The sequence below is a fragment of the Chromohalobacter beijerinckii genome (assembly GCF_023061185.1).
Classification (GTDB): domain Bacteria; phylum Pseudomonadota; class Gammaproteobacteria; order Pseudomonadales; family Halomonadaceae; genus Chromohalobacter; species Chromohalobacter beijerinckii.
Genome location: NZ_JAKGAK010000008.1, coordinates 1 through 115236, shown reverse-complemented (window position 1 = coordinate 115236; position 115236 = coordinate 1). Strand labels below are relative to the sequence as shown.

At 63.2% G+C, this 115236-nt stretch carries 94 protein-coding genes and 1 pseudogene; 48 read left to right on the top strand and 47 right to left on the bottom strand.

Annotated features, from left to right (window positions below; all coding sequences use genetic code 11):
• Positions 1–503, top strand: a 503-nt coding sequence (locus tag L1075_RS08695) for a LuxR C-terminal-related transcriptional regulator (RefSeq protein WP_246941413.1), incomplete at its 5' end; no start/stop codon positions are given.
• Between the two features lie 50 nt (positions 504–553).
• Here L1075_RS08695 and L1075_RS08690 read toward each other — a convergent pair.
• Both L1075_RS08690 and L1075_RS08685 read right to left on the bottom strand, forming a co-directional pair.
• The gene (locus L1075_RS08690; RefSeq protein WP_246941412.1) at positions 554–2095 is read right to left on the bottom strand and encodes an aldehyde dehydrogenase; all 1542 of its coding nucleotides are present in this window, start codon (positions 2093–2095) and stop codon (positions 554–556) included.
• Between the two features lie 15 nt (positions 2096–2110).
• Positions 2111–3349 (bottom strand): Zn-dependent hydrolase, encoded by a 1239-nt coding sequence (locus tag L1075_RS08685; RefSeq protein ID WP_246941410.1) that lies wholly within the window; start codon positions 3347–3349, stop codon positions 2111–2113.
• 204 nt (positions 3350–3553) lie between these two features.
• Between L1075_RS08685 and L1075_RS08680 the strand changes: the two genes are divergently transcribed.
• The 3 genes from L1075_RS08680 (at position 3554) to aguA (ending at position 7506) form a co-directional block, all read left to right on the top strand.
• Positions 3554–4951 carry an aminotransferase gene (locus L1075_RS08680; RefSeq protein WP_246941408.1) on the top strand — a complete coding sequence of 466 codons (1398 nt, stop codon included), beginning with the start codon at positions 3554–3556 and terminating at the stop codon, positions 4949–4951.
• Between the two features lie 87 nt (positions 4952–5038).
• Positions 5039–6385 carry a Na+/H+ antiporter NhaC family protein gene (locus L1075_RS08675; RefSeq protein WP_246893821.1) on the top strand — a complete coding sequence of 449 codons (1347 nt, stop codon included), beginning with the start codon at positions 5039–5041 and terminating at the stop codon, positions 6383–6385.
• A gap of 8 nt (positions 6386–6393) precedes the next feature.
• Positions 6394–7506 carry an agmatine deiminase gene (gene aguA / locus L1075_RS08670; RefSeq protein WP_246941406.1) on the top strand — a complete coding sequence of 371 codons (1113 nt, stop codon included), beginning with the start codon at positions 6394–6396 and terminating at the stop codon, positions 7504–7506.
• A gap of 123 nt (positions 7507–7629) precedes the next feature.
• Here the strand turns inward: aguA and L1075_RS08665 are convergent, their stop codons facing one another.
• Positions 7630–8361: a glutamine amidotransferase-related protein gene (locus tag L1075_RS08665; protein ID WP_246941404.1), complete on the bottom strand. Its 732-nt coding sequence runs from the start codon at positions 8359–8361 to the stop codon at positions 7630–7632.
• A 54-nt stretch (positions 8362–8415) separates the two neighbouring features.
• Entirely contained in the window at positions 8416–9765 is a 1350-nt protein-coding gene (locus L1075_RS08660; RefSeq protein WP_246941402.1) for a glutamine synthetase family protein, read from the bottom strand.
• A 227-nt stretch (positions 9766–9992) separates the two neighbouring features.
• Between L1075_RS08660 and L1075_RS08655 the strand changes: the two genes are divergently transcribed.
• Positions 9993–10805 carry a response regulator transcription factor gene (locus L1075_RS08655; RefSeq protein ID WP_075369600.1) on the top strand — a complete coding sequence of 271 codons (813 nt, stop codon included), beginning with the start codon at positions 9993–9995 and terminating at the stop codon, positions 10803–10805.
• Between the two features lie 85 nt (positions 10806–10890).
• Here the strand turns inward: L1075_RS08655 and L1075_RS08650 are convergent, their stop codons facing one another.
• Complete coding sequence (locus L1075_RS08650; protein ID WP_246941401.1) at positions 10891–11643, bottom strand: CDP-alcohol phosphatidyltransferase family protein; 753 nt, start codon at positions 11641–11643, stop codon at positions 10891–10893.
• Positions 11644–11823: 180 nt separating this feature from the next.
• On the opposite strand from L1075_RS08650, the gene L1075_RS08645 reads away from it, so the two are divergent.
• The 5 genes from L1075_RS08645 (at position 11824) to L1075_RS08625 (ending at position 16116) form a co-directional block, all read left to right on the top strand.
• Positions 11824–12801 (top strand): zinc-dependent alcohol dehydrogenase, encoded by a 978-nt coding sequence (locus L1075_RS08645; RefSeq protein WP_075369599.1) that lies wholly within the window; start codon positions 11824–11826, stop codon positions 12799–12801.
• A gap of 67 nt (positions 12802–12868) precedes the next feature.
• Positions 12869–13267 (top strand): 6-pyruvoyl trahydropterin synthase family protein, encoded by a 399-nt coding sequence (locus L1075_RS08640; protein ID WP_075369598.1) that lies wholly within the window; start codon positions 12869–12871, stop codon positions 13265–13267.
• Positions 13264–14313 (top strand): glycosyltransferase family 4 protein, encoded by a 1050-nt coding sequence (locus L1075_RS08635; protein WP_246941399.1) that lies wholly within the window; start codon positions 13264–13266, stop codon positions 14311–14313. Before L1075_RS08640 ends, L1075_RS08635 begins: the two co-directional genes overlap by 4 nt.
• Positions 14310–15176 carry a class I SAM-dependent methyltransferase gene (locus L1075_RS08630; protein ID WP_246941397.1) on the top strand — a complete coding sequence of 289 codons (867 nt, stop codon included), beginning with the start codon at positions 14310–14312 and terminating at the stop codon, positions 15174–15176. The genes L1075_RS08635 and L1075_RS08630 overlap by 4 nt, the downstream gene beginning before the upstream one ends.
• Positions 15163–16116, top strand: a complete 954-nt coding sequence (locus L1075_RS08625) for a lysylphosphatidylglycerol synthase transmembrane domain-containing protein (protein ID WP_075369595.1) — start codon at positions 15163–15165, stop codon at positions 16114–16116. Before L1075_RS08630 ends, L1075_RS08625 begins: the two co-directional genes overlap by 14 nt.
• Positions 16117–16141: 25 nt before the next feature.
• On the opposite strand, the gene L1075_RS08620 is transcribed toward L1075_RS08625, so the two are convergent.
• Positions 16142–16975 carry a RibD family protein gene (locus tag L1075_RS08620; protein WP_246893828.1) on the bottom strand — a complete coding sequence of 278 codons (834 nt, stop codon included), beginning with the start codon at positions 16973–16975 and terminating at the stop codon, positions 16142–16144.
• An 83-nt stretch (positions 16976–17058) separates the two neighbouring features.
• Between L1075_RS08620 and L1075_RS08615 the strand changes: the two genes are divergently transcribed.
• The gene (locus tag L1075_RS08615) at positions 17059–18207 is read left to right on the top strand and encodes a GTP cyclohydrolase II (RefSeq protein ID WP_246941395.1); all 1149 of its coding nucleotides are present in this window, start codon (positions 17059–17061) and stop codon (positions 18205–18207) included.
• Between the two features lie 13 nt (positions 18208–18220).
• Here L1075_RS08615 and L1075_RS08610 read toward each other — a convergent pair whose 3' ends face one another.
• From L1075_RS08610 to recC, 4 genes are read right to left on the bottom strand one after another with little or no spacing between them, the layout of a single operon-like run.
• Positions 18221–19054, bottom strand: coding sequence for a creatininase family protein (locus L1075_RS08610; protein WP_246941393.1), 834 nt, complete (start codon positions 19052–19054; stop codon positions 18221–18223).
• Positions 19051–21018 carry an exodeoxyribonuclease V subunit alpha gene (gene recD, locus L1075_RS08605; protein WP_246941391.1) on the bottom strand — a complete coding sequence of 656 codons (1968 nt, stop codon included), beginning with the start codon at positions 21016–21018 and terminating at the stop codon, positions 19051–19053. Before recD ends, L1075_RS08610 begins: the two co-directional genes overlap by 4 nt.
• On the bottom strand, positions 21015–24782 hold the full coding sequence (recB, locus tag L1075_RS08600) for an exodeoxyribonuclease V subunit beta (protein ID WP_246941390.1): 3768 nt from the start codon (positions 24780–24782) through the stop codon (positions 21015–21017). The genes recD and recB overlap by 4 nt, the downstream gene beginning before the upstream one ends.
• Positions 24779–28399, bottom strand: coding sequence for an exodeoxyribonuclease V subunit gamma (recC, locus tag L1075_RS08595; protein ID WP_246893833.1), 3621 nt, complete (start codon positions 28397–28399; stop codon positions 24779–24781). Before recC ends, recB begins: the two co-directional genes overlap by 4 nt.
• A 233-nt stretch (positions 28400–28632) precedes the next feature.
• On the opposite strand from recC, the gene bioB reads away from it, so the two are divergent.
• From bioB to L1075_RS08560, 7 genes are all read left to right on the top strand, one after another.
• Positions 28633–29745, top strand: coding sequence for a biotin synthase BioB (gene bioB, locus L1075_RS08590; RefSeq protein ID WP_246893834.1), 1113 nt, complete (start codon positions 28633–28635; stop codon positions 29743–29745).
• 3 nt (positions 29746–29748) lie between these two features.
• Positions 29749–30909, top strand: coding sequence for an 8-amino-7-oxononanoate synthase (bioF, locus tag L1075_RS08585; RefSeq protein WP_246941388.1), 1161 nt, complete (start codon positions 29749–29751; stop codon positions 30907–30909).
• A gap of 70 nt (positions 30910–30979) precedes the next feature.
• On the top strand, positions 30980–31780 hold the full coding sequence (locus tag L1075_RS08580; protein ID WP_246941386.1) for a methyltransferase domain-containing protein: 801 nt from the start codon (positions 30980–30982) through the stop codon (positions 31778–31780).
• Position 31781: 1 nt separating this feature from the next.
• Positions 31782–32504, top strand: a complete 723-nt coding sequence (gene bioD, locus L1075_RS08575; protein ID WP_246941384.1) for a dethiobiotin synthase — start codon at positions 31782–31784, stop codon at positions 32502–32504.
• A complete protein-coding gene (gene bioA / locus L1075_RS08570; protein WP_246941382.1) occupies positions 32501–33781 on the top strand; it encodes an adenosylmethionine--8-amino-7-oxononanoate transaminase in 1281 nt (426 codons plus the stop codon). The genes bioD and bioA overlap by 4 nt, the downstream gene beginning before the upstream one ends.
• A 142-nt stretch (positions 33782–33923) precedes the next feature.
• Positions 33924–34928 (top strand): amidoligase family protein, encoded by a 1005-nt coding sequence (locus L1075_RS08565; protein WP_246941380.1) that lies wholly within the window; start codon positions 33924–33926, stop codon positions 34926–34928.
• Positions 34892–35593, top strand: a complete 702-nt coding sequence (locus tag L1075_RS08560; RefSeq protein WP_246941378.1) for a gamma-glutamyl-gamma-aminobutyrate hydrolase family protein — start codon at positions 34892–34894, stop codon at positions 35591–35593. The genes L1075_RS08565 and L1075_RS08560 overlap by 37 nt, the downstream gene beginning before the upstream one ends.
• A 99-nt stretch (positions 35594–35692) precedes the next feature.
• Here L1075_RS08560 and L1075_RS08555 read toward each other — a convergent pair whose 3' ends face one another.
• The 3 genes from L1075_RS08555 to L1075_RS08545 form a co-directional block, all read right to left on the bottom strand.
• Positions 35693–37000 carry an MFS transporter gene (locus tag L1075_RS08555; RefSeq protein WP_246941376.1) on the bottom strand — a complete coding sequence of 436 codons (1308 nt, stop codon included), beginning with the start codon at positions 36998–37000 and terminating at the stop codon, positions 35693–35695.
• A 221-nt stretch (positions 37001–37221) separates the two neighbouring features.
• The gene (locus L1075_RS08550) at positions 37222–37653 is read right to left on the bottom strand and encodes an OsmC family protein (protein WP_246941374.1); all 432 of its coding nucleotides are present in this window, start codon (positions 37651–37653) and stop codon (positions 37222–37224) included.
• A gap of 83 nt (positions 37654–37736) precedes the next feature.
• Positions 37737–38306, bottom strand: a complete 570-nt coding sequence (locus L1075_RS08545) for a DUF1415 domain-containing protein (RefSeq protein ID WP_246941372.1) — start codon at positions 38304–38306, stop codon at positions 37737–37739.
• A gap of 120 nt (positions 38307–38426) precedes the next feature.
• On the opposite strand from L1075_RS08545, the gene L1075_RS08540 reads away from it, so the two are divergent.
• Positions 38427–39317 (top strand): aldo/keto reductase, encoded by an 891-nt coding sequence (locus tag L1075_RS08540; RefSeq protein WP_281504119.1) that lies wholly within the window; start codon positions 38427–38429, stop codon positions 39315–39317.
• A gap of 24 nt (positions 39318–39341) precedes the next feature.
• On the opposite strand, the gene L1075_RS08535 is transcribed toward L1075_RS08540, so the two are convergent.
• Genes L1075_RS08535 through L1075_RS08525 form a run of 3 tightly spaced genes read right to left on the bottom strand, consistent with a single transcriptional unit; the run spans position 39342 to position 41223 of the window.
• Positions 39342–39998 (bottom strand): FMN-binding negative transcriptional regulator, encoded by a 657-nt coding sequence (locus L1075_RS08535; RefSeq protein ID WP_246941370.1) that lies wholly within the window; start codon positions 39996–39998, stop codon positions 39342–39344.
• 10 nt (positions 39999–40008) lie between these two features.
• Complete coding sequence (locus tag L1075_RS08530; protein ID WP_246893842.1) at positions 40009–40764, bottom strand: GNAT family N-acetyltransferase; 756 nt, start codon at positions 40762–40764, stop codon at positions 40009–40011.
• Positions 40765–40776: 12 nt separating this feature from the next.
• The gene (locus tag L1075_RS08525; RefSeq protein WP_097022469.1) at positions 40777–41223 is read right to left on the bottom strand and encodes a GNAT family N-acetyltransferase; all 447 of its coding nucleotides are present in this window, start codon (positions 41221–41223) and stop codon (positions 40777–40779) included.
• Between the two features lie 92 nt (positions 41224–41315).
• Here L1075_RS08525 and pdxR point away from each other — a divergent pair, with 92 nt between their 5' ends.
• Positions 41316–42794 carry a MocR-like pyridoxine biosynthesis transcription factor PdxR gene (pdxR, locus tag L1075_RS08520; RefSeq protein ID WP_246941369.1) on the top strand — a complete coding sequence of 493 codons (1479 nt, stop codon included), beginning with the start codon at positions 41316–41318 and terminating at the stop codon, positions 42792–42794.
• Here the strand turns inward: pdxR and nfi are convergent.
• A complete protein-coding gene (gene nfi, locus L1075_RS08515) occupies positions 42791–43504 on the bottom strand; it encodes a deoxyribonuclease V (RefSeq protein WP_040244150.1) in 714 nt (237 codons plus the stop codon). The two genes, pdxR and nfi, sit on opposite strands and share 4 nt — an antisense overlap.
• Positions 43505–43597: 93 nt before the next feature.
• On the opposite strand from nfi, the gene L1075_RS08510 reads away from it, so the two are divergent.
• Positions 43598–44857: an exonuclease SbcCD subunit D C-terminal domain-containing protein gene (locus L1075_RS08510; protein WP_246941367.1), complete on the top strand. Its 1260-nt coding sequence runs from the start codon at positions 43598–43600 to the stop codon at positions 44855–44857.
• Positions 44854–48159 (top strand): AAA family ATPase, encoded by a 3306-nt coding sequence (locus tag L1075_RS08505; protein WP_246941366.1) that lies wholly within the window; start codon positions 44854–44856, stop codon positions 48157–48159. The genes L1075_RS08510 and L1075_RS08505 overlap by 4 nt, the downstream gene beginning before the upstream one ends.
• Before the next feature lie 75 nt (positions 48160–48234).
• Here L1075_RS08505 and L1075_RS08500 read toward each other — a convergent pair whose 3' ends face one another.
• Complete coding sequence (locus L1075_RS08500; RefSeq protein ID WP_246941365.1) at positions 48235–48723, bottom strand: hypothetical protein; 489 nt, start codon at positions 48721–48723, stop codon at positions 48235–48237.
• Positions 48724–49012: 289 nt separating this feature from the next.
• Here L1075_RS08500 and L1075_RS08495 point away from each other — a divergent pair, with 289 nt between their 5' ends.
• Entirely contained in the window at positions 49013–49993 is a 981-nt protein-coding gene (locus L1075_RS08495) for an alpha/beta hydrolase (RefSeq protein WP_040244156.1), read from the top strand.
• Between the two features lie 10 nt (positions 49994–50003).
• Here L1075_RS08495 and L1075_RS08490 read toward each other — a convergent pair whose 3' ends face one another.
• From L1075_RS08490 to wrbA, 3 genes are all read right to left on the bottom strand, one after another.
• Positions 50004–50318, bottom strand: coding sequence for a HigA family addiction module antitoxin (locus L1075_RS08490; protein ID WP_040244157.1), 315 nt, complete (start codon positions 50316–50318; stop codon positions 50004–50006).
• 14 nt (positions 50319–50332) lie between these two features.
• A complete protein-coding gene (locus tag L1075_RS08485; RefSeq protein ID WP_075370014.1) occupies positions 50333–50614 on the bottom strand; it encodes a type II toxin-antitoxin system RelE/ParE family toxin in 282 nt (93 codons plus the stop codon).
• A 129-nt stretch (positions 50615–50743) separates the two neighbouring features.
• Positions 50744–51349 (bottom strand): NAD(P)H:quinone oxidoreductase, encoded by a 606-nt coding sequence (gene wrbA / locus L1075_RS08480; RefSeq protein ID WP_040244159.1) that lies wholly within the window; start codon positions 51347–51349, stop codon positions 50744–50746.
• Positions 51350–51461: 112 nt separating this feature from the next.
• Here wrbA and argE point away from each other — a divergent pair, with 112 nt between their 5' ends.
• Both argE and L1075_RS08470 read left to right on the top strand, forming a co-directional pair.
• Positions 51462–52622, top strand: coding sequence for an acetylornithine deacetylase (gene argE, locus L1075_RS08475; RefSeq protein ID WP_246941363.1), 1161 nt, complete (start codon positions 51462–51464; stop codon positions 52620–52622).
• Positions 52623–52672: 50 nt separating this feature from the next.
• Positions 52673–53488 (top strand): FadR/GntR family transcriptional regulator, encoded by an 816-nt coding sequence (locus tag L1075_RS08470; RefSeq protein WP_082021373.1) that lies wholly within the window; start codon positions 52673–52675, stop codon positions 53486–53488.
• An 87-nt stretch (positions 53489–53575) separates the two neighbouring features.
• Here the strand turns inward: L1075_RS08470 and L1075_RS08465 are convergent, their stop codons facing one another.
• Together L1075_RS08465 and L1075_RS08460 are read right to left on the bottom strand one after the other, a co-directional pair.
• Complete coding sequence (locus tag L1075_RS08465; protein ID WP_040244161.1) at positions 53576–55384, bottom strand: IlvD/Edd family dehydratase; 1809 nt, start codon at positions 55382–55384, stop codon at positions 53576–53578.
• 186 nt (positions 55385–55570) lie between these two features.
• A complete protein-coding gene (locus tag L1075_RS08460) occupies positions 55571–57316 on the bottom strand; it encodes an IlvD/Edd family dehydratase (RefSeq protein WP_246941361.1) in 1746 nt (581 codons plus the stop codon).
• A 369-nt stretch (positions 57317–57685) separates the two neighbouring features.
• Between L1075_RS08460 and L1075_RS08455 the strand changes: the two genes are divergently transcribed.
• Positions 57686–58855, top strand: coding sequence for a fumarylacetoacetate hydrolase family protein (locus tag L1075_RS08455; RefSeq protein WP_246941359.1), 1170 nt, complete (start codon positions 57686–57688; stop codon positions 58853–58855).
• A gap of 207 nt (positions 58856–59062) precedes the next feature.
• A complete protein-coding gene (locus L1075_RS08450) occupies positions 59063–60640 on the top strand; it encodes an aldehyde dehydrogenase (NADP(+)) (RefSeq protein ID WP_246941357.1) in 1578 nt (525 codons plus the stop codon).
• Between the two features lie 145 nt (positions 60641–60785).
• On the opposite strand, the gene L1075_RS08445 is transcribed toward L1075_RS08450, so the two are convergent.
• Positions 60786–62495 (bottom strand): DEAD/DEAH box helicase, encoded by a 1710-nt coding sequence (locus tag L1075_RS08445; RefSeq protein WP_246893853.1) that lies wholly within the window; start codon positions 62493–62495, stop codon positions 60786–60788.
• Between the two features lie 395 nt (positions 62496–62890).
• Between L1075_RS08445 and L1075_RS08440 the strand changes: the two genes are divergently transcribed.
• Positions 62891–63349, top strand: a complete 459-nt coding sequence (locus tag L1075_RS08440) for a YaiI/YqxD family protein (RefSeq protein ID WP_246941355.1) — start codon at positions 62891–62893, stop codon at positions 63347–63349.
• A 9-nt stretch (positions 63350–63358) separates the two neighbouring features.
• On the opposite strand, the gene L1075_RS08435 is transcribed toward L1075_RS08440, so the two are convergent.
• Complete coding sequence (locus tag L1075_RS08435; RefSeq protein ID WP_246941354.1) at positions 63359–64360, bottom strand: glutathione S-transferase family protein; 1002 nt, start codon at positions 64358–64360, stop codon at positions 63359–63361.
• 115 nt (positions 64361–64475) lie between these two features.
• Positions 64476–65390 (bottom strand): LysR family transcriptional regulator, encoded by a 915-nt coding sequence (locus L1075_RS08430; protein WP_040244173.1) that lies wholly within the window; start codon positions 65388–65390, stop codon positions 64476–64478.
• A gap of 93 nt (positions 65391–65483) precedes the next feature.
• Here L1075_RS08430 and L1075_RS08425 point away from each other — a divergent pair, with 93 nt between their 5' ends.
• Positions 65484–66332 carry a pirin family protein gene (locus L1075_RS08425; RefSeq protein WP_246941352.1) on the top strand — a complete coding sequence of 283 codons (849 nt, stop codon included), beginning with the start codon at positions 65484–65486 and terminating at the stop codon, positions 66330–66332.
• A gap of 193 nt (positions 66333–66525) precedes the next feature.
• Positions 66526–68187 (top strand): peptidoglycan DD-metalloendopeptidase family protein, encoded by a 1662-nt coding sequence (locus tag L1075_RS08420; protein WP_246941350.1) that lies wholly within the window; start codon positions 66526–66528, stop codon positions 68185–68187.
• 87 nt (positions 68188–68274) lie between these two features.
• On the opposite strand, the gene L1075_RS08415 is transcribed toward L1075_RS08420, so the two are convergent.
• Positions 68275–69489 (bottom strand): CmpA/NrtA family ABC transporter substrate-binding protein, encoded by a 1215-nt coding sequence (locus L1075_RS08415; RefSeq protein ID WP_246941348.1) that lies wholly within the window; start codon positions 69487–69489, stop codon positions 68275–68277.
• Between the two features lie 9 nt (positions 69490–69498).
• Positions 69499–70077, bottom strand: coding sequence for an ANTAR domain-containing response regulator (locus L1075_RS08410; RefSeq protein ID WP_246941346.1), 579 nt, complete (start codon positions 70075–70077; stop codon positions 69499–69501).
• Between the two features lie 364 nt (positions 70078–70441).
• On the opposite strand from L1075_RS08410, the gene L1075_RS08405 reads away from it, so the two are divergent.
• Complete coding sequence (locus L1075_RS08405) at positions 70442–71797, top strand: MFS transporter (RefSeq protein ID WP_246941344.1); 1356 nt, start codon at positions 70442–70444, stop codon at positions 71795–71797.
• A 155-nt stretch (positions 71798–71952) separates the two neighbouring features.
• A complete protein-coding gene (locus L1075_RS08400) occupies positions 71953–72429 on the top strand; it encodes a peroxiredoxin (protein ID WP_040244181.1) in 477 nt (158 codons plus the stop codon).
• 76 nt (positions 72430–72505) lie between these two features.
• On the opposite strand, the gene L1075_RS15730 is transcribed toward L1075_RS08400, so the two are convergent.
• On the bottom strand, positions 72506–72949 hold the full coding sequence (locus L1075_RS15730) for an Lrp/AsnC family transcriptional regulator (RefSeq protein ID WP_281504117.1): 444 nt from the start codon (positions 72947–72949) through the stop codon (positions 72506–72508).
• 105 nt (positions 72950–73054) lie between these two features.
• Between L1075_RS15730 and L1075_RS08385 the strand changes: the two genes are divergently transcribed.
• From L1075_RS08385 to L1075_RS08375, 3 genes are all read left to right on the top strand, one after another.
• Positions 73055–73654 (top strand): LysE family translocator, encoded by a 600-nt coding sequence (locus L1075_RS08385; protein ID WP_040244184.1) that lies wholly within the window; start codon positions 73055–73057, stop codon positions 73652–73654.
• 359 nt (positions 73655–74013) lie between these two features.
• Positions 74014–75027 (top strand): serine hydrolase domain-containing protein, encoded by a 1014-nt coding sequence (locus L1075_RS08380; protein ID WP_246941343.1) that lies wholly within the window; start codon positions 74014–74016, stop codon positions 75025–75027.
• A 59-nt stretch (positions 75028–75086) separates the two neighbouring features.
• Positions 75087–75518, top strand: a complete 432-nt coding sequence (locus L1075_RS08375; RefSeq protein WP_040244187.1) for a GFA family protein — start codon at positions 75087–75089, stop codon at positions 75516–75518.
• A gap of 38 nt (positions 75519–75556) precedes the next feature.
• Here L1075_RS08375 and L1075_RS08370 read toward each other — a convergent pair whose 3' ends face one another.
• Positions 75557–77047 carry a CoA-acylating methylmalonate-semialdehyde dehydrogenase gene (locus L1075_RS08370; protein ID WP_178999343.1) on the bottom strand — a complete coding sequence of 497 codons (1491 nt, stop codon included), beginning with the start codon at positions 77045–77047 and terminating at the stop codon, positions 75557–75559.
• A gap of 96 nt (positions 77048–77143) precedes the next feature.
• On the bottom strand, positions 77144–78487 hold the full coding sequence (aptA, locus tag L1075_RS08365; protein ID WP_075369991.1) for an omega-aminotransferase AptA: 1344 nt from the start codon (positions 78485–78487) through the stop codon (positions 77144–77146).
• Positions 78488–78655: 168 nt separating this feature from the next.
• On the opposite strand from aptA, the gene L1075_RS08360 reads away from it, so the two are divergent.
• A complete protein-coding gene (locus L1075_RS08360) occupies positions 78656–79597 on the top strand; it encodes a LysR family transcriptional regulator (RefSeq protein WP_075369990.1) in 942 nt (313 codons plus the stop codon).
• On the opposite strand, the gene L1075_RS08355 is transcribed toward L1075_RS08360, so the two are convergent.
• Positions 79581–80525, bottom strand: a complete 945-nt coding sequence (locus L1075_RS08355) for a DMT family transporter (protein ID WP_083632983.1) — start codon at positions 80523–80525, stop codon at positions 79581–79583. The two genes, L1075_RS08360 and L1075_RS08355, sit on opposite strands and share 17 nt — an antisense overlap.
• Positions 80526–80622: 97 nt before the next feature.
• Here L1075_RS08355 and L1075_RS08350 point away from each other — a divergent pair, with 97 nt between their 5' ends.
• Positions 80623–81561, top strand: coding sequence for a LysR substrate-binding domain-containing protein (locus L1075_RS08350; protein WP_246941342.1), 939 nt, complete (start codon positions 80623–80625; stop codon positions 81559–81561).
• Between the two features lie 16 nt (positions 81562–81577).
• Here L1075_RS08350 and cobA read toward each other — a convergent pair whose 3' ends face one another.
• On the bottom strand, positions 81578–82393 hold the full coding sequence (gene cobA, locus L1075_RS08345) for a uroporphyrinogen-III C-methyltransferase (RefSeq protein ID WP_246941417.1): 816 nt from the start codon (positions 82391–82393) through the stop codon (positions 81578–81580).
• Between the two features lie 49 nt (positions 82394–82442).
• Complete coding sequence (locus L1075_RS08340) at positions 82443–85139, bottom strand: nitrate reductase (protein ID WP_246941341.1); 2697 nt, start codon at positions 85137–85139, stop codon at positions 82443–82445.
• Between the two features lie 610 nt (positions 85140–85749).
• On the opposite strand from L1075_RS08340, the gene L1075_RS08335 reads away from it, so the two are divergent.
• The 3 genes from L1075_RS08335 (at position 85750) to nirD (ending at position 90112) form a co-directional block, all read left to right on the top strand.
• Entirely contained in the window at positions 85750–87015 is a 1266-nt protein-coding gene (locus L1075_RS08335) for an NAD(P)/FAD-dependent oxidoreductase (RefSeq protein WP_246941340.1), read from the top strand.
• 2 nt (positions 87016–87017) lie between these two features.
• The gene (gene nirB, locus L1075_RS08330; protein WP_246941415.1) at positions 87018–89579 is read left to right on the top strand and encodes a nitrite reductase large subunit NirB; all 2562 of its coding nucleotides are present in this window, start codon (positions 87018–87020) and stop codon (positions 89577–89579) included.
• Positions 89580–89749: 170 nt separating this feature from the next.
• Positions 89750–90112, top strand: coding sequence for a nitrite reductase small subunit NirD (nirD, locus tag L1075_RS08325; protein WP_246941339.1), 363 nt, complete (start codon positions 89750–89752; stop codon positions 90110–90112).
• Between the two features lie 14 nt (positions 90113–90126).
• On the opposite strand, the gene iadA is transcribed toward nirD, so the two are convergent.
• From iadA to L1075_RS08310, 3 genes are read right to left on the bottom strand one after another with little or no spacing between them, the layout of a single operon-like run.
• A complete protein-coding gene (iadA, locus tag L1075_RS08320) occupies positions 90127–91296 on the bottom strand; it encodes a beta-aspartyl-peptidase (protein WP_246941338.1) in 1170 nt (389 codons plus the stop codon).
• Positions 91293–93932: a cyanophycin synthetase gene (gene cphA / locus L1075_RS08315; RefSeq protein WP_246941337.1), complete on the bottom strand. Its 2640-nt coding sequence runs from the start codon at positions 93930–93932 to the stop codon at positions 91293–91295. Before cphA ends, iadA begins: the two co-directional genes overlap by 4 nt.
• Positions 93929–94783 (bottom strand): cyanophycinase, encoded by an 855-nt coding sequence (locus L1075_RS08310; RefSeq protein WP_040244207.1) that lies wholly within the window; start codon positions 94781–94783, stop codon positions 93929–93931. Before L1075_RS08310 ends, cphA begins: the two co-directional genes overlap by 4 nt.
• A gap of 350 nt (positions 94784–95133) precedes the next feature.
• Between L1075_RS08310 and L1075_RS08305 the strand changes: the two genes are divergently transcribed.
• The 3 genes and pseudogenes from L1075_RS08305 (at position 95134) to L1075_RS15805 (ending at position 100150) form a co-directional block, all read left to right on the top strand.
• Positions 95134–96435, top strand: a complete 1302-nt coding sequence (locus L1075_RS08305; protein WP_246941336.1) for an ATP-grasp domain-containing protein — start codon at positions 95134–95136, stop codon at positions 96433–96435.
• A gap of 42 nt (positions 96436–96477) precedes the next feature.
• Positions 96478–98520, top strand: coding sequence for a CocE/NonD family hydrolase (locus L1075_RS08300; protein ID WP_246941335.1), 2043 nt, complete (start codon positions 96478–96480; stop codon positions 98518–98520).
• 212 nt (positions 98521–98732) lie between these two features.
• Positions 98733–100150: pseudogene (locus L1075_RS15805) on the top strand (PhoH family protein).
• 178 nt (positions 100151–100328) lie between these two features.
• Here L1075_RS15805 and L1075_RS08285 read toward each other — a convergent pair.
• From L1075_RS08285 to L1075_RS08270, 4 genes are all read right to left on the bottom strand, one after another.
• The gene (locus L1075_RS08285; protein WP_040244215.1) at positions 100329–100571 is read right to left on the bottom strand and encodes a hypothetical protein; all 243 of its coding nucleotides are present in this window, start codon (positions 100569–100571) and stop codon (positions 100329–100331) included.
• Between the two features lie 160 nt (positions 100572–100731).
• Positions 100732–101364, bottom strand: a complete 633-nt coding sequence (locus L1075_RS08280) for a DUF938 domain-containing protein (protein ID WP_052445123.1) — start codon at positions 101362–101364, stop codon at positions 100732–100734.
• Positions 101364–102038 carry an alpha/beta hydrolase gene (locus L1075_RS08275; protein ID WP_040244217.1) on the bottom strand — a complete coding sequence of 225 codons (675 nt, stop codon included), beginning with the start codon at positions 102036–102038 and terminating at the stop codon, positions 101364–101366. Before L1075_RS08275 ends, L1075_RS08280 begins: the two co-directional genes overlap by 1 nt.
• 121 nt (positions 102039–102159) lie before the next feature.
• Entirely contained in the window at positions 102160–103929 is a 1770-nt protein-coding gene (locus tag L1075_RS08270; protein WP_246941332.1) for an SLC13 family permease, read from the bottom strand.
• Between the two features lie 120 nt (positions 103930–104049).
• Here L1075_RS08270 and L1075_RS08265 point away from each other — a divergent pair, with 120 nt between their 5' ends.
• Positions 104050–105627, top strand: coding sequence for an alkaline phosphatase family protein (locus tag L1075_RS08265; protein ID WP_246941331.1), 1578 nt, complete (start codon positions 104050–104052; stop codon positions 105625–105627).
• Between the two features lie 32 nt (positions 105628–105659).
• Here the strand turns inward: L1075_RS08265 and L1075_RS08260 are convergent, their stop codons facing one another.
• The 3 genes from L1075_RS08260 to L1075_RS08250 form a co-directional block, all read right to left on the bottom strand.
• Positions 105660–106649, bottom strand: coding sequence for a TerC/Alx family metal homeostasis membrane protein (locus tag L1075_RS08260; RefSeq protein WP_246941330.1), 990 nt, complete (start codon positions 106647–106649; stop codon positions 105660–105662).
• Positions 106650–106872: 223 nt separating this feature from the next.
• Positions 106873–107118 carry a hypothetical protein gene (locus tag L1075_RS08255; protein WP_246941329.1) on the bottom strand — a complete coding sequence of 82 codons (246 nt, stop codon included), beginning with the start codon at positions 107116–107118 and terminating at the stop codon, positions 106873–106875.
• Between the two features lie 174 nt (positions 107119–107292).
• Positions 107293–107892: a LysE family translocator gene (locus tag L1075_RS08250; RefSeq protein ID WP_246941328.1), complete on the bottom strand. Its 600-nt coding sequence runs from the start codon at positions 107890–107892 to the stop codon at positions 107293–107295.
• A gap of 101 nt (positions 107893–107993) precedes the next feature.
• On the opposite strand from L1075_RS08250, the gene L1075_RS08245 reads away from it, so the two are divergent.
• Positions 107994–109388: an aminotransferase-like domain-containing protein gene (locus tag L1075_RS08245; protein WP_246941327.1), complete on the top strand. Its 1395-nt coding sequence runs from the start codon at positions 107994–107996 to the stop codon at positions 109386–109388.
• Positions 109389–109488: 100 nt separating this feature from the next.
• Here the strand turns inward: L1075_RS08245 and L1075_RS15865 are convergent, their stop codons facing one another.
• Both L1075_RS15865 and L1075_RS08240 read right to left on the bottom strand, forming a co-directional pair.
• The gene (locus tag L1075_RS15865) at positions 109489–109800 is read right to left on the bottom strand and encodes a GSU2403 family nucleotidyltransferase fold protein (protein WP_378111860.1); all 312 of its coding nucleotides are present in this window, start codon (positions 109798–109800) and stop codon (positions 109489–109491) included.
• A gap of 474 nt (positions 109801–110274) precedes the next feature.
• Positions 110275–110715 carry a methyl-accepting chemotaxis protein gene (locus L1075_RS08240; RefSeq protein ID WP_378111856.1) on the bottom strand — a complete coding sequence of 147 codons (441 nt, stop codon included), beginning with the start codon at positions 110713–110715 and terminating at the stop codon, positions 110275–110277.
• 109 nt (positions 110716–110824) lie between these two features.
• On the opposite strand from L1075_RS08240, the gene L1075_RS08235 reads away from it, so the two are divergent.
• From L1075_RS08235 to L1075_RS08225, 3 genes are all read left to right on the top strand, one after another.
• Positions 110825–111427, top strand: coding sequence for a sigma-70 family RNA polymerase sigma factor (locus L1075_RS08235; RefSeq protein ID WP_246941326.1), 603 nt, complete (start codon positions 110825–110827; stop codon positions 111425–111427).
• Positions 111424–112188: an anti-sigma factor gene (locus L1075_RS08230; RefSeq protein ID WP_040244234.1), complete on the top strand. Its 765-nt coding sequence runs from the start codon at positions 111424–111426 to the stop codon at positions 112186–112188. The genes L1075_RS08235 and L1075_RS08230 overlap by 4 nt, the downstream gene beginning before the upstream one ends.
• 111 nt (positions 112189–112299) lie before the next feature.
• Positions 112300–112728 (top strand): DUF7282 domain-containing protein, encoded by a 429-nt coding sequence (locus tag L1075_RS08225; protein ID WP_246893880.1) that lies wholly within the window; start codon positions 112300–112302, stop codon positions 112726–112728.
• 160 nt (positions 112729–112888) lie between these two features.
• Here L1075_RS08225 and L1075_RS08220 read toward each other — a convergent pair.
• Positions 112889–115236 (bottom strand): bifunctional acetate--CoA ligase family protein/GNAT family N-acetyltransferase (locus L1075_RS08220; RefSeq protein ID WP_246941325.1); only part of this gene is annotated, 2348 nt, incomplete at its 5' end.

Sequence of the window (115236 nt, the reverse complement as noted above, 5' to 3'; positions counted from 1 at the left end):
ATCGTTTCGAGAGCAGCGACTACTATCATCACTATTATCGAGCCTTGGGGCTCACCGACGAGATCGGCTTGTTCGCCAGGGTCGATACGGACGTCGTTATGGTGGTGTCACTGGGCTTCCGTGACGATGCCCCACGGATCACCCGCCGGGATATGCTGGCGTTACGCCATATCTCGCCGGTACTGGAAGCTCTGCTCGGAGAATACTGGAAGTGGCAGGAACATCGCTTCCACCAATGCCTAGCCGAGCGAGAACCCGTGGAAGAAGCCTTCGATAGCTTCGGGCGGGAGCGCCTGACGGCACGCGAACGAGAGATCGTGCGCCTGCTGCTGGCGGGCCACTCCACCAAATCAGCGGCCCGCGAACTGGGCATCAGCGACGGCACCGTCAAGGTCCACCGCAAGCACCTCTACCAACGCCTCGAGGTTTCCAGCCAGTCACAGCTCTTTCGGCTTTTCCTCGACCACGTGGCGCTGGTCTCGCGGCGCCACGTGGAGCAGTAGACCTCGGCGCCCTCTGGAGTCGTGGAACATCACTGACCTCGTGACGTCGTTCAAGTCGAAGGCGTCAGCGATATCCAAACGGTCTTGAGATCGGAATATTCCTCCAGCGAATGGTGGGACTTGTCACGGCCGTTGCCGGACTGCTTGACCCCACCGAAGGGCACCGTCTGGTCCATGTCCGCCCAGTTGTTGACGAAGACCTGCCCCGAGCGCAGCCGACGGGTGACGCGCATGATGCGATCGATGTCCTGACTCCACAGGCCCGCCGCCAGGCCGTAGTCGCTGTCATTGGCCAGCCGCACGGCCTCCTCCTCGATGTCGAAGCCGAACACCGCCAATACCGGGCCGAATATTTCCTCCCGACCGATGGCCATGGCGTCGGTGACGCCATCGAACACTGTCGGACCGATGAAGAGACCCTGGCCATTGATCCCTTCGACATTCAGGGCCTGGCCGCCGGCACGTAGCGTAGCACCCTCTTCGACACCCTGGCGGATATAATCGAGTACACGTTGATACTGGGTCTGATCGACCATTGCGCCCATGAAGCTCGCCGGATCCAACGGATCGCCGGGCTGCATGCGTTCGGCGGCTGCCAGCACCTTGTCGACGAAGACCTCACGGATCGCGTTCTCGACCAGCAGCCGCGAGCCGGCGATGCACACCTCGCCCTGGTTGTGGAAGATCGCCCCAGCGGCATGCTCGGCCACCCGGTCCAGGTCCTTGCAGTCGGCGAAAATCACGTTCGGGCTCTTGCCCCCGCACTCCAGAAAGACCTTCTTGAGGTTCGACTGTCCGGCGTACTGCATCAGTTGCTTGCCGACCCCGGTGGAGCCAGTAAAGGCCAGACAGTCGACGTCCATGGACAGCGCCAGGGCCTTGCCCACGGTATGGCCAAAACCGGGCAGCACCTGAAAGACGCCACGCGGTAAACCGGCTTCCCGGGTCAGCTTCGCCAGACGCAACGCCGACAGCGGCGACTTTTCCGAGGGCTTGAGAATGACACTGTTGCCGGCGGCCAGCGCCGGGCCGATCTTCCAGGCCGTCATCATCAGCGGAAAATTCCAGGGCACGATCGACGCCACCACACCGAGCGGCTCGCGCATCACCAGGCCCAGACTGTCCTCACCAGTGGGTGCGATCTCGCCGTAGAGCTTGTCGATGGATTCGGCATGATGACGAATGCAGCCAATGGCGCCGGCCATATCCCCCATGGCACTCGACACCGGCTTGCCCATGTCCAGGCTGTCGAGCAGCGCCAACTCGTGCTGATGCTCTTCCATCAGGTCGGCCAGACGCAGCAGCACGGCCTTGCGCTCGCCCGGTGCCTGCCGTGACCACTCGCCACCTTCGAAGGCGCGCCGGGCCACGGCCACCGCAGCCTCGGCATCGGTGGCGTCGCAGCTGGCCACTTCGGCGAGCGTCTCGCCGGTGGCCGGATTGAGCGTGGTGAAGGTCGCGCCATCGACGGCATCGACGAAGGTGTCATCGATATAGGCACACGCCTCGAGGCCCTTTTCGACACTCAGGCGCTCGGCCAGCGCCCGCCAATCGGCATGAGTTTCGGGAATCGATGTTATGGATTGAGTCATGTTGTTCTCCTTATGTCAGTACACGCGGTTGGCGCGTTCAAGGATCGCATCGCAAAGCACTTGCGTGCCTGCGGCACAGTCTTCCGGCGTGGCGTATTCAGCCTCGTTGTGGCTGATGCCGTCGCGGCAGGGCACGAAGATCATGGCCGTCGGCGCCACCCGCGACACATAGACGGCGTCGTGGCCGGCACCGCTCATCATGCGACGGTATTTCAGCCCCTGCTCGCGAGCGCCGCGTTCCACCGCCGCGACGCACTCGGGGGCAAACTCGACCACCGGCGAGGCCCAGATCCGCTCCTGGGACACCGTGACGCCGCAGGTCTCGCCCACTTCGCTGAGCAGTCCTTCGAAATACGTCTGCAATGCGTCGAGTTCGTTCTCTACCACATGGCGCAGGTCGATGGTGAGTTTGACGTCACCCGGCACCACATTGCGTGACGCCGAGTCGATATCCAGGCAGCCGCAGGTCACCTTGGTGTCACCGCTTTCGTCGCCCAAGGCATGGGCCTGCAGCCGGTCGATCAGGCGCGCCGCCGCGGCCAGGGCATCGCGTCGGTAGCGCATGGGGGTAGGGCCGGCATGGGCCGATTGGCCTGCAAGCGTCACATCGAACCAGCGCATACCCTGGACACCGGTCACCACGCCGATGGTCTCGCCTTCTTCCTCGAGCACCGGGCCCTGTTCGATGTGCAACTCGAAGAAGCTGTCCAGGCGCGGTTCGCCGACCGGCGATTCGCCGGCATAACCGCAGGCCTCGAGAGCCTCGCCGAACGTCACGCCATCGCGGTCCTCACGGGCCAAAGTCGACTCGACGCTGAACGCACCGGCGTAGGTACCGGAAGCGACCATGGCTGGCGCGAAGCGGCTGCCTTCCTCGTTGGTCCAGACCACCAGTACCAGCGGCCGCTCGGTGACGATGCCCTGATCCGCGAGCGTACGGAACACTTCGAGCCCGGCCAGAACGCCGAGAATACCGTCGAAGCGACCGCCCTTGGGCTGGGTGTCCAGATGACTCCCCATGGCCACCGGCTCGAGATCGTCGCGCTGGCCGGCGCGGCGAATGAAGAGATTGCCGACGCGATCGACCCGCCAGGTACAGCCCAACGACTCGCACCAGTCGAGCAGTAAGCGTCGTCCGGCGGCATCCTCCGGGGTCAAGGCCAGGCGACAACTGCCACCGTGCTCGGTGGGGCCTATCTCGGCCATCGCCATCAGGCTGTCCCATAACCGTTGGCCATCAATGGAAACCGCCATGAGGTACCCCCTTTGTGCTTGTTAGGTATTTGCATCATTGAACACATTAGGCGGCTCCCCGGTCGCCGCGATATACCCCTATCAGGATATATTCCCACCCTCCCTTTCCTCGCTAGGCTCTTTGCGAAGGCAACGACGCATCATATCGACGCATCGCGGCCACCCATTACGGCAATGACCGCTTTTAACTGGCGAGACGACACCATGAACACCGAGACCCGTATCCACGATGCCCAAGCGCTGTGGCAGAAAGACAAGGATCACTTCATCCACCCATTCACCGACTTCAGCACCTTTCATGAGGAAGGCTGCGACCTGATCACCGACAGCGACGGCATCTACGTCCAGGATGCCCACGGCAACCGCTTCATCGACGGCATCGCCGGGCTGTGGTGCGTCAACGTCGGCCATGGCCGTCGCGAGATCGGCGAGGCGATGGCCGACCAGGCCACCCGCATGGCCTACTTCTCGACCTTCAACAACCTGTCCAACGCCCCGGCTGCCGAGCTTTCCGCCAAGCTGGCCGAGCTCGCCCCCGCGCACCTCAACCACGTCTTCTACAGCTGCGGCGGCTCGACGGCCAACGATGCCACCATTCGTTTGGTGCATTACTACTTCAACCGCTTGGGCAAGCCGGCCAAGAAGCGCATCATTTCACGCAACAATGCCTATCACGGCACCACCTACCTCGCCTCCACCCTGACCGGTATCGCCAGCAACAATTGGGACTTCGACACCCTCGATCATCTGGTCACTCATTTGAGCGAGGCCAACTGCTACCGGCGCCCCGAGGGGATGAGCGAGGCCGACTACTGCGATCACCTGGTTCGGGAGTTCGAGGACACCGTCGCCGAGATCGGCGCCGACAACATCGCCGCCTTCATCGCCGAGCCGATCATGGGCGCCGGCGGCGTGCTGGTGGCGCCGAAGGACTATCACAAGCGCATGCAGGCGGTGTGTCGCGCCAACGACATCCTTTACATCGCCGACGAGGTCGTGACCGGTTTCGGTCGCCTGGGGCACTTCTTCGCCTCCGAGGCGGTGTACGAGACCCAACCCGATATCATCAACTGCGCCAAGGGGCTGTCGTCCGGCTATGCACCGCTGGGCGCGACGCTAATCTCCGATGAGCTCTACGACGTGCTGTCCACCCCGCAGGGACCGGGCGGCGTGCTGAGCACCGGCTTCACCTATTCCGGGCATCCGGTGAGCTGCGCGGCGGCGCTCAAGAACATCGAGATCATCGCGCGCGAGGGGATCTGCGAAAACGTCCGCGAGGTGGGTCCCTATCTCGAGGAACGCCTGGCCTCGTTGTCGCATCACGCCACGGTGGGCGACGTGCGCGGTAGCCATTTCATGATGTGTCTCGAGAACGTCGCCGACAAAAACACCAAGGCGCTCTTTCCAATAGAGGCGCGGGTTGGCGATCGTATCGCCTTCGAGGCCCAGCAGCGTGGCCTGATCATCCGTCCGGTTGGGCACCTCAACATCGTCTCGCCGCCGCTGATCTGGACCCGCGAAGTGGTCGACGAGGTGGTGGCGATCCTCGACGCCGCGCTGACCGCCACGACAGCAACGCTGCAGGCCGACGGCTACCTGTAAAAGCGCCTTCTCGATCTGCCCAATGGAAGCATCCGAGGTCCATCCACGGGCCCAACCCCCGAGACCACAATCACAAAAGAGTACTACATGGACACTTACGGACTCTGGAGCCTGTTTCCCACCCTGATTGTGCTGATCATGGCCATCGTCACCCGCCGCACCATCGAATCACTGATGACCGGCGCGCTGGTTGGCATGTTGATGATCGATCCGACAAGCGTGGTGAACCAGGCTTCCGACACGTTGCTCACGGTGCTCGGCAACGACACCGTGACCTGGATCATCCTGGTCTGTGGGTTATTCGGCAGCCTGATCGCGCTACTGGTGCGTACCGGCGGCGTGCTAGCCTTCGGCGACGTCATGACCCGCCGCATCCATGGCCGGCGTCAGGGGCTGCTGACCACCTGGCTCCTCGGCCTGGCCATCTTCGTCGACGACTACCTCAACGCCCTGGCGATCAGCGCCTCGATGAAGAAAATCACCGACCGCTTCAAGGTTTCGCGAGAGATGCTCGCCTACATCGTCGACTCGACCGCCGCGCCGATCTGCATCCTGGTCCCCTTCTCGACCTGGGCCGTGTTCTTCGCCGGACTGCTCGAGGAAAACAATGTGACCGGCAGTGGCATGGGACTTTATATCGAGGCGATTCCCTACATGTTCTACGCCTGGATTGCCGCCGCGGTGGTCCCGCTGGTCGCGATGGGGTGGATCCCCGCCATCGGCCCCATGAAGACGGCCGAACTGCGTGCCAGCGGCGGTCAAGTGATGCCCGACGGCGCCGAGGAAAACGCCTTGGAGGTCGAGGACGAAGGCCAGCGACGCCCCCACCTACTCAATTTTCTGCTGCCCATCGCCAGCCTGATCTTCTTCACCTGGTATTTCGATATCGACATACTGCGCGGCGTGATCGTGGCCCTGGCCGTGACACTGGTACTGATCTTCAGCCAGCGCCTGATGAGCTTTCACGCCACCTTCGATACCGCGCTCGATGGCTTCAAGTCGATGCTCATGCCGTTGGGCACGCTGGTCGCCGGCTTCACGCTCAAGGAAGTCAACGATGGTCTGGGACTCACCGAATACGTGATCCAGACGCTGCAACCGCTGATGACGGCTCAGTTGTTGCCGGCAGTGAGCTTCGTCACGATGGCGTTCCTGGCCTTTGCCACCGGCTCGTTCTGGGGACTATTCGCCGTAGCGATGCCGATCGTTCTACCGCTGGCGAGCAGCGTCCACGCCGAGATGCCACTGGTGATCGGCGCATTGATCTCGGCCAGTGCCTTCGGCAGCCACGCCTGTTTCTACGGCGACTCCACGGTGCTATCGGCCCAGGGTAGCGGCTGCACGCCCATGGCCCATGCCCTGACTCAGCTTCCCTATGCGCTTATTGCCGCCTTCCTTGCCACGCTGGTATTTCTGGCAGCAGGCTATCTTTGAGGTTCGTCATGAACGACACAAACATCGCGACTGAGCGTCGCACCGCCACGCCGGCAGAACGCGGGTTTCGCATGCCCGCCGAGTTCGCCCCGCACGACGCCTGCTGGATGCTCTGGCCACAGCGTCCCGACAACTGGCGCTATGGGGCCAAGCCGGCCCAGGCGGCGTTCGTCGCCGTGGCCCGTGCGATCGCCGAGAGCGAGACGGTATTCGTCGGCGTCAACGACGATCAATACGAGAACGCCCGCAACCAGTTGCCGAGCCACATCCGAGTGATCGAGCTTTCCAGCAACGACGCCTGGATGCGCGATGTCGGGCCGACCTTCCTGACCCATCCGGATGGTCGCTTGGCCATGGTCGACTGGGAATTCAACGCCTGGGGTGGGCTCAACGGTGGCCTCTACTTTCCCTGGGACAAGGATCGTCGCATCCGCCAGAAGATCGCCGAGGTACTCGGTATCGAACGCTTCATCACCCCGCTGGTGGTCGAAGGGGGCGCCATCCACGTCGATGGCGAGGGCACCCTGATCACCACCGAGGAGTGCCTGCTCAATCCCAACCGCAACCCCGATCTCGACAAGCCCGAGATCGAACGACTGTTGTGCGCCTACCTGGGTGTCGAAAAGATCATCTGGCTGCCGCGGGGCTGTTTCCAGGACGAGACCGACGGCCACGTCGACAATCTATGCTGCTTCGTCGCCCCCGGCGAAGTGGCGTTGTCCTGGACCGCTGACGATAGCGACCCGCAACATGCCATCTCCCGCGAGGCCTTGGGAATTCTCGAGGCGGCCACCGATGCCAGGGGACGGCGGCTTACCGTGCACAAGCTACCGATGCCCGGCCCGTTGACCATCGCCGAGACCGAAGCCAGCGGCGTCGACCGGCTGAGCAGTTCGCGCCCACGGCAACCGGGCGACCGCATGGCCGCCTCCTACGTCAATTTCTACATTGGCAATTCGGTGGTGGTGATACCCAGACTCGACCCGGCCTACGACGACGAGGCACGAGCCATTCTCGAGAACTTGTTTCCAGACCGCCGGGTGGTCGCCGTCGATGCCCGCGAGATCCTGCTCGGCGGCGGCAACATCCACTGCATCACCCAGCAGCAGCCGCGTGTCTGAGCGTTGCATGGGCTTTCGGGATCATCGGGCTATTATCGCGATATGGCCCGATTGATCTCGAATGGCTACATCAAGCGCTGTATGGGCAAGCACCGGCATTTTCCAGACAACGCGTAGGCACGCCTAACGAGGTCGATCCTGCAGCAGAAACTCGGCCATCCAGTGGGCGACCTGCAGTGAATCCGTCTGCGCAGACGCTTCATTGAGTTCGACCAGCGCTGAGTCGGTCGCGGTCGACGGAATCGGAGCGTCACGACGTGACTGAAGCAACCGCGTTTCGAATGCCACGTTGAACTCTGGGTGCGCCTGAAGGGTCAGGATGCGGTCGTCGTACTGGAGGGCCGCAAACGGGCAGAACGACGAAGAAGCGATGACCTCAGCCTGCTTCGGCTTGCTAAGCACCTGATCCTGATGCACGGCATTCAGCGTGAATCGTCCATCCAGAGCGCTCAGTTCCGTTACGCTCTTTTCCAGTTGATAGGTGTGCAGTCCCACGCCCCAGCCTTGCGGATATCGATCGACGTCGGCACCGAAGGCTTCCGCCACGATCTGGTGGCCGAAGCAAATGCCCACGATCGGACGGCCGGTGTCATAGATTTCCAGAATCAGTTCTTTCAACCGTGCCATCCAGGGCGTCTTGTCGCAGACACTGAACTTCGAGCCGGTGATGATCCAGGCATCACAAGCATCGGCTGATTCGGGAAAAACATCGTCTCGGACATCGAAGGTCGTGAAGGTAAAGTCATAACCGGCTTGACCGAACAAATTAACGAACATGTCGGCGTAGGAACCATACGTTTCGATCAGGTTGTCCGGCGTCGTGCCGGTGGCCAGTATGCCGATTTTCAGCGTCATGACTGATTCCTCGCTCACGGCCGCGCCGTGCATGTATTCAGGGCCTGGCCAGGATCAGAGCAACCCCAGATAGGCCTCGTATTCAACATCGGAGATGCGCTTGTTCAGGCGACGGCGCTCCTGCCGCTTGGCGTGCGCGTAGACACGCACGAACTCTTCGCCCAGGTATTCACTCAGTTTCTCGCTCTGCTCGAAGCGAGTGATCGCATCCTGCCACTCGCAAGGCAACGGATATTGAGGACTCTCGTCGGCGTAGGCATCACCTTCCACCGGGGCATCCGGCTCGAGTGCGTTTTCCATACCATACAATGCACCGGCGAGAACCGACGCCAGCACCAGATATGGATTGGCATCGGCCCCCGCCACTCGGTGCTCGATACGACGTGCAAGGTTGGGGCTTTCCGGCACACGCAAGGCCACCGTCCTGTTCTCGTAGCCCCAGCTAGCATGCGTCGGTGCATGAGCGCCCGACATGAAGCGACGATAGGAATTCAGATGCGGCGCGAACACCAGCATGCTCTCCGGCATCAACTGCACCAGCCCGGCGATGGCGTGGCGCAGTAGATCACTGCCCTGCTCGGTGCCGTCATCGAACACATTGTGACCGTCGCGGTCGAGCAGGCTGAAATGCGTGTGAAAGCCGTTGCCGCTTTCCTCGACGTAAGGCTTGGCCATGAAGGTCGCCGAATAGCCGTGGCGGCGGGAAACACCACGCACGAGCCGCTTGAAGAGAATCGCCTGATCGCCCGCATTCAGCGGATCGGACACGTGGTTGAGGTTCACCTCGAACTGCCCCGGGCCCATCTCGGCAATGATGGTGTCGGCGTCGATCCCCTGCCCCTGGCAGGCCTCACGGATATCCGCGAAGAAGGCCTCGAAGCCGTCCATTTCCTCCACGGAATAACCTTCCGCATTGGCGAGACGGCGTCCTTTGCCATCGGCCAGTGCCGGCGGTATCGGACGCTGAATGCTTTCCGACTCGGCATCCATCAGATAGAACTCAAGCTCGGTGGCCATCACCGGTGTCAGCCCCTTTTCGGCGAAGCGATCCACCATGCGCTTTAGCACCTGCCGAGGATCGGCTTCGAAGGGCGTGCCATCGGGATTGAACATCATCGCCAGCATCTGGTCACGCGGCGCTTCCGACCAGGGCACAGGACTTGGCTCTTGGCTGACAGGCATGCAGACACCATCACTGTCACCGGTCTCGAATACCAGGCCATTGTCCAGAACATCGGCGCCCCAGAAATCAAAGCCCACCACCGAACGCGGCAGTTTGACCCCTTCCTTGTGGAGCTTTTTCAAACCGCTTGCAGGCAGGCGCTTGCCGCGTAAATTCCCGTTCAAATCCGTGATGAAGAGGTCCAGATCGCGGGCCTTGTCCTGTTTGTTATTCGTCGTCATACGCGTGGCTCTTGAATGCTTTTCGAAAATCAGAGCATCAAGATATCCCATCCAGATAGTGGTGTATCTATCACCCCAGGGGTATCCGGTCGGGAGAAGACGTCATTTATGTCTGCCTGTCGCATGACCCGAAGGCGCGCCGGGCTGGTGCCGGCCCACCATCTAGCTTAGCCTTGGAGGAATTCACGATAACACCCTGCAGCCGCGTACAAGAGCAAGGACAAGCGATGAGAGATCGCGTCACTCAGATACAGACCAATGAGAGTTGGCAGAAAAACTTGGCCGTACTCATCGAGCATCAGCGACTGCGCAGTTTTCCGGCGATGCTGGAGACCTTCCTTTCGACTCTGTGTTTCTTCGACACGATTTTGCTACTGACCTACAAGAAATCGCTGCGACCGATTCTCGTCCATCCTTCCGATCCGGCGGAGCAGAGCGACACCCTGCGCCAGTACATCAATCATGCCTATGTCCTCGACCCGCTGTTCCACGCCATCAAGGACACTGCCTCCCCCGGCATCGTGCGACTGGCCGACATCATGCCGGACTCATTCAAGAACACTGAGTACTATCAAACCTGCTACCAGAACTTCGGGCTGGTGGATGAGATCAATCTATTGATCCGTCTCGATGACGAAGTGACCTGCGCCATCACGCTCGGGCGCAAAGCCTCGCTGGAAAGCATTTCGCGCACCGAGTTGAATGCCCTGCAAGAGTTCCACCCGGTCATCAGTGCGCTCATGCGACAGTTCTGGCAGACCCAGTCCGACGAGTTCCTGCAATACGGCCGTTCCGACGGCCCCATGAAGCGCGCGCTGCGCACTTTCGCCAGTGGCGTGCTGACTCAGCGTGAACGGGAAATTACCGACCTCATCCTGCGGGGTTTTTCTTCCCAAGCGATTGCCGACCACCTAAAAATCAGCGTCGGCACAGTAAAGGTGCACCGCAAGAATATCCATGCACGATTGAATACCTCCACCCAGGCCGAAATCTTCACGCAATTCATCAACCACTTGAATCATCTTGAAGAACATCACTAGATGGGCCAATCAAGCATATAAGCTGAATAATGACATTTAGCCGTCGCTTAAGCCCCCTGACCTCTCCGAGAGCGTGAGCTCAATGTCAGACACACATGCGTCGGCGGCGATATAGCCACGCGACATCACTCATGAACGAGTACAACAGCAATATCAGCGCCAGGCCCACACTCAACATGGCCCAGAAGGTCGATACCCAAGGCAGTAACGCCGCCAGCAGGCTGATCACCTGCCACACGCAAATCACCTTACGGCGTAAACTCGACGGCAACGGCCGCCGCAACCATGTCCATGCATATCCTGCCGCGACGAAGACATATCGCAGCGCCCCGCACAACAGCACCCAGCCGCCCAGCTTGTCGAGCACCACGAGTGCGCAGCACAACACTGCTATGAAGAAGGCATCCAGCTCCATGTCAAACCGGGCGCCGAAGGCAGTGGTGGAATGCGTATGTCGTGCCACCCAGCCATCGAGGCCATCCAAGCACAAGGCCAGCAATGCCAGCCCTACCATTTCCAGCGTATGACGTTGCATAAAGGTAGGAAACGCCATGCTGCCGGCCAGTAGTGCGATCAACGCCCCCCGCAGCAAGGTCACGCGATTGGCCCAGCCCAGCCAACGCAATGCTACTGGCCAACCCCATACGATCATGACCGCCATCGCCAGATACACCCCCCCTACCGTCCAGCCAAGCCCGGGGGGCGCTGCCAGGTGCCACTGAAGGGTTTCCACCAGCAGCCCCACCAGGCACAAGCCCAACAGTAGCTCTATAACCGCCGGCATTCCATGTACCCACGATGCTCTGCGGCCGGTGGCGTGGCGTGATGTATCACGCATGACCTTTTCTCCCCAACGTCTGCATTTAACTATGGCAGAAGGCCCAATAAACAGCGCGATTTTCACTACGCTGATAGCACTCGATACTTGAAATAAAATGGTACAAAAACACCCTCATGTACAATACCTGTACATGAATGATGTCATGGACGATACTCAAGGCAAGGAAGGAGGTTTGCCATGCACGCAGCGAACGCCCAGGCTTTTTGGATACAGGCACCGGGGCACGGTGAGATCAGACAGCACGCCTTGCCTACCCGCCAGACGAATGAGCTGTTGGTCAGAACACGCTACAGCGCCGTCAGCCGCGGCACTGAAAGCCTGGTGTTTCAAGGCAAGATCCCGGAGAGCGAATACACCCGCATGCGCGCGCCTTTTCAGGAAGGCGACTTTCCCGGCCCGGTCAAGTACGGCTATGCCAATGTCGGCGTGGTCGAGGAAGGACCGGTGGCCTGGCGCGGCCGAGAAATCTTCTGTCTCTATCCTCACCAGACACGTTACGTCGTTCCCATCGAGGCCGTCGTGCCCCTACCCGAGGACCTTCCCGCCACTCGCGCGGTCCTTGCGGCCAACATGGAAACCGCCGTCAACGCCTTGTGGGACGCTGCCCCACGCGTCGGCGACCGAATCAGCGTCATCGGCGCCGGCGTGGTCGGCAGCTTGGTCGCCTGGTTATGCCAACAAACGGCCGGTGTGCGTGTGCAACTGCTCGACATCGATGCCGGTAAAGCCGAATTGGCCGCCGTGCTGGGTTTGCCCTTTCGCCACCCGCACGATGCCGAGGATGAACAGGATATCGTGATCAACGCCAGCGGTAGCCCTCACGGCCTGCGCAGCGCCCTAGCACTGGCGGGGTACGAAGCAGAAATCATCGAGCTGAGCTGGTTCGGACGCGACGAGGTTGCATTGCCCCTCGGCGAAGCTTTCCACTCGCAGCGGTTGACGCTGCGTGCCAGCCAGGTCGGCGGTGTCTCCCCGGCACGACGCGCGCGACGCAGCCATGCTCAGCGCCTACAACTAGCCCTGACGCTACTGCGCGACGCCCGTCTCGATGCCTTGGTCGACGGCGAAAGCGATTTCCTCGATCTGCCCACCACTCTGGCACGACTGAGTGACGCGGATCGCCCGGCACTGTGTCATCGCATACGCTATTCGTGACGCTACCGCCATGCGAAGGCAATCCAAGTCATACACATAGCCGGTAATACACATAAGGAGCACACGGATGTTCACCCTGACGGTTAGAGACCATTTCATGATCGCGCATAGCTTCAACGGCGAGATCTTCGGACCCGCGCAACGCTTGCACGGTGCCACCTATGTGGTCGATGTCGCCTTCAAGCGCCCTGAACTCGACCGCGACGATCTCGTCGTCGATATTGGCCTGGCCAGCCAGACGCTTTCCCGAGTACTGAGTGAGCTCAATTTCAACAATCTCGACGATGTGCCCGAATTCCAAGGGCACAACACCACCACCGAGTTCATGGCCAAGGTGGTTTTCGAGCGCCTCGCCCACGCCATCCGCCAGGGCGAACTCGGCGAGACCGGGCATGGCCTGACGGCCCTCGGCGTCACGCTGCATGAATCGCATATCGCCTGGGCGAATTACGAGGGCGCGATATGAGCCACCCCGTAACACTGATCGTCGCCGGCGACCCAGCGCAGTTGACCGGCGGCTACGTCTACGATGCACGCGTCGTCACGGCCCTGCGCGAACATGGCTGGCCGGTCGAGGTCATCGGCCTCGAGGGACGTTTTCCCGAGCCCGATACCGCGGCGAAAAAGGCACTGGAAAATGCCTTGGCGGCCCGGCCCGAGGGCGCCCATGTGATCATCGATGGACTCGCGATGGGCGGGTTGCCCGACGTGCTCGAGGCCCATGCCCAGCGCTTGACGCTCACCGCCCTGGTTCATCATCCGCTCGCCGACGAAACCGGTCTTGGCGACGCCGAACGCGAGCGCTTCTTGATCAGCGAAACCCGGGCGCTGTCGGCCGTGCGCGATGTCATCGTCACCAGTGCGTTCACCGCTCGCCGCCTCGCCGATTTCGGCGTCACCGCCGAACGCTTGCACGTGGTCGAACCCGGCGTGATGCGCGCCGCACCGGCACGTGGCAATGCTGAGGTGCCTCGCCTTTTGTGCGTGGCTACGGTCACTCCGCGCAAGGGGCATGATGTGCTCGTCGAAGCGCTGGCCATGCTGACCGACCTGCCCTGGACATGCGACTGCATCGGTGGTCTGGATCGGGCACCGGCGCATGTAGAGCGCGTTAAATCGCGTATCGCCGCCCATGGCCTGGAAGAACGCATCCACTTGCTCGGCGAGCGACCCGCCGATGCTCTGGACGAGGCCTATCACGCCAGTGATATCTTCGTGTTGCCCTCGCATTACGAAGGCTACGGCATGGTCGTCAGCGAGGCCCTGGCACATGCCCTTCCCGTAGTCACCACCACCGGAGGGGCGTTAGCACATACCCTGCCCGACGATGCCGGCCTCAAGGTGCCAGCCGGTGATATCACCGCGCTCGCTGGTGCCCTGCGCGAGATGCTCGGCGACCCGCACGCGCGCCAGACATGGCGCGAAGGTGCCGAACGCGCACGAGCCTCGCTGCGCGATTGGTCGCAGGTCGGTGCGGCCTTCGCCGCCGCCTTGCAACGAGGCGCCCCATGAACGCCGCCGGTACGTTCAGCGAGTCTTGGCTGGCGAGGCGCGAGCAGGCCGATCACGACGCTCGCGCTGCGGTCCCCTTGCAGGCCGCCAGCGACTGGCTTGCCGCACGTAGAGGTCACGCACCCTGGCAATTACTCGATCTTGGCAGTGGCAGTGGTGCCAATGTGCGCTATCTCGCGCCTCGCTTGCCCGGCCCCCAGCACTGGCACCTGGTCGATCATGACGATTCTCTGCTCGGGCATGCCGTGGGGCGCTGTCAGCCCTTGCGCGATAACGCGGGCATGCCCATCCACGTGACCACACACCAGCGCGACCTGCATGCGCTCGAAGCATCATGGTTCGCCGATATCGACCTCGTTACCGCCTCGGCGCTGTGCGATTTGGTCAGCGCCACCTGGGTCGAGACCCTGGCCGACGCCTGCGCGACTCATCGCACCGCGATACTGATCACGCTAAGCGTGGACGGCAACATTCGTTTCCAGGCCGATGATGTAGTGGTCAATGATGCTGAAGATGCCTGGCTCTTCGAGACACTCGCCGCGCATCAACGCCGCGACAAGGGCCTCGGCCCTGCGCTTGGCACCACGGCACCCCAAGCATTGATCCAAGCCTTTACCACCAGAGGCTTTCACATCGCCGACGCTGAAAGTCCCTGGCACCTGACGCCAGCTCAGCGCCCCCTGGCGCTGAGCCTCATCGACGGCTGGGCCGCCGCCGCCCGTGAGCAAGCTCCCCATGATCGCCAGCGCATCGAGCGCTGGTGGCAACGCCGCCGGGAGGCCCTCGACCGGGGTCATCTCGACCTGTACGTCGGGCACCGCGACCTGTTCGCCGCCCCGGAGCCAGCCCATGCGTCCCGCTAACGCAACCCTCGCACGCCTGGGCGTCAGCCTGGTGCTGATCGGAGTGCTTGCCTGGCAACTCGATGCCCAAGCACTGCGTGACGCCTTCGTTGCTCCCGCACCAGGCTGGCTGTTGTTGGCACTGGCCCTCAGCGTGCCCCAGGTCGTGCTCTCCGCCTGGCGCTGGCGACTGACCGCCCGTCGCATGGGGCTGACACTGCCGTTACGGCGCGCCGTAGCGGAATACTACGCGGCCACGTTCCTCAATCAGGTCCTTCCCGGCGGCATCGTAGGCGATGCCTCTCGGGCCTGGCGCCATGCCCGGACGAGCAGCGACCGCCCACGGGCCTGGCGCGCCGTCATCATCGAACGTCTCTCGGGACAACTGATGCTGGCATTGATCGCCATCGCGGCGCTGCTGGCCTCGCCGGCCTTGCGCGACAGCGTGCTCGGTGGCTTTGCCCGGCTGGCTAATGCGCCCGGAGTCTTGTTAGCGGGAATAGCCATACTGGGCGCCCTGGGGATCTGGGGATATCGTCGTCCGCCGGCCTGGCTGCGCGATACGCTGGACGATCTCGGCGCCGCCCTAGTCGCCTCGCGCATGTGGCTTTGGCAATGCATCAGTTCGTTGGGCGTGGTAGCTAGCTACATCGCGATTTATGCCATCGCCGCCCGGGCCATCGGCGCAGATATCGCCTTGGGCACCCTTCTACCCTTGATCCCGCCAGTGCTCATGGTCATGGCGATCCCGCTCTCGGTGGCCGGTTGGGGGCTGCGCGAAAGCGCCGCCGCCTTGGTGTGGATGGGGGCCGGGCTCGATCCCGCGCAGGGCGTGGCCATCTCGATGGTCTACGGCGTCATCGTGCTGGTCTCGAGCCTACCGGGGGCCTGGCTGCTGGGCGTGCGACGCCCACCTCACCACGCCTCGGCCGCCACGGACTCGCTGCCGGGCAAGCCCTGAGGAGGTCACCATGCATCGCATCGCGTCACTTACGCAGTGCCAGATCGAACAAGGTGTCGTCGCCCATCGCAAACGTACGACATGGCGGACGCAGCGCAGCGTCGAGGGTCTCGATCTCGGCCAGGCTCACGGCCGGGCGCCCCGAGCCGATCAACAACGGCGCCACCACGACATGCAGGCGATCGAGCTGACCGTCTGCCAAGAAGCGCGACACGGTCTGTCCACCGCCCTCGATGAGCACGCGACGAAGCCCACGTGCCGCCAGGGTATCGAGCAGCGCCGACGGCGTCAGGTCGGCCGCGCCATCGGGTACCAGCGATTCGACATGGGCGCCCAGGGTTTCGCGCGGCAACGGATGCCGGGTGATATGCAACGTCGGGGCATCGCCGCGCTGGAGTACACCACTGGTCGCGGGCACGCGGCCATTGGGATCGAGAATCACGCGTACCGGGTTATCCCCCGTCTCATGTCGCACGGTGAGCTGCGGATCGTCGGCACAGGCCGTCCCCGCTCCGATCACCACGGCATCGACCAGTGCGCGCAGGCGATGCAAATGCACGCGGCTCGCCTCGCCAGTGACGTAGTGCGAAGCACCGCTGACCGTGGCGATACGTCCATCGAGGCTCTGCCCGAGTTGCGCGATGACGAAACGCCCGGACGTGGCACTGCTCGGCAACAGGCTATCGAGCAGCGCCGTCGCCTCCGCCGTGACCGGGTCCTCGGCCTGCCAGGCGCCGCCGCGCCAGATTCGCAGCCGGCCGCTCGCCAGCGTCAACGCCGCGTGGGCATCCCAATCCTGGCGTCGAGCCTCACAAATCCCTTGCCAGGCCAGCGCCACATCGAGTATCGCAAGGCTCATACGGTCTCCCGTGCCGTGTGCCAACGAAAGTGTCATGACACGTCATCGAAGCATTACGACGCGCAAAAACCAAGGAGAGGCTCATGAGACAGGTAGAACGTACGATCTTCGACTTGCGCCGCGGCTTGCCGGTCGTGCTGCGCACTCCACAAGACGACGTCTTGGTCCAGCCACTGGAAGGCATCGACGACGACACCCTAACATCGCTCGCCACCCTGGCCGGCCACGCGCCCGGTCTGGTGATTACCGAGCATCGGCATGCCCGCCTCGGCGCGTCGATGCCCAGCGCATCCCACGCCGTACATCTGCCGCTAAGCGTGGACCATCGTGCTGGCGATGTCATCGCTTGGGCCATGGCGGCCGAGGCCGACACACCAAAGGCGTCGCAACCCGCCACGCCGGCGGAGACCGCGGCGCTGGGCTTGATGCGACGTGGACTTTTGGTGCCCGCCGCTTTGAGTGCCACAGTGGCCCCGGCGCGCCGCGAGGCGGTAGATGCCCTCATCGCCGACGGCACCTTATTGGCCGTGTCACTCGAAGACGTACAACGCTACGACGAAGGCGACATGACCTCGCTCAAGCGCATCAGCGAAGCGGAGATCCCACTGGCCGAGGCCGAGCGCACGCGATTTGTGCTGTTTCGTGAGAGCGACGGTCTGCGCGAGCATCTGGCAGTACTCGTCGGCGACCCCGCCGAATGGGCGGACCCCGTACCCGTGCGCCTGCACTCGGCCTGCCTGACGGGCGATTTGTTCGGTAGCCTGCGCTGCGATTGCGGCGAACAGTTACGCACCAGCGTGGCGGCTATTCGCGAACGTGGCGGCGGCATCCTGTTGTATCTCGCCCAGGAAGGGCGCGGTATCGGCCTGGCCAACAAGCTGCGGGCCTACCACCTGCAGGACGACGGCCTGGATACCGTCGACGCCGACCAGGTGCTGGGCTTCGGCGACGACGAACGCCGCTATCATGTCGCGCTGCAGATGCTCGAGGCCCTTGCCGTCACGCGCATCGAGCTGCTGACCAACAATCCCGGCAAGATCGACGCCATGAGCCGAGGCGGTGTCGAGGTGGTCGGCCGCCAGGCCTGCTATGGCAAGCTCAACGAGCACAACCGGCGCTACCTGAGCGCCAAGGCAGAACGCGCCGGGCACTGGCTAGAGGACGTGCTAGAGCCCTCGGGCGTCACCGACAGACGCGCCCCGCGTCACGATACGTCGGGCTCGCTCGAATGACGTGACGTACCGCTCACTGCGGCGAGCTTTCGCGCAGTTGGGCCAGATCGAAGCAGTGGGCTTCCTCGATCACGCTCGCCAGGCGCGCAGCGAAATGAGCAACCAGCCGTTCCCCCATGGCCGGCGTGGCCAGGGTCGCGTTGCCCACCACGCCGCTGGGGTGCAGATCCTGCGCCATCCAGGCGAAACCGGCATCGCCCTCGGGGAGTAGCGTGCGCCCGGCGCGTTCCTGGTGAGCCCCTAGCGAGACGGCCTCGCCTAGCTCGGCCTGGCGTACCTTGTGCGGCGCCAGATGCATCATCATCGCGGTTTCCAGCGCGCCGCCATGCAGCCCATGGCGCAACTCCTCGGCAGGCAGCGCATCATCGGGCGGCGTGAAGCGAAAGTAATTCGCCTTGACTACCAGCAAGCCATGGCGCTCGCGTAACTTGAGTGCCGCTAAATCGACCACCGCCTTGTTGCCGCCATGGCTATTGAACAGCACCAGGCGCCGGATCCCCGCACGCGCCACGCTGGCGCCGATATCCACCAGGTGCGCAATGGCGATCTCCGGCGTCAGACTCAAGGTGCCCGCGAAGTCACCATGCTCAAGACTCGACCCCACCGCTACCGTGGGCAGTATCAGCAAATCCCGCGACACCGCGACACGTTCACGCATCGCCGCGACCAGGCCGTCGGCGATATCCACGTCGGTGGAAAGCGGCAGATGTGCGCCATGCTGTTCGATAGCCCCTAGCGGCAACAACGCCACGCTCTCCGGGCCTACGCGCCGAGCCAACTCGGGGCTGCTCAGCGACGCCCAGTCGAGGCCACCGATCGCGGCATTTTCAGGCGATGAAGCATTCATGAGGTCTCCTCCTCTTCCAGCGCCGCCACCCAGTCGGCGAAGCCGCTGTCACGCACTACGCGTCGGTGCAGGGCGCTGTCCATGACCCGCGCGTCGCCGCCGGCCAGCGTCAACCGACGCTTGGCGCGGGTAATGCCGGTATACACCAGCTCGCGGGTTAGAATCGGGTTGGCGTGCTCGGGCAAGACGAACAGCACGTGGGCGAACTCGGAGCCCTGTGATTTATGCACCGTCATCGCGAACACCGTCTCGCAGGCCTCGAGACGCGAAGGCAACACCGCCCGCGCACCATCGGCGGTCGCGAAGAACACCCGCAGACGCTGCTGCGCCTCGGGGTCGGGCAAGACGATACCGATGTCGCCGTTATACAGCCCCAGTTGCGGGTCATTGCGTGTCACCATCACCGGGCGTCCGGCGTACCAGCCCTGATGATCGTCGATGAAACCTTCCCGCCACAGGCGTGTGGCGATACGCGCGTTGAGCCCCTCGACACCCCAGGGGCCACGTTTGAGGGCACACAGCACCTGGAAGTCCCCTAGCCGTTCCAGCGCCTCCGTCGCCGTGGCGCCTGCCGCGATACGCCGATAGAGCGCACGATAGCCGGCCAGCGCGGCACGCTCGACGGCCATCTGGTCGCGCGCCGCCGCTAGCCAGTCGATATCCGCGTACCCCGCGTCCCACGCCCGGCGAAACGCCGCGACGTCACCGGCATTGGTCGCCGCGGCCAGAGCGCCGATGCCGCTATGCGCATCGAAGCGGTAGCTCTTGCGCAACATGACCACGTGATCGGCCAACGGCGAGCACGCGGCATCGGGTGTCATCGAGATCCCCGCCAGCCGCTCGAGAACGTCACAGGCATGCGGCGAATAGCCATGGTCCAGGGCATTGGCGCAGAGATCGCCAAGCACCGAGCCAGCCTCCACCGAGGCGAGCTGATCCTTGTCGCCGAGTAGAATCAGACGCGCCTCGGGCGGCATGGCCTCGAGTAGCGCGGCCATCAACTCCAGATCCACCATCGAGGCTTCGTCCACCACCAACAGGTCGAGACTCAGCGGATGCCCGGCGTGATGGCGAAAACGACGCGTATCCGGCCGCGCACCCAGCAGACGATGCAGCGTCAACGCCTCACGGGGCAAGGCCGCCTTGACGTCCTCGCCGACGTCGAGATCCTTCACCGCGCCAGCGATCGACTCGGACAAGCGCGCCGCCGCCTTGCCGGTGGGCGCGGCCAACTGGATACGCAGACCGTGAGTCGCCTCCGCCGACGACAGCGCCTGCGTCTGAAGCAATGCCAAAAGCCGCGTCACTGTCGTGGTCTTGCCGGTACCGGGGCCGCCGGAGATGATCGTCAGCCGGTTGCGCAGCGCCAGCGTGCACGCCACCTTCTGCCAATCCGGCGTGTCGTCGTGCGTAGCGTTCGCGGCAAACAGCCGCGCCAGAGGTTCGGCCAACGACGCCTCCACCGGCAAGGGCCGCCCCAGACGCTCGCCGAGATGCACCGCCACGGCTCGCTCGGCAGACCAGTAGCGACGTAGATACAACCGCTCGCCCGCCAGCACCAGCGGTGTGGTACCCGCTCCGGGTGGCGCCACCAACGGCGAAGCGGCCAATCGCGCGGCCCAGGTGGCACTATCCAGCCCCTGCAGGAAGTCCTCGGGAAGCGGCACCTCGGTCTGCGGCGCGCTTTCTTCCAGCGGCGGCAGCGAGAGGACATCGCGCGGCGCCGCCAAGGCACGCGATAGCGCCAGGCACACATGACCACGCCCCAGCTGGTGGCTGGCTAGCGCCGCCGCCAGCAGCACCTCGGCCGGCGCCTCGGGGTCGAGTTCGGCGAGAAAGCGCACGAAGTGAGCATCCAAGGCGCGCAGCCAGCCCAGCGCCTCCCACCACGCCAGACTCTCGAACACCCGTTCGCGCGAAGGCGGCGTCGCCTCCAGGATCAAGGAATATTGCGCGTCGCTCATGCATTCTCTCCCGGGGCAGTCTCAGGCGCGGCGACGCCGTATTCGCGACGCAGCGCCTCCACGGGCGCCGCGTCGCCAGCAAGCCAAGCATCCAAGGCCTCGATCAAGCGCCGCTCAGGACGCCGCTGGAAGACGCCATGGCCAGGCGTGCCATCGACGCCGCGCAGGAACACGTAACAAGCCCCGCCCATGTGAGTATCGTAATCGTAATCCTCGAGACGCGCCGCCAGCAGGCGGTGCAATGCCAGCACGTACAACACGTACTGCAGGTCGTAGCGATGCGCGACCATGGCCTCGGCCAGCGCCTCGTGGTGATAGTCGGCCAGCGCGTCGCCCAGATGATTCGACTTCCAGTCGAGGACGTACCAGCGGCCATCCTCAGCCTCGAACACCAGGTCGATGAAGCCCTTGAGCATGCCGTTGAGCTTACGCGGCGCCAGCCGGGGGCGCGGGGTCGGCAACGGCTCCAAGGCACAGACCAGCGCATCGAGCGGCGTACTCCAGGCATCCTCGGCGGGCAACCAGAATTCCAGCTCGGCACGCCAGGCGGTCAGTCCATCGAGACGAATCGGCGCGCCCTGATGGCCGGCGAACGGCGCCGGCAACGCCTGACACAACCAATCGAGCAACACCGGCGCCCACTCGTCGTCGAAGCCGCCGAGATGCAGGCGCGTGCTGACCAGACGCTGTAATTCATCACGATAAGTCGGTTCGCTCAGGCGATCGAAGTCCACCGCTTCCAGCAAACCGTGCAGGAAGGTCCCCGGACGCGGGCCGCGCGGGAAATCGCGCAGCGTGCGTACGGCGGGACGTGGCACCGGATCGCGCTCGCGGCTGACCTCGACATCCAGCGTCGCCGGGGCATCCCAGGGCAGCGCCTGTGCACCCGTGCCGGCCTCGAGACGTGCGGCGACGATCAACGCCGAATACGAGGCGATCCACCAGTCGTCGTCGATGCCTCCCGTGAAACGTCGCGCCGGCGTCATTTCCAGCGCAGTGTCGCCAAGCCGCAGGCGATGCGCGGGCGGTTCGGGCAATGCCTCGACGCTCAGCGCCGCCGCCAGACGTTCGCGCAAAGCATGGCCGTCGTCATCGACCTGGCAGCCCAGCAACCGACCTAGCGCCGTCTCGTGCAGGCAGGTCGACGCGCCGCGCCCGCGCCCCAGTGGCGCGACGCCCAGGCGACAGGCATGTGCGGCCCGCGTGAGCGCGACATAGAGTAACCGCACGTCCTCGTCCAGTCGCGCCTGCTCGGCGGCCGCCAGTTGCGTGTCATCGGCGCCGTGCACCCAGACACGTCCTTGCTGCGGATCACGCCATTCGAGCAGGCCAGTACTGCGGTCCGGTGCCGCCGGTCGGTAATCGCACACGAACGGCAACAGCACGATGGGATATTCGAGGCCCTTGGCCTTGTGGATGGTGATGACCTTGACCAGATCCTCGTCGCTTTCCAGGCGCTGACTGACGGCCTCGGCATCGAGTTCGGCCGCGCCTTCGAGAAGCGCACGATGCCACCAGCGCAACAGCGCATGCTCGCCGTCGAGCCGGGCCGACACCGTCTGCGCCAGCTCTCCCAGGTGCAGAAGGTCGGTCAGCGCACGCTCGCCATCGTCGCGCTGCCCCAGGCGTTCGGCGACCCGGAAGTCTCGCATCACCGCGCGCAGCATGGGCAGCACGCCACGCCGCTGCCACTGGCGATGATAGTCGGCGAAACGCTCGACTTCGCGCTCCCATGCCAGCTCATCGGCGAGCAGCGTTTCCAGTATCGCCGGCGTATCGCACAACAGGCGCGTCGCCAGCGCCGCCTTGAGGCGCGCGTCCTGGCGCGGCTGCGCCACCGCCTCGAACAACTGCAGCAGCTCGAAGGCCAGCGGGGTATCGAAGACGCTGGAGCGCTCGCTGAGATAGACGCTGCGAATGCCGCCCTCGGCTAGCGCGCGACGCACCGCCAGCGCCTCGGCGCCCTTGCGCACCAGAATCGCGATGTCAGCGGGGCGTACCGGGCAACGCGTACCGCTGTCATCGACAAAATACGCGCCCCCCTCAAGCAGGCGCTGCGTCTCGGCACGCGCAGCGCTTGCCATGCGCGTCTGGTAATCCGCCTTGGTGTGACGCTCCTCGTTCGGCCACCAGGCGCCGAGCGCTTCCATATCGTGGCCGTCGGCATTCACCAGACGCGTCGACTTGCCTTGGGCCTTGACCTCGACAAAGGGGATCTCGTCGCTGCCGAAAGGTTCGGGATGGCGCGTGAACAGCGTATTGACCGCCTTGACCATGGCCTGGCTGGAGCGAAAATTGCGCGCCAGGGTGAAGCGACTCGGGGTTTCGCGCCGCGCCGCCAGATAGGTATCGATATCGGCGCCGCGAAAGGCATAGATCGCCTGCTTGGGATCGCCAATCATCAACAAGGTGGTCGCGGTCTCCGCCTCAGGTGCCCGGTAAATCCGCGAGAAGATGCGGTACTGCAGCGGGTCGGTGTCCTGAAACTCGTCGATCAGCGCCACTGGCAGCGCCCGGCGAATGCGCCCGGCGAGGCGCAAGGCAGCTTCGGGGGCTGCGTCGGGGTCGAGCGCGGCATCCAGGTCGCAAAGCAGGTCGCCGAATTCCCATAATCCTTGGCGATGCTTCTCATCGGCGAACATCGCCGCCACCGTATCGCGGGCATGGGCCAGCACTTGCGGCGCCAACTGATCGAAGGGCGTGACGGACTCGGCCAGCTCGTCGAGCAGCGCGAAAAACGCATGCGCGGGCGTGTCGTGGCCTTTCTTGGTGGCCCCTTCGAGCTTGGCCTGACTCAGCCAGAAGCGGCCCTGACTGTCGGTCGTGTCGTCATCGCCGCCCGCTTCGAGCGTCGTCAGCCACTGCTCGAATGCCGCCAGGCGTGTCTCGAGCTCTTCCGGCTTGTAACTGCGCTTGTTGAGGGCGCCGCGCTCGAAGGCCTCTTGCAAGCAGGTCGCGATGGCGTCACGATCCCACGTCTGTCGCAGCCGGGCTTCCAGTTCACTGCGCGCGGCCAACGAGCGCTCTGTGCTCTCCAACAGCGCGGGCAGCGACGCGGGCGCCTGGATAGGCTCGCCATCCCACCACAGTGGCTGTGCCCGGCCTTCCTTGAGTAGCGGCATCAAGGCACGACTCAGCGCCTCCGGCCCCTCCCAACGACGGCGAATCTCGCGCTGCCAGTGCGCGGCGAGTGGATAGAAATGGCAGCGCCAGTAATCCTCCACGACCCGTGTCAGCAAGGCCGAGCCATCCTGCAGTAGCTCGGCACCGAAGCGTGCGCCGGCATCGAAGGCATGGCGAGTCAGCATGCGCTGGCAAAAGCCATGGATGGTGAAAATCGCCGCCTCGTCCATCAGCCGAGCGGCCTGATCCAGGCGCTTGGCGGCACCGGCCAAGGCCTCGTCACCGGCCTCGACCAAGGGCGCCAGCAGCACCGCCAGGACCTTGTCATCACGCGCTTCGTGCGGCGCCAGCAACCAATCGCGGGCCTCCTTGAGACGCGCTCGAATGCGTCCGCGCAGCTCGGCGGTAGCGGCTTCGGTAAAGGTCACCACGAGAATTTCCGGCGGCAACAGCGGGCGCGGGAAATCGTGATCTTCGCGCCCGGGTAACGGGCCGAGCACCAAACGCACATAGAGTGCCGCCAAGGTAAAGGTCTTGCCGGTACCCGCACTCGCCTCGATCAGGTGATGGCCGGTCAGCGGTAGGGTCTCGAGCACCAAGGGCTGAACGGTCGGCGCCGTTGCATGGCTGGGCGACGTCATGAACGACCTCCGTGTACCCGCTGGGTAATTCGCGCCAGCATGTCCAGTAGCGGCGCATACTGGGTAAGCGAGGCGGCAATGCCGCCCGCTGCCTCGAAGGTGGCAAAATCGGGCCACAGTTGGCCCAGTGCGCCGTCACTGGCACGCAGCGCCGCCGGCCCGGAGAAGGCATCGGTCTCATAGCGCGCGATGAGCGCCTCGCGCAGGCCGGCATCTGGCGCCTCGCCTGCTGCCAACGGTGCCCATTCGGCACGCGGCAAACGTTTCCAGACCTCCTTGGCGATCTCATCGATGGCCGGCCTCGGCGCTCGATAGGCACGCGCCCAAGCCACCAGCAGGCCATCGAGCTCGCCGGCGGCGCTGGCCTTGTCCAGGCCCGGGAGGAGCAGACAGCGATCCTCGAAGATCGCCGTCCAAGCACACGGCGCCTCCAGCGTGGCATTGGCGAGCAACCAGCGCAGATAGCCGGTATAAAGTCGATGCAACTTGCCGACATGGCGATAAGGGCCCTCGCCTTCGACCTTGAGATGCCCGTAGTGTCCCGGCTCCAGCGTCACCAGCCGCCAGGGCGCCGTGGCTTCTTCAGGCGCGGCGAAAAGCCCGTCGAGACGCGCTTCGAGCGTCAGTGCCTTGTCATGGCCATCGACATAACGCACCAGCGGCGGCGGCGACGCGACGCATTCGGCCACCTCACGGCGCCAGCTTTCCACCTGACGCGACAGGCGCGCCAGGCGCGGTTCGATCAGGGCCTCGCCGAAACCGGCCGTCGGCAAGCGCCCGGCCATGCGCAGCCGCTCGGCGACGGCGGTCAGCGGCACACCCTCGCGGGCACCCTCGAGCAGCTCGCGCTTGAGACCGTGATCTTCCAGGCCGTCCGGAGCGAACGGTTCGTTGTCCTCGTCGGGCACATGGGCGTCGGCGAAATGCACGCCCAGGCGCCCCAGATAAACCGTCCATGGGCGTCGTAGCACGCGTTGCAGATCACCCAACCCGAGCGGTTCACTGGGCAACTCGACCGCCGTGGCGGCATTGAACGGTGCAGCTTCGTCGCGCTCGGGGGGCATATACAGCGCCTCCCAGCTCGACTCATAGGTGAAACGCGGGTCGTCACGCTCGAAGTAACGACGCGAGAACGGCTGCAACGGATGTGTCTCGATCAAGCGCTGCGTCAGGCGGGTGGCACGATCGACAGCATCGCTTGTCGGCGCGTCCCAGCCTTGTTCGATGGTATCGAGCAACTCGCCAATCAGCACCGACGGGGGACGCGAGGTATTGTCGCGTACATCGCGCCCCACCCAGGAAAGCGTCAGGCGTTCGCGCGCCGACAGCATGGCTTCGAGCATCAGATAACGGTCGTCGTCACGCCGCGAACGATCACCGGGGCGCGGCCGCGTCGCCATCAGATCAAAATCCTGGGGCTGGCGCACACGGGGATAGTCGCCGTCATTCATGCCCAGCAGATAGACATGACGGAAGGGAATCGCGCGCATCGGCATCAAGGTCGCGAAGTTGACCTTGCCGGCCAGAAAACGCTGCGCGAGGCCGCCCTCATCGAGTTCGGCACGCAGCGCATCGCGCACCACGCCGAGCCCTACCTCAGTCTCGAAACCGGCCTGCCGACATTGCTGCGACCAGCGGCTCAGCGCTGCGTCGAGACGTGCCACGACATCATGCTCTTCTGCCGTGGTAGGACTCAGACACGCCACGAACAAGGCTTGCAGACGCCCCAGCCATGCTTCGGGGGGCAACCGCTCGCTCAAGGCCGCACACTGTGTTTCCAGGGTGTCGAGCAGCGCCGCCACGCGCCCGGCGAGGTCAGCCTCCAGGCCGCCCACCTCGGCATAGGGCACGATGCCCTGAAAGTCCCAACTCGGCGTACGCCCCAGTGAGTCATCACTTTCGCCCCGAGGTGCGACTGATGGCGGTTCGCCCACCGCGTAACCGAGCAGCATGCGCGACAGCCCGAAGCGCCAGCTGTTCTCGCCCAGCGCCGGAAATCCCAGTGACTGACGGTGCTCGGCACTCAGCCCCCAGCGCACGCCGCTGCCTGCTAGCCATTGGCGAAGCCGTTCGAGTTCGCCCTCGTCGACGGCGAAGCGCGCACGAAAGGCGGGCACTTCCAGGGCATCGAGCACCTCGCTGACGGTCAGCCGGCGCTCGGGCAAGTCGAGCAGCAACAATGCCAGCACCATCAACGGGTGCGCCTCGCTGGCTACCTGGTCGGCGATGGTGAAGGGGATGTGCCGGGGATGCGACGGCGGCAACTGGCCGAAGACCGCCTCGATGCAGGGCGCGTAGCGGTCGATCTCCGGCACCATGACCACGATGTCGCGAGGCCGCAGCGGTTCGCCCGCCGCCTCGGCGTCCTCGAAGGCCGCCAGCAAGCGGTCGTGGAGAATCTCCACCTCGCGCAGCGGTGAGTGAGCGCTGACCAGGGCCAGAGAGTCGTCGTCCTCGGCGATCGTTCTGGGACCGCCTTCCTGTCGAGCACGCTCGCCAGGGTGCGCCAGCTCGAGAACGTCCTGCTGCAACTGCTGAAGCAGCGTCGATGACTGCACGGCGGCCATATCACGAAAGACATCGGTTTCCAGATCGAAGCCGCGTGCGCTCTCGAACTCATAAAGGCCGACGATGAAATCGCGTCCCTGAGTGCCCCACCCCGCCAGCAGCGGATTGGCATGCAGATGCAACGCCTCCTCGTCGAGTTCGGCCAACCACGGCGCCTCGGGATGACGCGACTCCTGCTCGTGGCGTGCCCGGGCCGATAACCGCCCGGCGCGTTTGATGGCATCACGGTCGGAGACGATATCGCCCCAGTAATGGCGACAGGGGTTAGCGATCATCAGGAACACGTCGACCACGCCGGAAAGCGCGTGCAGGGCCTCGAGGGTCTGCGCCGGCAACGCCGAGATCCCGAACACGAACAGTCGTGGCGGTATATCGCGGGGGCGCTCACGAAGCTGCCGGGCGGCGTCGAGAAAGCGCCGGTGCAGACGCGCGCGATGGTGCTCACGCGCGGCGGCCGGGGCATCTTCGATAAGCGCTCGCCATAACGCCGGCTGCCAGCGCTGGTCGTCAGGCAGGTCCGTGGGCGCATTTTCTCCCCGCTCCCAGGCTTCGATCCATTCGGGACGATAGATCAGGTACTGATCGAAGAGATCGGCGAGGCGCACCGCCAGATGCCAACGGCGACGCTCGCGCGCCTCATGTGCAGCGCCCGGCATGGGAGTGGCCCCCAGCATCTCGCCCTGCAGATAGTCGCGCAGCGGTGCGTAACATGCCGGGTCGTCGGAAGACGCCTCGGGATCGAGACAACGCTCCAGCAATTCCATCAGCCGCCATGCCAGAGGAGTCTTATCGAACGGCGACTGCTCGGGAATGTCGTCACCCAGCACTGCGCGATAGGCGCGCCACACGAAGCTGGAAGGCAGCGGAAAATCCACCGAGGCGGCGATGCCGTCGGCCTCGGCCAGGGTCAAGCGCAACCACTGCGCCATACCGTTGGATTGCACGAGAAAGGTTTCCGGCACCAACGGCGGTTGACGATGGCGACGAATGACATCGAGCGCGAGCGTCCCCAGGTCCTCGAGGTGATTGGCGTGTATGACGCTGAACATGCAGGCTCCCGGCGGTCGAGGTGGCGTCCAGCGGCATCTTACACCATCGCGAGGGCAGCCCCGAGCCCGAGCGGACGGAAGACCACCGACGCGTCTGGCGCGTCAGCACTTTAGACACCACACCCCATCAGACAGTCAACTTAAAATAATAGATAGGTTGACATATCGGCACAGCCTCGTACCCTCTTGGTCAACTTTTTAAATCCCACAAGTTAACTAATAGCGAGAACGTCATGTCTGCCCCGTCCCGCGACCATGCTTGGGCCGATTCGTCGCCGGCCTCTCGACCGACGACGCGCCACGACTGGTCCCTGGAGGAGATAGAAGCGCTATTCGCGCTACCCTTCAACGACCTGCTGTTCCGTGCCCAGCAGGTGCACAGAGCACATTTCGATCCCAACGCCGTGCAAGTCTCGACCCTGCTGTCGATCAAGACCGGCGCCTGCCCTGAAGACTGCAAGTACTGCCCGCAGTCCGGCCATTACAACACCGGGCTCGGCAAGGAAAAGCTGCTCGAGATCGAGAAGGTAGTGGAGCAGGCTCGTGCCGCCAAGGCGGCCGGTGCCAGCCGCTTCTGCATGGGCGCTGCCTGGCGCAGCCCGCAGGAGAAGGACCTGCGCGTGGTGACGGAAATGGTCGGCCAGGTCAAAGCGCTGGGACTGGAAACCTGCATGACGTTGGGCATGGTCGACGTCGATCAGGCCAAGCGCCTCGCCGAAGCCGGGCTCGACTATTACAACCACAACCTGGACACCTCGCCGGAGTACTATGGCGAGATCATCACCACCCGCTCCTATGCCGACCGCCTGGATACCCTGGCCAACGTGCGTGAGGCAGGCATGAAGGTCTGCTCCGGCGGCATTCTGGGCATGGGCGAGGCGCCCCGCGATCGCGCCGCCCTGCTCCAGCAGCTGGTGCGCCTGGATCCGCATCCCGAGTCGGTGCCGATCAACATGCTGGTCAAAGTGCCGGGCACCCCGATGGAAAACGTCGAGGACATGGACCCACTCGAATTCATCCGCGCCATCGCCGTGGCCCGCATCCTGATGCCCAAAAGCCACGTGCGCCTGTCAGCCGGCCGCGAGCAGATGGACGAGTCGACTCAGGCCCTGGCCTTCCTGGCCGGCGCCAACTCGATCTTCTACGGCGACACCCTGCTAACCACCGGCAACCCCCAGGTGGAGCGCGACCGGGCGCTGTTCGACAAACTCGGTCTGCATCCCGAACCCATCGCCTCGGATACACGCGACGCCCACAGCGACGACGAACACACCGAAATCGCGCTGGCCCATGCGATTCAGCGCCAGCGTGACGACGCCCTTTTCTACGACGCCACCCAGGGCTGAGTCATGGGCTCGCATACGGATCCCTGGTCGGCGCGGCTGGCGAAGGCCGCGGAACAGCGCCGCGCTGACGATGGCTGGCGGCAACGCCCCATGCTGAGCGATGTCGCGCCCTTCATCGACTTCGCCGGCAACGATTATCTGGGTCTGACCGACGATCCACGCCTGGCCGAGGCTCAGGCCGAGGCCGCGAGACGCCTGGGAGCCGGCGCCAAGGCATCGCACCTGGTATCCGGCCACCTCGAGATCCATGAACGTCTCGAGCGACGCCTGGCCCAACTGACCGGACGCCCCCGCGCCCTGCTGTTCTCCACCGGCTACATGGCCAACCTCGGCGTCCTGCAGGCGCTGTGCGACCGCCATACGCACGTGTTTCAGGATCGCCTGAACCACGCCTCGCTGATCGATGGTGCAAGGCTTGCCGGCGCGCCCTCGCGGCGTTTCCACCATCGCGACCTCAAGGATCTGGAGCGACTGCTGACCCGCGCCCCGGACGATACGCCGACGCTGGTGGTCAGCGACGGCGTGTTCAGCATGGACGGCGACGTGGCCGACGTGGGAGGGCTTGCCGCGACCACCCGTCGCCACGGCGCCTGGCTGATGATCGACGACGCCCATGGCCTCGGCGTGCTCGGCGATCATGGCGACGGTTGCGTGGGTCGCGCCCATGATCGTCATGAGGTGCCGGTTCTGGTCGGCACGCTCGGCAAGGCACTGGGCAGTGCCGGGGCCTTCGTGGCCGGTGACGAAGCACTGATCGATCATCTGATCCAGTTCGCCCGTCCCTACGTCTACACCACCGCCCAGCCGCCCGGCGTAGCGGCGGCCACCCTGGCCGCCCTGGATATCCTCGAGGCCGAACCCGAGCGCCGCGCCCGGCTCCATGAGCGCATCGACGATTTCCGTCGCGAAGCCGCAAGGCTCGGCTTGCCGTTGACCGGCTCTCGGACACCCATTCAGCCCCTCGTGCTGGGTGACAACGCCCGCGTCATGCGTTGGGCAGAGCGCTTGGCCCGGACGGGATTGCGTGTCGGCGCCATCCGCGCGCCCACGGTCCCTAAGGGCGAGGCACGGCTACGCATCACCCTCTCCGCCGCCCACGGCGACGATGCCCTGGACGCCCTGCTCGACGGGTTGGCCGCCTGCCAGCGGGAGGACCGTACATGACTGCCGCGTACGACAACCGTCTGGGACTGCTCGCCGGCTATGGCTGCGACGCCCATTCGGGTAAAACGCCATGAATGCCGCCACTTCTGTCCCCACACTGCCCAGTAATGACAGGGCAGCCGACTGGCGCGCCCGGGTCGCACATGCCTTTTCCCGTGCCGCGCCGCACTACCGGCAGCGTGCCCGGGCCCAGCAGGTCATGGCCGAGCGCCTGCTCGAGCGGCTGCCCGAACGCGCCGGCGCCGTGCTGGACCTGGGCTGCGGCCCCGGCGACCTGACCGCTGAGCTGGCAACGCGCTATGGCACCGAATGTACGGTCAGCGGCCTGGACCTGGCGCCGGGCATGCTCGCCGAAGCACGGCGACGTCATCCCGGCGCGATCCGCTGGATATGCGGCGACGCCGCCGACCTGCCGCTACCCAGTGCAAGTCTCGATCTCGTGATCTCCAACCTGGCTATCCAGTGGTGCCCGGACCTGGACGCCGTGCTCGTTGAGATCCGCCGCGTGTCGAGGCCGGGCGGCCGCGTGCTGATCAACACCCTGGCGCCGGGCACGCTAGATGAGGTCGGCCAGGCCTGGGCACGCCCCCCCGCGCTGCTCGAATTTCGCGATGCGGCCCGCCACCGCCGTGCCGCCCACGCAGCCGGCTTCCGCCGGGTCGAGATCACGGCGCGTCTCGAGCGCTTCCATTATCCCGACCTCGCCGCGGTGATGGCCTCCATCAAGGGTGTTGGCGCCCAGGTAGCCCGCAACGGGGCGCGGCTCTCGCGCGCCGACGTGGCCTGCGCCACCCGACGCTTCGAGACGCTTCGCACCGAGGACGGCCTGCCCGTCTCCTACCACCTTCTGACGCTCGATCTGGAATGCTGACATGACCGCCTATTTCGTGACCGGCACCGACACCGACGCCGGCAAGACCCTCGTGGCCAGCGGCCTGCTGGCGCTGGCCCGCCGCCACGGCCTGACCACCCTGGGGCTCAAGCCCGTGGCCTCCGGCTGCGAGTCCACCGCCGAAGGGCTGCGCAACATCGACGCCCTGACGCTTCTGGCCCAGAGCACGCCGACCACGCCCTACGTCACCATCAACCCTTACACCTATGAACCGGCCATCGCGCCTCACCTGGCTGCCCGCCGGGCCGGCGCGAAACCGACTCTCGACGCCCTGGCCGCGCACGTCGCCGAATCGCTGGCCGAGAAGCGCGACCTGACGCTGGTCGAGGGCGCCGGCGGCTGGCGCGTGCCCCTCAACGACGACGAGGACCTCGCCGGCCTGGCGGTGCGCCTTGAGCTGCCGGTGATCCTGGTCGTCGGGCTCCAGCTCGGTTGCCTGAACCACGCCCGGCTCAGCGCCGAGGCGATCCGCGCCGACGGCCTGCGTCTGGCCGGCTGGGTGGGCAACCTGATCGACCCAGGCCTGTCCTTCGACGAGGCCGCCGACGAAGCCTGTTACCGCGACAACCTGGCGACGCTCGAGCGCACCCTGGAGGCGCCGTGCCTGGGCATCGTGCCGCGCCTGACCGCCAACACGCCGGACGCACGCGCACTTGCCGCCGCCGACTACCTGACACTGCCCACATGCGAGGAACTTCGATGACTCACGTCTGGCATCCTTACGCGCATCTCAAGACCCAAGCCCCCGCCCCCAAGGTGGTCGGCGGCGACGGTCCGCGTTTCACCCTGGACACCGGCGAGTCGCTGCTCGACGCCACCTGTTCCTGGTGGTGCATGATTCACGGCTATCGCCATCCCCGCCTGGTACGCGCCATACAGCAACAGGCCGATGAACTCTGCCATGTGATGCTCGGCGGACTGACCCACGAGCCGGCTGACTGCCTGGCCCGCGAACTGGTGCGCGTCACGCCCACCGACCTGAACCATGTGTTCTTCTCGGACAGCGGCTCGGTGGGCATGGAAGTGGCCATGAAGATGGCCGTGCAGTACCACTACCTGCGCGGCAAGCCGGCCAAGCACCGCATGCTGACGCTGATGAAGGCCTACCACGGCGACACTGCCGGGTGCATGGCGGTGTGCGATCCCGAGGAAGGCATGCATTCGCTGTTCGCCGGCTTCCTGCCGCAGCATCACTTCGCGCCGGCGCCCACCGCCGGTTTCGAGGCCGGCAAGGATGAGGTCCAGGCCGACCTCGATGCCCTGCGCGCCGTGCTCGAGGCCCATCATGACGAGATCGGCGCGCTGCTGATGGAGCCGCTGCTGCAGGCGGCCGGCGGGCTCAACATGACCTCGCCCCACTACCTGCGTGGCGCACGCAAGCTGTGCGACGAGTTCGACGTGCTGCTGGTTTTCGACGAGGTGGCTACCGGCTTCGGTCGCACCGGCAGGATGTTCGCCGCCGACCACGCCGACGTGACGCCGGACATCATGGTGCTCTCCAAGGGCCTCACCGGCGGCTACCTGGGCCACGCCGCGACACTCGCCACCGACCGGGTGCACGATGCCTTCATCGGCGACAGCGAGCTTCACGCCTTCATGCATGGCCCGACCTTCATGGGCAATCCGCTGGCCTGCCGCGTCGCGCTGGAGAGCCTGGCAGTGTTCGAGGAGGACGACTACCTGGGCCGCATTCAGGCGCTCAACACCGTGCTGCGCGAGGAACTTATGGATGACGAGGCGCTGCGCGCCCATCCGGACGTGGCCGACGTGCGGGTGCTAGGCGCCACCGCAGTGATCGAGGTCCACGATGCCGAGGCACTCAAAGGCGTGGCCGACTTTGCTCGATCCCGGGGCGTGTGGCTGCGTCCCTTCGGTCGCTGGCTGTACACCATGCCGGCCTACATCACCTCAGGGGACGAGTTACGACGCATCACCGGTGCCATGAAACGTTGGTTTTTCGAGCGCAAAACTGCCTCATAAGCGCATGAGGCCGTTGTCCGTCCCAATATCCGCATGCCCCGGCGAGACGCCGGGTTACGTTTTCGCCCGGCGGCGATGTTAACCTATCGGGCTCATGTGCCCTTTCATTCACCGGCACCGCGAATTCCGCGAGGAGTCATCCGTGCAGCCATTGCCGCCTCCCTACCCGAATACCGCTGTGGGACGCCCACGGCGGGTCGGCGTGGAAATCGAATTCGCTGGCCTCATGCCCGACACCGCCGCACGGCTGGTCGCCGACTGCTTCGGTGGCGACATTGTGCGCAAGAGCCCCCACCGCCTGAGTGTCGAGGGCACGCCCTGGGGCAAGTTCACCATCGAGCTGGACAGCAAGTACGTCCATCCCGACGATGCGGTCATGAAAGCCAACGGCATGGCACCCGGCAAGGCAGCGTCAGCAGGACGCGAATGGCGCGTGGAGTTCCATCAACGCTCCCGCGAATGGCTCGGCGAAATGGTCGCCGGCCTGGTGCCTACCGAAATCGTCTCGCCGCCGATCCCCTGGTCGGAGCTCGGCGAGTTCGACCGGCTTTTCGACGCCTTGCGCCGGCATGGCGCCGAAGGCACCGATGCCAGCGTCTTCTATGGCTTCGGGCTGCATCTCAACCCCGAAGTCCCTGCGACCGATACGTCGAGCGTCCTCGCGCACCTGCAGGCCTATATTATCCTCGCCGCCTGGCTCCGCGATCAGATCCGGGTCGATATCACGCGCGAGATACTGCCGCATACCAACCCTTTCTCCAAGGCCTATGCCTTGAAGGTTCTCGACCCTGATTACCAGCCGACGCAGGCGCAGTTGATCAGCGACTACCTGCGCGACAACCCGACGCGCAACCGTGAACTCGACATGTGCCCCTTGTTCGCCCATCTCGCGCCCGAGGCCGCGCATCCCTTGCTTCAGGAAAGCCTGGTCAAACCACGCCCTACCTTTCACTTTCGCCTGCCCAACGCCCAGCTCGACACACTCGACTGGGGCAGCGTCACGGAGTGGAATCGCTGGGTAACGGTCGAACGCCTGGCCGCCGATCCGCACAGTTTACGCACCCAGATGCAGGCCTATCGTGCCCACCATACGCAATCGACGATGGGGCAATGGCGGGACAAACTGAAACGCTGGGTCGAGAAATGAATTCACGCCCCCTGATCGGCATTACCACGTCGGATCACAAGAGCTTTCTGGCGTGGGCATGCGACCGCCTTGCCGTGTGGCGTGCCGGCGGCCAGCCGGTGCGGCTCTCGCCCTCGCGAGAGATTCCCGAAGGGCTGGCGGGATTGATGATCGGCGGCGGCGACGACATCGGCGCCCAGCTCTATGGCGGAGAAATGCGACTCGACGTACGCGTCGACCCGGCGCGGGACCGCCTTGAACTCGCTCTACTCGAGCGCTTTCTGCCCCAGCAGTTGCCCGTGTTGGGCATCTGCCGAGGCGCTCAGATCATCAACGTGCACTGCGGCGGCACCTTGATCGGCGATATTTACACCACCTACGATCACGTACGCCGTCAGCGCACCGTGCTGCCTCGCAAGCAGGTCGATATCGCTACCGGAAGCCGCTTGCACACCCTACTTGGCGTCTCGCGCTGTCGCGTCAATAGCCTTCATCACCAGGCAGTGGACCGCCTCGGCGATACGCTCCAGGTGGTGGCGCGCGACCGTGATGGCCTGATCCAGGCCATTGAGGCGCCCGAATGTCCGTATCTGGTCGGCGTGCAGTGGCACCCCGAATTTCTCGTTTTCAATCGCCCCCAGCAGCGCCTGATTCGAGGCCTCGTCGACGCTGCGCGCAAGTGTTGATCTCTTCACACAAGTTGCCCCCCCCCACACGACGACGCCCCGCATGATGGCGGGGCGTCGTGACCTTCGTGCAGTTTTTGTTCAGTACTTTTCAGCGGCTCATGAGGCCATGACGGCCAGCCGTCGACCGCTCGGCGCACGCATCAGGTAGAGCCCGATGACGATGCCCAATCCCCCCAATACGGCGACATAGACCGCCGGGAACATGGGATGCACGGTCATCAACACTGACACCACGATGGGGGTAAAACCGCCGAAGATCGCGTACGCGACATTGTACGAGAACGACAATCCCGTGAAGCGCACCATAGCCGGGAACGACTTGACGGCAATCGTCGGAACCACACCGACGATGCCCACCGCAAAGCCGCACAGGATGTAAAGCGGCGTCAGCCACTCGGGATGCGTCCCGACGGTGGTCATCATCGCCCAGTAGCTAATCGCCAGCAGCAATCCCCAGAGCATGATGGTGGGGCCGCTACCGAAGCGGTCCGCGCTCCATCCCGAGGCTAGGCATCCGACCAGCACGCCGAGGATGGCATAAACATTGGCCAGCGAGGCATCCAGTCCGTAGCGGCTTTGCAGAAGGCTCGGTGTCATCAGGATGACCACCACGACGGCGGCAGTCAGAATCCAGGTCACGCCCATCGACAGCACTACGCTCGGCAAATGATTGCGAAGCACGCTCTTGACCGGTAGCTCTTCGGCCAGCGCCTTCTTCTCCTGCATCTCGGCGAACACCGGCGTCTCGTGCAACCAGCGCCGCAGGTACACGGCCACCAACCCGAACACGCCACCGATCAGAAACGGAATCCGCCAGGCGTACGCGGCCAACTCCGCATCACTGTAGGTGGTCTTGATGAACGCCGACATCAGCGAACCGATGAGAATGCCCGATACCAGGCCAGCGGATAGTGTGCCGCAGGCAAAGCCCACGTGACGACGCTTGACGTGCTCAGTGACGAAGACCCAGGCGCCAGGAACTTCCCCGCCCACCGCGGCGCCCTGCAGGATACGCAGCGCCACCAGCAGCAGGGGCGCCGCATAGCCCAAGGTGTCGTAGGTCGGCATCACACCGATCAGCAGCGTCGGCAACGCCATCAGGAAGATCGACAAGGTGAACATCTTCTTGCGCCCCAGCAAGTCGCCGAAGTGCGCCATGATGATGCCACCCAGTGGGCGAGCCAGATAGCCGGCGGCGAAGATCCCGAACGTCTGAATCTGGCGTAGCCATTCGGGCATCTCAGGGGGAAAGAACAACTGCCCCACCACCGTCGCGAAATACACGAAGATGATGAAATCGTAAAACTCCAGTGCACCGCCCAGGGCAGACAGCGACAGCACCTTGACGTCGCGGCGATTCAGCGGGCGCGACGAAGCCGCATCGGTCTCTTGCGAAGTAGCCATGATGAATGAAATCTTCCGTCGAATGATCGTTGGTTATGTTATGTCAGCGTCCAGCGTCGCGGCACCCAAACAAGGCGGGAGGTACCGACCGACGAGCGTATAGGAGGCTAACAGATTCGCGGAAAGACTGCATCGGCGACGTTGTCAAGCACCAACGACGCTAAGGTAAGAGGCCTATGTAAAGGGCCGGCACAAGGCCGGCCCCGGAGAATCGATACTGATCAGCTTTCCAGCGTTGCGTCCAGCGTGATCTCGGCATTGAGCACACGCGAGATCGGGCAACCTTCCTTGGCTTTCTGGGCGGCGTCGTCGAAGCTCGACTGATCGATGCCCGGCACCTTGGCGCGGGTGACGAGATGCACCTTGGTGATCTTGAAACCGCTGTCGTCCTGATCCAGCGTCACAGTTGCCTCGGTACGCACATCGTCAGGATCATGGCCAGCTTCTCCCAAGATCATCGACAGCGCCATCGAATAACAACTGGCGTGGGACGCCGCGATCAATTCCTCGGGGTTGGTGCCCGGCTCGCCTTCGAAGCGCGTGTTGAAACCATAGGGATTGTCCTTGAGTGCACCGCTTTGGGTAGAGACCGTCCCCTTGCCACGCTTGAGACTGCCTTGCCAATGGGCGGAACCGGTTTTCTCGATACTCATTCGTGCCTCCTTTCGTGAGTGGGCGTCATGCCCCTACACCATAGTCCATATGGGTGATGTCGTGGACTTCAAGGGGCCAGTGATTAGTCTCTCGCCCGCACACGACGACACGCCGCCCACTGCTCGGCCAGCGCGGCACTGCCGATTTCACGCAAGGCCGCGACATTGATCTCGGGAATCGACTCGGGGTCCGGGTATGCCGCCACGGCCGCCTCGACGCTGGACTCGCGCAGCAGATGCCACATCGGCCACGGCGACCGATTGGTGTAATTGGCAGGATCGTCGGCCGCTACGCCCTCAAAGACATAGTCGGGATGAAAGCTCGCCAACTGGTAAACCCCCATATAGCCCTCCGCCTCGAGCAACGCATCGGCGACACCTAGCAGATCCAGATAATCGTCGAAGTCGGCCACCCCTTCCGGCAGGATCATCAGCGTGGTCTCGATGGCCGGCTCAGCATCCAGACGATGACATTCCTCGATCAAGGTATGCAGAAGATGTTCGGGGTCATCATCGTTCGCCACGACATAACGCAGGCTGTCACGGCGCACCTCGCGGCCAGCAAAGGGACAAACGTCGTGCGCCACGACGAAGTTCGCCACCCAGGCGCGGGTCATGGCGATGACATCGGCATCCAGGGGACGCTCGGACATATGAATCGATCCTGAAACGAGAAAGAGCTGCCAGTATAACGGACTTGTCGCATCCCGCCGTATCGGCGCACCCTGAAGGCTAGCCCACATCCATGCCGGACTTGCCAGGGAGGCTCCCCCATGACCACGTCCCCCGCCAACGACATTCCCCGCGTCACGCTTGACGCCACCGAGCGTGAACCCGCCGTCGCCCTGCCCGCCATCGGCCAGGGCAGTTGGCACATGGGCGAGAACCGTGCCCCGCGCCGCGACGAGATCCATGCCCTGCAATACGGCCTCGATCTAGGGATGACACTGATCGACACCGCCGAGATGTACGCCGACGGTGGCGCCGAGGAAATCGTCGGCGAGGCCCTGCGCGGGCGTCGCGACGAGGCCTTCGTGGTCTCCAAGGTCTACCCGTGGAACGCCGGCCGTCACGACGCCGTCGCCGCCTGCGAGCGCAGCCTGCAACGCCTGGGCACCGACTATCTGGATATGTATCTGCTGCATTGGCCCGGCAACGTGCCCTTGGAAGAAACGCTGGAAGCGTTCGAGCACCTGCAAGCCCAAGGCAAGATACGTCGCTACGGCGTCTCCAACTTCGACGTCGACGAGATGCAAGCCCTGCAGGCCGTTCCCGGTGGCGACCGCTGCACCGTCAACCAGGTGCTCTACCATCTCGGCTCGCGCGGCATCGAGCACAGTCTGCTGCCCTGGCAGCGTGAACGCGGCCTGCCGGCCATGGCCTACTGCCCCTTGGCCCAGGGCGGTCGAGAACTCGCCCACCCAGAGGTTCGCGCTATCGCCGACGCGCTCGGCGTCAGCCCTGCCCAGGTGCTGCTGGCCTGGGCGACCCGCCCCGCGCCCGACGGGCAACGCGATGTCATCGCCATCCCCAAGGCCGTACAGCCCGCACACGTCGAAGCCAATGCCGCCGCCATGCGGCTCGCGTTGGACGACGCCAGTCTCGCAAGGCTGGACGCCACCTTTCCCGCGCCGTCGCGCAAGCCGCCCCTGGATATCGTCTAGGCGTTGACGGCGCCATACCGACGCTCAATCCTCGGGTGTGACACCGCCAAGGCAGGCGGCCTCTTGCTCCCCGTAGCCATATTCATCTTGCAACCCCTGATGAATGGCTCGGCGTTCGTCGAGCGACTTGTGCTGGCTCGCCTTGCGCTTGCCTTCGAGGCGGTCGACGGTGATCTCGATCCCGACGATGGCGCGGCACATCGCGGCGATATAATCGTCAGGGGCATCGCTGACCCGCCAAGGCCTCTCCCGCTCGCTTTCGAAGCGCTCGGTGAGGGTGGTGACCATCTCGCGCAGCCAGTGTGGATCGTCGATCAGGCGTAGCCGGCCATGCACGTGCACCACCTGATAATTCCAGGTCGGCACCACCTTGCCGTGTTCACGCTTGGCCGGGTACCAACTCGGCGTGATATAGGCCTGAGGACCATGAAATATCGCCAGTGCTTCGATGCTCCCCAAGGGGCTTTCGATTCTCCTAGCAAGCGGGTTGGCACGCGCGATATGGCCAATCAGGGTATCCGACGAGCTCGCGTCCCCCGCCGGTGCCAGCAACAGCGGCAAGTGATCGGCGCTTAGCTCGCCGGATGCATCACGGGTCACCAGCGTGGCGAAGGGGGCAGCCTCGATGATCCGCTGGCATTCGGCACGACCGTCGATGAGAAACTGGGGCGGCTGATACATGGCTCGACTCTCAGGATGGGGAAAGATCGTGACACAAGGCGGCCGTCATCGACGTGAGCGAACGATGCTGGCGGCCCATGGCATCAAAGTTCTCGGGTGCCAGCCAGCGGCGGTGGCACTCGCGAATCGCCGGCCACTCACCATCCAAGACCGAGAACCATGCCGTGTCACGATTGCGCCCGGCCACGACCCGGTGCTGGCGAAAGACACCCTCGAAGCGGAAACCGAGCCGCTCGGCGGCGCGGCGCGAGGGCGTGTTCAGGGCATCGCACTTCCATTCGAGACGCCGATATCCCATATCGAAGGCGTGCGCCATCATCAGCATCAGTGCCTCGCTGGATATCGGCGTGCGCGCCATACGGGGCGAGAAGCTGATATGGCCGATCTCGATGCGACCATCGACCGGCACGATATTGAGATAAGCCGCCATGCCCACCGCCTTCCCATCGGCGAGGTCGACCACGGCATAGCAAAGCAACTCGCTGTCCGCGCCCATGCGCGCCAGCCAGGCCCGGCAACCAGCCTCGTCGTCGAAGGGGCGACCGCCCAGATAGGTCCAGCGGGCGCGTCCCTCTGTGTCGTTATCGATCTCCGAGGCCGGCACCTGCCACGCCTGCCACAGTGCCTCGGCGTGACGGTCGGCATCCAGCGGTTCCAGTCGGCAGAACCGTCCCGCCAGAGGCTCGCTATCAGGCGCTGGCCGCGGTTGCCAGTGAGCGAGAGCAGGGCCGACCGGCTGTCCGAATACGTTATAGACCTGAGTCATGAGACATTCCCCTCAAACCGTTAGCAAGTAGGTATCGAAGTCTTCGTCGCGCCGCCAACCGAGCGCTCTATAACGAGCTTTGGCCGTCTCGTTGTCGGCTTGAGTGCGCAACATCAATTGCGGCACGCCATGGTGGCTAGCCAGCTCGTGAGCCGCATCCAACAAGGCACTCCCGGCTCCCTGGCGACGCGCGCCGGGCATGACAAACAGGTCGTTGAGGATCCACCGCGACGCCAAGCTGGTCGTGGAAGGTATCGGGAAGAGTTGCGCAAAGCCGATCGCATGGTTGTCGTCATCGAAGGCCAGCAGCACATGGGCATCGCCCTTTTCGAAGCGCTCACACATAAAACGCCGGGCACCGTCGAGATCGCTGGGTTGGCGATAGAACTGGCGGTAGCCGTCGACCAAGGGCACCAGGTCATCGAGCTTTTCGCGTGTCGCATGGGTAATCGTAATCATGGCAAGACTCGCGTTCGGATATGATGAAGCATTAGTCTGGCGACATAACGGTTCCCCAAGAAGAACCAATATTGCCGATATGCGAGGAACCAGTGGCCGATCCGACTGCCCACCGTCTCTGGATTCAGGAGGCGCTGAACCTTCAACTCGCCGAGCCGGACGAGCGCACGCTCAGCCAGCGTCTTTATGATGCCCTGCGCAGCGGCATTCAGCAGGGCCAGCTGCCCCACGGGAGCGCCCTGCCCTCGTCCCGGCAATTGGCCGCCAGCCTGGGTATGGGCCGCAACACCGTGCTGAGCGCGGTCGACCGTCTCATCGCCGAGGGCTTTCTGGTATCGCGTCCAGGGGCCGGGGTTTTCGTTGCCGATTGGCAGTGGGAAACACAGCAACGCCTCGAGGCGCCAGTACCGCTACCCGTGGCGCTCTCGCAACGCGGCGAACACCTGCTCGACTTCACGGCGCCCTCGAGCGAACGCCATACCGCCTTCGCACCCGGCGTACCGGCGCTGGACCGCTTCCCTCGCGAACGCTGGCAACGCTTGCTGCGTCGTCATCAGCAGCGGGCCCCCATCGACTGGTTCGATTACCAGAATGAAGGTGGCGTGAACGCACTGCGCGAGGCACTGTGCGACTACCTGAGCTTATCGCGCTCGGTGCGCTGCCGGCCGGAGCAAATCCTGATCACCCAGGGTGCGCAGCAGGGCTTCGAGCTGATCGCACGGCTGCTCGCCGACGTCGGAGATAGTGTCTGGATGGAAGAGCCCGGCTATGGCGGCGCGCAGGCCTGCTTCGCCTCGGCTGGACTGGCCCTGCAGCCGGTACCGGTCGACGGTGACGGCTTGAACGTCGCCTTGCTTCCCGCCGGTACGCCACCCCCCAAGCTGATCTACGTGACGCCATCGCACCAGTACCCCAGCGGCGCGACCCTGTCGCTGTCACGTCGCACGGCGCTGCTGGGGCTCGCCCAGCAGCATAGCGCCTGGATCATCGAAGACGACTACGACAGCGAATTCCGCTATACCAGCGCGCCGATAGCCTCGCTTCAGGGATTGATGGATAACGCTCCGGTGATCTATGTCGGCACCTTCAGCAAGGTCCTTTATCCGGGGCTGCGGCTGGGGTATCTGGTGCTGCCGCCCTCGCTGGTGGCGAACTTCCAACGCATCAACGCCCGACTGCACCGGGAGGGGCAATATGTCACTCAGGCGGCGCTAGCCGACTTCATCGATGCGGGTCATTTCTCCCGTCACGTAGCGCGCATGCGCAGATGCTACCGACACCGCCAGGCCGCGCTGCGCCAGGCTCTGGCCCCGGCGGTAGCGCGTGGACTCGAGCTATCGTCTGGCCACGCGGGGATGCATCTGATCGCGTACCTACAAAGCCATGCACTGGAACGCGAGCTGGTCCACCGGGGCAAACAGGCGGGCCTGCGGCTCTCCCCGCTTTCCGGCTTTTATTTGCAATCGCCCAGCCAACCGGGACTGGTCCTAGGCTACGCAGGTGCTCCAGAAGCCGAGATCGAGCGTGCCGGACGTTGGCTCAGCGAGACCTGGTTGACACTGACGGCCTAGCCTCTCCGCGAGGCCAGCCGATCCGCCAGCCGGGTCGGTTCGGGTAGCTTGGTCTTGCCCAGGCAGGCAATCGCCCATTCCAGCGCCGAGGCCTGATCCAGCCGATGCCCCGGCGAGACGATCACCGGTTTGACGTTCACGCGCGAGCGCAGCATCGCGCCGATGACCACGCGACCTTCGGCATCGACCTCGACGTCAGCGGGATCCTCGGTGCGGCGCCGGTCGGTGAGCGGCGCCCATTCACCGCGCGTGGCGGGTACTTCGCCATGACGACCGCAAAGCACCTTCTTGGCCACGCCGATCGTCGGAAGGTCGAGCCAAAGCCCTAGGTGCGAGGCCACGCCGAGACGCCGTGGATGCGCGATGCCCTGGCCGTCGACCATGACCAGGTCGGGATGTGCTTCCAACCGTGCGAAGGCGCCCAGCGCGGCGGGAATCTCGCGAAACGATAGCAAGCCGGGAATGTAGGGCATGCGCGTGGGTTCGCGGTGGACCACCGACTCGCGTACCGCAAGCGACGGCCAGTCGAGCACCACCACCGCCGCACGCGTCGTCTCACCGCCATCCTCGAAGCCGATATCCACGCCCGCGATGCAGCTCACCGCGTCCGGCTTTCCGTGCCTGACCACGCGCGGTGCCAAGCGACGCTGCAGTGCCACGGCCTCCTCGGGGGTCAGCGTCCAAGCATGCAGGTCTTCATGATGTGTCATACCGCCTCCTTGTCCTTCCTTCTCCTTGTCAGTGCCCCCATTGGGCCACCCTCCCGCAACCGGTAGACTGGCACTCCGGTATAGGAGATCTGCGTGAAACTCATCCACACAGCGGACTGGCATCTCGGCCAGACCTTCCACGGGCAAGAGCGCCACGCCGAGCAACGCGCGTTTCTCGACTGGCTGTTGGCGACTCTCGAAGCGCGTCGCCCGGATGCCCTGCTCATCGCAGGTGATATCTTCGATGTCGTCAATCCATCGTTGCGCGCCCAGGAGATGCTCTACGACTTCATCGTCGAGGCGCATCAACGTTTGCCGCAACTGACCATCGTCATGATCGCCGGCAACCACGACAGCGGCAACCGCATCGAGCTGCCCGCGCCGTTGATGCAGCGCCTCAATACCCATGCCCTGGGCCGGGTAAGTTGGCTCGATGACAGCTGGCTCGATGCCGAACGCCTGCTGGTACCGCTGACCGATGCCGACGGCGAGGTTCGCGCCTGGTGCCTGGCGCTGCCCTTCTTGAGGCCCGCCGAGGTCACCGGCGGCACAGCGCCGAGCGGTGACGAAACCGACGACGCCTCGCGCAATACTTATGTCACGGGCATCACGCGCGTTCACCAACAGCTCATCGACGCCGCGCGCGAACGTCGCGCTCCCGGTCAGGCGCTCATCGCCATGAGTCACGCCCATCTGCACGGCGCCGCAGTTTCCGAAGCCAGCGAGCGGCCCATCGTCATCGGCGGCGAGGAGTCGATTCCGGCCTCGTTGTTCCCCGATGACATCGCCTATGTCGCCCTGGGCCACCTGCATCGGGCCCAGCAGGTCGGCGAGGAACGCATCCGCTACAGCGGCAGCCCCCTTCCGCTGGATTTCAGCGAAGTGGCCTATCCCCATCAGGTCGTCGAAGTCACGCTCGACGGCGAAGCCTTGCGCGATGTCGAGAGCCTGCCCGTGCCACGCCCGGTGGCCATGCATCGCCTCGGCCCGGCGCCACTGGATGACGTACTCGCCGAGCTGGACGCCCTGGAAGATACGCCCGACCTGCCACGCGAACGCTGGCCCTGGTTGGAGGTACGCATCGAGCTCGAGGCGCCGATGCCCGACCTGCGCGCCCGGGTGGACGCGGCGCTCGACGGCAAGACACTGCGCCTGCTGCGCCTGGAACGTCGCCTGCCGAGAGTCGCCGCCGAGGACGCACCCGCCCGCATCGACCTGGCGGCGCTCGGCCCGCGCAAGCTTTTCGAGCGCACCTGGCAAGCACGCTGGGGCGAACCGCCCGCCGACGACGTGCTCGCCGACTTCGACCGGCTACGCCAGGACGTGCTCGACGACGAGGAAACAGCGACATGAAGATCCTCGCCCTGCGCCTAGCCAACCTGGCCTCGATCCCCGGCCCACTGGAACTCGACTTCACCGCCGCGCCGCTCGCGGAGGCCGGCTTGTTCGCCATCACCGGGCCCACCGGTGCCGGTAAGAGCACCTTGCTCGACGCCCTGTGTCTAGCGCTCTACGGCAGTACACCCCGGCTGCGCCAGGCGCCGGGCCAGAACGCCCCGCTGCCCGACGTGGGCGACACCACTCTCAATACCGCCGACCCGCGTACGCTATTGCGCCGAGGCACTGCCAGCGGCCATGCCGAGGTCGATTTCCTGGGCCGCGACGGCCGCCGCTATCGCGCCCGCTGGGCCGTGCGCCGCGCCCGCGAGAAGGCCGATGGCAAATTGCAGAAGATCGAGCAGTCGCTCACCGACTTGGATAGCGACCGCCTGCTGACCACCCAGAAACGCGAGTTCGACCGCCTGCTGCCCGAGCGCCTGGGGCTGAGCTTCGAGCAATTCACCCGGGCCGTCCTGCTGGCCCAGAGCGAGTTCGCCGCCTTTCTCAAGGCCGATGACAACGAGCGTAGCGACCTGCTCGAGCGCCTCACCGGTACCGCCGAGTACTCCGAGATTTCGGTCGCTGCCTATCGCCGCGCCAACCAGGCGAAGCACGCCGTCGATGCGCTGAATGCCAAGCTCGCCGACGACCTGCCCGCCGAGGCCGAGGCTCGCGCCGCGCTCGAAAAGACCGCCGAGACCGCTCAAGCCGAGCTCGACACCGTGCAACGCCATGCCAAGCGCCTGGAAACACAGGCGCAGTGGCACGCCACGGATGCCAAGCTTCGCGATGCTCACGCCCAAGGACAACGCGAGCACCACGATGCCGAGACGCATTGGCAAACGCTGGCCCCGGCCCGCGCCGATCGTGACTGGCAGCGCCTGATCGCACCGCAACGCCATCGCCTGGCACGTCAGGCTGAACTGCCCGGCGAGATATCGAGGCTCGAGACGGCTCATGCCGACACGCGTGAGGCCCTGGCACAGGCCGAGACCACACAGCAGCAGACCAAACAAACCCACGCAACGGCCGAACAGGCCCTTCAGGACGCCGACACGGCACGCCGTACGGCCGAGCCTCAGCTGCACCGCGCCCGCGAGCAGGCACAGCAACTGGCGACGTACGATCATCAGTTGGCCGAGCTCGACAACACGCACGCCGCGCATCATCGCGAAGCGCAAGCGCTGACCACGCGCCATCAGGCAGCTCACGCGACACAGCAGCGCCAGCGCCGCCAACGTGATGACTGGCAAGCCACTCTGCGCCAATTGATGGGCGAGCATGCCCGCGTGGAGGACGCCCGCCAGGAAGTTCAGCGCGCGCATGATCACGCCGCCCGTCGTCATCTGGCCCTCGGTGAGCTGCAAAGCCGCTGGCAGACCGCCTGTCGTGCCGACCACACCCGGCGCACGCTCAATGAGCGCCTGGCGCAGGATGAAAAGCGCCTCGAGGCGTTAATCACCCAAGGCCAGACCGCGCGCCAGCACCTCGATGACCGCGAGCGCCACTATCGCAGCGTGCTGGAATTCGTCGAACGCGGTCGCGCGGTACGCAGCGAGAGTGTCACGCACCTGCGCGACGCCCTCGAGGAAGGCCAGCCCTGCCCGGTGTGCGGCGGGCTTGAGCACCCTTGGCGCCACCAGCCGCCCCAGACACCCGAAGCCGCTCAGCTTGCGGCGCAGCAAGCAGAAGAAGATCGTCAGTTGACGGACGCTCAGCGACAACGCGACCACGCCCAGCAACAACGCGACGAACTGCTGGGCCAATACCGCGCGCTGGAGGCCTCGCTCACGCAACAACGTCAGGACGGTGCGGATGCCGATAAGCGCCACCAAGAGGCGCACCAGGCGCTCGACGAACATCCGCTACACGCCGAGCTTGCCGGCATCGATCACGACCGGCGCGACGCCTGGCTGACCGAGCAACGCCAGACAAGCGACGCCCAGCGCGCGCAACACGAGGAGACGCTTCAGGCCCTTGCCCGCGCCGAGGCCGAGCTGGCACCGCTCGACGAGGCACTGCGCCAGAGCGAGCTGACACTGGCGCAACTCGATACCCAGCGCATCCGCCTCGACAAGGAACTCACAGAACTCGATGCGCGCCTGCCTCCGTTACGCCGCGAGCGCGACGACATCGCCGCTCGGCTCAAGGCCCTGCTCGGCGGGCATGCCTCGCCGGATGCTTGGCAGCAGCATCTCGATACGCGCCAGGCTTCCGCGCGCCAGGCGCGGGATACGGCGCTTGCCAAATGCCATGACAGTGAGCGGGAAACCCAGCGGCTTGCCCAGCAGTCGCACTACGAGGCCGAGCAACTCGCCGGGCTCAAGCAGGAACTCGATACCCTCGCCCGTGAGCTGAATGCCTGGCGCCAAGCCCACCCTGAGCTGGACGACGCCACCCTGCAGCGGTTACTCGCCGAAACCGACGACGCCACCGAACGTCGGGAACGGGAACTGACTCAGGCTGAGCAGGCCCGCCAGCAGACCGCTGCCGCCCTCGCCGAACGCCGCCAAACGCTCATCGCGCACCGCCGCGACCAAGCCTTGGCCGAGCATGACGCTAACGCAGACGCCCTCTTGAGCGAGGCGGTCGCCGCCCGGATCGACCAGCGCCGGGAGGCGCTCGACACCAAGCGTGACGCCCTGGCGCCCCAACACGATGCCGCCCAGACACGTCGCGACGACGCCCTACACGCCCTGCGCGATGATGATCGCAAGCGTCAGCGCCAACGCGAGGGGCAAGCCGAGCTCGACGCCGCGCGCGCCGAGTATCACCGCTGGGGCCGCATCAGCGAGCTGATCGGCTCCGCCGACGGCAAGGTCTTTCGGCGCATCGCGCAGGCCTACAATCTGGAGCAACTGCTGGAGCACGCCAACGCGCATCTGACAGGGCTGAGTCGCCGTTACAAGCTGATTCGCGGCGGCAGCGAGCTGGGGCTTCTGGTGGAGGACCGCGACATGGGCGACGAGCGTCGCTCGGTACATTCGCTCTCCGGCGGCGAAACCTTCCTCGTCTCGCTGGCCCTGGCGCTGGGGCTCGCCTCCATGGCCTCCGGCGAACTCGTCATAGAATCGCTGTTCATCGACGAAGGCTTCGGCAGTCTCGACCCGCAATCCCTGGCGCTGGCCATGGACGCTCTCGATGGTCTCCAAGCGCTGGGGCGCCGCGTCGGCGTGATCTCGCATGTACAGGAAATGCACGAACGCATCCCGGTGCAGATCCGGGTCGAACCGCTGGGCAATGGCACGAGTCGAGCGAGGTTGGTGAGCACCTAGGCAATATTGAGTAACTAGGAAATATGAATTCTCAATAAATAAAGGACGGCTACCTCCGCCGTCCTCGGCTCAGTATCATAACGCCCGAAGCCGCCGCCAAAGACGGCCGATACCGACGGAGCTGGCGAACAGTATGATCCCGATACTCGCGGAAAGACCACCACGCCAGAGACTGTCTGGACTGGCGGCGCCCAGCGTTTCCAGTCGCGCATAATGCGTGCCCAGCGTGACCAGACCCGACGCCAGATAACCGATGCCAATCAAGGCAGTCCCCACGGCCATCAGAGTCGCCGACGAGGCTGAGACTTCCTCCTCAGAGGATGTTAACCATCGACTGATCGGCTTACGCGCCAGGAGAAGCCCCGCTCCAAGCAGCACACTGACGAAGAAATGCACACCCTGGATGGCGAGCATATTCGGTGCCTCCGCCTCTTGAGCTACCGACGAACTGGACCAGACAATATAAAGAGACGTGGCCTGGTTTGAGAGCGTCCTGACCAGCAACCAGATCCCCGCAATACCCAACAGCGCTTCGCACAACGAGCGAGTATGGAAACTGGGCATATATCTCCTTGTAGTGAGGGCATGTCGAAAAAATCGCGTTCCGTGTACATGCCCTCAACATGTGTCGATGCCGTGAACATATCAACTTGCTTCCCATAGAGTGCCATTGAGAGGCCATCCCTCGGTAGCCAGGCATTGCGTACTATTTTGCCATCAACGACCCTGCCGCCAACGAAGACGGTATCCGCGTCACTGAGCTGATCGATATCCTATCCGCGAATCGCCCACGCTGGTGATGACGCAATGCGTGGTGATATAAAAAGCCCGGAAAACCTGACACGAGGTTCCCATGAAATTCGCCATAGGCTTACTCTTGCTGATCAGCGTGGGGCTGGTGGGCGCTACCGCCTTGGCGCTGATCTTCGGCGGCCCATCCCGGCCGCCGACCCTGGAAGGCATCAATGCGCCATTCAGGGCACTCGACAATAGCGACTTACCAGCACTCAGCACCTACCAGGCGCGAGATGGCACGCCTCTCGCGTTTCGCCGTTACGCATCTTCTGCAGACACATCACACGGCAGTGTGGTGCTGCTCCACGGCTCCGCCGCTGACAGCCGCAGCATGCACCCACTAGCCCAGGCCTTTGCTTCGGCAGGCTACACGACATATGCGCTGGACATACGGGGACACGGCGCCTCCGGCACCAACGGCGACATCGCCTACGTGGGACAACTCGAGGATGATCTGGAAGATTTCATGCAGACCATTGAGCCGGTCGCACCCTGCACGCTCGTGGGTTTCTCTTCCGGTGGTGGATTCGCGCTCAGGGTGGCCGGTGGTCAACGCCAGCAGCTGTTTTCCAACTACCTGCTACTGTCGCCGTTCATCAGTCAGGAGGCATCGACGTATCGGGCCGATAGCGGCGGTTGGACCCGCGTCGGATTACCGCGTTACATCGCCATCATGTTATTGAATCGTCTCGGTATCGACGCCTTCAATCATCTGCCTGTGGTGCGCTATGCCGTCGACGAAAGTGCCGACCTGACACCAGCCTACTCGTACGACCTGGCCCAGAATTACCGGCCGAAAGCCGATTACCGAGCCGCCCTACGCGCGACGAATCACCCGATGCGTGTACTGGTGGGCGAGGATGACCAAATCTTTCGTGCCGGTCAGTTCGCTACTGTGTTTCAAAACGCCGGCAGCGACGTGGCGATCGATCAACTCCCCGACATCGACCATATCGGCCTGATACTCGACCCCGACGCCATCGATGCCGCCGTCGCTGCCATCCAGGCGCTGAACGGGCAGAGGGTGACTGACAGATAAGGTGGGATGTTCATGCTGCGTTCAATGGCTTGATGCGGGCGACCTCGTCCTTGACCGATTGCGCTGCCATCCATAAATCGATGGTTCGCTGCGCATTCAGCCAAAACTCCGGAGAGTTACCAAACAAACGACCAAGCCTAAGCGCCATTTCAGGGCTGACAGAACGTTTTTCACGTAACAGCTCATTGACGGATTGTCGAGACACGCCCAAAGACTCGGCCAACCCCGCAACGGTCAAGTCATAGTCCGGGACAAAGTCCTCCCTCAGCATTTCGCCTGGATGCGTCGGCTTGCGCTGCATTTCGTCGGTGTTAGAAATAGCCATAGTTGTGACCTCACTCAGTGGTAATCGCATACCTCAACATCGTATGCGTCACCATCTTCAAAATAGAAGCAGATACGCCATTGAGCATTGATTGAAATCGCGTACTGACCCTGCCTATCGCCAGAAAGTGAATGGAGACGGTTGCCAGGCGGCACTTTCAAATCATCTAGTTGCTCCGCCAGATTTACGTATTCCAGCTTCCGGGAAGCTCTTGCAGCTACATCCGAGGGGAACTTCTTTGACCTCCCTTTGGAATAAAGCTCTTGGGTACGTTTATCTGCGAAGGTTTTGATCATACACCGGAATGTATTTTGTCACGTGACACTTGTCAACAAGCCTAACATTTCATATCCAGGTCGCGACACTAAAACGCCGCGCCCGAAGGCACGGCGTTTTAGTGTCTTTCGAAACGCTTCGGACGGCGCTCAGCCAGCGAGTTTGGCGGCCATTTCGGCGATGTGCTGACCCTGGAAACGGGCGATGGTCAGCTCATTCTCGCTGGGTTGGCGACTGCCATCACCACCGGCGATGGTCGTCGCGCCGTAGGGCGTGCCGCCGGAGACGTCATTGAGCTCGCTCAGCGCCGGGCAGGAGTACGGTACGCCGACGACCGCCATACCATGATGCAGCAGGGTGGTATGAATCGAGGTCAGCGTGGTTTCCTGTCCGCCGTGCTGGCTGGCGGTGGAGGTGAAGGCGCCGCCCAGCTTGCCGATCAATTTGCCCTGCGCCCAGAGACCGCCCGTCTTGTCCCAGAAGTTGCGCATCTGTGAGGCCATGTTGCCGAAGCGTGTGGGCGTGCCGACGAGAATCGCGTCGTACTCGGCCAACACGCTGGGATCGTCCAGTACAGCGGCGGTGGAGTCTTCCTTGTAGCCCGACTTGACGGCCACCTCGTCAGGCACGAGTTCCGCCACGCGGTACAGATCCACCTGAGTGCCGGCGATGCCGCGTGCGCCTTCGGCGACGGCATTGGCCAGCGTTTCGACATGCCCGTAACTGGAATAGTATAGAACCAGAACCTTGCTCACGTGAGTGCTCTCCAACTGGGTGAATGAACCCTTTCAAGATGGGGCAAAGCGCTGATGGCGTCAAAGCACGGGCATGCTAGGCTGGCGCAAAACATCCCTGTGGGAGGCCGCCGTGTCCGACACCATTGCCCTGCTCGAACGCCTGGTTGGCTTCGATACCGTCTCGCGTCACTCCAACCTGGAATTGGTCGCCTTCATCGAGCGTTACCTCGCCGAGTACGACGTGCCCTGTACCCGCATCGACAACGATGACGGCAGCAAGGCCAACCTACTGGCCCGCATCGGCCCTGAGGTCGCGGGCGGCGTGGTGCTGTCCGGGCATACCGACGTGGTACCGGTGGACGGTCAGCCCTGGAGCAGCGACCCTTTCACGCTGATCGAAAAAGACGACGGCCGCCTCTACGGACGTGGCAGTTGCGACATGAAGGGATTCATCGCCAGCGCACTGGCACAAGTACCGCAGTGGCAAACGCTCGACTTGCAGCGACCCATCTACCTGGCGTTTTCCTACGACGAGGAAGTCGGTTGCCTGGGCGCGCCGCGCTTGATCGAACGCTTAATGGCCGATGCACCGACGCCAGCGGCGGTCATCGTCGGCGAGCCCACGCTGATGGCGCCGGTGGTGGCCCAGAAGGGCATCACCAACCTGCGCACCACGGTGACCGGTCGCGAAGCGCATTCAAGCCAGGTGCGCCAGGGTGTATCCGCCGTCCACGTGGCCGCCCGCCTGGTGACCCGCATCGAAGACATCATGGCGGAACTTGTCAGCGAGGGGCGTGTCGATCCGCTCTTCAACGTTCCCCACTCCAGTCTCCACGTGGGCAAGATCCAGGGCGGTACGGCGATCAACATCATGGCGCGCGAGTGCCATTTCGACTGGGAGATCCGCCACCTGCCGACGGACGGCTTCGAGGCCTTGTTCGAGCGTTTCCAGCACTACGCCGAGTCATTGGTACACGACTTGCGCCCACGCGCGCCGCAGATCGCCATCCACACCGACCACCTCACCGAAACCGTGCCTGCCCTAGCCGACCGCGACAATCAGGCTGCGGTAACGCTATGCCAGTCATTGCTGGGCACCACCGACAACGAAGCCGTGGCCTATGCCACCGAAGCGGGGCAATTCCAACGCGCCGGCCTGCCCACAGTGATTTGCGGCCCCGGCAGCATCGCTCAGGCACATCAACCCGACGAATACCTGGAAATGGCACAACTCAACGCGGCGGATGCCTTCATGGCGGCGCTTGGGGAGCGCATGGCAAGCGCCGACTAGCATCGCGACATCTTCTGCAAGAGGACCTCTACCATCGGCGCCTTGTCGAAATGTTCGACATATGCCAGCGTAGCCGAAATGATTCGGAACGATGTCACGTGAAGAGCAAACAACCCTCATCCCGAAAACGTCCCAGCGTCGCCGAGGCGCTGGCAAAGGAGATCTTCTCCGGCGAATACCAACCCGGGGATTTCGTGCCCCGCGAGATCGATCTATGCGCGCGCTTCGCTCTCAATCGCTCGGCGGTGCGCAGCGATCTACGCCAGTTGGTCGACGCCGGAATCATCGAACGCATTTCCGGACACGGTTCGAAGGTCCGCGAGTATCCGGAGTGGAACATTCTCGATGCTCAAGTCACCGAGTGGATGACGCGCTACGCCGCGCCCAATCCCGGCGTGCAGCGCGAGATCCTGGCCTTTCGTCTGGACGTGGAGCCCTATGTCGCCATGACCGCCGCCAAGCACGCGACGGCGCATGACTTGGTCGCCATCGAGGAGGCCTTCAACGGCATGGGCAGTGACCTCGACGACCCCTCCTCCAACCGTGACGGCCGCTTGCATAGCGACTATGACATCGCCTTCCATGTGGCTATCTTCAAGGCCACGCACAATATCGTCTGGTCACAGCTCTCGCACATTCTGCGTCCCTCGATATTGCTATTGATCGAGACCTCGAACGTCAGCGCCAGCGACCCGGCGGAGAGCCTGGAGCGCCACCGGTTGCTGATGGAAAGCATTCGCGCACGCCGACCACGCGATGCCTTTCGCGCCTCACAGGCCGTACTCGCTGGCACCGCCAGCGCCTTGGGGTTGGAAATCCCCGACACGCCTCTTGGGCATAGCGCCGAGCTGTTGTCCGAAAGCTGACAAGCGCTACCTCTGACACTCGACAGACAAACCGGGCGTCGCATGGCGACGCCCGGTTTGTCTGGTCAAGTGCTTAGCATCAAGTACTCAGTGATTGTCGCGGGGCGGGCTCTTACGCGCGACGTCGCGGTACTTGGTGGCAGGGCCTAGCGTCATGCCACGATCGAGCTGCTCGACCATGCCGCGTTGAATTTCCTGCCAAGGCGTCTGGTCCACCGGGTAGATATAACCGCCACGCGACTCCAGCGCCTGGCGACGGCGTGACAATTCGGCATCATCGACCAGCAGATTGGCTTCGCCGCGCTTGAGGTCGATACGAATTCGATCCCCCGTTTCCAGTAGTGCCAAGCCGCCGCCCACGGCAGCTTCAGGTGCCGCATTGAGGATCGAGGGCGAGCCCGAGGTCCCCGACTGACGACCGTCACCGATGCACGGCAGCGATTCGATACCTTGACGTATCAACGCCTCTGGCGGCTGCATATTGACGACCTCGGCACTGCCCGGATGGCCGATTGGTCCGGCACCGCGCATGATCAGGATGGTGTTTTCATCAATCTCGAGCGACGGATCGTCGATGCGTGCATGATAATCCTCGGAGCCGTCGAATACCGCCACCTTGCCTTCGAAGGCGTCCAGATCATCGGCCTGACTCAGGAAACGCTGCCGGAAGTCGCTGGCGATCACGCTGGTCTTCATTAACGCCGAATCGAACAGGTTGCCCTTGAGATTGATGAAGCCGGCCTCTTCCACCAGCGGGTTGTCATAGCGGCGAATGATATCGTCGTCCAGGGTTTCACGCCCGGCCGTATTCTCCGCCAATGTCTTGCCATTGACCGTCGGCACATCGCCATGCAGACGTCCCGCTTTGATCAACTCGCTGAGCACCGCGGGCACGCCACCGGCCCGGTGGAACTCCTCGGAAAGATAGATTCCCGCCGGCATCACGTTGGCAAGCAGTGGAATCTCGTGCCCAAGGCGTTGCCAATCGTCGTTGGTCAGCTCGATCCCCGCGTGACGGGCGATGGCGTTGATATGCACCGGCGCGTTGGAAGAACCGCCTAGCGCCGAACACACCACGATGGCATTTTCGCAGGCCTCGCGAGTGATGATATCCAGCGGGCGCAGATCTTCCCACACCATGTCGACGATGCGCGTCCCGGTCTGGTAAGCGACCATCGAGCGCTCCTTGTAGGGCGCCGGGATCATCGCCGAACCGGGCAGGCTCATGCCCAACGCCTCGGCCATGGAATTCATCGTCGAAGCGGTGCCCATGGTGTTGCAGTGACCAACGGAAGGCGCCGAATCGGTGGCGCGGGACAGGAATTCCTCGTAGCCGATATCCCCCGCCGCGAGACGCTTGCGGAGTTCCCAGATGATGGTACCCGAGCCCACGCGTTCCTGGGTGCCGCGCCAGCCATTGAGCATGGGGCCGCCGGAGAGCACGATCGCCGGAATGTTGGCCGTCGCCGCCGCCATCAGGCAGGCGGGTGTCGTCTTATCACAGCCGGTGGTTAGCACCACACCGTCTAGCGGGTAACCATGAAGGACCTCCACCAGCCCTAGGTACGCGAGGTTGCGATCCAGCGCTGCCGTCGGCCGACGCACGTTTTCATGGATGGGATGCAGGGGAAACTCGAACGGCACGCCCCCGGCGGCGCGGATGCCATCCTTGACGCGTTTCACCAGATCGATGTGATGACGATTGCAAGGCGTCAAGTCGGAGCCCGACTGCGCGATGCCGATGATCGGCTTGCCGCTCTTGAGCTCCTCCAGCGTCAAGCCGTAATTCATGTAGCGCTCGATGCACAGCGCGGTGGTTCCCGGATGCTCGGGGTTGTCGAACCACCAGCGCGAACGCAGTTGATCGGGGGTCATGCGGCGATTGTCGGCGGACATCGGGTTATCTCCTCTCGAAAGAACAATCGGCTCCTATGTAAGTCAAACATATTGCGAGTATGTTCAACATACTCCGATAGGCGTAGATCTTTCGCTGACACACGCCGAGCAACACCCCAACGCAAGAAGGCGGCCCGATGGCCGCCTTCTCGTTTTGCGTACGCTCTTTTTCGTTAGTCCAAGCCCTCAGTGCGAGTGCCGCGGTACCTCTGCACCACGACAGCCGACCAAGAAGTCGAAGTCGCAGCCTTGATCTGCCTGGAGCACGTGTTCGATGTAGAGCTGGCGGTATCCGCCGGTACTGGCGATGCGCGTCGACTCGGCGGTGGGGTCCGCCTCAGCCAGGCGTGCAGCAAGCTCGGCATCGTCGACCTCCAGATGCAACGTGCCGGCATAGGCATCGAGGGCAATCAAATCGCCATTGCGAACCGCGGCCAGCGGCCCGCCCGCCGCGGCTTCCGGCGCCACGTGCAGTACCACGGTGCCATACGCCGTGCCGCTCATGCGCGCATCGGAGATCCGCACCATGTCGGTGACACCCTGCTCGAGCAGCTTGGACGGCAGCCCCATGTTGCCGACCTCGGCCATGCCGTGATAACCGCGCGGCCCGCAGTTCTTCATCACCAGAATGTCGTCAGCGGTGACATCGAGATCGGGATCGTTGATGCGCGCCTTATAGTCATCGAAATTCTCGAAAACCACGGCACAGCCGCGGTGCGTCATCAATTCCGGCGTCGCCGCGGAAGGCTTGAGGACAGCACCGTTGGGCGCGAGATTACCGCGCATCACGCACATGCCGCCGTCCTCGCGCAATGGCGTGTCGAGGGGGCGAATCACGGCGTCGTTGTAAAGCGGCGCGTCCTGGACGTTCTCCCACAGCGTCTTGCCGTTGATGGTCAGAGCATCCTTGTGCGGCAGCCGGTCGGCCTCGCCAAGACGCCGCAACACGGCTGGCAAGCCGCCGGCATAGTAGAACTCTTCCATCAGATAGCGACCCGAGGGCTGCAGGTCGACGATGGTCGGCGTGCCGCGTCCGATGCGCGTCCAGTCATCCAGCGTCAGGTCGACCCCGATGCGTCCGGCGATGGCTTGCAAGTGAATGACCGCATTGGTCGAACCACCGATGGCCGCGTTAGTGCGAATGGCGTTCTCGAAGGCCTGCTTGGTCAGCACCTTGGAGAGTTTGAGATCCTCGTGGACCATCTCGACGATGCGATTGCCAGACAGATGAGCCAGTACATAACGGCGCGAATCGACCGCCGGAATCGCCGCATTGTGCGGCAACGAGGTGCCCAGTGATTCGGCCATACAGGCCATGGTCGAGGCAGTACCCATGGTGTTGCAGGTACCCGCGGAGCGCGACATGCCCGCCTCGGCGGCCATGAAATCGTGTAGCGAGATTTTGCCAGCCTTCACTTCCTCGGAGAGCTTCCAAACGACGGTTCCCGAGCCGATGTCCTTGCCTTCGTGCTTGCCGTTGAGCATCGGGCCGCCAGTGACCACGAGCGTGGGAATGTCGCAGCTCGCCGCGCCCATCAGCAACGCCGGCGTGGTCTTGTCGCAGCCCACCAGCAAGATCACGGCATCGAGCGGGTTGCCGCGAATGGCTTCCTCGACATCCATGCTCGCCAGGTTGCGGGTGAACATCGCGGTGGGTCGCAGATTGGACTCGCCATTGGAGAACACCGGAAACTCAACTGGATAACCGCCCGCCTCGAGCACCCCTTTTTTGACGTGTTCGGCGAGCTTGCGGAAATGTGCGTTGCAGGGGGTGAGCTCCGACCAGGTATTGCAGATGCCGATGATCGGCTTGCCCTGGAATTCATGGTCGGGAATGCCCTGGTTCTTCATCCAGCTGCGATACATGAATCCGTTTTTGTCGGCAGTACCGAACCACTCGGCACTGCGCAGTCGGCGGGGGGACTGGCTCATCAAGGGCTCCTTCTCGTGGCATTCGCATTAGCGTTGCCAACACCATAAACGCCCCCTTCAATAACCGAATAATGTCAAAAACGACCTTCTTTGATATAAAAAAAAGTATCAAAAATAATATCTATCTTTTGCCACCCCTTCCAGCACCAGGCATCGCGACTTAGGTGCAATACCAAAATGAGACGTCAGGACACTGATTAAAATGCATTTTTATCTCATGAACGGCGAGATGACAGCATCGATCACCCCCCATCCCAATAGCTCGGGCGCCTGGGGCAGATTGCAGGGGGTATACCAAAGTCTATGTTGAACATGTAAGCACTATGTTCAACATTTACCGCCTGATGCGACGAACCCAAGGGCGCTCCCATGAATGAATTTCACCCGTTTCTCCCCCAAGATGCCGGCAACGATCGCTTGATCGGCCGCGTGTGGGACCCCGATGCGCAAGGTCCTCGCCTAGTCACCGTGCGTGACGGCATGCTGCACGATATCAGCGCGCTGGCCCCCACCTTCAGCGCCCTGCTGGAGTTCGACGATCTAGCAACACGCATCGCCCAAGCACCGGATGCCCCTCTCCTCACGGTTAGCAATTGCCTGGAGGCCTCGCTCGACGCCGAGGGCGACCCCGCCACCTGGCATCTTCTGGCGCCGTGCGATCTGCAGGCGATCAAGGCCTGCGGGGTAACGTTCGCGTCATCGATGCTGGAGCGGGTGATCGAGGAGCAGGCGCGCGGCGATAGCCAGAAGGCCGCGACATTGCGCGAGACCGTCACCTCGCTGATCGGCGACGACCTTTCCCGGCTGACGCCGGGTTCTGCCGAGGCCGAGGCCCTCAAGACCAAGCTGGTGGAGCTCGACGTCTGGTCGCAATACTTGGAAGTCGGCATCGGGCCCGACGCCGAAGTGTTCACCAAATCGCAGCCCATGTCGGCGGTGGGTCTAGGACACCGGGTCGGCATTCACCCGGCCTCGAAGTGGAACAATCCCGAGCCCGAGGTCGTACTGGCGGTGGACTCGCGCGGCCAAGTACGTGGCGCCACGCTCGGCAATGATGTCAACCTGCGCGATGTCGAAGGACGTAGTGCCCTGTTGCTAGGCAAGGCCAAGGACAACAACGCCTCTTGCGCCATCGGGCCCTTCGTGCGCCTGTTCGATGACGACTTCGACATCGACAGTGTCCGCGCCCTGGAAGTCACCCTGGATGTCCGCGGCGAGGATGGTTTTCACCTAGATGCGGTGAGCTCGATGAATCAAATCAGTCGCGACCCGCTCGATCTCGTCGACCAAACACTGGGGACGCATCACCAGTACCCGGACGGCTTCATGCTGTTCCTGGGGACATTATTCGCCCCGACCCAGGATCGTGATACCCAAGGTAGCGGCTTCACTCACCACCTCGAAGATGTGGTGACCATCGCCACCCCCACACTCGGGGCGCTGGTCAATCGCGTCGACACCAGCGACCGCATTCGACCTTGGCAGTTCGGTAGCGGCGCTCTGCTGAATTATCTCGTACGACAGCGTCCCGGCGCTTGACGGTCGGCTTTTCAACACCAACATGGCCTGCCACTGAAACTTTGCGCCTGGCCATGACATCCACTCAAAACAGTACTCTCGATGACATGGGAGGCGCACGCGACGCCACGGGGTCACGCCGCAACATCGGTGCGACTTAACGCCCCTTGACTCTAGCGCTCAGCGTCGCCATGTCTCATATATGCCCATCAATGCCAGGAGGCAAGCATGATATTGGAAGGCAAACAGATCATCGGACAAGACATCGCAGCCGGACCCGGCACTAGTTTCCAGGCGGTCGATCCCGCTAATGGTGAGACTCTGCCACCCGAGTTTCCCAGTGCCGATGGCAAGCAGGTCGAGCGCGCCTGTCAGCTCGCCTGGGACGCCTTCGATGCGTATCGGGAAACCTCACTGGAGGAACGGGCCAAGTTTCTGGAAACCATCGCCGAGGAAATCGAACACTTGGGCGGTGGCCTGATCGAACGTGCCATGAGCGAAAGTGGCCTCCCGGTCGCACGTCTCGAAGGCGAGCGTGGACGTACCTGCAACCAACTGCGCCTCTTTGCCAATGTGGTGCGTGCCGGTGAATGGCTCGATGTACGCGTCGATCCGGCATTGCCCGAGCGTACGCCGATGCCGCGCCCCGACTTGCGCCAGCGCCACATTCCGCTGGGACCGGTCGCGGTCTTCGGCGCCAGCAACTTCCCGTTAGCCTTCTCCGTGGCCGGTGGTGATACCGCATCCGCATTGGCATCGGGCTGCCCGGTAATCGTCAAGGCTCACTCAGCGCACCCCGGCACCTCCGAGCTGGTGGCACGCGCCATCCAAAGCGCCGCCAAGAAGTGCAACATGCCTGAAGGCGTGTTCTCCATGCTCTTCGATGCCGGTTACGAAGTAGGTACCTCGCTGGTCAAGCATCCCAACATCAAGGCAGTCGGTTTCACCGGCTCGCGCAAGGGTGGCCTGGCGCTGCAACAAGCCGCGCAATCGCGCCCCGAGCCGATCCCGGTCTATGCCGAGATGAGCAGCATCAACCCCGTATTCTTGATGCCCAAAGCGCTTGAGGCACGCGGCACCGACCTCGCCCAAGCCTTCGTTGGATCTCTTTCCATGGGAGCGGGTCAGTTCTGCACTAACCCGGGCCTGGTCATCGGTCTCAAGAGCCCGGCACTGGATAGCTTCATCGAGGAAGCCGGCAAGGCGCTCAAGGACACGCCTGCGAATACCATGCTGACGCCTGGGATTCATTCAGCCTACGAGCAAAGCGTCGCCAAGCTGGCGGGCAACGCCAAGGTGAACGAAGTCAGTCGCGGCCTTACCGGCGAAGGCGAGAACCAGTGCCAGGCCGGCCTCTTCACCACACAAGGCGCCGATGTGCTGGCCGATGAATCGCTGCAGGAAGAAGTCTTTGGTGCCACTTCTCTGGTCGTGATCTGCAGCGACATGGACGAGATGAAGCGTGTGGCCGAAGCACTGGAAGGCCAGTTGACCGCCACCTTGCAGATGGACGAGGGCGATACCGACACCGTCGCAAGTCTGCTGCCCACACTGGAACGCAAAGCGGGCCGCATCATGGCCAATGGCTGGCCGACCGGTGTAGAGGTATGCCATGCCATGGTTCATGGTGGTCCCTTCCCTGCCACGACCGATTCACGCACCACCTCTGTGGGCAGTGCCGCGATCTACCGCTTCCTGCGTCCGGTGTGCTATCAGAACCTTTCTGATGCGCTGCTTCCCGAGGCACTCAAGGAAGCGAACAGCCTCGGCCTGAAGCGTCTCGTCGACGGCAAGCGCGAGGGATAAACGTTCCCTCCTGATGTGCCTGAGCCCTTCCGGACAAGGGCCATCAGCAACGCAAAACGCCCCATGGCAGCAACATTGCCATGGGGCGTTTTTCATGGCCGCTCGTCACCTGACGAGCGGCGCGCGTGAGCCGCTAGCGGCTAGATCACGCTTGCGAGCGCTTCCGCTGAGGAGCGTCTCCGTTTTCACGTTGACGCCGCGGGGCACGCTCCGTCGAGCCGTGATCTTCGGCAATCTCCAGCGGGCGGCCGGCGACACGCGCTTGGCCGATACGCGACAGCACAGCGGTCGGCAGCGTACTCGGCAATTCGACCACAGAGAAGGCATTGCGGATGTCGATACGGCCGATTTTGCCACCGTCGATGCCGCCTTCATTGGCCAATGCACCCACCAATTGGCCGGGCTTGACGCCATCCTTATGACCCACCGACACGCGGTAACGCGTCATACCAGCGCTTGGGCCACGATCACGACGATTGGGTTTTTCGTCGCGACCACCTCCCTGGCGAGCGGGGCGACGCTCGCCAGGCTTCGGCAAGCGACCGATGGGAGCCTCGCCAGAACGCGCCATGCTGGCCATGGCACACGCCAGGTCCACGGGATCATAACCGTCGTCGGCCAAGCCTTCGATCAGCTCGCGCTGATAGTCGGTGCCTTGTTCCAACGTCTTCAGCACGCGCTCACGGAAAAGCTTGTCGCGATGGGCACGGATGACAGACTCATCGGGCAGCTCGACTTCCTGCATCGGTTGACCGGTCACACGTTCCATATCACGTACGCGGCGCTGCTCGCGGCCACCGGCGAAGGTGATCGCCACGCCTTTGCGTCCAGCGCGCCCCGTGCGCCCGATGCGGTGGGTATACGCCTCGCCGTCTTGCGGCAGGTCGTAGTTGAAAACGTGCGTGATACGCGGCACGTCGAGACCGCGTGCGGCGACGTCGGTGGCGATGAGGACATCGACCTTGCCACGCTTGAGGCGATCGACGGTCCGCTCGCGCAGGCTTTGATCCAGATCGCCGGACAGCGCCGCCGCGTTCACGCCGCGCGCCAACAATTGCTCGACCAGCGTGGTGCAGGCGGCACGTGTACGCACGAAGGCGATAGCGGCGTCCACCGGTTCTACCTCGAGCAAGCGCGATAGCGCCTCCAGCTTGGCGCCACCTTCGATACGCACCAAGCGCTGCTCGATGCCTTCAGCCGTCTTGGTCTTGGTTTCGATCATGATCCTGAGCGGATCGACCAGGTAATGATCGACGATGCGCGAGATTTCATTGGGCAAGGTCGCGGAGAAAAATACGCGCTGTGCCTCTTTCGGCGTGTCAGAGACCACACGCTTGACGTCATCGATGAAGCCCATGCGCAGCATTTCGTCGGCTTCGTCGAGCACCAACGCATTGAGGCCGTCGAGTTTGAGGCTGCCACGGTTGAGGTGGTCGATCACGCGTCCCGGCGTGCCCACGATGACCTGGGCGCCACGGCGCAACCCGCTGAGTTGTTCGCGATACTCTTGACCACCACACAGGCTGAGAACCTCAAGCCCCTTGAGATCACGGCCGTACTGGACGAAAGAAGCGGCAACCTGCTGTGCCAGCTCACGCGTCGGCGCAAGCACCAGCACTTGCGGTTCACGACGCTTGAGATCGAGACGCGACAACAGCGGCAAGGCAAAGGCAGCGGTCTTGCCCGTACCGGTCTGGGCCTGGCCCAGCACATCGCGCCCTTCAAGCAGCGCGGGAATGGTTTTAGCCTGAATCAGTGAGGGCGTCTCATATCCCAATGATTCGAGCGTAGAAAGAAGAACAGACGGCAGCGAAAGCTCGGCGAAAGTCGGCGAGGCAGCGGGAGTCGTGGTCATGTCACACCTTGGATAGCCGGAGCGAACCGGCGGAAAAATTCAAGGCGCCTTCATTGCCCATCGGCCGCTCGGCCTGGGGCATCGAAACAAAAGGCGCCGGTCGCAGCACCTGCGTCCTGCCGCATACGCGGCAGCTGTGGCGACCTTACGCGTCGTGGCGCGCCATCGATGCGGCAAGCGCTCTCACGGCCAGCTCGAAGCGAGCGGGCAATGCGCCTTGCGCAGAAACGTCCTTTAGGCTCTATCCACGTTGGGTGGAAGGCACATCGCACAGGGACGAATACAGGATGGAGGGGTCAACACATGCGAGGAGATGGCATACTACCATTGACCAATGGCTTTGCCCAATTTTATTCGTTTACCAAGCCCTACTCGCTTATCGAGGAAGTTTCCCCATGCCAACGTTGTGGATCGACGCCGACGCGTGTCCGCGCCATGCCCGCGAAGTCATCGTGCGTGCCGCCGAGCGCACCCAGACTCCGACGCACTTCGTCGCCAATCACCGCTTGCCTTTGCCGCCCTCGGCCTGGGTCAGCGCGCTGGCAGTACCCGGCGGCTTCGATGCCGCCGACGACGCCATCGTCGACCGAGTGGCGCCAGGCGATCTCGTTGTCACTGCCGACCTACCTTTGGCGGAAGCCGCGTTGGCGCGCGAGGCCGAGGTCATCACCAATCGTGGCGAAGCACTGACCCGCGACAGCATTCGCGCCCAAGTACAGATGCGTGACTTCATGGAAACCCTGCGCGCCAGCGGCGAGCATACAGGCGGACCTAAACCCTATGGCGACGTCGAACGACGGACCTTCGCCAATGCGCTCGATCGCTGGCTGACACGTGCTCAGCAGCGGCGCTGAGACATCGATCTAAGCGCCACGAATGCCCCGCCCCGGCAACCGCTCGCGGTCATGGGGACGTTCCAGCGCCAGTACCGGCCCCTTGGGAACGATGCGCGTCGGATTGATGATGTCATGGCTATAATAGTAATGGCGCTTGATATGATCGAAATTCACCGTCTCGGCAATGCCTGGCCATTGGTAGATTTCGCGCAGATAATTCGACAGATTCGGATAGTCTTCGATACGCCGGAGATTGCATTTGAAGTGTCCGTGATAGACGGCATCGAAGCGAATCAAAGTGGTGAACAGCCGGATGTCCGCCTCGGTCAGCCACTCACCAGCAAGATAACGCTGGGTGTCGAGCCGTGACTCGAGCCGCTCGAGCGCGTCGAACAATGCCGTGACGTGTTTCTCGTAGACCGCCTGCTGCGTGGCGAAGCCGGCCTTGTAAACACCATTGTTGATGTGGTCATAGACATCGGCGTTGACGGCATCGATGGTCTCGCGGAGATCTACCGGGTAAAGATCCCGCCGGTTACCGGTCAAGTCATCGAATGCCCCGCCCAACATGCGCACCAGATCGGCGGACTCGTTGTTGACGATACGCCCTTCACGCTTGTCCCACAGCGCCGGCACCGTCACACGCCCGGTATAATGCGCCTCGGTCAGCGTATAGAGCTGATGATGGTAGTCGACGCCATTGAGTGGATCGCCACTCGAGCCTTCATCGGTGGCGTAGGACCAGCCCTGCTCCAGCATCAGTGGACTGGTATATGAGACCCCGACCAAGTCCTCGAGCCCTTTGAGCTTGCGCATGATCAAGGTGCGATGCGCCCACGGACAGGCTAGCGAGACATATAGATGGAAGCGTCCCTTCTCGGCCGCGATGCCCGGCTGGCCTTGCGGCCCTGGCGCACCGTCCGGCGTCACCCAGTCACGCAACTGGGCGGACTCGCGAACGAATTCACCGCCGTGCTTCTTGGTGTCGTACCACTGGTCGTGCCAACGGCCGTCGATCAACAGTCCCATCTCTGTTCTCCCACACCAGTCTTGATGCTTATTGAACGGGTGGCAGGCGCTTGGCCACCCTCGATGCCGCCCAGCATAGAACGATTGAGTCGACGCTCAAGCGCATTAAAGCGGCCTAACCGTTCGTTTCTATCGAATGCTCATCGCAGCAATTCGCTACCGCTTCGTGCAGGGCCGCCGCGAGCGCCCGTGTGGCTGGCCCAGCACGGTCCCGGTCACGAAAGATCAACTGCATAGGCGCTTCGCGACGTCCCCCCAGCGCCAGGGGCAACGGGGCAAGCGCTCCCATTCGCAATGCCTCGCGGATACGGGTCGTCGGCATCCAGGCAAACCCCAGGCCACGGCACAGCATGTCGACCGATGTCACCAAATGACTAAGCGTCCAACGTTGCTCGGCCTTGAGCCATCCCGCATCCATCGACTGACGTAGCGCCGAATCTCGCACCACCAATTGACGATGTTGTTCCAGGTCGCGCAGGTCGAGCTCACGCCCCAGGTGCTGCAAGGGATGCTCGGGATGCGAAACAGCCAAAAACTCCACATTGACCAATGGCTCACCCAGAAAACCTTGGGCGGCGATGCCAGACACCACTAGATCGGCTCGTCCATCGTAGAGCATCTCGACACCGCCATTGAGCACGGTTTCATGCAATTGCACGCGAACATGGGGATAGTGACGCGAGACACTGTCCAACGCATGCGCCAAGGCATCCGGCGGAAAGATCTGATCGACGGCGATCACCACCTCGGCTTCGAGTCCCTCGCCCAAGCGCCCGGCGACATCTTCCAGAGCCTCGGCGCTTTCCAGCAACTGCCGGGCGCGGCGTAGCAACATATCGCCCGCCTCGGTCAATCGCACCTGGCGCCCCACGGGTTCCAGTACCTGGACACCTAACTGCTCTTCGAGCTTATGAACCGCGTGATTGAGCGTGGAAGGACTCTTGTGCACGGCCTCGGCGGCACGCGCGAAACCGCCATGATCGACCACGGCGGCGAGCATTCGCCATTGCGCTAACGTGACATTGACCATTCGATTATCCCGAAGGTTAAAAGCAAAAATATGCGATTAATTTTCGAAAAATACGAACTAAAATGCCAGTCATAGTCATCAAGAGGATTCATCATGGCACATACGATGCAGGCTGACCGCCAGATCAAACATATCCGCTCCAGCCACCCAAGCCAGGATGGCGATGGCGTCAAGATCAAGCGCCTACATGACTTCGAAGGAGGGCTCGATCCATTTCTCATGCTCGACGAGCTTGGGTCGGATCGGCCCGATGATTATATCGGGGGCTTTCCACCACACCCGCACCGGGGCATGCAGACACTCACTTATGTCATTAACGGGGGGCTGACGCACGAGGATCACCTCGGCCACAGCAGCACCATCCATGCTGGTGATGCGCAATGGATGCACACCGGGCGCGGGATGATCCATTCCGAGATGCCGCTGACCGACAGCCAAGGACTTCACGCCTTTCAGTTGTGGATCAACCTACCGGCACGCGACAAACTGAGCACGGCCACTTATCGCGATATACGCGCGCAAGACATGCCACGCCTCGAAGGGCAAGCCGCTCACTTGGTCGCTCTCGGCGGTCGCTGGCAAAACGCCACGGCCAGCATCGACGGTCCTCTCGATGCCCTGGCCGGAGATGCTGGCGTTGCCGATGTGCGGCTCGACTCGGGCACCTTGTCGCTAACGCAACTCAGTGACGAGACCTTGCTCGTATATGCCTATCTAGGCACGGTGAAGATTGGTAACCAAGCGGTAAAGGCTGGTCACCTCGCAGTACTCGAGGCAGGCGATGCGCTCACCCTGGAGTCAAACGGCAAGGCCGGCGCCCTGCTCTTGCGTGGCACACCGCACCGCGAGCCTATCGCTCACTACGGGCCTTTCGTGATGAACTCACGCAGCGAGCTCGAGGCCGCCATGCAGGCCTACCGAGACGGCAGCTTGACCGACTAAAATCATGGCGCTACGGTACATCTCGTGGCACCGGTAAGGGACTACCAACATAGCCACTTTATAGGCAAGCCGAGGATATCAGCTTGCCTATGCTGTATGCATGAACAGGATAGGCATTTCATTTAGCATGAGTTATCGTTTCGATGCCTTTTATCTATTTAACTAACGTTCACGTATACGGCTTCTATTTATCATGTTGCGGATTCTTCATTCGCTGCCCCGCACACATAAATTAATTTTGTTACCGGTCGCCACCATGGTGACCGTGCTGGGCGCGCACAAAATCATTACCGTTATCGACGGCAATGGTGGCCATTCAGCCACTCACCAAATTACTCAAGACGTCGACGATTCTCGGTCGTCGTCTCCCTCGCTTGCGGGCAGTGCCCTCGACACTCTGGAAACCATCACCACTCGCGATATGCCGCTGAGTGAACTCAAGGCCCAGGAAATCGTCGATGTCGATGTCATCGACAAGGCGCATGCGGCTGATGACACCGTATCCGATGCATCAGCTTTCGAGGCTCAAGCAGCCCCTCCTTACCTTGCCGCCGAGGCTCTTCACGCAGCCATTCAGTTACCTGGGCTTCTTTCGGAGGGCGAGCTCGACGATGACGCCTTGGGCGGAACATCCTACGAAGACTTTTCCATCGACCCGACGGAGTTGCACGACGAGGACGGCCCCCCCGATCTTGAGCGCGAAATCGCCACACGGCAGGAATTCGTCCCGGAATGGGAAACCTATACGGTACAGAAAGGGGATACGTTCGCCTTGACGGCGGAGCGTACCCTGGGCTTGGGATACAGCGATGTCATGCACATTCTGGACAGCATTCCCGACAAGAGCGCTTTGACCCGCTGGCGTGTCGGGCGCTCGTTCGATTACAAGCTCGACCAGGAAGGCGACCTGCTCGCACTGCGTGTCATGAAAAATGCACGTGAGGGCTACTTGATCGAGCGTAAGTCCCCCCAAGACGATTTCGACGTCTCCAATATCCTCAAGGCCACCGAGCCGTCTCAACGTCTCTTTGCCGGTACGGTCAACGGAAGCTTCACCCTCTCGGCGGAATCCACAGGGCTTTCCCGCTCAGAGGTCGCCCAGTTAACGACACTGCTTGCGAAGAAGCTGGATTTTCGGCGAAACACGCGTGCTGGCGATCATTTCCAGGTGCTCGTCGAATCCGATATGCTGGAAGGCGAAAGCGTCGACTCGCGCATTCTTGCCGCTCAATATCAGGGTGAGCGCATGGACCTGACCGTCGTGCGCAATAGCGCCGACGATCAGTTTTACACGCCCGACGGTCAGAGCCTCGATCCCGCCTTCAACCGGTATCCGTTCGAAGGACATTATCGCATCAGCTCACCGTTCAACCTACGGCGCAAGCACCCCATAACCGGACGCATCAGCCCGCACCGGGGCACTGACTTCGCCATGCGTACCGGCACCGCCGTCGACTCGCCGGCGGCCGGTCGCGTCGTGAAATCCGCCTTTCAGGCCAATGGGGCCGGCAACTACCTCGTCATTCGCCACGACAACGGCTACAAGACGCGCTACATGCACCTCTCTAAGCGCCTCGTCTCTGAAGGTGATCGTGTCGAGATGGGTCAGGAGATCGCCTTGTCCGGCAACACCGGAGGTAGTACGGGTCCACACCTGCATTACGAAGTCATGGTCAACGATCGCTCCGTCGACGCGATGCGCGTCAAACTTCCCGAGAACCAAAGTTTGGAAGGCAAGGCATTAGCGGCATTCCAGAAGGAGTCCAAGCCATTGCTCGCCAAGCTGGAAAGCGACAGCGATGCACCGGCCATCGCCAGCGTGCATCTCGACGAGAAATCGGGCGACGAAGGCTAAGAAACGCTTAGCCAAGCGCCACCCTTCACGAATCGCCTCACCATTCCGGTGAGGCGGTTTGCGTTCAGGGCTTCTTCAGCCTCGCTCTCAGCCTCGTCCCGTAAAACGCACGCCGCCCAACAGTTGATCACCCCCCATGGCGATGTCCCCACGACGCCCTTCCAGCGCCCATTGCGACGCATGTTCGCCTTCGCTTTTAACATCGACCAGCGGGTAATTGAAGCCAAGATCATCGGCCGCTTCGCGGAAAAGGTCCGGCCGCACGCAACGTGTCAGGCAGTCCTCGAGCACAGGCTCGGCGACATCCAGATGCTCCCAACGTCGCATCTGTTCAGTGTACCAGCGTAGATGAGACCGCCACGGGAAGTTCGCGGCATGACGATGGAACACACTCACGCCATGCGGCGCCGGCGTACCTTCCCCCGCCATGCTTTCCTCCACCACGGTGGGGGGCACGTCCAGGTAGCCCTTTTCGCACATCAAGCGTGCCGCCTCGACACGCTGCGCCGAACCGTCCAGCCAGGCGCAAGCCTCGAGTAGCGCGCGTAGCACCGCGCGGTGCGTTGCCGGATAGGCATCGGCCCATGCCTCGCGTACCGCAAAGACTTTTTCCTGCCCATGCTGCCAAATGGCGTGACTACCAATCAGCACACGACCACTTTCACGACGTGCCGCGAGCGTATTCCAGGGTTCGCCGACACAGTAGCCATCCAGCCATCCAGCCTCGAGTTGCTCCGCTACCAAGGGCGGGGGCACCACGCGTAACTCGAGATCACGATCGGGGTCGACACCGCCTTCCGCCAGCCAATAGCGTAGCTGATAGCGGTGCGAAGAAAATGGATACACGCTAGCGAAACGCAACGCCGACTCGCCGGCGGCCCGTCGTTGGCGCACCACCGCTGCCAATGCACGGGCGGAGATCGGTGACTGCGCCATGGCCTCAGGATCGGCTGCCTGCATGCTGGCATACAACGCATTGGACACAGTGATGGCATTACCCCCGAGGTTCAGCGTCAGCGCCGAAAGCATCGGTGTAGAGCGTCCATCGAGTCCCAATGTCGAGGCCAGCGGCATCAAGGGCAGCATCTGCGCGCCATCGAGGAGTCCGAGCTGCATACCATCGCGCAAGCCCGCCCACGACGACTCGACGTGCAGCGACACATCTAGCCCATGCGTCGCGAAGAAGCCGCGTTCTAGCGCCACCACCAGTGGCGCAGCATCGTTGAGCGGCAACATGCCCAGGGTCAATGTATCGCGCTCGGGCAAGGGCCACTCGCTTCGAGGCGTTTGGGGCTCATTCATCATTGTCTCCTACGACTCGACGTCATCGCTGGCCAGGACGGCCTGAGCCACCTCGTGAATGGTCAGCCGACGATTCATGGCGCGTTTGCGTAGCCATTGATAGGCGGCGTCTTCACTGAACGCGTGCATTTCCATCAATTGGCTCTTGGCGCGCTCAATGGTGCGTCGCTGAGAGAGCGTGGTCTGCGTCTTGGTCAATTCGCCCTTGAGAGCGCGATGCGCTTCGAAGCTCGCAATCGCCACGTTAACCATCGAACGCACCAGCGCCGGTTGCACGTCCTCGACCACGTAGGCGCTGACGCCTGCACTCGTCGCTTCGCGCGTCAAGTCCGGCGTTTCTTCCTCGGCAAGCATGATCATCGGCTTCGGGAAGCGGCGACCCAGTTGCCCCATGTGCTCCAAGGTATCGCGACTGGGCAGCGCCGCATCGATGATCACCGCATCCGGTTTGACGCGCGTCATGATGGCGTAGAGATCGTCATGCTCGTCGGCACGCGTCACGACATCGAATCCCGCGTCACGCAACGCATGTTCGAGTGCTCGCGAACGTTCCGGACGCGCATCCACGATCAGCACCTTCACGGTCATGCGCTTACTCCCCCTGGGTGCTTGTCGATTTGTAATGCAGGTTACATGCCAGGCCATGCCCTGCGGCAGCCCATGCCAAACGGCCCCTGCACACCAGCAGTGCGCCATCGATGCATTACAACGGTGCAATAGCGCCTCAAGACGCACCAAAAGCATGCCAATGGACCGCTTTGAGCAGATCAGCCGGGTACTCATCATCGCCCTGCCCCATTGGCATGTCTTTTGCTTTTTTATAGGACAGCAAGACGTGGACCAGGCTCGCCAAGTGAGTACGAGTGCGTCGAACCCAAGACCCCGGCCCTTCATGACGAAGGTCGCCGACGGCGCGTTCGACCTCCGCTACTCCAACATTAGAGGATGAGCCATGGAAATCCGCAACAAAGCCAATAAGATACGGCTTTTCAGCCTCAAGACACCGCAGATGCGTGCCTTCCACATGTCGTGGTTCGCGTTCCACGTCTGCTTCTTCGGTTGGTTCGGTATCGCCCCCTTGATGGCCGTGGTGCGTGAAGATCTCGACCTGAGCAAAGCCCAGATCGGCAACACCATCATCGCCTCGGTGGCCATTACCGTCTTGGTACGTCTGGTGATTGGGGTTCTCTGCGACAAGATCGGCCCCCGCAGGGCTTACACTTGGCTTTTGTGCCTCGGTTCCTTGCCGGTAATGTTGATCGGCCTCGCCGACAACTTTGAAACCTTCCTGGTGGCACGGCTGGCCATCGGCGCGATCGGCGCTTCCTTCGTCATCACCCAGTACCACTCCTCTATCATGTTCGCGCCTAACGTGGTCGGCACCGCCAACGCCACCACGGCGGGCTGGGGCAACCTGGGTGGCGGCACCACGCAAATCCTGATGCCGCTGGTCTTTTCCGGCATCCTGATGCTGGGCGTCAACGAGGCACTTGGCTGGCGCCTAGCCATGGTCGTGCCCGGCATCGTCCTGTTCGCGACTGGTATCGCTTACTACTTCTTTACGCAAGACGCACCGAACGGCAACTTCGACGCGCTGCGGACGCGCGGTGAGCTCCCCTATGCCGAGAAGGAACACGGCATGACGCAAAGCTTTGGCGCCGCTATGAAGGATATACGCGTCTGGGCGCTGTTCATCGTCTACGCAGCCTGCTTCGGCGTCGAATTGACCATCAACAACATCGCTGCCATTTACTTCTTCGATAACTTCGAGCTCGACCTGGCGACCGCCGGGCTCATCGCCGGTCTGTTCGGCTTGATGAATCTGTTCGCCCGCACTCTCGGCGGCATCTTCTCGGATCTCTTCGCCCGCCACGGTGGCCTAAAGGGGCGCGTGCGCTGGCTGTTCATCGCCATGCTTTGTGAAGGGATTGCTCTGATGGGCTTCGCCCAGATGCAGACGCTGGCGCTCGCCATCAGCATCATGCTGGTCTTTAGCCTGTTCACTCAAATGGCTGAAGGTGCCACCTTCGGGGTCGTGCCCTTCATCAACAAGAAAGCCCTCGGCGCTGTCGCCGGTATCGTGGGGGCCGGTGGCAACGCGGGCGCCGTCGGTGCCGGTTTTCTGTTCCGCAGCGAATCGCTTTCTTATCAGCAAGGCCTCTTCTTCCTGGGCGTCGCGGTGATACTCGCCTCCTTTTGCACCCTGCTCGTCCGCTTCTCGCCGCAGGTTCTTGCCGAAGAAGACGCCGCCTATCACAACGCCGCCGCAGACAACGCAACCCCCGTCGATGCCATTGCGGTGCGTTAAACCGCATCTTCTTATTGGCTCACGAAAAAAGCCACCGCCCTTGGGCGGTGGTAGGTGCCATGGTGACGCTCACCACACCACATCAAGGGGTTGCGGCATCCGCCATGATTAGCGCACTGTGAATGATCAGGATCGATCATCTAAAGGAGTTGACCATGACCATCGTGCAAGGCGACAAGCTGCCCAGCGTCACCCTCAAGACCAACGGTGCCAACGGCCCCGAAGACCTCGATACCGGCGAACTGTTCGCCGGCAAGCGTGTGGTGCTGTTCGCGGTGCCCGGCGCGTTCACGCCGGGATGCTCCAACACCCATATGCCGGGCTTCGTGATCAATGCTGACGACATTCTCGCCAAGGGGGTGGATACCATCGCCTGCCTGGCCGTCAACGACGCTTTCGTGCTCGGCGCCTGGCAGCAGGATCAAAACGCCCAGGCGATCACCATGCTTGCCGACGGCCACGCCGACTTCACTCGCGCCATCGGCATGGAAAAGGACGCCAGCGGCGCTGGCATGGGCACCCGCAGCCAGCGTTACGCCATGATCGTCGACGATGGCGTGGTGAGCTACTTAGGCGTCGATGAGAAGGGCGTCGAGAAGAGCAGCGCCGAAACCATCCTCGCCAATCTATAAGGCTATGCATCGGCGTCCTGCCGATGCTCGCTACTGCTTCCTTCCTCGGCCGGTGCATCGGGCACCGGCCGACCGATTAACGCCGCTCGTCTTTCGGTGAACTCATCACGATATGCGTCGTGATCGCGCTGACATGGGGCTGCGTCCCCAGCATTTCGGTGTGAAAGCGTTTGTAGCTCGCTAGATCCTGGCTTTCGACCCGCAAGAGATACTCGAACGTGCCGGCGATGTTGTGACATTCGATCACGTCGGAGGCGACATACATGGCACGCTCGAAGCTTTCCTGAGCGGCCTTGGTGTGCGATGACAGTCCCACCGTGACATAGGCCACGAACCCGCGCCCCATGTGCTGGGGATCGGTCACCGCACGATAGCCGCGAATCACGCCCGTGCGCTCAAGCTCCTGGACACGACGCAGGCATGCCGAAGGCGATAATGCGACACGCTCGGCCAGCTGCACGTTGCTGATACGACCATCCTGCGTAAGCTCTTGCAATATCCTGCGGTCTACAGCATCCATTTCATTCCTTCATTGCATAAAACGCGCAAAAACGACGATATAAGGGCCAATATTGCGTCACGATTCTCTTAAAATTTCACGCCACGTGCAAAGAGAGGATCGTCCATGAATTTCCCCACACTCGCCGCGCTGCTGGGCTTCGCGTTGGTCACCACCGCGACCCCGGGGCCCAACAACCTCATGCTCATGGCTTCCGGTGCCAACTTCGGGTTTCGCAGAACAGTGCCGCACATGATCGGCATCGTCGGTGGCTTGACCGTATTGACCTTGATGGCTGGTATCGGGCTGATGGCGCTGTTTGACGCTTTTCCCCTCCTGCGTAACGTTCTGGAAGTCATCTCCATCGGTTATCTGCTCTGGCTGGCCTGGAAAGTCGCCACGGCCGCGCCGCTGAAAGACACGGCGGCCGGTGGTCAACCAATGACCTTCTGGCAAGCCGCGGCCTTTCAATGGGTGAATCCCAAGGCGTGGGCGATGGGCCTGTCGGCGATCACGCTTTACGCGCCCGACCGCTCGCTACTATCCATCATGCTGGTGGCGGCTGCCTTCGCCCTGGTCTGCTTCCCGGCGATTTCCATTTGGGCCTGGCTGGGCACGGTGGTTCGCCAGTGGCTCTCAAGCGCCCGGCGTCGCCGCGCGTTCAATATCGCCATGGCCGCATTACTCGTAGCCTCGCTCTATCCGGTGTTGGGCATCGGCGGGTAATTGCTGCTCACTCATGGTGCGCCAATCCCATGCAATTCTCCGTCTTGGCGCATCCCTCGCCGCAGCACCCCACCCTGCGGCATTCTACATCGACACCCTAAATTTCTAAGTCATTGCTTTACATTGTTTTTATAAAAAACGGCACGCATTTCGCTATCTATAAGACACGAAGAACGCCAACCATCGAATCCGGCGCCTTCTTCCCCTTTTTAGCGTCGTTGCCCAGCAACGATGAACCGAGTGAGCTGGCGTGCTCCCCTAGTCCCCTTCTTGGGGACTTTTTTTTTGCGCGTCATCTTTTGGGATCTCTCCCACCATCAGCCACACTCATCCTTTCCCTGCAATGGAATGCGTACCGCATGTTGCCCTTACGACGTTGCCCCTGGCGCTTATCGCTACTGACCATCACGCTCGCCAGCATGGCACTGCCCGCCATGGCGGCCATTGATCGCCCGGCACTCGAGCAAGCCGCACAACGCATCGGCGACTTGCCACGCACGCATACCCTGCTCATCGCCGTCGACGGCGAGACTCTCGTCGCCCGTGGCTGGCGCGGCCACTCCCCCGATGACATCACCAATATCAAGTCGCTCTCCAAGACACTCATCTCGGCCCTGGTGGGCGCCGCTATCGCACGTGATGTCATCCAGGGCGTCGACCAACCGATCGCTGAATTGCTAGGCGAGCGAGTGCCTCGTGACGCCGATCCTCGTGTCCACGACATCAAGATCGGCCACCTGCTGTCGATGCAGGCTGGGCTCGAGCGCACCTCCGGCGCCAACTACGGTGGCTGGGTGGCCAGCGACGACTGGGTCGGCAATGCCTTGTCGCGCCCCTTCGTCGCCGATCCCGGCGGTCGTATGCTGTATTCGACCGGCAACAGCCATCTGCTGTCGGCCGCGCTGACCGACGCCAGTGGCCGCGATACGCTCACTTTGATGCGCGAATGGCTGGGGGCGCCCCTGGGGATCGAGATACCGCCCTGGACGCGTGACCCGCAAGGCATCTATTTCGGGGGGAACGAAATGGGGCTTACGCCACGCGCCTTGTTGAAGATCGGCGAGCTATATCGTCAAAAAGGCATGTACGACGGTGAACGTGTGCTTCCCGCCTCGTGGATCGCGCGTTCCTGGCAGCCGCGTACCCGCTCGCACTTCAATCAGGACGACTACGGCTACGGGTGGTTCATCACCCAGCTTGCCGATACGCCGGTCTATTATGGCTGGGGATATGGTGGGCAATTGCTTTTCGTGGTGCCGGAGCATGACGCCACCCTTGTCATGACCAGCGACCCCACGCCACCCTCCAACGGCAGCGATTACTTGAATCGCGTCAAGGCGGCCGTCGCCGATGCCATCGAGGCCATTGACTGACTCCCCCATTCCTGACGACATTGCCGGTCTTTATTATCTCTCACTCGAAGGAGCCCACCATGTCAGCATCCCAAGAAAGCCAAGGCACCTGCCTGTGCGGCGCCGTCAGCCTTCGCGTTTCACTTGCCACCCACGCCGTGAGCATTTGCCACTGTCGCATGTGTCAGACTTGGGGCGGCGGCCCGATGTTCGCCGTCGAAAGCGACGCGCCCATGACCCTCGAGGGCGAGGAAAGCGTCAGCGTTTACGCTTCCTCGGACTGGGCCGAACGCGGCTTCTGCCGACAGTGCGGCACGCACCTCTTCTACCGGCTCGCCAATGGCCAGCACTACGCCTTTCCCGTGGGCCTGCTGGATACCGGCGAACCCTGGACCATCGACCAACAGATATTCATCGATGAAAAGCCGAGCTTCTACGATTTCGCCAACGACACTCCCCGCCTGACCGGCGATGAGGTCTTCGCGCAATTCGAAGGAAGCGCTGAAAGCTAGGGAAAGCAATGGCCCCGTACAAACGGGGCCATCGAGCCTCAGGAAGGAAAGGAGAACTGCGCGCCCTCGCGGACGCCGGCCGACGGCCAGCGCTGGGTCACGGTCTTGCGCTTGGTGTAAAAGCGCACGGCGTCCGGCCCGTAGGCGGCCAGGTCGCCGAACAGCGAGCGCTTCCAGCCACCGAAGCTGTGATAGGAAACCGGCACCGGCAACGGCACGTTGATGCCGACCATGCCCACCTGGATATGATCGCTGAAGTAACGCGCCGCCTCGCCGTCACGGGTGTAGATGCAGGTGCCGTTGCCATATTCGTGATCGTCGATCAGCCGCATGGCCTCTTCCATTGTGCCGACACGCACCACGAGCAGCACCGGCCCGAAAATCTCCTCGAGATAGCACGTCATGTCGGGCGTGACGCGGTCGATCAGCGTCCCGCCGACATAAAAGCCGTGCTCGTGCCCCGCCACCTGGGCACCGCGACCGTCGACCACGATATTAGCGCCCTGCTGCTCGGCGCTGTCGATGTAGCCGCAGACCTTCTCCTGGTGGGCCTTGGTGATCACCGGGCCGAAGTCGTTCTCGGCATCATGGAAGGGCCCGACCTTCAGGGTCTTCATCTGCGTCTGCATCTTGCCGATCAACGCGTCGGCGGTCTCGTCGCCCACGGCTACCGCCACCGACAGCGCCATGCAGCGCTCCCCCGAGGAACCGAAAGCAGCCCCGTTCAGGGAGTTGACCACGTTGTCCATGTCGGCGTCGGGCATCACGATGGCGTGGTTCTTGGCGCCGCCGAGGGCCTGGCAGCGCTTGCCGTTGGCACTGGCACGCTGGTAGATGGTTTCGGCGATCGGCGTGGAACCGACGAAGCTCACGGCCTTCACGCGATCGTCGTCGAGCAGGGTATCGACCGCCTCCTTGTCGCCGTTGACCACGTTTAGCACACCGGCGGGCAGGCCCGCTTCAAGGGCCAGCTCGGCGATGTAGAGCGCCGAGGTCGGGTCGCGCTCGGAGGGCTTGAGCACGAAGGTGTTGCCGCAGGCGATGGCCATAGGATACATCCACAGCGGCACCATGGCCGGGAAGTTGAACGGCGTGATGCCAGCCACCACGCCCAGCGGCTGGAATTCGCTCCAGGAGTCGATGCCGGGCCCGGTGTTCTTGCTGTGCTCGCCCTTGAGCAGCTCCGGCACGCCGCAGGCATATTCCACGTTCTCGATGCCGCGCTGCAGCTCGCCCTTGGCGTCATGGACGATCTTGCCGTGCTCCTGGCCGATCAGACGGGCGATCTCGTCGGCGTTCTGCTCCAGCAACTGCTTGAAGTTGAACATCACCCGCGCCCGCTTGGCGGGCGGCGTATCGCGCCAGGCCGGATAGGCGGCCTGGGCGGCGGCGATGGCGTCCTCGACGGTGGCCTTGCTGGCCAGGCTCACCTGGCCGCCGACCTCACCGGTGGAGGGATTGAAGATATCCTGGGTGCGTCCTTCTCCGGCGACGCGTGAGCCGTTGATCAGATGGCCGAGTGTGGTCATGTGTCACCTCTTGAATGTAACCGTAAGAGAAATGCTTGAGTGCCGGTGTTCCGATGCGCTTTCCGTGGACAAGTCTTCGCGAGGGCGCTGCCTGATTTATTCCAGTTCGCCGATGACGTCGCCCAGCACATTGACGAGGCGGTCGATCTCCTCGCGCTCGACGATGAACGGCAGGCCTAGCTGGATGGTGTCGCCGCCATAGCGCACGTAGAAGCCCTTTTCCCAGCACTTCATGGCGATCTCGAAAGGACGCCGCCCCGGCTCGCCGGGATACGGTTCGATCTGCAGGGCGCCGGCGAGGCCGTAATTGCGGATGTCGCTGATGTAGCGCGTCCCCTTGAGAGAATGCAGCGCATTTTCGAAGGTCGGCGCCATTTCCTTGACTCGCTCGATCAGGCGGTCGTTCTCGAGCACATCCAGTGCGGCTAAGGCGGCGGCACAAGCCACCGGGTGTCCCGAATAGGTATAGCCGTGGGGCAGCTCGAGCATGTAATCGGGGCCGCCCTGCTCCATGAAGGTCCGATAGATCTCGCCTTGCACGACCACCGCTCCCATGGGTACCGCCCCATTGGTCAACTGCTTGGCGACATTGAGCAGGTCCGGCACCACGCCGAACTCCTCGGCCCCCGTCATCGACCCCATGCGCCCGAAGCCGGTGATGACCTCGTCAAAGATTAGCAGGATGTCGTGCTGGTCGCAGATCTCGCGCAGGCGCTTGAGATAGCCTTTGGGCGGCGGAATCACTCCCGCGGAGCCGGCCAGCGGCTCGACGATCACCGCCGCGATGTTGGAGGCATCATGCAGCGCGATCAGTTCCAGCAACTCATCGGCGCGCTCGGCCCCCCGCTCGGGCATGCCCTGGGTGAAGGCGTTCTCCGGGAGTAGCGTGTGCGGCAGGTGATCGGCATCCACGCCCTGGCCAAACATGGTGCGATTGGCGCCGATGCCACCCAGGCTGAAACCGCCGAAGTTGACGCCGTGATACCCCTTGGAACGCCCGATCAGCTTGGTCTTGCTCGGCTTGCCCTTCTTGCGCCAGTAAGCACGCGCTATCTTCAGCGAGGTATCGGCACTCTCCGAGCCTGAGCCGGTGAAGAACACATGATCGAGGCCCTGAGGCGTCAATTCCCGCAGGCGATGCGCCAGCTCGAAGGCCTTGGGGTGGCCGTACTGGAAGGCCGGCGAGTAATCCAGCTCGCCGAGTTGGCGACTGACCGCCTCGGTGATTTCGGGGCGGCAATGCCCCGCGCCGCAGGTCCACAGCCCCGAGAGCGCATCGAAGACTTGGCGACCCTGGGCATCGGTAAGATAGCTGCCCTTGGCGCCCACGATGAGGCGTGGGTCGCGCTTGAATTGCCGATTGCCGGTATACGGCATCCAGTAGGCGTCCAGCTGCTCCGGGCTCAAACCCGCCATGGGGGGAAACTCGCGATCCGACATGTCTTCTCCTGCCGATAGGCGGTGATGAATGGTGCTACCGAAAATCTAGGCGGGGCGGCGGATAAGTTAAATCCAGAAATACTGAATCTCATTCAAGTCACTGGTTAACTTTATTGGCTGGCAGGGCTATCCTCGCAGGTGTCCGTCGTCGAGATGAGGAATCCCGCCATGCCTTCCCGCAGCGAGACCCTGATGGGGCAGCCGAGCGATGCCGACCTGCGTCTGCTGAGGATCTACCGCAAGGTCGTGGAGTGCGGCGGGTTCTCCGCCGCCGAAGTGGAACTCAACATCAGCCGTGCGGCGATCAGCATGGCGATGAACGACCTGGAGACACGGCTCGGCCTGCGGCTCTGCCAGCGAGGACGCGGCGGCTTCGCCCTCACCGACGAGGGCGCGGAGGTCTACGATGCCACCCTCCAGCTGCAGACGGCCGTGGCGGGATTCCGAACCCGCGTCAATGGCCTGCATGCCCGTCTCAAGGGCGAGCTCAGTATCGGCATCACGGATAACCTGGTGACCATGCCCGAGATGTATATCACCGATGCCCTCAGCGCGCTCAAGGCGCGGGGGCCGGAGGTACGCATCAATATCCGCATGATTCCGCCCAGCGACATCGAGCTGGGCGTGCTGGACGGTCGCTTGCATACCGGCGTGATCCCGGCGCTCAAGACATTGCCCGGGCTTGCGTATCTGCCGCTCTACGAGGAAGCGTCGCGGCTCTACTGCGCCGCCGACCATCCGCTCTTCGACGTCAAAGACGTGGACGAGGAGCGGCTCGCGGTACATGACGCCGTGGTGCCCGCCTACGCCCAGACGCCGGAGGTCAAGGCGTGCCATGCTCCGCTCAAGGCCGCCGCCTCGGCGACCGACCGCGAAGGCATCGCCTTCTTGATCCTGTCCGGCCGCTATATCGGCTACTTGCCGACCCACTATGCCGAGCGCTGGGTGCGCGACGGCCGCATGCGTGCCTTGAACCCCGAACGCTGGCATTACCTGACCCACTACAGCGCCATCACTCGCAAGGGCGCACCGCCCAACCTGGTCGTGGAAAGCTACCTCGAGGAACTGGGTCGCCTGACCCGGGCCTCTGCCATCACGCCTGGCGACTGACCAGCACGATCCCCAGCAGAATCGCCGCCCCGCCGAGCAGGAAGTTCCAGCTCAAGGGCTCGTCCAGCAAGGCGGCGCCGAAGAGCACCCCAAAGATCGGTGACAGGAACGAAAACACACCCAGCTGCGAGGCCCAGTAACGGCGCAGCAGGGCGAACCACAACAGCAAAGCACCGAACGAGATGACCAGCGTCTGGAAGGTCATGCTGGCCACGGCCATGCCGCTGGACGTGGCCTGCTGCCAATCGCCCAGCCATAGGGTGATGGGCAACAACAGCGCGCCTGCGGTCAGGAGTTGGTACGTCAGCGTCTGTACGGGGGGCGCCTCGGAAAGCGAGGAACGGCGCACCACCAGCGTGGTGGCGGCCCATGAAAGTCCCGCCAGCAATCCCAGGGCGTCGCCCAGGAGGATGTCGCCGGCCGGCGCACCGGGCGCGGCCGAGGGTGCCATGGCAACCAGCATGCCCGCGAATGCCACGCCGATTCCCCACCATTGGTGCCGCGCCAGCTGTTCGCCCGGCACCCAAAGATGCAGTCCCAGGGCAGCGAACACCGGCGCCGTGTACAGAAACACCGACATGTGCGACGCCAGGGTGTAGTTGAGCCCCCAGGCGACGAAACCGAACTCCCCCGCAAAGCCCAGGCCGACGAGAATGCCCGCGCCCAGTCGGCCACGAAACGCCGCCAGGCCGATGCCCTGAATACGCGCGACGATCAGCACCATTACCCCCGCCAGCAGCGAGCGCAACGCGATCTGGCTCAAGGGCGTGATATCGTCAGCCACGGCCTTGATGGCCACCTGCTGCAGTCCCAACACCAGACAAAACCCGGTCATCGCGATGCCGGCAGGCATATCCAGGCCGCGGCGCAATCGAGGCGACGCCTCCCCCGACCTTCCCACGACAGCCTCCGAAGTCGACTCCGTCATGATCGCACCCTCCATTGAATCGAGACTCAGTGGAGCATTTGCCGCGCTGCGATCCAAACGATTAATCTGCAGCCTCAGGCTCAGGAAAACTCAACTCATGAAGATAGAGCGATTGCCCCTCAACGCGCTGCGCGCCTTCTCGGAAGCCGCACGAGCGGGAAGCTTCAAAACAGCGGCGGAGCATTTGGCCGTGACACCCGGCGCAGTTAGCCGACAAATCAAGCAGCTCGAAGAACGGCTAGGCGTGGCGCTGTTCGAGCGTCATGCCAACGGCGTGCACGTCACCGATGCCGGCCACCTGCTGGCCGAGGATGTCGATGCCGGTCTGTCGCGCATCGCCAACGGCGTACAAGCCGTTCATGAGCGCGCCCATGCGGCTACCACGCTGACCCTCAGCGCCCCGCCCTCATTCACTCAATTCTGGCTACTCCCACGCCTGGCAGACTTCGAGGCGCTGGAAAGCCACGTCGAGATCTCCCTGGACGCAGACCAGGACCTGAGCGACCCAATATGGCACGGCAACGGCGCACGGCTCGCCCTGCGCTACGGACGCGGCCCCTGGCCCGGCGTTCACAGCGAGCGGCTGCTCGAGGACTCATTATTCCCCGTCTGCTCTCCCGCCCTATTGGAACGATCCCCCATCGACACCCCCGTCGACCTGCTTGCCCACCCCTTGCTCGAGGTGGTCTGGCAATCGCGACAGAACGTCGACTTCCCCGGCTGGCGAGACTGGTTCGACGCCGCCGGACTACCGGGCAAGACCCTGCCGATCCAGCAGCGATATTCCCTCTACGGCCTGGCCCTGGACCAAGCGATCGCCGGCCGCGGCGTGATGCTCGCCAACCCTGCCATCGTCGCCGATCGCCTCGCCAGCGGCGTATTGGTACGCCCCTTCGGGGATCGCCACGTGATCGACTCACCGTTCACCTACGACTTGATCCTCCCCGACACCGGTCAAGCCCCTCCCGCGATCCAGCACTTCATCGACTGGTTGCTCGACGAAGCGGCCAGGTTTCGAGACGGCAGCATTGGCTGACACGCCAATTCCAGCGTCATGCCTGCGTAACGAGGCGGCCTGCGTGGTGGGTCGCGTCGGCCATCGTGACCACGCTGCCCACGACGATCAGGCACGGTGAGGGCAACGGCGTGGCGGCGAGCCTGCCCGGCATGTCGTCAAGGGTGCCGAGCAGGGTTTGCTGTTCGGGCAGCGAGGCATTGGCGGCGAGCATGATCGGCCAGTCGTCGGGCAGGCCGGCGTCGCGCAACCCGCGACAGATCGCGCCAACCTTGGAAAGCCCCATGTAGAACACCAGCGTCTCGTCGCGGCGCGCCAGTGCGGACCAGTCTGGCTCGCCACTGGCGCGGCAATGCTGGGCGGTGACCAGCCGTAACTGCTGTGCGTGGGCGCGGTCGGTGAGCGGCATGCCCAGACTGGCAGCCGTGGCGGAGGCGGCGGTAATACCGGGGACGACCTCGGTAGGCAGCCCCGCTTTGGCCAGCACGGCGAGCTCTTCGCCCATACGGCCGAAGATACCCGGATCGCCGCCCTTGAGCCGCACCACCGACTTGCCTTCGCGCGCCAGCCGTGTCAGCAAGGCGCCGATCTCGGCCTGTGGCACGCTGTGATGCCCGCGGGCCTTGCCGACATCGTAACGCTCACGCTGGGGTGGGATCATCGCCAGGATGTCATCGCCGATCAGGCGGTCATAGACGATGGCATCGACTTGCGTAAGAAGACGCCAGGCACGCAGGGTCAGCAGGTCCGCACTGCCCGCCCCTGCTCCCACCAGATAGACATGACCGGGCCGCGTGGCACGACCCACCGCTGGTGTGCGAGCGAGCGATGCCCCGCTGCGATCTTCCCGCATACCGGGCCACCAACTCGCCAGCAAGGCACTCACGCTTGCGATAGATGTATCAGGCCGTTTCCAACGCTTCATCAGTCCCAGCATGCGTCACCTCCTCTTCGAGCAATGACTTGAGTTCGGGAATGCAGGAGCCGCACTGCGTCCCGCAGGCCAGACGCGCGCCGAGCGCATCGACATCGGTATCGCCACCGCGAATCGCCTCACGGATCGCCGTGGCGCCAACCTGATGACAACTGCACACCACCGGGCCCGTATCGGCCTGCCCCGAGGTGCTGCCCGCCAGAACGCGGCGACGCTGTTCGTCGGTCAGCGCGGCGTCGCCGAAGCGCGCGTCGAGCCAGGCCAAGCCCGGCAATTCGCTGGGTGGCCCCACCATCAGCCACCACACCAGGCGCCCATCGCGAAGCCCCGCGGCGCGCAGGCGGCCGCTGGTCGCGTCCTCGCACCACAGCGTCGCCGCCACCCCGAACTGTTCGGCGCACCAGGCCGGCCAGTCATGCGATGACGCGCCCGCATCGCTGGCCAGTTGCCAGCGCTCGGCATGATGCAATGGCATGCGCGCCCAATAAGCGAGCGACGTACGTTCGGACAACCCGCCACTATCGTTCGCGACCAGCAGCGTCGCCTCCTCGGCCACGTCGAGCGGCTCACAGGCCACCGCGCCATGCTTGGTCTCCGGCTGCCCCGAGAGCGGATCGGTCAGCGGCGCGAACAGCGTGCCGACACGCCCGGCCCCGGTGAACTGGGCGTTCCAGTGGATGGGAATGAAGACGTCGCCACGCCGCTGCGACGTGGTGATACGTACCCGTACCCGTGCTTCACCCTGGCGATTGAAGACTCTCGCCAGCCCCCCGTCGACGACGGCGTACGCACGGGCATCCTGCGGGTGGATATCGACATAGGGTTCGGCGCGATGATTGAGCAGGCGCGGCGCTCGCGCGGTACGCGTCATGGTATGCCATTGATCGCGCACGCGACCGCTGTTGAGGCGTAGCGGGTAGCAAGCCTCCAACGCCTGCTCGGGCGGCACCGGACGCACCGGCACCAAGCGTGCCAGGCCGTCCGGGGTGGCGAAGCGCCCCGTCTCGAATAACCGGGCGGTGCCACGCGGCGCCTCGGCGATCACCGGCCACTGCAGCGGCACCAGCGCGTCATAGGCGTTACGGTCCAGGTCACTCAGGGCGGAAATATCGAACAGACGCGGTATTCCGCCGGCATGATTGCCATACCCCGAGAGTCGCGCATGCTCCACGAACAGATCTCGCGGATGCCGATAGTCGAATGCCTCGCCATGCCCCAGGGACTTGGCGACCTGGGTGATGATCCACCAGTCGTGGCGCGCCTCACCGGGCGGCGGCAGCATGCCGCGCTGCCGTGAGATACGCCGCTCGGAATTGGTCACGGTACCGTCCTTTTCCGACCAGGAGGTGGCCGGCAGCACGATGTCGGCATAGGCCAGGGTGTCGGTATCCGCCATGCATTCGGAGACGATCACCAGGGGGCATTTTGCCAGGGCGCGCTTGGCTTGGTCGGCATCCGGCAGACTGACCACGGGATTGGTGGCCATGATCCACAGCGCCTGGATCTCGCCACGCTCGATGGCCTCGAATAGCTCGACGGCTTTGAGCCCCGGACCTTCCGGCAGATGGGGAGCATGCCAAAATTCCGTGACCAGCGCTTGGGCCCCCGGCGTGTGGTAGTCCATGTGCGCCGCCAGCTGATTGGCCAAACCGCCGACCTCGCGACCGCCCATGGCATTGGGTTGGCCGGTAATCGAGAACGGCCCCGCACCCGGCAGCCCCAGCTTGCCGCCTGCCAGATGGCAATTGATGATGGCATTGCACTTGTCGGTGCCACTGGTGGACTGATTGACGCCCTGGGAATACAGCGTCACCACGTGCAATTGCGAAGCGAACCAGTAATAGAAGGTTTCCAGCGCCTCGGCATCCAATTCGCAATCGTCGGCGATACCCGCCAGCGTCGTCGCTTCGTCACGGGCCGCCGCCAAGGCATCGTCTAGCCCTTGGGTATGGCGTTCCAGATAGACCGCATCCAGCTTGTCCTTGTCGGCCATGAAAGCCAGCAGTCCATTGAAGAGCCGCGCGTCGCTGCCAGGAGCGATGGGCAGATACAGGTCGGCGATCTCGCAGGTGTCGGTCACACGCGGGTCGATCACCACCACGCGCATCAACGGGTTGCGCTGCTTGGCGGTGCGCAAGCGCTGGAAGAGCACCGGATGGTTCCAGGCCAGGTTGCTGCCCACCAGCACCACCAGCTCGGCCTCTTCCAGGTCCTCGTAATTGCACGGCACGGCATCGGCACCGAAGGCGCGCTTGTAGCCCGCCACCGCGGACGCCATGCAGAGCCGCGAGTTGGTATCCAGATGCGGTGAGCCCAAAAAGCCCTTGAATAGCTTGTTGGCGGCGTAATAGTCCTCGGTGAGCAACTGGCCGGAGAGATAGCCGGCAATCGCCTGGCCGCCATGTTCATCGCGCACCGCCGCCAGGCGTGTCGCCACCTGGTCGAGCGCATCGTCCCAGCTCACCTCGCGCCCATCGACGCGGGGCGCGAGCAGACGTCCGTGATCGCCCAGCGTTTCATGCAACGCCGAACCCTTCACGCATAGCCGGCCGTAATTGGCGGGGTGATCTGGATCGCCTTCGACGCCGGTCATGACGCCTTCCTCGATAGTTGCCGTGACGCCGCAACCGACGCCGCAATAGGGGCAGGTCGTGTGATGCTGCATGCTGTTTCGCCCTCCACCTGCAAACGCAAGAGGCCCGACCCCACCGCAGCAGGATCAGGCCTCTTTGCCTGGTAGGACGACCGTGCAGGCCGCCCGCCAATGATGAATTGCGTCTCGCCGCCGTTGGCGTTTTCGGCGCACCGTGGCCGAAAAGATGACGTACACCATGCCTGCAAATCCAGCGCCATCTTGGATCTAATTCCGTTTAAACAATCACTTGGGCTGGCTCCTGGCTGTCCATCACGCACCTACCCATACCCAAAGGCACCAGCCTGGTGCAATCCGCGCACCATTCGCACAGCCAGTGCGCACGTCTCGCCATCCATCGCCATCGACGCGTGCTACCGAAACCGCCCAAACGACTGAAAAGAAAGCCTTAGCGGACGATTGGCATGCCTCTGGCATAAATCATGGCAAGGCGGGTCAACGTCGACCCCTTGGGCGTGAGACGCACACATGTCTCGCGCCGGCCGGAGCCGACACACGGCTCATGACAACACGATTCTCTTCAGGCAAAGGCGCCTGGCATCCGGTTTCCCCGCCGGGTGTCAGGCGCTTTTGCGTTTCTGCTCCACATTTTCAGCGGGTGTTTACAAAGAGGAAAGGGGAAATGAGTACATACGACGAACATCTGGTGATCGTCGGCAACGGCATGGCCGGGCACCGGTTGCTCGAGACCGTGCTGGCGCACCCTCACCGCCCGCGCCATATCACGATTCTCGGCGACGAGCAGGCAACGGCCTACAACCGTATCCTGCTCTCGCCCTGGCTAGCCGGCGACATGGACCGTTCGGCACTGACGCTGCGCGAGCGCGACTGGTACACAGCGCAAGGCGTGACCCTGATCGCCGGCGAGCGCGTCACCGCCATCGACCGACAGGCGCGCACCCTGACCACCGACCAGGGACGCCGACTCGCCTACGACCGGCTGGTGCTCGCCACCGGATCGCGTGCCGCACGCCCCGCGGTGACGGGCAGCGACCTCGACGGCATCCACGCCTTTCGTGATCTCGAGGACGGCGAGCGTCTGGCCAGCCTGGCCGACGCGGGCGGCCGCGCCGTGGTCATCGGTGGCGGTCTGCTCGGCCTGGAGGCCGCCGAAGGTATGCGCAAGCGCGGCATGACGGTCAGCGTCGTGCACCGCGCAACGCAGCTGATGAATCGCCAACTCGACCTCACCGCCGCCGACATGCTCGCCACCGAGCTGCGCGCTCGCGGCCTCGAGATCCACACCGGCGCCGACCTCGAGGCCTATGCCCCGGATGCCGACGGCCAACGCGTCACCGGCATCGTCCTGAGCGACGGGACCACGCTCGCAGCCGACTGCGTCGTCGCGGCGATCGGCATCGTGCCCAACACCTCTCTCGCCGAACGCGCCGGTCTGGCGACCGCGCGCGGCATCCAGGTCGATGCCTTCATGACCACGTCCGATCCGCACATTTCGGCGCTCGGCGAATGCTGCGAGTTCGAGGGCACCACCTACGGTCTCGTCGAACCCATCTGGCGCCAGGCCGAGATCCTCGCCGCCCGGCTATGCGGCGAAACGCCCGCGCCTTATCGCGAACGCCCCTGCGCCACCAAGCTCAAGGTCAGCGGTATCTCGTTGTACGCCTTCGGCCCGATCACGCCCACGCCGGCGCACGAGGTGCTGACCTACCACGATCCGCAGCACGGCGACTACCGCCGACTGCTGCTGCGTGACGGGGTCATCGACGGTGCGGTGCTGTACGGCGACACCGGCGACGGCCCCTGGTATTTCCAGTGCGCCCTGACCGGCGAGGATCTGAGCGCCTGCCGCCAGGCCCTGTTGTTCGGCGCCAGCGACGCGCAACCGTTACTCGATAAGCACGACACTCTATCGGAGGAAGCCGCATGAGCATGCCCACATCCCCCAACGCACCGCGCTTGATCGTGATCGGCAACGGCATGGTCGGCCACCATCTGATCGAACAGCTCATCGCATGCGGTGCGCCCCGCGACTACGCCATCACCGTGTTCGGCGAGGAACGTCACATCGCCTATGACCGGGTCCACCTGTCCGAGTACTTCAGCGGGCGCGATGCCGACTCGCTGGCGCTTGCCAGCGCCGACGACTACGCCGCGCACGGCATCGACCTGCGCCTGCACGACACGGTGACCGCCATCGACCGCGATGCCAACGAGGTCGTCACCGAGTCCGGACGTCATCCTTATGATCGCCTGGTCCTGGCGACCGGCTCCTATCCGTTCGTGCCGCCGATTCCCGGCAACGACCGCGAGAAATGCCTGGTCTATCGCACCCTGGACGACCTCGACGCCATTCGCGAGGCCGCCGAGGATGCCACCACCGGCGTGGTCGTCGGCGGTGGCCTGCTGGGCCTGGAGGCTGCCAACGCCCTGCGCGGCCTGAACCTGGATACCGCCGTGGTCGAGTTCGCGCCCCGCTTGATGCCCATGCAGGTGGACGCCGAAGGGGGCACGTTGCTGCGCGAGAAGATCGAAGCGCTCGGCGTGCAGGTACTCACCGGCCGTGCCACACAGCACATCGAGGCGGGTGAGACGAGCTTTCACCGCATGGTCTTCCAGGACGACAAGATGCTGGAAACCGATCTTATCGTGTTCTCCGCCGGTATCCGGCCGCGCGATCAACTGGCGCGTGACTGCGCCCTGGAAATCGGCGAACGCGGCGGCGTGGTCATCGACGACCGCTGCCTGACCAGCGACCCGTCGATCCTCGCCGTCGGTGAAGTCGCTCTGTGGCAGGAAAGCATCTTCGGGCTGGTCGCGCCGGGCTACCAGATGGCAAAAGTCGCCGCCGCCACGCTGACCGAGGGCGACGCGACCTTCACCGGCGCCGACATGAGTACCAAGCTCAAGCTGCTGGGCGTGGATGTCGGCGCCATCGGCGATGCACATGGCGAGCGCACGCCGGGCGCGCGCACCTTCCGCTACCTGGACGAGATCAAGCAGGAGTACCGCAAGCTAGTGGTCTCCAGCGACGGCAAGAAGCTGCTGGGTGCCATGCTAGTGGGCGACAACGCCACCTACGACACCCTGATGCAGTACTACGCCAACGGGCTGGCGTTGCCCCAGGACCCGGCCTCGCTGATCCTGCCATCCAGCGAGGGCGCGCCGACGCTGGGGCCGGATGCCCTGCCGGACACCGCCACCCTGTGCTCGTGCCACAACGTCACCAAGGGGGACGTCTGTGCCACGCTCGACGCCGGCGCCCTGGATCTGGCCAGTATCAAAGGCGAGACCAAGGCCAGCACCGGCTGTGGCGGCTGCGCGGCGCTGCTCAAGAGTGTCGTCGACCACGAGCTGGCGGCCCGTGGGGTCGAGGTCGACCAGTCGATCTGCGAGCACTTCGCGTATACCCGCCAGGAGCTCTACTCCCTGGTTCGCGTGGAAGGCATCAAGACCTTCAGCGAACTGATCGAAAAGCACGGCACGGCCGCCGGTCACGGTCTCGGCTCTTCATCAGCCCCGAAGCTTGGCTCTTCATCAGCCCCGAGGCTTGGCTGCGATATCTGCAAGCCCGCGGTGACCTCGATCCTCGCCGCCTGCTTCAACGAACCGATCACCGATGCTGCCCACGTGCCGTTGCAGGACACCAACGACACCTTCATGGCCAACATGCAGAAGAACGGCACCTATTCGGTCGTTCCGCGCATACCCGGCGGCGAAGTCACGCCCGAGAAGCTGATCGTGCTGGGCGAAGTCGGCAAGAAGTACGGGCTCTACACCAAGATCACCGGCGGGCAGCGCGTCGACCTGTTCGGCGCCCAACTCCATCAACTCCCCGATATCTGGGGCGAACTGATCGAGGCTGGCTTCGAGACCGGCCACGCCTACGGCAAGGCCACGCGCACGGTGAAATCCTGCGTGGGCAGCACCTGGTGCCGCTACGGCGTGCAAGACAGCGTGGGTATGGCGATCCATCTCGAGGAGCGCTACAAGGGGCTGCGCTCGCCCCACAAGCTCAAGTTCGCCGTCTCAGGTTGCACTCGCGAATGCGCCGAAGCGCAGAGCAAGGACGTCGGCATGATCGCCACCGAAAACGGCTGGAATCTCTATGTCTGCGGCAACGGCGGCATGCGCCCACGCCACGGCGAACTCTTCGCCACCGATCTCGACGACGAGCAGTTGATTCGCACCATCGACCGCTTCTTGATGTTCTACATCCGCACCGCCGACCGCCTGCAGCGCACCTCGGTGTGGCGCGAGAACCTCGAGGGTGGACTCGACTACCTCAAGGACGTCGTGCTCGACGATAGCCTCGGACTCGGTGACGAACTCGAAACCCAGATGCAGCACATCATCGACACCTACGAATGCGAATGGGCCAACACCCTATCCGACCCGGAGAAACTCAAGCGCTTTCGCACCTTCGTCAATGATGACAGCCCCGATCCGGACATCATTGCTACCGAGGAGCGCGGCCAGCTAAGGCCCGCCTGAACGGCCGACTCAACAACCCTGGAATTGTCAAAAGTACAGGAAAGGATTTTTGTGGGAGGGAACTTGTTCCCGACGATGGCAGCTCCCAGCCAACTACATCGCGAATGAATTCGCTCCCACGACATTTCGATCGGGATCAACGAATACGGCAACTTGATGAGGTAACGACCATGAACGCGGCAACGGCAATCGATAACGACGTGACCTGGCAGACGCTGTGCTCAAAGACCGATCTAGTGGCTCATTCCGGCGTGGCCGCCCGGCTGGACGGCACCGACACGCAAGTCGCGCTTCTGTACCTTCCCGGCCAGACGCCCGAGGTCTACGCCGTGGACAACCACGATCCGTTTTCCAACGCCAACGTGATCGCCCGCGGCATCGTCGGCGACATAAAGGGCGAGCCGGTCATCGCCTCGCCACTCTACAAGCAGCACTTCCGCTTGAACGATGGCGTCTGCGTCGAGGACGAAAGCGTCCATCTGCGCACCTGGGAGGTCAAGATGGAAGACGATGACGTCATGATCAAGGCATGACGTCTGCCGATCATCTAGGCGTCGACATCGCCGTATACGCAGCGCCCCGCGACGAACGTACGCTGGGGACGCAGGGCCTTGTCGAGCAGTGTGATATCGGCGTCGAAGCCCAGCATCAGGCGCCCCTTGTGAGCATGCAGGCCCAGCACGCGGGCAACGTTAGCGGTCAGCAGCCCCAGCGCCGCTTCGAGTGGCAATACCTCGTCATGCACGAGCCGTTGCCAGTCCGCGATCAGCGCCGTATTGCGCGCCACCTGCATGCCCACGTAGGCGCCATCGGCGTCGAACTCCGGCAGGCTGCCATTGCAGTCCGAACTCAGGGTAATGCGCGATGGCGGAACGCCACACGCCAGGAGACGCGACACCGCGTCGAAGGCGGATAGCCCGTCGCCCGCGTCTTCGAAGGCGGTGACATCCACGCTGGCACCAAACGCCAGCGCATAATCCGCCGCGTCCTCGAGCAGCTCAGGACGGCGATTCACATGGGTCGGGATGATCTGATCGGGAGGAATCTCGGTCTCTTCAAGCAAGCGCCGCAGAGGCGCCAGGTCTCGCTTGCCATCGCCGAGATGGAAATGGCAGATGCCCCGCTTGCCGGCCAGCATGGCGCCGACTCGCGCGTCGCTCACCAGCCGTTCGAGCTCGTCCTGGCGTGGCTGGCTCGAGCGGTGATCCGAAATGGCGATTTCCCCTACTCCGATGACCTCGGGAATCCAGGCCAGATCGCGCTGGATATCGCCGGTGAGCGTCGGCGGCGGCACGCGATACGCGCCCGTATACATGTAGGTGGACAGCCCATCAGCCGCCAGCCCCCGTACCGCGGCCAGCAAGTCGGCCGGCGAACGGCTGATACTGTCGGTACCCAGCACGCCCACCACCGTACCGATACCCATCGACGCAATGTCATGGGCGCTGATCGGCGGGCAGCGCGTACCGCAACCGCCCTCGCCTCCACCGCCGGTGACGTGCACGTGCTGGTCGATGAAGGCGGGCACAGCGATCAGATGGCGTGCATCCACCTCGCGGATGGGCCAGTTACCGGGAATCTCGAGCCCCTGTCCCAGCGCCACGATTTTCCCGCCGGCCATGAGAATATCCGTCGCCTCGCATCGCTCGGGAGTGAACGCCTCGCCGACATGCAACAGGGTCAGCGTATCGGCAGGACGTGTCTTGTGAGACCTCATGGACGGGCTCCTTCACCACCGTTTGAGGATGCTGGCGTCTCGAAACGCTGCCCACGCAAACGTTCGGTGACGGCATCGACATCATCCACCAACAACACCAGTAGATCGCCTTCGGCGGCTTCGTTGAGGGCCTGGGTAACGGCCTCCTCTTCCTGCAGCACCTTCTCGACCCGGCAGGCGCCGGGCACCGAGGTGGCGCCGGCATACAGCAAATCGACGGTCTCGCCCACCGGGCGACCGCGCGGCACGGTATCGCAGAGGAAGACGATGTCATGCATGTTGGCGAGGCGCACGCCCAGCTCGAAGATATCCTCGTCACGCCGATTGCCCGGCGCGCTGGCCACGCCGATGCGGCGCTGGGCCGGGATACGGCTCACCAACTCGCTCAAGGCCTCGAGTGCCGGCACGTTGTGGCCATAGTCGATCAACACCTTCACGCCCCCGGCATCGATCAGGTTGGTGCGCCCTGGATTCTGCCCCGGCGTCGGATGGAAGGTCTGCAAGCCCAACTGTATATCGGCGATACTAAGCCCCAGTGCATGCGCGGCAGCACTCGCCGCCAGGGCGTTGGCGATATTGAAGCGCGCGAACCCATCGAAGGTGATCGGCGCGTTCGCCACGGGAAGTACCTCAGCCACCACCTGGCCTTGCAGCATCACGATATGGCCGTGATGCACCGTGAAAGCGACGCCATGCTCACGCACATGTTCGCGCACGACCGGCGAGTCGGGATCCAGCGCGAAATAGATGATATCGCCACGCGCCCATTCACCACTCGCCAGAACGCGCGGATCATCCGCATTGAGCACCGCCGTGCCGGACTCACCGACCGCATCGATCACCACGCTCTTGCAACGCGCCAACTCGTCCAAGGTATGGATGTCGCTCTCGCCCAAGTGGTCGCTGGCGATGTTCAGCAGCACGCCGACCTGGCATTCATCGAACCCCAGCCCCCGGCGCATGATGCCGCCACGGGCGACCTCGAGCACGGCATACTCGACGGTGGGTTCGCGCAGAACCGTCGTGGCGGCCTGCGGGCCGCTGTAGTCGCCGCGCATGATGACGTGATTGTCGATCTCGATGGCCCCGGTGCACGCCGTACCGACACTGCGCCCCGCCTGGCGCAATAAATGCGAAATCAGGCGCACCGTGGTCGTCTTGCCGTTGGTGCCGGTGACCGCCACGATGGGAATACGGCCGTTATCCTCGCTATCCGGGAATAGCATATCGACCACATGTGCACCGACATCGCGACCGGTGCCATGGGTCGGCGACAGGTGCATGCGAAAGCCCGGTCCGGCGTTGACCTCGACCACGGCCGCCGATTGTTCCTCCAGCGGACGCGTCAACGTCTCGGCAAGCAGGTCGATGCCGATGATATCGAGGCCCACCAGGCGCGCGATGCGCTCCGCCGTGTAGATCACATCGGGATGGACGTCTTCGGTGACATCCGTCGCCGTGCCACCGGTGCTCAGATTCGCGGTGGGCTTGAGATAGACGATTTCGTCGCTTGAGATGACGCTTTCCAGCGTCAGGTTCTGCTGCGCCAGTAGCCGAAGCGTCTGTGCATCGACATCGATCTGCGTCAGCAGGTTTTCATGGCCGATGCCTCGGCGCGGGTCGTGGTTCTCGTTATCGATCAAGGTCCGCAGCGTGCTCTTGCCATCGCCGACCACATGGGCCGGACGCCGCCTGGCCGCCGCCACGAGCTTGCCGTCGATCACCAGCAGCCGGTGATCTTCTCCCCGTATATACTGCTCGATGATGACTGCCGCGTTGTGACCGGACGCGACCGCAAACGCATTCTCCAAGGACTGGTCATCCTCGATGTCCGTGCTGACACCGCGACCGTGATTGCCGATCAACGGTTTAACGACGACTGGATAGCCGATTTCATGTGCGGTTTCGAGCGCCTCGTCGCGTGAATGGCAAACGTGTCCACGCGGTACAGGGATACCCGCCTCGCCAAGAATCCGTTTGGTCCAATCCTTGTCGTGGGCGATGCCATGGCCGAGCAGGTTCGTGCGACAGGTCACCGTCGCCTGAAAGTGTTGTTGGCGATAACCATGCCCTAATTGTACGTAACTGGTGTCTTCGTCGAGGCGCGCATAGGGAATTCCACGGCGCTGCGCGGCCGCCACGATCGAAGCGGTCGATGGCCCCAGCATGTGTGCGTCACGTACATCCTTGAGGCGGGCGATGATCGCATCGATATCGCTATCTTCACCGGCGAAAAGCCGAGTGACGATCTCCACCGCCTCGACCCCAGCCGCCAGTCCACATGCCTCGTCGCGGTAGCGATAGACGACGTTATAGATCCCCGTCTCGTAGGAATCGACCGTCTTGCCATACCCGACCGAGAAGCCGATCAGGTTCTGCAACTCGATCGCCACATGCTCGACGACATGGCCGGCCCAGGTACCACGCGTTAGTCGTTCTAGAAAGCCCCCTGGACGCCCCACCGAGCAACGATGTTCCTCCAGTGTCGGCAACAGCTGGGTGATGCGTTCGACGATACCGGGCACGGTATCGCTTGGCCGCGCCTCGAGTTCCTCGATATCCAGACGCATGAAAATCGCCGGATAACGGCTGTAGTAGTTCGGTCCTCGCAATGCACGATGCTCGAGAATCTTCATTCTTGGTGCCTCCCTGCCAATACCGCTTTCAGTTCCTCGGCCACCAGATAGCGCCGCGCATCGAGATCGTAGCCGTGGCCGCTGACCATGGCGTGCAGGATCATGTTCTCGATGGCGACCGGCTCGCCCATTTCCAGTTCCGCAATGTTGGAACTCGCCAGATCCCGGCTATCGATGATGATCACATGCCCGGGTCCGATGGTTTCGAGGATACGATTGGGATAGATGATGACGGCGGCGTCTTCGCCCAGGCCGACCCCCAACTGCTCGGGATTGCTGGCGCCTACCTCCATGAGGCGCGTGAATCGCCCACGTTCGAGAAAATGGCTGTCGATGACCATGCCGCGCACGAAACCAAGGCCGAAGGTCATGTTCACCGCGCCCTTGCGCAGCGCATCCGAGGCCGATCCGTTGTAGATCATGGTGCTGGGCATCGCCGCCGCCCCGGCACTGGTACCCGCCACTACGGCGCCCGCTCGCAAGCGCTCGCGGATGGCACGCAACGTGGCGGAGCCTCCCAGCACGGTGGTCAGGCGCAGTTGGTCGCCCCCGGTGAAGAAGATCACCCCACTACGTTTGATCAACTGGGCATTGTCGGCATCGGCAGCTTGCTGGCGATCCTGAATATCCAGCGCATGGACCTGGGTCGCGCCCAAGCGCTCGAAGGCGGCTTCATAGCTGGGAAGAACCTGCTCGGGAATACTGCTGGCCGTCGCGATGACGGCAACTTCGTGATTATCCTCGGGCGCTAGCTCGAAAACGCGCTTGAGAATGGCAAGTTCCGAAGACCTGTCCTCGGCACCACCAATGGCCACGATGTGGCCACATACGGCAGGGGGTCGTGACGTCATATTCCTCTCGTCGCCTCGCAACGCTTTTTAGGAAATACTGAACCATTACCTCTTATACAGGTAATGTCGTATCGCGTGACAATCGAACCCGGTTCTTCACTTATAACAGCCTTACCTCATCCCCACCAGATTAATGACACCCCGCCGGCACGGACTATTCTTTTCCCGTAAAACAATGAGATTCCCGTTTACCCCCATATTGGTCCAGCGCATTCGTCACAACACGCTATTCTTCAGACATTGGCACCTCCCATTCCCAGCCTAAAAGGGCAGGACAACCAAGAGCGGTACGAACCATTGCGCTTCGGCTACAAGGACACCAGCAGCCGAGCTTGCGCCAGGAGGCGATTATGAGCGACAAGAACGTGTTCGTTGTCGGGTTGGATGAACTCAATAGGAAGCGCCTTGAACATCTGCGCGGTGCCGAAAACTACCGGTTCCATGGTGTGATCGAACCATCGGAGGTTTACGACACGGAGATCTTCCCCATCGAAGATATGCTGTCCCGGGCCGAGACGCAGCTGAATGAATTCCATGATTCGATCGACGCCATCGTCGGCTACATGGACTTCCCCGTGTCGACCATGCTGCCCTTACTCTGCGAGCGTTTTGGTACGCGCTCCACCAGCCTGGAAAGCTTGCTCAAATGTGAGCACAAATATTGGAGCCGATGCGTACAACGCGAGGTCATCGGCGACTACATTCCCCGCTTTACCGCATTTGATCCCTTCGACTCTGAGGCGCTACACAAAATAGGTGAAGAGGGTCTTTACTTCCCTTTCTTCGTCAAGCCGATCAAGTCATCGGGCTCACGCCTGGGATTTCGTATCGAGAGCCCTGAAGATTTCGAACAGGCCATCTCACGACTTTGTGAAGACATCGGGACGATTTCCGAGCCTTTCAACTTTGTACTAGATCACGCCAAACTACCCGATGATGTGCGCGCCATCGATGGTGGCCATTGCATGGCTGAAGAGATCATCGGGGGCTGGCAATGCACGGTGGAAGGGTATGTCTTTCAGGGCGAAGTCATTCCCTACGGCGTCGTCGACTCGATTCGCTATCCCCAGGTATTAAGCTTCTTCTATTATCGATACCCATCACGCCTTCCCGATCATATTCAAGAAAAAATGCGAGAACTCACTCGCCAAGTAATGAAACATATCGGCTATGACAACGCCGCCTTCAACATCGAGTATTTCTGGGATGAAGTACAAGATCGCATCTGGCTATTGGAGATCAATACGCGTATCGCGCAATCGCATTGCGATCTTTTCGAAAAGGTCGACGGGGTCAGTCACCAACAGATAACGGTCGACCTGGCACTAGGCCAACTACCCGATATGCCTTATCGGAAAGGAGATTTCAAAGTCGCGGCGAAATTCTTCTATCGGGTGTTCTTCGTCGATGCCACTATTAGCCGCGTGCCGACGGAAGAAGAAATAGATACCTTGGAGCAAGCATTTCCCGGTACCGTCATCACACTGCAAGCCGAGATCGGCACGCGCCTGTCCTCCCTTCCCGAGCAAGATAGCTACAGTTTCGCCCTAGCTTATATATGGATGGGCGCGGACGACGATACTTCACTGGAAGAAAACTACGCGCGGCTCGCCGAGCAGCTACATTTCGAGTTCGAAGAGATCATCGGCTAGCGTTCTTACCGTCGTCCTAAACCTCACTCACGGGAGCACTGCATGCACATCGTTCGCCATTTTCCCCGCCAGATTCACGAGGAGGAAGACTGGATCACGCTCGCCGATGGTTGCCGGCTGGCCGTGCGTATCTGGCGCCCAATGGATGCCGAACGCGAGCCCGTACCGGCGATACTCGAGTATCTGCCTTACCGCAAGCGCGACCTGACGGCGATGCGCGACGCTCAGTCGCATGCCTACTGGGCCGGCCACGGATACGCCGGGGTGCGCGTCGACATTCGCGGTAGTGGTGAATCGGATGGCGTGCTGCGTGATGAATACCTACAGCAAGAGCTCGACGATGGCGTCGAAATTCTGAAGTGGCTGGGGCAACAAACGTGGTGTACCGGAGATGTCGGCATGATCGGCATTTCCTGGGGCGGCTTCAACGGCCTGCAAATCGCGGCATTGCAGCCCCCTGAGCTCAAGGCGGTCATCACCCTGTGCTCGACCGATGACCGCTACGCCGACGACGTCCATCACATGGGCGGCTGTCTGCTCGGCGACAACTTGTCATGGGCCTCGACCATGTTCGATGCCAATACATGTCCACCCGATCCAATGCTCGTCGGCGAGCGCTGGCGCGAGATGTGGCAGGAGCGCCTCGAGGGCAGCGGCTTGTGGCTGGCAAAATGGCTTAAGCATCAACGTCGTGACGACTATTGGAAACATGGCTCGGTGTGCGAGGACTTCTCGCGCATTCGCTGCCCCGTCTACGCTGTCAGCGGCTGGGCCGATGGCTACTGCAACGCCGTGTTTCGCCTACTCGCGGGGCTCGAGGTCCCCCGCAAAGGCCTAGTGGGCCCCTGGTCGCACAAGTATCCCCATCTCGGCGTACCGGGCCCCGCCATCGGCTTTCTACAGGAATCGCTGCGCTGGTGGGATCACTGGCTGAAGGACAAAGACACCGGGATCATGGACGAGCCTATGCTGCGCGTCTGGATGCAGGAGTCGGTGCCGCCCTCGGCCCGCTACGAGACACGCCCCGGGCGCTGGGTATCAGAGCCCAGTTGGCCGTCACCGCGCATCGATATGCAGCCCTTTCGCCTGACCAGCGGCCACGACCTGCTGCCGATGACGACGGCATCCACTCTGCCCGAGAACCACGACGAGACGCCGCTGACGATACGCTCACCGCTATCGGTGGGACTTTTTGCGGGCAAGTGGTGCTCCTACAACGCACCGCCGGATCTACCGCACGACCAACGCGACGAAGACGGCGGCGCGCTGGTTTTCCAGACGGCACGGCTCGACCAGGACATCGAGATCTGCGGGCAGCCCGTGGTCGAACTCGAGATTGAGGCCGACCAACCGGTGGCGATGGTCGCCATACGCCTCAGCGACATCGCCGAGGACGACAAAGCCACGCGAATTTCCTATGGCCTGCTCAACCTGACCCACCGTGACAGCGACGAACATCCTCAGCCACTGGAACCGGGCGAGCGCTATCACGTGCGCGTGCTACTCAAGCATATCGCCCAGCAGTTCCCCGCAGGCAACGCCATTCGGCTATCGATCTCGAGCAGCTACTGGCCGCTAGCTTGGCCCGCACCAGCGCCCGTCAAGCTGACGATTCATCCCGCCAGCAGCCGATTGCTATTGCCGTGTCGCTCGCCTCAGCCCCAAGAAGAAGCCGCGCTGCCCGCATTTGCGCCACCAGAGGCCGCCCCGCCGCTCGCCAAGACGCTGGTACAACCCAGCCAGGAAACGTGGCGGGTGATACGCGATCTCGCCAATGACCAGACCACGCTCGAAGTCATCAACGACGAGGGCACCTTCCGCCTTGATGACATCGATCTTGAACTCTCGGTGCGTATCACCGAACGCTACACCTACGCCTACAGCAACTACGACAGCATCAGCGGCTGGACGCAATGGGAGCGTTGTTTCCGGCGTGGCGACTGGGAAGTGCGCAGCGTGACGCGCACCTTGATGACCTCCAGCGCGGAAAGCTTCCGCGTGCGTGCCACCCTGGACGCCTACGAGAACGATAGCCGAGTCTTCGCCAAGAGCTGGGATGAAGAGATCCCGCGCGACCTCGTTTAGACACGTATGGCGGCGACACCAGCCAAAAATTGCAATTTTTTGTCGCTCGGCCATGCTTACGTCATACGACACGCGAAAGGAGAATGCCCGACACCCCACCTCGACCGGACTGTTTCGCAGGCGACGCTGACAGACTTGAGTCGCGCGCCACATGGGCGCAACACCATTCTGTCAGGGTCGGAGAAGCCGTTAACCAAGGAGTGCTTCCCCCGATGGTGAGACTCGACAAGAAAGTGACCCGGCTCTACGTGCTGGATACCAATGTCCTGATCCATGACCCCGCAGCCCTGTACCACTTCGAGGAACATGATGTCGTCATCCCTATGACGGTGCTGGAGGAACTCGATAAGCACAAGAATGGGATTCGTGAAATCGCCCAGACCGCGCGGCAAATCAGCCGCACGCTTTCCGACCTGACGTCTCGTTTCACCCCCGAGCAAATTCAAGAGGGCATCCCATTACCCGTGAGCAACGGCCCTAGCGGCCGCCTGCGTTTCCTGTGCTACACCGACCTCAAGACGCTCGACCCGTTGGTCGACTCCCCCGATAACCGTCTGCTCGCCGAAACCTGCCGCCTGCGTGACGAACGTCCCGATGCTTCGGTGATTCTGGTCACCAAGGACATCAATCTGCGCGTCAAGGCGGCGGCACTGAACGTTCCGGTGGAGGATTACCTCAACGACCGCGCCTTCGACGATCTCGACGCCATGATCGAGGGCGCCAAAGTCTACGCCGAGGCCGGCGTGGAAGGCCGAGGGCTGTGGGACCGGCTCGATGTCGAGGTCGATGTCGAGCGCACGGAAGACGGCACCTTCTATCACCTTGCTGGCGAGCTGCCCAAGGACTGGCACGTCGGCATGCTGGTATCGGACAGCGACAATGGCGCCGATTTCGAGGCCATCGTACGCTCGTTCGCACCGCACCGCACCGCGCCACGCTGCAACTACTGACCAACTACCGCCATCACGACGGCGTATGGGGCGTGCATGCCCACGACAGCCGACAGAACTTCACCCTCAACCTGCTGATGGACCCCGAGATCGACCTGGTCACCATCGCCGGCAACGCCGGGACCGGTAAGACCTACATGACGCTGGCGGCGGCCTTCCAGCAAACCCTCGATAGCAAACACTTCGAGCGTATCGTCTTCACCCGCGCACCGATCCCCATGGGCGAGGATATCGGCTTTCTCCCCGGCACCGAGGAAGAAAAGATGTCGCCCTGGATGGGCGCCTTCCACGACAACATGGACAACCTGCTGCGCGACGAACAACACGGCAGCTCAAGCTGGAGCGACGGCGCCACCCGCCAGTTGATCGGCTCCCGCGTGCAAATCCGCTCGCCGAGCTTCATGCGCGGACGCACGCTAAGCGACACCTTCCTGATCATCGATGAGGCGCAGAACTTCACCCCCAAGCAGCTCAAGGCACTGATTACGCGGGCGGGGCGCAATACCAAGCTGGTACTGCTGGGCAACGTTGGCCAGATCGACACGCCCTACCTTACCGCCAATACCTGCGGTATGGCCTACGCCGTGGAACGTTTCCGCGACTGGCCGCATGCCGGCCACGTGACGCTGAAAAGCGTCGAACGCTCACGCCTCGCCCTCGCTGCCGAGGAACTGCTCTGATACCGCGTCGATAACGCAACCTCCTTTTCATCCCTCTCAACGCAGAGCGCCCCGGTCAAAAGACCGGGGCGCGCGCTTCACACCATTCTTGAGCTTACGACGATCACTTTACATCTTAAGACGATCTTTATAACCGTCTTGGTGGTAACCGTAGGGTCACGCCATGTCGGTGGTGAGGCTACTCTTCGGTAGAAGAGGGCTTGCGGTTATTGACCACGTCCTCGATGAGCTGCTCGTTCTCGCTGCGCGGCACCTCGTCGAGCATTTTCTTGGCGGCCTGGTAATCGCAGATCTCGGTATTGCACGAGCTGCAGAACACGATATCGTCGGGTTGTTGCGCCTGGGAGACCGTCACCTTGTGACTGCCGCAATTCGGGCACCCCTTGGGCAAACGCAACTCGACGGAAAAATCTTCGTTCATCGCCTTTCCTCCATGATCCTGCCGTGGCGGAACGAGCGCCGCACCGCGACCCTCGCAATCCATGTGTCTATTTATCCATGTGCCTATCCCCAGTGTTTGGGGCCAGAGCGGAGAAATCAAGCGCAGGTACTTCTTATGCAACGTTAGCGCCCAAGCAACGTTAGCGCCGCAGAAAGACCACGCCCAAGTTGTTCGCTGGCAACTCGTCGACGCGTTGCAAGGCAAGCCCGTTTAGCCGGGCTTCGGCCTCGACATCTTCCAGAGCACGAATGCCCCAGGCTGAGTCGCGCTGGCGCAGGTCGGCATCGAAGGCCGCGTTACTCGCAGCAGTATGTTCACCGTCACGCATAAAGGGGCCGTAAACGATCAACACAGCGTCCAACGGCAAGCGACGCCCTGCCTCACGCAAGAGCGCCTGAGTCGCCGACCATGGCGAAATATGCAACATGTTGATGCAGAGCATGGCCGACGGCTCGCCGACTTCATCGGGCCAAGGCTCGGTGACGTCCAGCGCGAGCGGCGCCTCGAGGTTCGTCAGCCCCACGTGACGCCGCCAGGCGTCGATGGAGCGCCGGGCGCGTTCGCTCGGGTCACTGGGCTGCCAAGTGAGCGCAGGGAGGTGCGTCGCGAAATACACGCCATGCTCGCCACTACCGCTGGCAATCTCGAGGACACGACCCGAGGTCGGCAACACCTCGCGCAGTAGCGCCAGAATAGGCTCGCGATTACGCTTCGCGGCGGGCGTGGAAAGACGCATACCGTCGCCATGGTCGGGCGTTTCCATGCTCTGCATCATGCCTCCTTCGCGCCCAGACGAGCATTCAGCCAGGGGCCGATATCACCGATCTGTTCGGGGCACAGCGCATGCTGCATGGGGTAGGTACGGTAATTCACCGCGTAGCCCAGCGCCTCAGCCCGCTCGGCGCCCTCATGGCCCAAGGTTTCGGGCACCACCGGATCGAAGCTACCGTGATGTACCTCGATGGGCAGCGCGCGATTGGCCTCGCTGGGCTGAATCGACTCGGCCGTGGCGAAATAGGTCGAAAGTGCCAACAGGCCCGCCAGCGGCTGGGGATACGTCAACGCCGCGTGGTAGGCCACCGCCCCGCCCTGCGAGAACCCGGCCACGACGATGCGGCGGCTATCGATACCCTTGGCGATTTCGGCATCGATCAGCGCATGCACTCTGTCCGCCGAGGCCTTGAGCTGCGCTTCGTCGATGCGTCGGCCAAGGTTCATGTCGAGGATGTCATACCACGCCGGCATCTCCATGCCGCCGTTCACTGTCACCGCCAGGCGTGGCGCGTGCGGCAGGATGAAGCGCACCGCCAGCGAGTCGTCCAGTGGCAATGCCGGCACCAGCGGCTCGAAATCATGGCCATCGGCACCCAGCCCATGCAACAGAATCACTGTCGCATCGGCGGTGCGGTGCTGGGGTTCGATGATCAGGGGCGAAGAATCGGCCATCGGCTCGGCTCCTTGAAAGGCATTCGAAGACACAAAGACTCAGGATGTGCAAAACGCACAGCGCTGTCCATGCCGGCGACGATGTTTAGCCGTCACGGCCTAGACCGCGTCTGAACAGTACCTAGAACGGCCAGACCATCGGGGTCAGTACCAGCGTCATCACGCCGACCAGCACACTTAGCCCGCCGCCGACACGCAGATAATCGCTGAACCGATACCCACCGGGCCCATAAACCATCAAGTTGGTCTGATAGCCGATAGGAGTCAAAAAGCTAGCCGAGGCGGCGAACATCACCACGATCACGAACGGCATGATATCCACGCCCAGTTGCTGCGCGGCGCCGGTGACGATGGGAAAGCTAATCACCGCCGCCGCGTTATTGGTGACGATCTCGGTCAAAAGCGCCACCACCAGATAGGTCCCGATCAGCAACAAATACGGGTTGCCATCGGCGAGCGCCAAAGCGACCTGGGCCAAGGCCGAGGCGGCGCCGGAACTCTCCATCGCCGCCCCCAGACCGAATGCAGCGGCGATGGTCAGCAATACTTGCGTATCCAGCCCCCGCCGCGCCGCGCTAATCGTGCAGCAGCCCGTCATTAGCGCCAGGGCAGCGCCGAGCATTGCCGCCTTGAGCAGGCTCAACACGCCGAACGCCGCCAGGGCGACCACGCCCAGCATGATGCTCCACGCCACCCAGGCCCGTTCATGGTGCGGGCGCGCCTGACCGTTGAGTTCGCTGATCAACAAAAAATCCCGCGACTGGCGGTGGCGCTCGATGAACGCCGGGCGTACTTCCATGAGCAACACGTCCGCCGGTTGTAGCTGGATCTGCCCCAGATTGCCGGATACTCGCTCCCCATGGCGACACACCGCCAGCACCGAGGCACCGTAGAAGGTACGAAAATGCCCCTCGCGCAGACGTCGCCCCAAAAACTGGCACTGTTCGGAGACCACCGCTTCGACCAGGCGCCGCTCGGCGAAGGATTTCTTGAGGCTCGACTGCCCCTGCCCGGTGGGTCGCAGACCACGAATCTGCTGCAGCTCCACCGCCGCCTCCGTAGTCCCGGCGAACACCAACCGGTCATTGGCCTTGAGACGCTCGCCGCGCCCCACCACCGAGACGACATTACCCTCGCGCTCGATCTCGACCAGAAACAATCCCTCGAGATGACGCAGCCCGGCCTCCTCGACGCTCTTGTCGACGATGGGGCCTTGCGGATCGACCTGCATCTCGATGGTGTACTCGCGCGGATTCTCGAAGACATCCGTCGCCGTGCGACGCTTGGGCAACAAAAAGCGCCCCACCAACATCAAATACGTCAGCCCCACCAGCGCCACGGGCACGCCAACCCAGGCGATATCGAACAGATGCAAGGCACGCTCGGGATAGCGCTCACGGAGCAAGCCATCGACCACCAGATTGGTGCTGGTACCGAGCAACGAACAGGTACCGCCGAGGATCGAGGCAAAACTCAACGGCATCAGCAAGCGATGTGCTGGCAAGCGCAGACGCCGACTCCAACTCAGCACCGCCGGCAGAAACGTCGCCACCACCGGCGTGTTGTTGAGAAAGGCGCTGGTCGCCGAGACAGGGAGCAGCAATCGCGCCTGAGCGCCCAGCTCGTGGCGCGGACGCCCCAGCACGTAGCGGATGAGCAAGTCGATACCGCCCGTCTCGCGTATGCTGGCCACGAGGATGTACATGAAGGCCACGGTGAAAAGGCCCGTGTTGGAAAAGCCGGCCAGCGCCTCGTCGGCATTGATGACGCCAGCACCGAACAGCGCGATCACCGCGCCCATGAGAATAACATCTGGGCCGAGGCGACTCGTCGCCATCAACAGAAAAGACGCCGCCACAATGGCCAGCGTCAGCCAAGCATCGAATGGCATACCGCCAGTGTCCTAACAAAAGATACGATGCCCGCATTGTGACGAACCGCGAATATTCCAGGAAGTTATTTGTGGGAATGGCCTTAGATACTTTTTGATCTATACAGACAAGGAAAGCCCATGGTTCGCTGGTGGCTGACACTGCTACTCGTCAATGCCGCGCTCATCGCTACGGCAATCCCCCGCTTAGGCGTCGCCGCCATGCCCTGGCTGGCGTTGGAGGGCCTTATCCTGGTCGGTGCGCTAAGCCTATGGCCCCGGCAGCGCCTGGCGCGCCGGCTATTGTCGTACGGCAGTGCCGTGCTGATCGTGCTGGCGCTGGCTTGCGCGTTGGGCGATGCGATCACCCAGGAGATCCAGGGCCGGCCGCTCAATCTCTATCTCGATGCCTCGCAGGTACCGATCCTGCTGGAGTTGTTGCGCGACAATCTGGGCCTACCGGTGAGTATCGCACTGGTGGCCGCGACGCTCCTGGCGCTGCTGGTCATCGGGCTCGGTTTGGGACGCCTACTGGTGAGCCTGCCACGCCACGGCGCACCTCGCCGCTGCGCCTGGGGCACGCTGGTGTTCGGCGTGGGGCTGGCGCTTCTCGGCCTATGGCGAGATACGACGACCTTCGGCACGCCCGGCATGACGATGCTCACCGAGCAGGTCACCCGCGCCTATGAGACTCGTGCGTCGCTGCGCGATTTCGATGAACGCCTGTCGACGCATAAATCTCCGCTCGATGCGCCGGGCGGTCAGCCCTTGCCCGGCTTCGCCAAGACCGATGTCATTCTGGCGTTCGTGGAATCCTACGGCATGGCCGCGCTCGAGCGTGCCCCCTTCGCCGGCCCAGTGAACGCACGCCTCGACGCCATGGCCGAAGCCTTTGCACAAGCCGGGCTCAGCGTGGCCAGTGGCCGGGTTGCCTCGCCCACACTCGGCGGGCAGTCACGCCTGGCGCATGCCAGCGTGCTCAGCGGCTTATGGGTAAGTTCACCGCTACGCTACGCGCGCTTGCTCGAGAGTCCGCGCGTCACCTTGATCGACGACTTCAAGCGCACAGGGCATACCAGCGTCGCCATGATGCCGGCGATCTACCGGGATTGGCCGGCGGGGCGACGACTGGGCTATGACGAGATCCACGACGATGCGCGGCTCGACTATCGCGGCCCGCGCCTGGGCTGGGTGACGATCCCCGATCAGTTCGTCTGGCATCGCCTGCACCAGGTACGCCACGAACATCGCGAACCGCTGTTCGCCGAGCTGGCTCTGATCAGCAGCCATGCGCCTTGGGTGCCGGTACTCGAACCGCTGCCCTGGGACGAGCTCGACAACGGCGAAGCCTTCGCGCGCTGGGAAGGCGAAGGCAGCAACTTCCTCGAACTCTGGGGGGACAACGCCGGTATGCGACAACGCTACGGCCCTGCGCTGGCTTATTCGCTGGCAGTCGCCGGGGAATACGCCGAGCGTTACGTGGACGACGAGACCCTGCTGATCCTGCTTGGCGATCATCAGGCCGCGCCGGGCATGCTCGGTACCACGCCCAACAAAGAGGTGCCGATTCACGTCATTAGTGGCGACCCCGACCTGATCGCGCCACTACTCAAGCACGGCTTCCAGCGCGGAATGCAACCGTCCCACGACAAGCCCGCGCGCTCGATGGCCGATCTACGCGACTTGCTGCACAGGCTGTATGGGGGCGACGCCTCCTGACGTCGCCCCGCCATACGCGGCCTGGGGAACCGTCAGGCACGCGCCCGGTTGCGGCGATCCTTGATCAAGCTCGCCACGCCAGTGACCATCAGCGCGCCAATGATGATGGTCATCGATAGCCAGATGGGAATTTCGGGAATCGACTCGATGGGATGCCCGCCGTTGATGAACGGCAGGGTATTCTCGTGCAACGCTTCCAACACCAGTTTGACGCCGATGAAGGCCAGGATCACCGATAGCCCCAGGCCCAGATAGACCAGGCGTGACAGCAAGCCACCGAGTAGAAAATAAAGCTGTAGCAGCCCCAACAGGGCGAAGGCGTTAGTCGTAAAGACGATATACGGCTCACGCGTCAGCCCATAGATGGCCGGGATGGAATCCAGGGCGAACAAGAGATCGGTAAAGCCCAGTGCCACGATCACCATGAAAAGCGGCGTCACCACACGCTTGCCGTCGACTTTCGCCAGCAACTGCTTACCGTGATATTCATTGGTGACGGGCAACCAGCGCTGCGCCAGGCGCACGACCAGGTTGGGGCGATATTCCTCTTCTTCGTCGCTGTCTTCGAAGCTTTCCTTACCCAGCTTGTAGGCCGTCCACAGCAGGAAGGCGCCGAAGATATAGAATACCCAACTGAATTGATGGATCGCCGCCGCGCCCACGGCGATGAAGATGCCGCGCATGATCAAGGCGATGACGATGCCGATCAACAGCGCTTTCTGCTGATGCACCCGTGGCACCGCGAACTTGGCCATGATGATCACGAACACGAACAGATTATCTACCGAGAGGCTCTTCTCGGTGATAAAGCCGGCGAAGTACTCGGCGCCGCGCTGCGGTCCCCATACCCACCAGAGCCCGGCACCGAATGCAATGGCAATGGCGATGAATACGCACGACCATGCCGCCGCTTCCTTGAAGCTCGGCTCATGCGGCTTGCGAACGTGGAAGACGAAATCGAAAACGAACAGCGCGATGATGCCAGCCACAGTGGCCAGCCATACCCACAGGGGGACGTGCATAGGTCTACCTCCGGTCAACGGTCAACGTTGCCGAAGGTCTCTCCCACTCGACATTAATGCCGAGCCGCTATCACCGGGGCGTTGCGCCCGTGCTGACGATGACAGCGCGAAGCTACGGGCCAGGCGGCCCGCATCGGGAATACTCCCCTTCCGCTAGCGCGGCATTGTGGGGCGCGGTGCCGCTTAATGCAACGCTTATCGGCGTCCGCGCCCACAAGGAATATCAGCCCCAGCAATACACGTAGCGATAGGCCGTTTCCGCCAGGCGCGAATCAAGCCCCCACGGCGCGAAACGTCGCGCCATCTCATCGACGACCTCACGCAGCGGTCGCGACGCCTCGCGTACACGTGCCTCTACGATGGTGCCAATCGTGAACAAGGCGCTGTTTTCAGGGGTAGTGTCATCCACACGCGGCGTTTCCAACCATGGCGCCTTGCGTGCCAACTCGACATCCTCCTGAGTGATCATTTCCCAACCTCCCGATACATTTGCTGTCTCGCTTGTTGTGTGTAACTCACGGCTACTTATACGACTTTAGTTCAAAGAGCGAAGTTCCGCCATGCGTCACATCAACGCAATCGTCATGTGATAAGAGGCCGCCGTCGCAAGAGCGAGTCGCGTGGCAATGCGAGCAAGCGCTCCTCAGCCGAGGATAAAGATCACGCAGGCCGCAGTGAGCGCCCCCATGGTCCCGTTGAACACTCGCCAAGCGCGAGGGCCCTTGAGCCAGCGCCCGATAGCGGTGCCGAATCCCGCCCAAAGCGCGATGCAGGGAAACCCCACGAGCTCGGCCACCCCCGCCAGCACGAGAGCGTTGACGACGGTGTTGCCATTCTCGGGCAGAAAGCTCGCCATCAGCGTCAACCCCATCACCCAGACTTTGGGATTGGCGAACTGGAAGGCGGCTGCTTGCCAAAAGCTCAGTGGTCGTCCTTCACTCGCGTCGAAGTACGGCGGTGGCGCCGTTGCGATGCCCCAGGCCAGATACAGCAGGTAGAGACTGCCGATGACACGCAGCGACGTTTGCACCAGCGGGAAACGCTCGAACACGACACCCAACCCCAGGGCCAACGACGAAAACAACACAAAGCAGCCACCGATGATGCCCAATAGATGCGGCAAGGTACGTCGGAATCCGTAATTGGCCCCGGAGGCAGTGAGCATCATGTTATTGGGGCCTGGCGTGATGGTCATGGAGATCATGAACAGTGCGGCGGGCCCGAAAGCGGACAGAGTATTCATCTTAAATTGTACCCTCACAATTTTTTTGAAATTGGTTTATTATCGCCATATTTTGTGAGCATAATGAGTACAATAAGAGCGTCAAAGGTTTTATTGTTACCATGACAATTTGGACACCCGAACTGCCCGAGGGCGGCCCACGCTACCGGCGCATCGCCGAGGCCATCGCCAAGGCCGTAGAAAGCGGCGACCTAGCACCCGGCGACAAGCTACCGCCCCAACGCCGCCTGGCCGATCGACTAGGCGTCACTATCGGCACCATCACCCGCGCCTACGCCACGGCCCATCACCAGGGCTGGGTCGACTCTCGAGTGGGCAGCGGTACCTATGTACGCCAAGCCATCGGAGAAGCGCCCACCAGTTTTCGTGCCGGGCAACCTATCGATCAGGGCATGATCGATATGGGAATGAGCCTGCCGCCGCCCCATCCGTTACGCGCTAAAGGTCTTCAAAACGCACTCGAGAGCATTACCGCTTCCCCCCAGTCCCTGCAGGCGGCCACGGAGTATCAGCCGGAAGCCGGCGACGAGATCCAGCGAGCGCGCATCGCGGCCTGGCAAAGTAGCCTCGGCCTACCCGACGACCCGAGCCGCATGGTGATTACGCAAGGCGGGCAGCACGGCATCCAGCTCGCATTGCAGGTCCTCTGCCAGCCAGGTGACCTAGTGGCGGGTGATGCCCTTACCTACCCGGGTTTCATCTCCGCCGCCCAGCAGGCCCACTTACGTCCGTTGGCAGTACCCATGGATGCCTACGGCATGGAAGTCGATGCTCTGGCCCGGCTATGCGCTCGCCAACCGCCGCGCGTGCTCTACACCACTCCCGACCTCAACAATCCCACCGGTGCGCAGCTCGACGAAGCACGTCGCGAGCGACTGGTGGACCTGGCAAGCGAGCACGACATCTGGCTGATCGAGGACGCCGTGCAGTACCTCCCGGAGGCCGAGCGTGGCACGCCACTGGTCGCGCTGGCACCAGAACGCACCCTGCATATCTTCAGCACTTCCAAGGTACTGGCCGGCGGGCTACGCATTGGCAGCCTCACGGTACCGGCGCATCTACTGGAGCGTCTGGGAACGGCAATCCGCACCCAAAGCTGGATGGTGGCACCGCTGATGGTCGAGACAGCCTGCCGATGGATGGAGAATCCCGAAAGCCAAGAACTACTGCACTGGCAGATCGATGAGCTTGCCGCCCGCCGCACTCTGGCGCTGGCACGCCTATCTGACTACGGGCCGATGAGTCGTGAGGGCTCGTCGATAGTATGGCTGCCACTACCGACAGGACGGCGCAGCAGTGAATTGCAGACGCTACTCGCAAGGCGCGGCGTCAAGGTTTCCACGCCCGAGCCCTTCTGCATGGGCAGCGAACCGGCCCCACAGGCACTGCGACTGTGTCTGGGACCGCCCGAGAATCGTGCCTCACTAGAAAAAGCACTATCACTCATCAACGAGGCACTCTCGGAAGCACCGTCGTCGCCCTGGCAGACCCTGTAACACTCGTCGCTCGCGCTCGAAGCCCCACTGCGACGCACGACACGAGCAAAAAGTTCTTCGCAGATCAGCGTGAAATGGTAAGGCCCCACCATGCTCACCGCTATCGGGAATAAATTCCCTCCCACAAGGACAAGCTAACTGACAGGGGCTGTGGGAGCGAACTTGTTCGCGATGATCTGTGCCGCATTTCCCGGCAAAGTGCGATGAACCAAAAAACCGCCGGACACACGTCCGGCGGCATTTCGTGACGAGGGCCTTCAGGCCCGCGCGTCAGCAAGTCGTTCAGTTCGTTGGCTAGCAGTGTGGCTACCAGTCGAGCTTGATCCTCATCGCGAGCTCGTTTGCCCCGCTCCCGAACATCGCTCCAGGTGGCGAAGCACTTGTGCAGAATGAAAGCACGCGGTTCGACCATCAGCACCCGGAACCGGCATCTTCAGCTGTCGCAGGCCACAGCCTCGAAACACGGGACGGAAGTCAGCCACTTCCATGCTTCAATGGTCACCGGGCAGGCTCCCCAGGAGACCGAGGTGCCGCCCAGCGCGGCACCTCGAGCGGGTCCGCCTACCGATGGATCCCTATTGATCCCGGCCGTGACGAGCCCCGAAAGCGTAGGGGCGATAACGCCAGCGCCCCACCCGACTCAGGCGGGATGTCTGGCCTCGACGCCCTGATCGCGTCGGATTCGCCTTCGGCTTATCCGACCTACGGGGGCTGACGCTTTCGCTTGGCTCACCGGCGTTCGGACACCTCCCGCACATGGGCGAGGTCAAAACTTTCACCCACAATATGTTGGAAGCAAAAAGGCCGGCACATGGCCGGACTGTATCGTGTTTCCTGGGTAAAGATTCCGGACAACCGCCTCAGGCCGGTTCTCTTTCCCCGCGCGTCAACTCGTGCGAGAGGCACTCGGCAACGCAGCCGGCTGGCTTTCACTATCGCGACGCTCACGCAGGGTGAAGGCACCAACGGTTTCGGCGAGTCGCTGCGACTGGGCCTTGAGCTCGGCGGCTGCAGTGGCACTTTCCTCGACCATGGCGGCATTCTGCTGCGTCATGTTGTCAAGATCGGTCACCGCTACGTTGACCTGGCCGATGCCGTCACGCTGCTCACTGGTCGCGGCGCTGATCTCGTTGAGCACATCCGTGACGCGTGTCACGCCATCGACGATCTCGTTCATCGCCGTGCCCGCGTTGCGCGCCAGCTCGGCGCCGCTCTGGATCTTGCTCGAGGCGTTGTCGATCAGCGACTTGATCTCACGGGCGGCGTCGGCGCTGCGTGTGGCGAGCTGGCGCACCTCGCTGGCCACCACCGCGAGCAATAGGCGCACATGCCCTGCTTGTAATGACACTTGGGGTTTTGCAAACTGCCTTGCGTTGGCGCCGAGGCAAGACGCGCCATTGGCAGGATGCCCCAATAACGACAACAGGGAACGCGGTATGTCCGATGCCTCAAGACACTCCTCGACGCACCTGGGCGATACCTCGCCTACGTCCCCCACCTCCAGTGACCACCTGCACGATCTACTTCGGCGCGTGACCCGACGTGATCGACGTGCCTTCGCGCAGTTGTACGCGGCCACGTCGGCGAAACTCTATGGCACGGTACTGCGTATCTTGAAGGAGCGGGGCCGGGCCGACGACGTGGTTCAGGAGGCCTACGTCACGATCTGGCAAAAGGCGGCGCAGTTCGATGCCGCGCGTGCCTCGCCCATTGCCTGGATGGTCGCCATCGCCCGCCATGCCGCCATCGACGAACTGCGTCGCCAGCCCCGGGCCCCGCACGAGCCGGAAGAGGCGCTGGCCCACACGCCCGCCGATGAGCCCAGCGCCCGTGAGCACCTGGAGCACGAGCAGGACGCCAAGCGGCTGCATGCGTGCCTGGAAGCGCTCGAGGCCGAGCGCCGGGACATGGTCCGCCTCGCGTACCTGGATGGCTGGTCGCGCGCCGATCTGGCCACGCATTTCGAGCAGCCGGTGAACACCGTCAAGACCTGGCTCCATCGGGCCTTGAAGCAACTCAAGGGGTGCCTGGCACCATGACCGACCACGACGACATCGACATGCTGGCCGCCGAGTACGTACTGGGCACTCTCGACGCCGAGGAACGCGCCGAGGTAGCCCAGCGCCGGCAGCACGACGCCGACATGGAAGCGCGCATTCTCGCCTGGGAGGCGCGTCTCGCCCCGCTCGGCAACGAGGTCGAGGCCATCGCCCCGGGGCCGGATCTGCTGGAAAGAATCGAGCGTCGCATCGACGAACTCGAGGCGACTTTTCAGACAAAATCCAAGTCGGAAGACGACACCCACGGCGCGACCCAGGTGATCGCGCTACGCCGCCGCCTCGGTTTCTGGCGCGGGTGTACCGGCCTGGCCACGGCCGCGGCGCTGATACTCGCCGTGGTGATGATCGCGCCATTCGACGACACGCCGGATGCACCGCCCTTCGTGGCCGTGTTCCAGCAGGACGACCAGCAGCCGGCCTTCATGCTTTCCGTCGACCTCGACAGCCGCCGGCTCAACGTACGCCCGGTGACCGCCAAGCCGCTGCCGGACCGCAGCTACCAGCTATGGATCAAGGCGGATGCACTAGGGCCCAAGCCCCGCTCGGTGGGCGTGCTGAACGACGACTTGAGCCTGCCGGCCGACGCCCTGAGCGACTACGATTCCGAGTTGCTCAAGCGGGCCACCTTCGGCATCAGCATCGAGCCGCCAGGCGGTTCCCCCACCGGCCAGCCGACGGGCTCCGCGATTCACGGCTATCTATATCCCACCGACCGGGACGCGGTATCACAGCATTTGTGAATTTTTTTCGCGTCGAGGTGAAACCTTACCCGGGCTCCTTGCGTAACTAAGAGCACGCCCATCTCAACCACTTCCCAAGATGGGGCGTGCTCGGAACTCAAGGAGAGAATGATGACCAAGCTCATGGCAAGTGCATTCGTATCCGCCACCCTGCTCGCCGGCGCCTCCCTGGCCCAGGCGGAAATGCACGGTGACATGCATCCGCAGGTCTGGGCCGACGATCAATCCGTCACCGGCGGCACGGTCACCGCGGAAAAGGTCACGGCGGACAGCAACGGCTGGCTGGTGGTCCACCGCACCGACGAGAGCATGAAGCCCGGCCCCGTGGTCGGTCACGCCCCGCTCAAGGAAGGCGAGAACATGGACGTCACCGCGTTGCTGACCGAAGACGTCAGTGCCGGCGATCACCTGATGTTGATGGTCCACAGCGAAGAAGGCGGCATGGAGCCCGGCGTGTTCGAGTACACCCTCGGCGCCAAGGAAGACGGCCCCATCAAGATGGACGGCAAGCTGGTAACCGAGACCATCACCGCGCAGTAAACGTCATCCGGCATGCCGAGAGACGGAAGGGGCCTGCGGGCCCCTTTTTTCGTGTCCTACTCATGAATTCATACCCTGCCCGTGACTTCATACCTGCCCGTGACTTCCTACCTGCCCGTGACTTCATACCTATCAGAGAACAAGGCTTCGGATCGTGCTTTTACGGCCCGGAGCGTGTCAGATCGAGACTCAGCGTCACGACATCCACGGTGTCGCCGGCGGGCTGTGTCACGAACCCCAGCGCCGCCGCCATCTGCCGCATGGGGTGGTTGTCGCGCAGGACATCGGCGAAGACCTGGCGAATGCCGTTCTCGCGGGCATACGCGAGCAGCCGCTGCATCAGGCGATAGCCGAGGCCGGTGCCCTTCTTGTCGCTGCGGACCATGATCGCGAACTCGGCTTTTTCCTTGTCGGGGTCGGCGGAGAGCCGCACCACGCCGACGATGGCCGACTCCCCCGGCGAGGTCGCCACGAAGGCCATCTCGCGGTCGTAGTCGATCTGCGTCAGGCGCGCGGCGAAGGCATGATCGAAAGGCTTGATGGCCGCGAAGAAACGCATCCGCACATCCTCGGGCGTGGAATTGCGCAGCATCTCGACCAGCGCGCCCTCGTCCTCGGGGCGAATGGGCCGCAGGCAGTAACGCTGCCCGGCCCGCGTCTCGATCTCTTCCTCCAGCTGCTGCGGATACGGCCGAATCGCCAGGGGCTTGCGCTGGTCGCCCTCGGCGCGGACCACGATGCGCGCATCCAGGGCGATCACCCCGCTGGCATCCGTCAGCAGCGGATTGATGTCGAGCTCGACCACGCGCGTCAGGTCGCTGACCAGTTGCGAGACCTTGATGAGCGTCGCGGTCACGGCCTCGAGATCGGCCGCCGGGCGGTCCCGATAGCCGCGCAACAACCGCGCCACGCGCGTCGAGGCGATCATGTCCCGCGCCAACAGTGGATTGAGCGGCGGCAGCCCCACCACCCGGTCGCCGATGACCTCGACCGCCGTGCCGCCCTGGCCGAACACGATCACCGGCCCGAAGAGGCTGTCTTCGGCGACGCCCACGATCAGCTCATGCGCCCCCGGCCGGCGGATCATCGGCTGCACGTTGAAGCCCTCCACGCGGGCCTCGGGCTGGGCACGCCGTACCGCCGCGAGCATGTCCTCGGCGGCCTGCGTCACGGCGCCGGGCGAGGCCAGATTCAACTGCACCCCACCCACATCCGATTTATGCGAGATATCCGGCGAAAGGATCTTCAGCACCACCGGAAAGCCCAGCCGCTGCGCCGCTTGGCTGGCCTCCGCCGGGGTCCGCGCCACGATGGCGGGCACCGTGGGGATGTCATAGGCCGCGAGCACCGCCACCGCCTCCGGCTCGGTCAGCACGCGACGCCCAGCCGCGATCACGCCGTCGATGACCGCCTCCGCCTTGGCGGGGTCAAGAGTGACGGCTTCGGCCAGCGCCGGGGGCGTTTCCATCAGTGCCTGCTGGTTGCGCCGGTAGCTGAACAGGTGCGAGAAGGCCCGGATGGCCTGCTCCGGCGTCTCGTAGGTGGGCAGGCGCTGCGCGGCGAACAGATGCCGCGCCTCGTCGGGCGCGCCCTCGCCCAGCCAGCAGGTCAGCACCGCCGCCTGCCGCGTGCCGAGCGTCTCGACCACCGCCCGGGCCGCGTCCAGGCTATCGGCGACCGCCGCCGGACAGTTCATGATCAGAATCGCATCCGCGCCGCGCTCATCGAGCAGCGCCTCGAGAGCGAGCGCGTAGCGCCTCCCCGGCGCATCGCCCAGAATGTCCACGGGATTGGCATGCGACCACGCCTCGGGCAGCGCCTCGTTCAGGCGTGCCAGCGTCGTCTCGGAGAGTTCGGCCAGGTGACCGTTCGCGGCGGCCAGCGCGTCCACCGCCAGCACGCCGATGCCGCCGCCATTGGTGAGAATCGCCAGCCGGTCGCCCTTCACGCGGATGCCGGTCGCCAGGGTGCCAGCGGCCTGGAACAGCTCGTCCAGCGTCGCCACCCGGAGCATCCCCGCGCGCCGGAACGCCGCGTCGTAGACGGCATCCGCCCCGGCCAACGCCCCGGTGTGCGACAGCGCCGCCTTGGCCCCCGCCGCGCTGCGACCGGCCTTGACCACCACCACGGGCTTGTTGCGCGAGGCCATGCGCGCCGCCGAGAGAAACTTGCGCACCTCGGTCACCGCCTCGACGTAGAGCAGGATCGAGCGGGTCTTGGGGTCCAGGGCCAGGTAGTCGAGCATGTCGCCGAAATCGACATCGCTCATCGCCCCCAGCGAGACGACGTGCGAAAAGCCGATGCCGCGCGCCGAGGCCCAGTCGAGAATGGACGTCGCCACCGCGCCGGACTGGGTCACGAAGGCGACATCGCCCTTGGCAGGCGTGAGATGCGCGAAACTGGCGTTGATGCCCATGTGCGGCGCCAGGATACCCAGGCAATTGGGCCCGACGATGCGCATCAAATAAGGCTTGGCGGCATCGAGCATCGCCTGCTTGAGCGCCATGC

Bases quoted from the DNA above. Each gene is read 5' to 3' on its own strand.
- L1075_RS08280 (WP_052445123.1), bottom strand. From the start codon at position 101,364: ATGCAGAGCATGGAAACGCCCGACCATGGCGACGGTATGCGTCTTTCC.
- L1075_RS08270 (WP_246941332.1), bottom strand. From the start codon at position 103,929: ATGCCATTCGATGCTTGGCTGACGCTGGCCATTGTGGCGGCGTCTTTT.
- L1075_RS08650 (WP_246941401.1), bottom strand. From the start codon at position 11,643: ATGCGTGATACATCACGCCACGCCACCGGCCGCAGAGCATCGTGGGTA.
- L1075_RS08435 (WP_246941354.1), bottom strand. From the start codon at position 64,360: ATGGGACTGTTGATCGACGGCCGTTGGCACGACCAGTGGTACGACACC.
- L1075_RS08260 (WP_246941330.1), bottom strand. From the start codon at position 106,649: ATGCACGTCCCCCTGTGGGTATGGCTGGCCACTGTGGCTGGCATCATC.
- L1075_RS15730 (WP_281504117.1), bottom strand. From the start codon at position 72,949: ATGGATGCTGTAGACCGCAGGATATTGCAAGAGCTTACGCAGGATGGT.
- L1075_RS08335 (WP_246941340.1), top strand. From the start codon at position 85,750: ATGAGTACATACGACGAACATCTGGTGATCGTCGGCAACGGCATGGCC.
- L1075_RS08640 (WP_075369598.1), top strand. From the start codon at position 12,869: ATGTTCACCCTGACGGTTAGAGACCATTTCATGATCGCGCATAGCTTC.
- L1075_RS08500 (WP_246941365.1), bottom strand. From the start codon at position 48,723: ATGCCCAGTTTCCATACTCGCTCGTTGTGCGAAGCGCTGTTGGGTATT.
- L1075_RS08550 (WP_246941374.1), bottom strand. From the start codon at position 37,653: ATGAGTATCGAGAAAACCGGTTCCGCCCATTGGCAAGGCAGTCTCAAG.
- L1075_RS08610 (WP_246941393.1), bottom strand. From the start codon at position 19,054: ATGAATGCTTCATCGCCTGAAAATGCCGCGATCGGTGGCCTCGACTGG.
- L1075_RS08225 (WP_246893880.1), top strand. From the start codon at position 112,300: ATGACCAAGCTCATGGCAAGTGCATTCGTATCCGCCACCCTGCTCGCC.
- L1075_RS08630 (WP_246941397.1), top strand. From the start codon at position 14,310: ATGAACGCCGCCGGTACGTTCAGCGAGTCTTGGCTGGCGAGGCGCGAG.
- L1075_RS15865 (WP_378111860.1), bottom strand. From the start codon at position 109,800: ATGGTCGAACCGCGTGCTTTCATTCTGCACAAGTGCTTCGCCACCTGG.
- L1075_RS08555 (WP_246941376.1), bottom strand. From the start codon at position 37,000: ATGGCTACTTCGCAAGAGACCGATGCGGCTTCGTCGCGCCCGCTGAAT.
- L1075_RS08310 (WP_040244207.1), bottom strand. From the start codon at position 94,783: ATGACGTCACGACCCCCTGCCGTATGTGGCCACATCGTGGCCATTGGT.
- L1075_RS08285 (WP_040244215.1), bottom strand. From the start codon at position 100,571: ATGAACGAAGATTTTTCCGTCGAGTTGCGTTTGCCCAAGGGGTGCCCG.
- L1075_RS08690 (WP_246941412.1), bottom strand. From the start codon at position 2,095: ATGACTCAATCCATAACATCGATTCCCGAAACTCATGCCGATTGGCGG.
- L1075_RS08660 (WP_246941402.1), bottom strand. From the start codon at position 9,765: ATGACGACGAATAACAAACAGGACAAGGCCCGCGATCTGGACCTCTTC.
- L1075_RS08455 (WP_246941359.1), top strand. From the start codon at position 57,686: ATGAATGAATTTCACCCGTTTCTCCCCCAAGATGCCGGCAACGATCGC.
- L1075_RS08235 (WP_246941326.1), top strand. From the start codon at position 110,825: ATGTCCGATGCCTCAAGACACTCCTCGACGCACCTGGGCGATACCTCG.
- L1075_RS08360 (WP_075369990.1), top strand. From the start codon at position 78,656: ATGCCTTCCCGCAGCGAGACCCTGATGGGGCAGCCGAGCGATGCCGAC.
- recC (WP_246893833.1), bottom strand. From the start codon at position 28,399: ATGTTCAGCGTCATACACGCCAATCACCTCGAGGACCTGGGGACGCTC.
- L1075_RS08545 (WP_246941372.1), bottom strand. From the start codon at position 38,306: ATGTCCGAGCGTCCCCTGGATGCCGATGTCATCGCCATGACCCGCGCC.
- L1075_RS08685 (WP_246941410.1), bottom strand. From the start codon at position 3,349: ATGGCGGTTTCCATTGATGGCCAACGGTTATGGGACAGCCTGATGGCG.
- cphA (WP_246941337.1), bottom strand. From the start codon at position 93,932: ATGAAGATTCTCGAGCATCGTGCATTGCGAGGACCGAACTACTACAGC.
- L1075_RS08410 (WP_246941346.1), bottom strand. From the start codon at position 70,077: ATGACCGTGAAGGTGCTGATCGTGGATGCGCGTCCGGAACGTTCGCGA.
- L1075_RS08420 (WP_246941350.1), top strand. From the start codon at position 66,526: ATGTTGCGGATTCTTCATTCGCTGCCCCGCACACATAAATTAATTTTG.
- L1075_RS08380 (WP_246941343.1), top strand. From the start codon at position 74,014: ATGTTGCCCTTACGACGTTGCCCCTGGCGCTTATCGCTACTGACCATC.
- L1075_RS08415 (WP_246941348.1), bottom strand. From the start codon at position 69,489: ATGAATGAGCCCCAAACGCCTCGAAGCGAGTGGCCCTTGCCCGAGCGC.
- L1075_RS08525 (WP_097022469.1), bottom strand. From the start codon at position 41,223: ATGATTACGATTACCCATGCGACACGCGAAAAGCTCGATGACCTGGTG.
- L1075_RS08445 (WP_246893853.1), bottom strand. From the start codon at position 62,495: ATGACCACGACTCCCGCTGCCTCGCCGACTTTCGCCGAGCTTTCGCTG.
- L1075_RS08450 (WP_246941357.1), top strand. From the start codon at position 59,063: ATGATATTGGAAGGCAAACAGATCATCGGACAAGACATCGCAGCCGGA.
- L1075_RS08560 (WP_246941378.1), top strand. From the start codon at position 34,892: ATGGCGGGACAAACTGAAACGCTGGGTCGAGAAATGAATTCACGCCCC.
- L1075_RS08665 (WP_246941404.1), bottom strand. From the start codon at position 8,361: ATGACGCTGAAAATCGGCATACTGGCCACCGGCACGACGCCGGACAAC.
- L1075_RS08405 (WP_246941344.1), top strand. From the start codon at position 70,442: ATGGAAATCCGCAACAAAGCCAATAAGATACGGCTTTTCAGCCTCAAG.
- L1075_RS08460 (WP_246941361.1), bottom strand. From the start codon at position 57,316: ATGAGCCAGTCCCCCCGCCGACTGCGCAGTGCCGAGTGGTTCGGTACT.
- L1075_RS08530 (WP_246893842.1), bottom strand. From the start codon at position 40,764: ATGACTCAGGTCTATAACGTATTCGGACAGCCGGTCGGCCCTGCTCTC.
- L1075_RS08675 (WP_246893821.1), top strand. From the start codon at position 5,039: ATGGACACTTACGGACTCTGGAGCCTGTTTCCCACCCTGATTGTGCTG.
- recB (WP_246941390.1), bottom strand. From the start codon at position 24,782: ATGACGTCGCCCAGCCATGCAACGGCGCCGACCGTTCAGCCCTTGGTG.
- L1075_RS08265 (WP_246941331.1), top strand. From the start codon at position 104,050: ATGGTTCGCTGGTGGCTGACACTGCTACTCGTCAATGCCGCGCTCATC.
- nirD (WP_246941339.1), top strand. From the start codon at position 89,750: ATGAACGCGGCAACGGCAATCGATAACGACGTGACCTGGCAGACGCTG.
- L1075_RS08540 (WP_281504119.1), top strand. From the start codon at position 38,427: ATGACCACGTCCCCCGCCAACGACATTCCCCGCGTCACGCTTGACGCC.
- L1075_RS08625 (WP_075369595.1), top strand. From the start codon at position 15,163: ATGCGTCCCGCTAACGCAACCCTCGCACGCCTGGGCGTCAGCCTGGTG.
- iadA (WP_246941338.1), bottom strand. From the start codon at position 91,296: ATGAGGTCTCACAAGACACGTCCTGCCGATACGCTGACCCTGTTGCAT.
- aguA (WP_246941406.1), top strand. From the start codon at position 6,394: ATGAACGACACAAACATCGCGACTGAGCGTCGCACCGCCACGCCGGCA.
- L1075_RS08505 (WP_246941366.1), top strand. From the start codon at position 44,854: ATGAAGATCCTCGCCCTGCGCCTAGCCAACCTGGCCTCGATCCCCGGC.
- recD (WP_246941391.1), bottom strand. From the start codon at position 21,018: ATGAGCGACGCGCAATATTCCTTGATCCTGGAGGCGACGCCGCCTTCG.
- aptA (WP_075369991.1), bottom strand. From the start codon at position 78,487: ATGTCGGATCGCGAGTTTCCCCCCATGGCGGGTTTGAGCCCGGAGCAG.
- bioD (WP_246941384.1), top strand. From the start codon at position 31,782: ATGACCGCCTATTTCGTGACCGGCACCGACACCGACGCCGGCAAGACC.
- L1075_RS08490 (WP_040244157.1), bottom strand. From the start codon at position 50,318: ATGGCTATTTCTAACACCGACGAAATGCAGCGCAAGCCGACGCATCCA.
- L1075_RS08230 (WP_040244234.1), top strand. From the start codon at position 111,424: ATGACCGACCACGACGACATCGACATGCTGGCCGCCGAGTACGTACTG.
- L1075_RS08580 (WP_246941386.1), top strand. From the start codon at position 30,980: ATGAATGCCGCCACTTCTGTCCCCACACTGCCCAGTAATGACAGGGCA.
- L1075_RS08645 (WP_075369599.1), top strand. From the start codon at position 11,824: ATGCACGCAGCGAACGCCCAGGCTTTTTGGATACAGGCACCGGGGCAC.
- L1075_RS08305 (WP_246941336.1), top strand. From the start codon at position 95,134: ATGAGCGACAAGAACGTGTTCGTTGTCGGGTTGGATGAACTCAATAGG.
- cobA (WP_246941417.1), bottom strand. From the start codon at position 82,393: ATGCGGGAAGATCGCAGCGGGGCATCGCTCGCTCGCACACCAGCGGTG.
- L1075_RS08400 (WP_040244181.1), top strand. From the start codon at position 71,953: ATGACCATCGTGCAAGGCGACAAGCTGCCCAGCGTCACCCTCAAGACC.
- nirB (WP_246941415.1), top strand. From the start codon at position 87,018: ATGCCCACATCCCCCAACGCACCGCGCTTGATCGTGATCGGCAACGGC.
- L1075_RS08255 (WP_246941329.1), bottom strand. From the start codon at position 107,118: ATGATCACTCAGGAGGATGTCGAGTTGGCACGCAAGGCGCCATGGTTG.
- L1075_RS08680 (WP_246941408.1), top strand. From the start codon at position 3,554: ATGAACACCGAGACCCGTATCCACGATGCCCAAGCGCTGTGGCAGAAA.
- L1075_RS08470 (WP_082021373.1), top strand. From the start codon at position 52,673: ATGTTCGACATATGCCAGCGTAGCCGAAATGATTCGGAACGATGTCAC.
- L1075_RS08370 (WP_178999343.1), bottom strand. From the start codon at position 77,047: ATGACCACACTCGGCCATCTGATCAACGGCTCACGCGTCGCCGGAGAA.
- L1075_RS08250 (WP_246941328.1), bottom strand. From the start codon at position 107,892: ATGAATACTCTGTCCGCTTTCGGGCCCGCCGCACTGTTCATGATCTCC.
- L1075_RS08440 (WP_246941355.1), top strand. From the start codon at position 62,891: ATGCCAACGTTGTGGATCGACGCCGACGCGTGTCCGCGCCATGCCCGC.
- L1075_RS08375 (WP_040244187.1), top strand. From the start codon at position 75,087: ATGTCAGCATCCCAAGAAAGCCAAGGCACCTGCCTGTGCGGCGCCGTC.
- bioA (WP_246941382.1), top strand. From the start codon at position 32,501: ATGACTCACGTCTGGCATCCTTACGCGCATCTCAAGACCCAAGCCCCC.
- nfi (WP_040244150.1), bottom strand. From the start codon at position 43,504: ATGACACATCATGAAGACCTGCATGCTTGGACGCTGACCCCCGAGGAG.
- L1075_RS08635 (WP_246941399.1), top strand. From the start codon at position 13,264: ATGAGCCACCCCGTAACACTGATCGTCGCCGGCGACCCAGCGCAGTTG.
- bioB (WP_246893834.1), top strand. From the start codon at position 28,633: ATGTCTGCCCCGTCCCGCGACCATGCTTGGGCCGATTCGTCGCCGGCC.
- L1075_RS08340 (WP_246941341.1), bottom strand. From the start codon at position 85,139: ATGCAGCATCACACGACCTGCCCCTATTGCGGCGTCGGTTGCGGCGTC.
- L1075_RS08535 (WP_246941370.1), bottom strand. From the start codon at position 39,998: ATGTATCAGCCGCCCCAGTTTCTCATCGACGGTCGTGCCGAATGCCAG.
- L1075_RS08425 (WP_246941352.1), top strand. From the start codon at position 65,484: ATGGCACATACGATGCAGGCTGACCGCCAGATCAAACATATCCGCTCC.
- L1075_RS08430 (WP_040244173.1), bottom strand. From the start codon at position 65,390: ATGGTCAATGTCACGTTAGCGCAATGGCGAATGCTCGCCGCCGTGGTC.
- L1075_RS08350 (WP_246941342.1), top strand. From the start codon at position 80,623: ATGAAGATAGAGCGATTGCCCCTCAACGCGCTGCGCGCCTTCTCGGAA.
- bioF (WP_246941388.1), top strand. From the start codon at position 29,749: ATGGGCTCGCATACGGATCCCTGGTCGGCGCGGCTGGCGAAGGCCGCG.
- L1075_RS08275 (WP_040244217.1), bottom strand. From the start codon at position 102,038: ATGGCCGATTCTTCGCCCCTGATCATCGAACCCCAGCACCGCACCGCC.
- L1075_RS08385 (WP_040244184.1), top strand. From the start codon at position 73,055: ATGAATTTCCCCACACTCGCCGCGCTGCTGGGCTTCGCGTTGGTCACC.
- L1075_RS08615 (WP_246941395.1), top strand. From the start codon at position 17,059: ATGAGACAGGTAGAACGTACGATCTTCGACTTGCGCCGCGGCTTGCCG.
- L1075_RS08485 (WP_075370014.1), bottom strand. From the start codon at position 50,614: ATGATCAAAACCTTCGCAGATAAACGTACCCAAGAGCTTTATTCCAAA.
- L1075_RS08620 (WP_246893828.1), bottom strand. From the start codon at position 16,975: ATGAGCCTTGCGATACTCGATGTGGCGCTGGCCTGGCAAGGGATTTGT.
- L1075_RS08300 (WP_246941335.1), top strand. From the start codon at position 96,478: ATGCACATCGTTCGCCATTTTCCCCGCCAGATTCACGAGGAGGAAGAC.
- L1075_RS08245 (WP_246941327.1), top strand. From the start codon at position 107,994: ATGACAATTTGGACACCCGAACTGCCCGAGGGCGGCCCACGCTACCGG.
- L1075_RS08465 (WP_040244161.1), bottom strand. From the start codon at position 55,384: ATGTCCGCCGACAATCGCCGCATGACCCCCGATCAACTGCGTTCGCGC.
- L1075_RS08655 (WP_075369600.1), top strand. From the start codon at position 9,993: ATGAGAGATCGCGTCACTCAGATACAGACCAATGAGAGTTGGCAGAAA.
- L1075_RS08355 (WP_083632983.1), bottom strand. From the start codon at position 80,525: ATGACGGAGTCGACTTCGGAGGCTGTCGTGGGAAGGTCGGGGGAGGCG.
- L1075_RS08495 (WP_040244156.1), top strand. From the start codon at position 49,013: ATGAAATTCGCCATAGGCTTACTCTTGCTGATCAGCGTGGGGCTGGTG.